General features: G+C 48.3%; 123 protein-coding genes, 3 tRNA genes, 2 rRNA genes and 3 pseudogenes (1 of these 131 only partly in view). 46 read left to right on the forward strand and 85 right to left on the reverse strand.

Going from position 1 to position 111,981, the window contains the following annotated elements; genetic code table 11:
- The coding region (locus tag QXT02_RS00855) for a sugar phosphate nucleotidyltransferase (protein ID WP_342811586.1) at positions 1 to 98 on the reverse strand (98 nt) is incomplete at its 3' end.
- 123 nt (positions 99 to 221) lie between these two features.
- Between QXT02_RS00855 and QXT02_RS00860 the strand changes: the two genes are divergently transcribed.
- From QXT02_RS00860 to QXT02_RS00870, 3 genes and pseudogenes are all read left to right on the forward strand, one after another.
- Positions 222 to 545 (forward strand): hypothetical protein, encoded by a 324-nt coding sequence (locus QXT02_RS00860; RefSeq protein ID WP_342811433.1) that lies wholly within the window; start codon positions 222 to 224, stop codon positions 543 to 545.
- A gap of 117 nt (positions 546 to 662) precedes the next feature.
- Complete coding sequence (locus QXT02_RS00865) at positions 663 to 1,361, forward strand: hypothetical protein (protein WP_342811434.1); 699 nt, start codon at positions 663 to 665, stop codon at positions 1,359 to 1,361.
- Between the two features lie 57 nt (positions 1,362 to 1,418).
- Positions 1,419 to 2,149, forward strand: a pseudogene (locus tag QXT02_RS00870) (TatD family hydrolase).
- 1 nt (position 2,150) lies between these two features.
- On the opposite strand, the gene glmM reads toward QXT02_RS00870, so the two are convergent.
- From glmM to QXT02_RS00905, 7 genes are all read right to left on the reverse strand, one after another.
- On the reverse strand, positions 2,151 to 3,500 hold the full coding sequence (glmM, locus tag QXT02_RS00875) for a phosphoglucosamine mutase (RefSeq protein ID WP_342811435.1): 1,350 nt from the start codon (positions 3,498 to 3,500) through the stop codon (positions 2,151 to 2,153).
- A gap of 24 nt (positions 3,501 to 3,524) precedes the next feature.
- Positions 3,525 to 4,133, reverse strand: a complete 609-nt coding sequence (locus QXT02_RS00880; protein WP_342811436.1) for a 30S ribosomal protein S3ae — start codon at positions 4,131 to 4,133, stop codon at positions 3,525 to 3,527.
- Complete coding sequence (serS, locus tag QXT02_RS00885; RefSeq protein WP_342811437.1) at positions 4,133 to 5,638, reverse strand: serine--tRNA ligase; 1,506 nt, start codon at positions 5,636 to 5,638, stop codon at positions 4,133 to 4,135. Before serS ends, QXT02_RS00880 begins: the two co-directional genes overlap by 1 nt.
- 63 nt (positions 5,639 to 5,701) lie before the next feature.
- On the reverse strand, positions 5,702 to 6,151 hold the full coding sequence (locus QXT02_RS00890) for a flavodoxin family protein (RefSeq protein WP_342811587.1): 450 nt from the start codon (positions 6,149 to 6,151) through the stop codon (positions 5,702 to 5,704).
- A 108-nt stretch (positions 6,152 to 6,259) separates the two neighbouring features.
- Complete coding sequence (locus QXT02_RS00895) at positions 6,260 to 6,493, reverse strand: KEOPS complex subunit Pcc1 (RefSeq protein ID WP_342811438.1); 234 nt, start codon at positions 6,491 to 6,493, stop codon at positions 6,260 to 6,262.
- Positions 6,490 to 7,845 (reverse strand): DHH family phosphoesterase, encoded by a 1,356-nt coding sequence (locus tag QXT02_RS00900; RefSeq protein ID WP_342811439.1) that lies wholly within the window; start codon positions 7,843 to 7,845, stop codon positions 6,490 to 6,492. Before QXT02_RS00900 ends, QXT02_RS00895 begins: the two co-directional genes overlap by 4 nt.
- A complete protein-coding gene (locus QXT02_RS00905; protein WP_342811440.1) occupies positions 7,842 to 9,251 on the reverse strand; it encodes a DHH family phosphoesterase in 1,410 nt (469 codons plus the stop codon). The genes QXT02_RS00900 and QXT02_RS00905 overlap by 4 nt, the downstream gene beginning before the upstream one ends.
- 86 nt (positions 9,252 to 9,337) lie before the next feature.
- Between QXT02_RS00905 and QXT02_RS00910 the strand changes: the two genes are divergently transcribed.
- Entirely contained in the window at positions 9,338 to 9,718 is a 381-nt protein-coding gene (locus QXT02_RS00910) for a DUF2703 domain-containing protein (protein ID WP_342811441.1), read from the forward strand.
- A gap of 187 nt (positions 9,719 to 9,905) precedes the next feature.
- Here QXT02_RS00910 and QXT02_RS00915 read toward each other — a convergent pair whose 3' ends face one another.
- Positions 9,906 to 10,199 (reverse strand): hypothetical protein, encoded by a 294-nt coding sequence (locus QXT02_RS00915; RefSeq protein WP_342811442.1) that lies wholly within the window; start codon positions 10,197 to 10,199, stop codon positions 9,906 to 9,908.
- Positions 10,200 to 10,426: 227 nt separating this feature from the next.
- Here QXT02_RS00915 and QXT02_RS00920 point away from each other — a divergent pair, with 227 nt between their 5' ends.
- Complete coding sequence (locus tag QXT02_RS00920; protein WP_342811443.1) at positions 10,427 to 10,906, forward strand: Lrp/AsnC family transcriptional regulator; 480 nt, start codon at positions 10,427 to 10,429, stop codon at positions 10,904 to 10,906.
- Between the two features lie 2 nt (positions 10,907 to 10,908).
- Positions 10,909 to 11,382 carry an Lrp/AsnC family transcriptional regulator gene (locus QXT02_RS00925; protein ID WP_342811444.1) on the forward strand — a complete coding sequence of 158 codons (474 nt, stop codon included), beginning with the start codon at positions 10,909 to 10,911 and terminating at the stop codon, positions 11,380 to 11,382.
- A gap of 51 nt (positions 11,383 to 11,433) precedes the next feature.
- Here the strand turns inward: QXT02_RS00925 and QXT02_RS00930 are convergent, their stop codons facing one another.
- Genes QXT02_RS00930 through QXT02_RS00945 form a run of 4 tightly spaced genes read right to left on the reverse strand, consistent with a single transcriptional unit; the run spans position 11,434 to position 14,068 of the window.
- Entirely contained in the window at positions 11,434 to 11,856 is a 423-nt protein-coding gene (locus tag QXT02_RS00930) for a 30S ribosomal protein S15 (RefSeq protein WP_342811445.1), read from the reverse strand.
- Positions 11,857 to 11,861: 5 nt separating this feature from the next.
- Positions 11,862 to 12,425, reverse strand: a complete 564-nt coding sequence (locus QXT02_RS00935; RefSeq protein ID WP_342811446.1) for an XTP/dITP diphosphatase — start codon at positions 12,423 to 12,425, stop codon at positions 11,862 to 11,864.
- A complete protein-coding gene (locus QXT02_RS00940) occupies positions 12,416 to 13,081 on the reverse strand; it encodes a Kae1-associated kinase Bud32 (RefSeq protein ID WP_342811447.1) in 666 nt (221 codons plus the stop codon). The genes QXT02_RS00935 and QXT02_RS00940 overlap by 10 nt, the downstream gene beginning before the upstream one ends.
- Positions 13,082 to 14,068, reverse strand: coding sequence for a bifunctional N(6)-L-threonylcarbamoyladenine synthase/serine/threonine protein kinase (locus tag QXT02_RS00945; RefSeq protein ID WP_342811448.1), 987 nt, complete (start codon positions 14,066 to 14,068; stop codon positions 13,082 to 13,084).
- A gap of 148 nt (positions 14,069 to 14,216) precedes the next feature.
- On the opposite strand from QXT02_RS00945, the gene QXT02_RS00950 reads away from it, so the two are divergent.
- From QXT02_RS00950 to QXT02_RS00980, 7 genes are all read left to right on the forward strand, one after another.
- A complete protein-coding gene (locus QXT02_RS00950; RefSeq protein WP_342811449.1) occupies positions 14,217 to 15,170 on the forward strand; it encodes a substrate-binding domain-containing protein in 954 nt (317 codons plus the stop codon).
- Positions 15,167 to 15,802: an ABC transporter permease gene (locus QXT02_RS00955; protein ID WP_342811450.1), complete on the forward strand. Its 636-nt coding sequence runs from the start codon at positions 15,167 to 15,169 to the stop codon at positions 15,800 to 15,802. Before QXT02_RS00950 ends, QXT02_RS00955 begins: the two co-directional genes overlap by 4 nt.
- Positions 15,803 to 16,522 carry an ATP-binding cassette domain-containing protein gene (locus QXT02_RS00960; protein WP_342811451.1) on the forward strand — a complete coding sequence of 240 codons (720 nt, stop codon included), beginning with the start codon at positions 15,803 to 15,805 and terminating at the stop codon, positions 16,520 to 16,522.
- A gap of 53 nt (positions 16,523 to 16,575) precedes the next feature.
- Complete coding sequence (locus tag QXT02_RS00965; protein WP_342811452.1) at positions 16,576 to 16,803, forward strand: Lrp/AsnC ligand binding domain-containing protein; 228 nt, start codon at positions 16,576 to 16,578, stop codon at positions 16,801 to 16,803.
- Positions 16,804 to 16,882: 79 nt separating this feature from the next.
- Complete coding sequence (locus QXT02_RS00970; protein WP_342811453.1) at positions 16,883 to 17,734, forward strand: MBL fold metallo-hydrolase; 852 nt, start codon at positions 16,883 to 16,885, stop codon at positions 17,732 to 17,734.
- An 88-nt stretch (positions 17,735 to 17,822) separates the two neighbouring features.
- On the forward strand, positions 17,823 to 19,145 hold the full coding sequence (locus tag QXT02_RS00975; RefSeq protein WP_342811454.1) for an aspartate aminotransferase family protein: 1,323 nt from the start codon (positions 17,823 to 17,825) through the stop codon (positions 19,143 to 19,145).
- 244 nt (positions 19,146 to 19,389) lie between these two features.
- Positions 19,390 to 22,077, forward strand: a complete 2,688-nt coding sequence (locus QXT02_RS00980; RefSeq protein WP_342811455.1) for a valine--tRNA ligase — start codon at positions 19,390 to 19,392, stop codon at positions 22,075 to 22,077.
- On the opposite strand, the gene QXT02_RS00985 is transcribed toward QXT02_RS00980, so the two are convergent.
- Both QXT02_RS00985 and pyrH read right to left on the reverse strand, forming a co-directional pair.
- A complete protein-coding gene (locus QXT02_RS00985) occupies positions 22,057 to 22,254 on the reverse strand; it encodes a DUF2116 family Zn-ribbon domain-containing protein (RefSeq protein ID WP_342811456.1) in 198 nt (65 codons plus the stop codon). The genes QXT02_RS00980 and QXT02_RS00985 overlap by 21 nt on opposite strands.
- Complete coding sequence (pyrH, locus tag QXT02_RS00990) at positions 22,248 to 22,943, reverse strand: UMP kinase (protein ID WP_342811457.1); 696 nt, start codon at positions 22,941 to 22,943, stop codon at positions 22,248 to 22,250. The genes QXT02_RS00985 and pyrH overlap by 7 nt, the downstream gene beginning before the upstream one ends.
- A 67-nt stretch (positions 22,944 to 23,010) precedes the next feature.
- Here pyrH and prf1 point away from each other — a divergent pair, with 67 nt between their 5' ends.
- Positions 23,011 to 24,267 carry a peptide chain release factor aRF-1 gene (gene prf1 / locus QXT02_RS00995; RefSeq protein ID WP_342811458.1) on the forward strand — a complete coding sequence of 419 codons (1,257 nt, stop codon included), beginning with the start codon at positions 23,011 to 23,013 and terminating at the stop codon, positions 24,265 to 24,267.
- Between the two features lie 64 nt (positions 24,268 to 24,331).
- Here prf1 and QXT02_RS01000 read toward each other — a convergent pair whose 3' ends face one another.
- From QXT02_RS01000 to QXT02_RS01015, 4 genes are read right to left on the reverse strand one after another with little or no spacing between them, the layout of a single operon-like run.
- Positions 24,332 to 25,702 carry an anthranilate synthase component I family protein gene (locus tag QXT02_RS01000; RefSeq protein ID WP_342811459.1) on the reverse strand — a complete coding sequence of 457 codons (1,371 nt, stop codon included), beginning with the start codon at positions 25,700 to 25,702 and terminating at the stop codon, positions 24,332 to 24,334.
- Positions 25,703 to 25,717: 15 nt separating this feature from the next.
- Positions 25,718 to 26,977, reverse strand: a complete 1,260-nt coding sequence (locus QXT02_RS01005) for an adenosylhomocysteinase (protein ID WP_342811460.1) — start codon at positions 26,975 to 26,977, stop codon at positions 25,718 to 25,720.
- The gene (locus tag QXT02_RS01010) at positions 26,974 to 28,284 is read right to left on the reverse strand and encodes an amidohydrolase family protein (RefSeq protein ID WP_342811461.1); all 1,311 of its coding nucleotides are present in this window, start codon (positions 28,282 to 28,284) and stop codon (positions 26,974 to 26,976) included. The genes QXT02_RS01005 and QXT02_RS01010 overlap by 4 nt, the downstream gene beginning before the upstream one ends.
- An 8-nt stretch (positions 28,285 to 28,292) precedes the next feature.
- Positions 28,293 to 28,817 carry a DJ-1/PfpI family protein gene (locus tag QXT02_RS01015; RefSeq protein ID WP_342811462.1) on the reverse strand — a complete coding sequence of 175 codons (525 nt, stop codon included), beginning with the start codon at positions 28,815 to 28,817 and terminating at the stop codon, positions 28,293 to 28,295.
- Between the two features lie 202 nt (positions 28,818 to 29,019).
- On the opposite strand from QXT02_RS01015, the pseudogene metG reads away from it, so the two are divergent.
- Positions 29,020 to 30,834, forward strand: a pseudogene (gene metG / locus QXT02_RS01020) (methionine--tRNA ligase); the annotation flags it as partial.
- A complete protein-coding gene (locus QXT02_RS01025; RefSeq protein ID WP_342811463.1) occupies positions 30,835 to 31,479 on the forward strand; it encodes a PHP domain-containing protein in 645 nt (214 codons plus the stop codon).
- A 78-nt stretch (positions 31,480 to 31,557) separates the two neighbouring features.
- Here QXT02_RS01025 and QXT02_RS01030 read toward each other — a convergent pair whose 3' ends face one another.
- Entirely contained in the window at positions 31,558 to 31,743 is a 186-nt protein-coding gene (locus QXT02_RS01030) for a hypothetical protein (protein ID WP_342811464.1), read from the reverse strand.
- 353 nt (positions 31,744 to 32,096) lie between these two features.
- Here QXT02_RS01030 and QXT02_RS01035 point away from each other — a divergent pair, with 353 nt between their 5' ends.
- Positions 32,097 to 32,672, forward strand: coding sequence for a flavodoxin family protein (locus QXT02_RS01035; protein WP_342811465.1), 576 nt, complete (start codon positions 32,097 to 32,099; stop codon positions 32,670 to 32,672).
- Positions 32,673 to 32,686: 14 nt separating this feature from the next.
- Here the strand turns inward: QXT02_RS01035 and ade are convergent, their stop codons facing one another.
- From ade to QXT02_RS01060, 5 genes are all read right to left on the reverse strand, one after another.
- Positions 32,687 to 34,453 (reverse strand): adenine deaminase, encoded by a 1,767-nt coding sequence (ade, locus tag QXT02_RS01040; RefSeq protein ID WP_342811466.1) that lies wholly within the window; start codon positions 34,451 to 34,453, stop codon positions 32,687 to 32,689.
- 36 nt (positions 34,454 to 34,489) lie between these two features.
- Positions 34,490 to 35,809, reverse strand: coding sequence for an amidohydrolase family protein (locus QXT02_RS01045; RefSeq protein WP_342811467.1), 1,320 nt, complete (start codon positions 35,807 to 35,809; stop codon positions 34,490 to 34,492).
- A gap of 113 nt (positions 35,810 to 35,922) precedes the next feature.
- Entirely contained in the window at positions 35,923 to 36,729 is an 807-nt protein-coding gene (locus QXT02_RS01050) for a creatininase family protein (protein WP_342811468.1), read from the reverse strand.
- Positions 36,730 to 36,828: 99 nt separating this feature from the next.
- The gene (locus QXT02_RS01055; RefSeq protein ID WP_342811469.1) at positions 36,829 to 37,875 is read right to left on the reverse strand and encodes a BMP family protein; all 1,047 of its coding nucleotides are present in this window, start codon (positions 37,873 to 37,875) and stop codon (positions 36,829 to 36,831) included.
- Positions 37,876 to 37,980: 105 nt separating this feature from the next.
- Positions 37,981 to 38,706: a phosphoribosyltransferase family protein gene (locus QXT02_RS01060; protein WP_342811470.1), complete on the reverse strand. Its 726-nt coding sequence runs from the start codon at positions 38,704 to 38,706 to the stop codon at positions 37,981 to 37,983.
- Between the two features lie 247 nt (positions 38,707 to 38,953).
- Here QXT02_RS01060 and QXT02_RS01065 point away from each other — a divergent pair, with 247 nt between their 5' ends.
- Genes QXT02_RS01065 through QXT02_RS01085 form a run of 5 tightly spaced genes read left to right on the forward strand, consistent with a single transcriptional unit; the run spans position 38,954 to position 42,635 of the window.
- Positions 38,954 to 39,550, forward strand: a complete 597-nt coding sequence (locus QXT02_RS01065) for an ABC transporter permease subunit (protein ID WP_342811471.1) — start codon at positions 38,954 to 38,956, stop codon at positions 39,548 to 39,550.
- Complete coding sequence (locus QXT02_RS01070) at positions 39,532 to 39,981, forward strand: ABC transporter permease (RefSeq protein WP_342811472.1); 450 nt, start codon at positions 39,532 to 39,534, stop codon at positions 39,979 to 39,981. Before QXT02_RS01065 ends, QXT02_RS01070 begins: the two co-directional genes overlap by 19 nt.
- Before the next feature lie 8 nt (positions 39,982 to 39,989).
- A complete protein-coding gene (locus QXT02_RS01075; protein ID WP_342811473.1) occupies positions 39,990 to 40,877 on the forward strand; it encodes an ABC transporter permease in 888 nt (295 codons plus the stop codon).
- A gap of 43 nt (positions 40,878 to 40,920) precedes the next feature.
- Positions 40,921 to 41,889 carry an ATP-binding cassette domain-containing protein gene (locus QXT02_RS01080; RefSeq protein ID WP_342811474.1) on the forward strand — a complete coding sequence of 323 codons (969 nt, stop codon included), beginning with the start codon at positions 40,921 to 40,923 and terminating at the stop codon, positions 41,887 to 41,889.
- Positions 41,886 to 42,635, forward strand: coding sequence for an ABC transporter permease (locus QXT02_RS01085; protein WP_342811475.1), 750 nt, complete (start codon positions 41,886 to 41,888; stop codon positions 42,633 to 42,635). The genes QXT02_RS01080 and QXT02_RS01085 overlap by 4 nt, the downstream gene beginning before the upstream one ends.
- Positions 42,636 to 42,656: 21 nt before the next feature.
- Here QXT02_RS01085 and QXT02_RS01090 read toward each other — a convergent pair whose 3' ends face one another.
- Entirely contained in the window at positions 42,657 to 43,415 is a 759-nt protein-coding gene (locus tag QXT02_RS01090; RefSeq protein ID WP_342811476.1) for a GTP cyclohydrolase IIa, read from the reverse strand.
- A 104-nt stretch (positions 43,416 to 43,519) separates the two neighbouring features.
- On the opposite strand from QXT02_RS01090, the gene thiD reads away from it, so the two are divergent.
- The 4 genes from thiD (at position 43,520) to QXT02_RS01110 (ending at position 46,757) form a co-directional block, all read left to right on the forward strand.
- Positions 43,520 to 44,848, forward strand: coding sequence for a bifunctional hydroxymethylpyrimidine kinase/phosphomethylpyrimidine kinase (gene thiD / locus QXT02_RS01095; RefSeq protein WP_342811477.1), 1,329 nt, complete (start codon positions 43,520 to 43,522; stop codon positions 44,846 to 44,848).
- A 48-nt stretch (positions 44,849 to 44,896) separates the two neighbouring features.
- Positions 44,897 to 45,106: a 30S ribosomal protein S17e gene (locus QXT02_RS01100; protein ID WP_342811478.1), complete on the forward strand. Its 210-nt coding sequence runs from the start codon at positions 44,897 to 44,899 to the stop codon at positions 45,104 to 45,106.
- Between the two features lie 119 nt (positions 45,107 to 45,225).
- Positions 45,226 to 46,467: an SLC13 family permease gene (locus tag QXT02_RS01105; protein ID WP_342811479.1), complete on the forward strand. Its 1,242-nt coding sequence runs from the start codon at positions 45,226 to 45,228 to the stop codon at positions 46,465 to 46,467.
- Between the two features lie 113 nt (positions 46,468 to 46,580).
- Entirely contained in the window at positions 46,581 to 46,757 is a 177-nt protein-coding gene (locus QXT02_RS01110) for a ferredoxin family protein (protein ID WP_342811480.1), read from the forward strand.
- A gap of 185 nt (positions 46,758 to 46,942) precedes the next feature.
- Here the strand turns inward: QXT02_RS01110 and QXT02_RS01115 are convergent.
- From QXT02_RS01115 to QXT02_RS01125, 3 genes are all read right to left on the reverse strand, one after another.
- Positions 46,943 to 49,995 (reverse strand): 23S ribosomal RNA (locus QXT02_RS01115).
- Positions 49,996 to 50,097: 102 nt separating this feature from the next.
- Positions 50,098 to 50,169: transfer RNA gene (locus QXT02_RS01120), tRNA-Ala, on the reverse strand.
- 28 nt (positions 50,170 to 50,197) lie between these two features.
- Positions 50,198 to 51,675, reverse strand: a 16S ribosomal RNA gene (locus QXT02_RS01125).
- Together the 16S and 23S rRNA genes with 1 tRNA gene alongside form the textbook arrangement of a ribosomal RNA operon.
- A 442-nt stretch (positions 51,676 to 52,117) precedes the next feature.
- On the opposite strand from QXT02_RS01125, the gene QXT02_RS01130 reads away from it, so the two are divergent.
- Together QXT02_RS01130 and QXT02_RS01135 are read left to right on the forward strand one after the other, a co-directional pair.
- The gene (locus QXT02_RS01130) at positions 52,118 to 52,345 is read left to right on the forward strand and encodes a PRC-barrel domain-containing protein (RefSeq protein WP_342811481.1); all 228 of its coding nucleotides are present in this window, start codon (positions 52,118 to 52,120) and stop codon (positions 52,343 to 52,345) included.
- Positions 52,342 to 52,929, forward strand: coding sequence for a gamma carbonic anhydrase family protein (locus tag QXT02_RS01135; RefSeq protein WP_342811482.1), 588 nt, complete (start codon positions 52,342 to 52,344; stop codon positions 52,927 to 52,929). The genes QXT02_RS01130 and QXT02_RS01135 overlap by 4 nt, the downstream gene beginning before the upstream one ends.
- Here the strand turns inward: QXT02_RS01135 and QXT02_RS01140 are convergent.
- Genes QXT02_RS01140 through QXT02_RS01150 form a run of 3 tightly spaced genes read right to left on the reverse strand, consistent with a single transcriptional unit; the run spans position 52,862 to position 54,665 of the window.
- The gene (locus QXT02_RS01140; RefSeq protein ID WP_342811483.1) at positions 52,862 to 53,947 is read right to left on the reverse strand and encodes a radical SAM protein; all 1,086 of its coding nucleotides are present in this window, start codon (positions 53,945 to 53,947) and stop codon (positions 52,862 to 52,864) included. The genes QXT02_RS01135 and QXT02_RS01140 overlap by 68 nt on opposite strands.
- Entirely contained in the window at positions 53,928 to 54,362 is a 435-nt protein-coding gene (locus tag QXT02_RS01145) for a molybdenum cofactor biosynthesis protein MoaE (protein ID WP_342811484.1), read from the reverse strand. The genes QXT02_RS01140 and QXT02_RS01145 overlap by 20 nt, the downstream gene beginning before the upstream one ends.
- A gap of 18 nt (positions 54,363 to 54,380) precedes the next feature.
- A complete protein-coding gene (locus QXT02_RS01150) occupies positions 54,381 to 54,665 on the reverse strand; it encodes a ubiquitin-like small modifier protein 1 (protein ID WP_342811485.1) in 285 nt (94 codons plus the stop codon).
- Positions 54,666 to 54,750: 85 nt separating this feature from the next.
- Between QXT02_RS01150 and QXT02_RS01155 the strand changes: the two genes are divergently transcribed.
- On the forward strand, positions 54,751 to 55,290 hold the full coding sequence (locus QXT02_RS01155; protein ID WP_342811486.1) for a TATA-box-binding protein: 540 nt from the start codon (positions 54,751 to 54,753) through the stop codon (positions 55,288 to 55,290).
- Between the two features lie 35 nt (positions 55,291 to 55,325).
- Here the strand turns inward: QXT02_RS01155 and QXT02_RS01160 are convergent, their stop codons facing one another.
- Positions 55,326 to 55,802 (reverse strand): NAD(P)H-dependent oxidoreductase, encoded by a 477-nt coding sequence (locus QXT02_RS01160; protein WP_342811487.1) that lies wholly within the window; start codon positions 55,800 to 55,802, stop codon positions 55,326 to 55,328.
- Positions 55,803 to 55,933: 131 nt separating this feature from the next.
- On the opposite strand from QXT02_RS01160, the gene QXT02_RS01165 reads away from it, so the two are divergent.
- The 10 genes from QXT02_RS01165 (at position 55,934) to QXT02_RS01210 (ending at position 64,019) form a co-directional block, all read left to right on the forward strand.
- Positions 55,934 to 57,067: a tRNA sulfurtransferase gene (locus QXT02_RS01165; RefSeq protein WP_342811488.1), complete on the forward strand. Its 1,134-nt coding sequence runs from the start codon at positions 55,934 to 55,936 to the stop codon at positions 57,065 to 57,067.
- A gap of 4 nt (positions 57,068 to 57,071) precedes the next feature.
- Positions 57,072 to 58,346, forward strand: coding sequence for a hypothetical protein (locus tag QXT02_RS01170; protein WP_342811489.1), 1,275 nt, complete (start codon positions 57,072 to 57,074; stop codon positions 58,344 to 58,346).
- A 70-nt stretch (positions 58,347 to 58,416) separates the two neighbouring features.
- On the forward strand, positions 58,417 to 59,025 hold the full coding sequence (locus tag QXT02_RS01175) for a hypothetical protein (protein WP_342811490.1): 609 nt from the start codon (positions 58,417 to 58,419) through the stop codon (positions 59,023 to 59,025).
- Positions 59,012 to 59,509: a hypothetical protein gene (locus QXT02_RS01180; RefSeq protein ID WP_342811491.1), complete on the forward strand. Its 498-nt coding sequence runs from the start codon at positions 59,012 to 59,014 to the stop codon at positions 59,507 to 59,509. Before QXT02_RS01175 ends, QXT02_RS01180 begins: the two co-directional genes overlap by 14 nt.
- Positions 59,506 to 59,940 (forward strand): hypothetical protein, encoded by a 435-nt coding sequence (locus QXT02_RS01185; protein WP_342811492.1) that lies wholly within the window; start codon positions 59,506 to 59,508, stop codon positions 59,938 to 59,940. The genes QXT02_RS01180 and QXT02_RS01185 overlap by 4 nt, the downstream gene beginning before the upstream one ends.
- Positions 59,922 to 60,353 (forward strand): hypothetical protein, encoded by a 432-nt coding sequence (locus QXT02_RS01190; protein WP_342811493.1) that lies wholly within the window; start codon positions 59,922 to 59,924, stop codon positions 60,351 to 60,353. Before QXT02_RS01185 ends, QXT02_RS01190 begins: the two co-directional genes overlap by 19 nt.
- Positions 60,350 to 61,318 carry a hypothetical protein gene (locus tag QXT02_RS01195; RefSeq protein WP_342811494.1) on the forward strand — a complete coding sequence of 323 codons (969 nt, stop codon included), beginning with the start codon at positions 60,350 to 60,352 and terminating at the stop codon, positions 61,316 to 61,318. The genes QXT02_RS01190 and QXT02_RS01195 overlap by 4 nt, the downstream gene beginning before the upstream one ends.
- Before the next feature lie 3 nt (positions 61,319 to 61,321).
- Positions 61,322 to 62,527 carry a hypothetical protein gene (locus QXT02_RS01200; protein WP_342811495.1) on the forward strand — a complete coding sequence of 402 codons (1,206 nt, stop codon included), beginning with the start codon at positions 61,322 to 61,324 and terminating at the stop codon, positions 62,525 to 62,527.
- Between the two features lie 5 nt (positions 62,528 to 62,532).
- A complete protein-coding gene (locus tag QXT02_RS01205; RefSeq protein ID WP_342811496.1) occupies positions 62,533 to 63,234 on the forward strand; it encodes a hypothetical protein in 702 nt (233 codons plus the stop codon).
- A gap of 17 nt (positions 63,235 to 63,251) precedes the next feature.
- A complete protein-coding gene (locus QXT02_RS01210) occupies positions 63,252 to 64,019 on the forward strand; it encodes a DUF2101 family protein (protein ID WP_342811497.1) in 768 nt (255 codons plus the stop codon).
- Here the strand turns inward: QXT02_RS01210 and QXT02_RS01215 are convergent.
- The 7 genes from QXT02_RS01215 to QXT02_RS01245 form a co-directional block, all read right to left on the reverse strand.
- A complete protein-coding gene (locus QXT02_RS01215) occupies positions 64,006 to 64,908 on the reverse strand; it encodes a M48 family metallopeptidase (protein ID WP_342811588.1) in 903 nt (300 codons plus the stop codon). The genes QXT02_RS01210 and QXT02_RS01215 overlap by 14 nt on opposite strands.
- A complete protein-coding gene (locus QXT02_RS01220; RefSeq protein WP_342811498.1) occupies positions 64,908 to 65,471 on the reverse strand; it encodes a LemA family protein in 564 nt (187 codons plus the stop codon). Before QXT02_RS01220 ends, QXT02_RS01215 begins: the two co-directional genes overlap by 1 nt.
- A gap of 34 nt (positions 65,472 to 65,505) precedes the next feature.
- Positions 65,506 to 66,267, reverse strand: coding sequence for a prepilin peptidase (locus QXT02_RS01225; RefSeq protein WP_342811499.1), 762 nt, complete (start codon positions 66,265 to 66,267; stop codon positions 65,506 to 65,508).
- 163 nt (positions 66,268 to 66,430) lie between these two features.
- Positions 66,431 to 66,805: a class III signal peptide-containing protein gene (locus QXT02_RS01230; RefSeq protein WP_342811500.1), complete on the reverse strand. Its 375-nt coding sequence runs from the start codon at positions 66,803 to 66,805 to the stop codon at positions 66,431 to 66,433.
- Positions 66,806 to 66,922: 117 nt separating this feature from the next.
- Positions 66,923 to 67,771 carry a type II secretion system F family protein gene (locus QXT02_RS01235; protein ID WP_342811501.1) on the reverse strand — a complete coding sequence of 283 codons (849 nt, stop codon included), beginning with the start codon at positions 67,769 to 67,771 and terminating at the stop codon, positions 66,923 to 66,925.
- A gap of 79 nt (positions 67,772 to 67,850) precedes the next feature.
- Positions 67,851 to 68,894, reverse strand: coding sequence for a type II secretion system F family protein (locus QXT02_RS01240; RefSeq protein ID WP_342811502.1), 1,044 nt, complete (start codon positions 68,892 to 68,894; stop codon positions 67,851 to 67,853).
- Between the two features lie 16 nt (positions 68,895 to 68,910).
- Positions 68,911 to 70,302, reverse strand: coding sequence for a CpaF family protein (locus tag QXT02_RS01245; protein ID WP_342811503.1), 1,392 nt, complete (start codon positions 70,300 to 70,302; stop codon positions 68,911 to 68,913).
- Between the two features lie 405 nt (positions 70,303 to 70,707).
- Between QXT02_RS01245 and thsB the strand changes: the two genes are divergently transcribed.
- Positions 70,708 to 72,351 (forward strand): thermosome subunit beta, encoded by a 1,644-nt coding sequence (gene thsB / locus QXT02_RS01250; protein ID WP_342811504.1) that lies wholly within the window; start codon positions 70,708 to 70,710, stop codon positions 72,349 to 72,351.
- Positions 72,352 to 72,353: 2 nt separating this feature from the next.
- Here thsB and QXT02_RS01255 read toward each other — a convergent pair whose 3' ends face one another.
- Positions 72,354 to 72,815 carry a pyruvoyl-dependent arginine decarboxylase gene (locus tag QXT02_RS01255; protein ID WP_342811505.1) on the reverse strand — a complete coding sequence of 154 codons (462 nt, stop codon included), beginning with the start codon at positions 72,813 to 72,815 and terminating at the stop codon, positions 72,354 to 72,356.
- A 4-nt stretch (positions 72,816 to 72,819) separates the two neighbouring features.
- Positions 72,820 to 74,352, reverse strand: a complete 1,533-nt coding sequence (locus QXT02_RS01260) for an AMP phosphorylase (RefSeq protein ID WP_342811506.1) — start codon at positions 74,350 to 74,352, stop codon at positions 72,820 to 72,822.
- A gap of 65 nt (positions 74,353 to 74,417) precedes the next feature.
- Here QXT02_RS01260 and QXT02_RS01265 point away from each other — a divergent pair, with 65 nt between their 5' ends.
- Complete coding sequence (locus tag QXT02_RS01265; RefSeq protein ID WP_342811507.1) at positions 74,418 to 74,708, forward strand: YunC family protein; 291 nt, start codon at positions 74,418 to 74,420, stop codon at positions 74,706 to 74,708.
- Here the strand turns inward: QXT02_RS01265 and trpA are convergent.
- Genes trpA through QXT02_RS01300 form a run of 7 tightly spaced genes read right to left on the reverse strand, consistent with a single transcriptional unit; the run spans position 74,692 to position 81,306 of the window.
- Entirely contained in the window at positions 74,692 to 75,507 is an 816-nt protein-coding gene (gene trpA, locus QXT02_RS01270) for a tryptophan synthase subunit alpha (protein WP_342811508.1), read from the reverse strand. The two genes, QXT02_RS01265 and trpA, sit on opposite strands and share 17 nt — an antisense overlap.
- Positions 75,482 to 76,696 carry a tryptophan synthase subunit beta gene (trpB, locus tag QXT02_RS01275; protein WP_342811509.1) on the reverse strand — a complete coding sequence of 405 codons (1,215 nt, stop codon included), beginning with the start codon at positions 76,694 to 76,696 and terminating at the stop codon, positions 75,482 to 75,484. The genes trpA and trpB overlap by 26 nt, the downstream gene beginning before the upstream one ends.
- 56 nt (positions 76,697 to 76,752) lie before the next feature.
- Positions 76,753 to 77,409 (reverse strand): phosphoribosylanthranilate isomerase, encoded by a 657-nt coding sequence (locus tag QXT02_RS01280; RefSeq protein ID WP_342811510.1) that lies wholly within the window; start codon positions 77,407 to 77,409, stop codon positions 76,753 to 76,755.
- 3 nt (positions 77,410 to 77,412) lie between these two features.
- The gene (locus QXT02_RS01285; RefSeq protein WP_342811511.1) at positions 77,413 to 78,183 is read right to left on the reverse strand and encodes an indole-3-glycerol phosphate synthase TrpC; all 771 of its coding nucleotides are present in this window, start codon (positions 78,181 to 78,183) and stop codon (positions 77,413 to 77,415) included.
- Complete coding sequence (gene trpD, locus QXT02_RS01290; protein ID WP_342811512.1) at positions 78,183 to 79,235, reverse strand: anthranilate phosphoribosyltransferase; 1,053 nt, start codon at positions 79,233 to 79,235, stop codon at positions 78,183 to 78,185. The genes QXT02_RS01285 and trpD overlap by 1 nt, the downstream gene beginning before the upstream one ends.
- Positions 79,232 to 79,807 (reverse strand): aminodeoxychorismate/anthranilate synthase component II, encoded by a 576-nt coding sequence (locus QXT02_RS01295; RefSeq protein WP_342811513.1) that lies wholly within the window; start codon positions 79,805 to 79,807, stop codon positions 79,232 to 79,234. Before QXT02_RS01295 ends, trpD begins: the two co-directional genes overlap by 4 nt.
- Before the next feature lie 17 nt (positions 79,808 to 79,824).
- On the reverse strand, positions 79,825 to 81,306 hold the full coding sequence (locus QXT02_RS01300) for an anthranilate synthase component I family protein (RefSeq protein ID WP_342811514.1): 1,482 nt from the start codon (positions 81,304 to 81,306) through the stop codon (positions 79,825 to 79,827).
- 158 nt (positions 81,307 to 81,464) lie between these two features.
- On the opposite strand from QXT02_RS01300, the gene QXT02_RS01305 reads away from it, so the two are divergent.
- The gene (locus QXT02_RS01305; protein ID WP_342811515.1) at positions 81,465 to 81,728 is read left to right on the forward strand and encodes a hypothetical protein; all 264 of its coding nucleotides are present in this window, start codon (positions 81,465 to 81,467) and stop codon (positions 81,726 to 81,728) included.
- A gap of 34 nt (positions 81,729 to 81,762) precedes the next feature.
- On the opposite strand, the gene QXT02_RS01310 is transcribed toward QXT02_RS01305, so the two are convergent.
- The gene (locus tag QXT02_RS01310) at positions 81,763 to 83,325 is read right to left on the reverse strand and encodes a 2-isopropylmalate synthase (protein ID WP_404980403.1); all 1,563 of its coding nucleotides are present in this window, start codon (positions 83,323 to 83,325) and stop codon (positions 81,763 to 81,765) included.
- Positions 83,326 to 83,381: 56 nt separating this feature from the next.
- Between QXT02_RS01310 and QXT02_RS01315 the strand changes: the two genes are divergently transcribed.
- Genes QXT02_RS01315 through QXT02_RS01325 form a run of 3 tightly spaced genes read left to right on the forward strand, consistent with a single transcriptional unit; the run spans position 83,382 to position 85,951 of the window.
- Positions 83,382 to 84,884 carry a 2-isopropylmalate synthase gene (locus QXT02_RS01315; protein WP_342811517.1) on the forward strand — a complete coding sequence of 501 codons (1,503 nt, stop codon included), beginning with the start codon at positions 83,382 to 83,384 and terminating at the stop codon, positions 84,882 to 84,884.
- On the forward strand, positions 84,881 to 85,177 hold the full coding sequence (gene eif1A, locus QXT02_RS01320) for a translation initiation factor eIF-1A (RefSeq protein ID WP_342811518.1): 297 nt from the start codon (positions 84,881 to 84,883) through the stop codon (positions 85,175 to 85,177). Before QXT02_RS01315 ends, eif1A begins: the two co-directional genes overlap by 4 nt.
- 9 nt (positions 85,178 to 85,186) lie before the next feature.
- The gene (locus QXT02_RS01325; RefSeq protein ID WP_342811519.1) at positions 85,187 to 85,951 is read left to right on the forward strand and encodes a serine protein kinase RIO; all 765 of its coding nucleotides are present in this window, start codon (positions 85,187 to 85,189) and stop codon (positions 85,949 to 85,951) included.
- Positions 85,952 to 85,963: 12 nt separating this feature from the next.
- Here QXT02_RS01325 and rpsJ read toward each other — a convergent pair whose 3' ends face one another.
- The 14 genes from rpsJ to QXT02_RS01395 form a co-directional block, all read right to left on the reverse strand.
- Entirely contained in the window at positions 85,964 to 86,272 is a 309-nt protein-coding gene (gene rpsJ, locus QXT02_RS01330) for a 30S ribosomal protein S10 (RefSeq protein WP_342811520.1), read from the reverse strand.
- Positions 86,273 to 86,320: 48 nt separating this feature from the next.
- Positions 86,321 to 87,583, reverse strand: a complete 1,263-nt coding sequence (gene tuf, locus QXT02_RS01335; protein WP_342811521.1) for a translation elongation factor EF-1 subunit alpha — start codon at positions 87,581 to 87,583, stop codon at positions 86,321 to 86,323.
- Positions 87,584 to 87,637: 54 nt separating this feature from the next.
- Positions 87,638 to 88,243, reverse strand: a complete 606-nt coding sequence (locus QXT02_RS01340; protein ID WP_342811522.1) for a 30S ribosomal protein S7 — start codon at positions 88,241 to 88,243, stop codon at positions 87,638 to 87,640.
- 4 nt (positions 88,244 to 88,247) lie between these two features.
- The gene (locus QXT02_RS01345) at positions 88,248 to 88,682 is read right to left on the reverse strand and encodes a 30S ribosomal protein S12 (RefSeq protein WP_342811523.1); all 435 of its coding nucleotides are present in this window, start codon (positions 88,680 to 88,682) and stop codon (positions 88,248 to 88,250) included.
- A 43-nt stretch (positions 88,683 to 88,725) separates the two neighbouring features.
- Complete coding sequence (locus QXT02_RS01350) at positions 88,726 to 89,154, reverse strand: NusA-like transcription termination signal-binding factor (RefSeq protein WP_342811524.1); 429 nt, start codon at positions 89,152 to 89,154, stop codon at positions 88,726 to 88,728.
- Positions 89,151 to 89,459: a 50S ribosomal protein L30e gene (locus tag QXT02_RS01355; protein WP_342811525.1), complete on the reverse strand. Its 309-nt coding sequence runs from the start codon at positions 89,457 to 89,459 to the stop codon at positions 89,151 to 89,153. Before QXT02_RS01355 ends, QXT02_RS01350 begins: the two co-directional genes overlap by 4 nt.
- Positions 89,440 to 90,618 (reverse strand): DNA-directed RNA polymerase subunit A'', encoded by a 1,179-nt coding sequence (gene rpoA2, locus QXT02_RS01360; RefSeq protein ID WP_342811526.1) that lies wholly within the window; start codon positions 90,616 to 90,618, stop codon positions 89,440 to 89,442. The genes QXT02_RS01355 and rpoA2 overlap by 20 nt, the downstream gene beginning before the upstream one ends.
- 4 nt (positions 90,619 to 90,622) lie before the next feature.
- Positions 90,623 to 93,253 carry a DNA-directed RNA polymerase subunit A' gene (locus tag QXT02_RS01365; protein ID WP_342811527.1) on the reverse strand — a complete coding sequence of 877 codons (2,631 nt, stop codon included), beginning with the start codon at positions 93,251 to 93,253 and terminating at the stop codon, positions 90,623 to 90,625.
- A gap of 9 nt (positions 93,254 to 93,262) precedes the next feature.
- Positions 93,263 to 96,565 (reverse strand): DNA-directed RNA polymerase subunit B, encoded by a 3,303-nt coding sequence (locus QXT02_RS01370; protein WP_342811528.1) that lies wholly within the window; start codon positions 96,563 to 96,565, stop codon positions 93,263 to 93,265.
- An 8-nt stretch (positions 96,566 to 96,573) separates the two neighbouring features.
- The gene (locus tag QXT02_RS01375; protein WP_342811529.1) at positions 96,574 to 96,816 is read right to left on the reverse strand and encodes a DNA-directed RNA polymerase subunit H; all 243 of its coding nucleotides are present in this window, start codon (positions 96,814 to 96,816) and stop codon (positions 96,574 to 96,576) included.
- A gap of 24 nt (positions 96,817 to 96,840) precedes the next feature.
- A tRNA-Lys gene (locus tag QXT02_RS01380) sits at positions 96,841 to 96,915 on the reverse strand.
- 44 nt (positions 96,916 to 96,959) lie between these two features.
- Complete coding sequence (gene rpe, locus QXT02_RS01385; protein ID WP_342811530.1) at positions 96,960 to 97,682, reverse strand: ribulose-phosphate 3-epimerase; 723 nt, start codon at positions 97,680 to 97,682, stop codon at positions 96,960 to 96,962.
- Positions 97,679 to 98,647, reverse strand: a complete 969-nt coding sequence (locus QXT02_RS01390) for a transketolase family protein (protein ID WP_342811531.1) — start codon at positions 98,645 to 98,647, stop codon at positions 97,679 to 97,681. Before QXT02_RS01390 ends, rpe begins: the two co-directional genes overlap by 4 nt.
- Positions 98,640 to 99,506: a transketolase gene (locus tag QXT02_RS01395; protein WP_342811532.1), complete on the reverse strand. Its 867-nt coding sequence runs from the start codon at positions 99,504 to 99,506 to the stop codon at positions 98,640 to 98,642. The genes QXT02_RS01390 and QXT02_RS01395 overlap by 8 nt, the downstream gene beginning before the upstream one ends.
- Positions 99,507 to 99,738: 232 nt before the next feature.
- Between QXT02_RS01395 and QXT02_RS01400 the strand changes: the two genes are divergently transcribed.
- The gene (locus tag QXT02_RS01400) at positions 99,739 to 100,656 is read left to right on the forward strand and encodes a transaldolase family protein (RefSeq protein ID WP_342811533.1); all 918 of its coding nucleotides are present in this window, start codon (positions 99,739 to 99,741) and stop codon (positions 100,654 to 100,656) included.
- 56 nt (positions 100,657 to 100,712) lie between these two features.
- Here QXT02_RS01400 and QXT02_RS01405 read toward each other — a convergent pair whose 3' ends face one another.
- The 21 genes and pseudogenes from QXT02_RS01405 to QXT02_RS01505 form a co-directional block, all read right to left on the reverse strand.
- Positions 100,713 to 101,102 carry a 30S ribosomal protein S11 gene (locus QXT02_RS01405; RefSeq protein ID WP_342811534.1) on the reverse strand — a complete coding sequence of 130 codons (390 nt, stop codon included), beginning with the start codon at positions 101,100 to 101,102 and terminating at the stop codon, positions 100,713 to 100,715.
- Positions 101,099 to 101,686 carry a 30S ribosomal protein S4 gene (locus tag QXT02_RS01410; RefSeq protein WP_342811535.1) on the reverse strand — a complete coding sequence of 196 codons (588 nt, stop codon included), beginning with the start codon at positions 101,684 to 101,686 and terminating at the stop codon, positions 101,099 to 101,101. Before QXT02_RS01410 ends, QXT02_RS01405 begins: the two co-directional genes overlap by 4 nt.
- 111 nt (positions 101,687 to 101,797) lie before the next feature.
- Positions 101,798 to 102,238: pseudogene (locus tag QXT02_RS01415) on the reverse strand (30S ribosomal protein S13); the annotation flags it as partial.
- 121 nt (positions 102,239 to 102,359) lie between these two features.
- Positions 102,360 to 102,460: transfer RNA gene (locus QXT02_RS01420), tRNA-Ser, on the reverse strand.
- A gap of 75 nt (positions 102,461 to 102,535) precedes the next feature.
- A complete protein-coding gene (locus QXT02_RS01425) occupies positions 102,536 to 103,519 on the reverse strand; it encodes an RNA-guided pseudouridylation complex pseudouridine synthase subunit Cbf5 (RefSeq protein WP_342811536.1) in 984 nt (327 codons plus the stop codon).
- A gap of 9 nt (positions 103,520 to 103,528) precedes the next feature.
- Positions 103,529 to 103,756 carry a 50S ribosomal protein L14e gene (locus QXT02_RS01430; RefSeq protein ID WP_342811537.1) on the reverse strand — a complete coding sequence of 76 codons (228 nt, stop codon included), beginning with the start codon at positions 103,754 to 103,756 and terminating at the stop codon, positions 103,529 to 103,531.
- An 8-nt stretch (positions 103,757 to 103,764) separates the two neighbouring features.
- Positions 103,765 to 104,304, reverse strand: a complete 540-nt coding sequence (gene cmk, locus QXT02_RS01435; protein WP_342811538.1) for a (d)CMP kinase — start codon at positions 104,302 to 104,304, stop codon at positions 103,765 to 103,767.
- Positions 104,305 to 104,308: 4 nt separating this feature from the next.
- Positions 104,309 to 104,575, reverse strand: a complete 267-nt coding sequence (locus tag QXT02_RS01440; protein ID WP_342811539.1) for a 50S ribosomal protein L34e — start codon at positions 104,573 to 104,575, stop codon at positions 104,309 to 104,311.
- Positions 104,576 to 105,394, reverse strand: a complete 819-nt coding sequence (locus QXT02_RS01445) for an EMC3/TMCO1 family protein (RefSeq protein WP_342811540.1) — start codon at positions 105,392 to 105,394, stop codon at positions 104,576 to 104,578.
- 206 nt (positions 105,395 to 105,600) lie between these two features.
- Entirely contained in the window at positions 105,601 to 107,070 is a 1,470-nt protein-coding gene (secY, locus tag QXT02_RS01450; protein ID WP_342811541.1) for a preprotein translocase subunit SecY, read from the reverse strand.
- 5 nt (positions 107,071 to 107,075) lie between these two features.
- Positions 107,076 to 107,516 carry an uL15 family ribosomal protein gene (locus tag QXT02_RS01455; protein WP_342811542.1) on the reverse strand — a complete coding sequence of 147 codons (441 nt, stop codon included), beginning with the start codon at positions 107,514 to 107,516 and terminating at the stop codon, positions 107,076 to 107,078.
- A gap of 5 nt (positions 107,517 to 107,521) precedes the next feature.
- Complete coding sequence (locus tag QXT02_RS01460) at positions 107,522 to 107,986, reverse strand: 50S ribosomal protein L30 (protein WP_342811543.1); 465 nt, start codon at positions 107,984 to 107,986, stop codon at positions 107,522 to 107,524.
- Positions 107,979 to 108,656, reverse strand: coding sequence for a 30S ribosomal protein S5 (locus QXT02_RS01465; protein ID WP_342811544.1), 678 nt, complete (start codon positions 108,654 to 108,656; stop codon positions 107,979 to 107,981). Before QXT02_RS01465 ends, QXT02_RS01460 begins: the two co-directional genes overlap by 8 nt.
- Before the next feature lies 1 nt (position 108,657).
- Positions 108,658 to 109,254, reverse strand: a complete 597-nt coding sequence (locus QXT02_RS01470; RefSeq protein ID WP_342811545.1) for a 50S ribosomal protein L18 — start codon at positions 109,252 to 109,254, stop codon at positions 108,658 to 108,660.
- A 6-nt stretch (positions 109,255 to 109,260) separates the two neighbouring features.
- The gene (locus QXT02_RS01475; protein ID WP_342811546.1) at positions 109,261 to 109,707 is read right to left on the reverse strand and encodes a 50S ribosomal protein L19e; all 447 of its coding nucleotides are present in this window, start codon (positions 109,705 to 109,707) and stop codon (positions 109,261 to 109,263) included.
- Positions 109,673 to 110,056 carry a 50S ribosomal protein L32e gene (locus QXT02_RS01480; protein WP_342811547.1) on the reverse strand — a complete coding sequence of 128 codons (384 nt, stop codon included), beginning with the start codon at positions 110,054 to 110,056 and terminating at the stop codon, positions 109,673 to 109,675. The genes QXT02_RS01475 and QXT02_RS01480 overlap by 35 nt, the downstream gene beginning before the upstream one ends.
- A gap of 5 nt (positions 110,057 to 110,061) precedes the next feature.
- Positions 110,062 to 110,598, reverse strand: coding sequence for a 50S ribosomal protein L6 (locus QXT02_RS01485; protein ID WP_404980405.1), 537 nt, complete (start codon positions 110,596 to 110,598; stop codon positions 110,062 to 110,064).
- A 65-nt stretch (positions 110,599 to 110,663) separates the two neighbouring features.
- Positions 110,664 to 111,053: a 30S ribosomal protein S8 gene (locus QXT02_RS01490; protein WP_342811549.1), complete on the reverse strand. Its 390-nt coding sequence runs from the start codon at positions 111,051 to 111,053 to the stop codon at positions 110,664 to 110,666.
- Between the two features lie 9 nt (positions 111,054 to 111,062).
- Positions 111,063 to 111,209 (reverse strand): 30S ribosomal protein S14, encoded by a 147-nt coding sequence (locus QXT02_RS01495; RefSeq protein WP_342811550.1) that lies wholly within the window; start codon positions 111,207 to 111,209, stop codon positions 111,063 to 111,065.
- Positions 111,206 to 111,715: a 50S ribosomal protein L5 gene (locus tag QXT02_RS01500; protein ID WP_342811551.1), complete on the reverse strand. Its 510-nt coding sequence runs from the start codon at positions 111,713 to 111,715 to the stop codon at positions 111,206 to 111,208. The genes QXT02_RS01495 and QXT02_RS01500 overlap by 4 nt, the downstream gene beginning before the upstream one ends.
- Positions 111,712 to 111,981, reverse strand: the 3' end of a protein-coding gene (locus tag QXT02_RS01505; RefSeq protein ID WP_342811552.1) for a 30S ribosomal protein S4e. 459 nt of this gene lie beyond the right edge of the window; 270 of the gene's 729 nt are visible here — the last part of the coding sequence; its start codon lies off the right edge, out of view — the gene reads right to left on this strand; the stop codon is at positions 111,712 to 111,714. Before QXT02_RS01505 ends, QXT02_RS01500 begins: the two co-directional genes overlap by 4 nt.

Genomic DNA, 111,981 nt, shown 5'->3' on the forward strand with positions numbered 1-111,981 from the left:
GCGGGCTTTCCTGCCACCGGTAGAAGAAACTTGGGCTTGGTGAATGTCAACGGCCTCATCCTAGTGCCGAGGCCCGCTGCTAAGACTACCGCCTTCATCTTTATCACCATTATTGTGGTAGTGGTGGCTAATAAAACGTTGAGAGATATAAAAAAGCAGCTAGGACAATTCCAATTTCTCCCCATATAAACAACTTACCCAAAAAGGCATGGCGGGCGAATTTGAAGCTCGTCCATTACCAAACTCTCGAGCCTGTTACTCCCGACGAGCTAAAGCAACTGGTCAGGATAAAGGAGAAGTTCAACGAGAACCGGAGTTACTGGGAACGCATCAAGCTTTGGCGAAAATCAGACATCTTGGACCGGCTGGAGCCAAGCGGAGCTAGGTGGGGGTTCTCAAGAGTAAAGAGCGAGAGGGACAAAATGCAACTGTTATCTGTTCTCAGGATGATGTCCCTAGCAACACCCAGGCTAACTTGGATCATGTACGATGAATCTAACGGTGGGTGCGAAATGGTGCTGAAGGGCGGCTCGTCGATAGCATAATGAGACAATTTAGATTAAATGTTGGCGACATTTTTTGCTTCCATTATTCTGACCCCGGTCTAAGATTCCACTCAAAAATAACGGTGCGTAAAGAGATAAAAAAGGTGAATCTCAATTTTGTACGATTGGATGACACCTCTGAAGAAAATTGTCGAAAGCTACATAAGAAAAGTCATTGGTGTGAAAAAACTCTGTGATCGATGTCTCGATACGAAAAGATGGGGGGGAAACGTGGTTCTGATGGTGGTAGATGCGGCTTTCACTTCAATCGGACTGAACTATTTCACAGCTGTGGTTCCCAAGGTAGAGGAATTTAACCAGAAATTTGTGAAAACGGGAAGGATAAAAGATCTATCCGACCTTGCTAAAGCAAACATCAATGAACTCAAAAAAGTGTGGCAAAATGAAAGATCATGGAAAGCCGCCAAAGAAATCGCCTCCTATTTATCTAAGCTTGATGACGGTAGAACCGCCCTTCGAACCTGGGCGAAGAAATCCAGCCTTGAAAATTGGTGGGAGGATCCCATCGGCAGGATCAAAGGAGTCGGACTAATCACCTTTCAATACCTAAGGATGATGGGTGGCGTTGATACCGTAATGCCGGACAAAATTGTCAAACGAGTAATTAATGAAATCTTAGTGCTCGCAGGCGAGCAACCGGTAAACGACGATATGGAATTTATTAAAAAAGCGGAGGAGATCGCCATCGCCTGCGGCCACAGGCCCATAGAGCTGTGCTGGATGACTTGGCTTATCCAGCCGGAGGGAAAAATTATGCGAATGAAAAAGTACCGGAACCTCTTTTCCAAGATATAAACCAATATTCGCTAACCTGATAAGCGATCAACAATTCAGGTTATATTTGGTGCGCCTATGAAGCTGATCGATTGCCATGCTCATCTCGAAGAAGTGCCAAATCTTGATCAAGAACTCAAAAGCGCCAAGGAAAAGGGCGTGGCGGCCATTATAGCCGTTGGCTCCGACCTATATTCAAACATATCAGTACAACAAATTTCTGAACACTACCCTAACTACGTGTACCCAGCTCTGGGCCTTCACCCCTGGGACTTGGACAGAATCGACGAGACAATTCAATTCATTGAGAAAAACATTGAAAGATGCACTGCCTTGGGTGAAGTAGGACTAGATTTCAAATATCAAACTCCAAAAGAACTACAGGTCAAAGCATTCGCTCGCATACTTGAGCTAGCCGAAACTACGATAAACCAGTTATCATACACTCCCGCTGGGCCTGGCGCGAAGCTTTTGAGATGGTAAAAAAAGCTGGAGCCAAAAGAGCGGTTTTTCATTGGTACAGCGGCCCATTGGATGTCCTGCGGGAAATCATCGCGCAGGGATTTTACGTCTCGGCAACTCCTGCGGCTGAGTTCAGTGAAGCACACCAGCTGGTGATCAAAGAAGTGCCGCTCGAAAGACTGTTGCTCGAAACCGATTCTCCGGTAAAATATCGCGGCATTGCTTCCACACCGAGTCACGTTCTCAAAACGCTGAAAGCGGTAGCACAGCTGAAGAAGGTCGATGAATCTCGGCTGGCCGAAATAACGACGAAAAACGTCGCTAACATTTTTGAAATAAAAATTTAATTTAAATTATCTTCTTCAGGAGCTTTACTGTTTTACTTATTATTTCCTCCGCACGCCCCGGGGTTCTCGCCTCAGCAGTTACGCGTACATACGGCTCCGTGCCCGATGCCCTGACCAGCACCCAACCATCTAAAAGATTCACTCGAACACCGTCAACTTTAAGAACCCCGATATTCTCGCTGAATTCCTTGACCAGCTTTTTAGAAGCCAAGGCGATCAACTTGGTCTTCTGTTCCTCGGAGCACGCGATTTTTTCCCGAAGCATGTAGTACTTCGGCAGAGGACCTAACAACTCAGAAATCTTTTTTCTGGAAACGTCCATAAGTTCCAGAACTTTCAACGCGCCAAGCAAGCTTTCTGGAGCCATGCTGAAGCGCGGAAAAATCCACGCTCCACAGGGCTCGCCACCGAACATCGCCCCGCGGCGTTTGATTTCAGCTGCCACACTGACATCTCCTACCTTGGTTCTGACAACCTTGCCACGATTATCGGACACAACCTCATCAACCACATTGGAAGCGTCAACAGTGGTGACTACTACATCTCCTTTTTTAGTGACTTGACTTGAGGCCACGATTGCCAGAACTTCATCACCGGAAGCCACAGAACCATTCTCGCTGACGAAGACCACCCTGTCGGCGTCGCCATCATGAGCGATGCCTAAATCGGACTCGGTCGCCCTCACTACCCGACAGAGCTCAACCAAATTCTCCGCACTGGGCTCAGGCGGCCGCCCAGGGAAAAGACCATCTGGCTGGGAGTTCATCGAAATCACCTTGCAACCAACCCTTCGGAGTAGCTCTGGAGCCACGACGGAGGCTGCCCCATTTCCGCAATCAACCACGACTTTATAACCCCGAGAAAGTTGAACTGCACCGACGAGAGCACTAATATAATCGGGCAAAATATCTAAATCTTCCACCTCACCGATTTCCTTCCAAGATACCTGCCGCCATTTTTTTCCAAAGTAAATCCGCTCAACTTTACCCTCAAGCAACGGAGTATATGCCATCCCAAATGAGTCGAAAAATTTAACCCCATTGTAGTCCGGTGGATTGTGAGAAGCCGTGATCATGACGCCTGCTTTGGCCCTCAAATTTCTAACAGCAAAGCTAACCGCCGGTGTTGGCACCACACCCAAGCGCTTGACATCGCATCCCCCTGAAAGCAAACCAGAAATCAAACAGCTCTCGAACAGGTCGCTTGAGGTCCTCGGGTCCTTTCCTACTACCACGGTTCCTGAGTTTCCCAATAGAGAAGCAAGTGACTGCCCCAGATCCATGACTAGTTTTGGAGTGATTTGTTTCCCCACTAACCCACGCGCTCCGGAGGTTCCGAAAAGCCTTCCCATGGGACCATCCAAATTAAAAATAGCCTACTGGCTCTTAACCTGCGCGGAACTGGGCTCACTCAGGACCTTGCTCTTGTAAACTTCCACCCGGCGGATAGGACAGTATTTCTTGGCTTCCTTGTAGATATCAGCCGAGAGTTTCCCCAACACCGCCTCTTGAACGAACTGGTCCAGCGTTCTCTCTGCCGCCCTGGTCTCAACCACCTTCCTCATGTCTTTGTGGATGAAATCAAGCTTTGTGCTCTGCACCCGCCTGAGCGTAGTTACCATTGAGGTGACCCGCAGCTTGTAGCCATCCTTGGTGGTCACTGTCGCAATATCGTCAACCTTGCCGGCTCTCCTCCTGACCTGACTTCGGATATAGTCGCGGGCCATCTCATGCCCGATAAACTTCGTCACTGCCTGCCTGTCCCTGACTTCCTTGACTTGGAAATACAGCTTGATGTGAGATTTGGAGAAATCCTCGATGAGGTCTCCCAGCGTGGTCTCAAATACCCGGCCCAACAGCTGCTCCGGCTCAGAAGCCAGCGTCTCTCCTATTTTTTGGCTGCCAAACATCGGTGGCGCCACTACCTCAAACCACTCCTTCTCCCGCCAGGATTTTTTCACCACTCGCTTTTTTTCCTCTGCCATTACTCAACCACCTTTGGAACGGGTGGCAGTGAACCAACCCGTCTTCTTATCGGCTCAGGCCACCGCGAGGGATCAAAGCCATGCTGGGCGAGGAACCCCACCACCCAGCGGCTCGTCCCGAAGCCGCAACAGCCTGTCCAAACCTGCCGACCTTTGACCTCCTTTATTTTAAAGGTTTCCACGAACTTGTTTCTATGCACATTGTAAGAGCCTATCTCGAGCCAACTATCATTGTAAGGCAACAGAACCTCAACGTCATACGTGGCCACTTGGCTACTGTCGCTCCCATCGCCGATAACTCCCTCTCTCATGTAAAACGGGGTAGCTACCAAGAGTCTCCACTCCATCTCCAGCTTGTCAACTACTTTGATGCTTTGATCAACTACCGCGTCACGAATTGAAACAACATCCTCCGGTGAACCCAGAAAGACGAATTCGATGCGGCGGAACTCCTGAGTCCTGAGCAGCCCCTCGACACCGCCGCCTTCCCAGCGGTATGTCCAGCCACTTCGGTCGAACTGCTTCACAGGAAGATCCTCCATTCTGACATGGCTGAAGGCGAAGGTTTCATAGAAAGGCTCACACTGCGCTGGGGCCAGTACATAGGCCGGCTCTTTCAGTATCTTTTTGAGGTCTTCAACCGGGACTCGCTTAGTGAGCTTGAGTTTCTGTTTGAAATCCTTAAAGGCCTCCGGATCCCTCGGTGGTGGGGAAACATAATACATGCCTTCAGGGACCCCATCCAGATAGCCCGGCATCCTCTGCATCACCTCTAGCGGTATGAGCTTGGGCAACATCACCTCCTCAAACTTCAAGGGCCGGGCCACCTCCTCGATGATGATATCTTCAATTGCTTGGAGCAGCTTTGCGTAGGGTTCCTCGTAAATCCACTGGCCGCGACCAGGGAAATCCCTAATCCACCCCAGCTTCTTGGCAACGTCAAAGGGGTTTTTCTTGAAGGTATGTGGACGCTTGGGGCCCTCCCTGACGACCATAGGCTCAGCGGCTCTTGCAGACGCGCGAGCGAGGGTCTCCTCAACCATTGAAACTAATCTGTCAACTACTCTGCCCCTTAGCTCGGCTTCGGTGAGCTCCTTTATGTGAATTTCAACCGAAGAGTCACCAACCACCACTTCGTGGGGCAACTTCTTTATCTCAGCCACCGCCTTTGCTGGAGCCTCCGCGATTGGTAAAATAATCCTATAATCGCGGGCAAATATTCCCCTGAGACCCAGCTTATGCTTCTTCCCCAGCTCGGTTGCTAAAATCTTGGCAAGTCTAAGCAGCGCATCGTGCGCCCTAACATAGCGCCCCGACTCCAGCTCCAACTCAAGCTCATTCCCCACTATATGCCATCTGATTATCTTGGCCGCCTCGGTCTCCTTACCCTTTGGCGCTCCCTTAATGAGGACAGGTTCAGCACCTTTGATAACAGCGTCGATATCCTCCTTTATCCTAGAGAGTTCGCCGCTGAATACAAGCTTGCCTTTTAGTTCAAATCTCACTCAATCGCCAAAAACCTACTCATCTAACGGATATGAAAAGCTTGCCCTCGGTTTGCCTCCATCCTACTTTATCTTGGCTGCAACCATCCGGCCAAACTCAACTACCTTGGTCAGCTCCTCTTCTGAAACTGGTCCCTTCATACCCTGAACCTTTACCGACAGTCCGGGAGCCAGCACTTTTGCCCCCGGAATTTTTTCAATTATTCTCCTCTCCAGTTTTTTCACCGCCTTTCCAAAATCACCGCCGAGATATGTGTCAAAGGCGACGAACGTCTTGCCCCCCAAGCCTCGTCTTCCCAGCTCATCCACAAACTTTCTGACTCCACGCGTCGGCCCACCGATGTGATTGGGCGAACCTATGAAGATCACATCATACTCATGAAGAACGTCGAGATTCACCTCCTTTATTTCAGCGAGCTGTGGTTTCACCCCCTTCACTTTTTTCGTGCCCTCGGCAATTTTTTCTGCTACAAGCTTGGTATTGCCGTATTTTGACTCATAGGCAATTAACACCTTAACCAAGGCACCGCCCCCAATTATTATTTTTCAGATAATCTTTTGAGTAATTCATTAAAAAAACTAAAATTGTAGAAAGCTTGATCGTGGTGAAAATAATTTTCTCTAAAGCATGCTTTCTGCGGTCAGAGTACATGCAAGCAGATCGTCGAGCGTGGCTAAAAGTGTTTCTAGCTTTCCATCCAGCTTGACCAAACTGACCACCTTATTTCCACGGGATACCGTCGAAACCTGCATTCCTTTCGGTAGCCCAAGATTATCGGGTGCGAGAGCCTTAGCCACCGCCTTCGCCATCTTGTCCTTTTCGTACTCGCAAATGACCTTGGCCTGCATTTTCATACCAACACCAATGCGGAGGAATCCTGCTCAGCGCCGGACAAGGCGCCTTGCTGAAATATCTCCGCCATCATCCAGAGAAGTTCTCTCATGACTGAATACATGGGTACTGATTCACCAGCAAAACACTCGGCCGCGTCGACATGTCCTCCTCCTTCAATTCCGACATGGCTTGGATATAGCCGTCGCAACCGATACGCCAACTGAGAACAAACTCTGCTGCAATCGATTATACCACCGCCTCCGCGAATGGAGATGTGAACCCCGGTTTTCTTCGGGCAAAACACGATTATCATTGTCCCTCTATGGCCGAAAGCCCTTTTGAGTGGTTCCAGCTGTGTGGATGCGACATAAGGCAGTATCGCCGGGAACGGGACAGACTGCATTCGAGAAACTTCCCGAGCAAGTACCATATAAACTCCAATGTTTCGAAATTCACCCAGAAAAATTGGGCCTCGCACCCGAGATTCTAGTTGTTCCCAGTCCAAGCCAAAAAACTCCAGAACACGAGAAATGATTTTACCCGATGGCGAAACTGTCAAAAAATCATCGAGGTTCCTAAATTCTGCAGGTCTTTTTGTTGTCACCAAATCATTAAGAAAGTCTAAAACCAGATCCTGCCCAGAAACAGCAACTTTCAAAATTTCTTTGTAGTAATGGGCTAGGGTCCCCACATGAAGCGCCTCAGTAATCTGATTTATCAAAGCGGTGCGCCTCCTGTCCACTAGATCATACATTGTGGGATTACCTAGCCTAGTCTTGAACAGCTGAGGGAACATCTTCATCAAACGCACAATAAAAGGCTGGACAAATTCTGCGCATCTCCTTTCAACAGGATCAAATGTAAAATCTGCTCTACAGCCCATCAAGGCGACAAAATCATCGAACTCGTCCGTAAGGCTCAATTGAGTGGCAAGCATGTGGCACATCAATGAAGCTGAGGTGGAAACATGTTGCTCCACCGAAGGATTGAAAACAACTGCCCCCCTTGGATTGCCGTCCGGTGTGTGGTGGTCGATGATTAGAATATTTTCTGCCTTTTCAGAAAAGTCTTCGTAAGAGGCAAAGGTACCCTTGTCAGAGATCACCAGCAAATCAACCTTACCCTTCGAGACCAACCCAAAATCCTCCTCCAGAAGCCGGAATCGCTCGGGCATTTTTACCGTAAACCTGGCCCCTATACGTCGGAACAATCGCTGCAAGATGAAGGCACAAGCAACGCCGTCTACATCGTGGTGAGAAAAATTGATCACTTTCGGCTCTCTCAGTCGACTAAGCTCCTTTACCAGCTCGACTGCTTTGGCAAAACCTGAATCTCTCTCCTGCAATAACTGTAGCTGTTCACGATAGTTCATAGCCCACCTCTAGACATTGCGCTGTCTAACTCTCTTACGAAGTCATCCAGACGATCCCGTGGGATGCGGGCCGCGGCTGAGACATCGTGACCGCCGCCGTAGCCCCCCACCGCTGTCGCTGCCCTTGCAATCGCCTGTCCAAGGTTCACGCCCATTCCTATCAAGCTTGGCGCTACCCTTGCAGAAATTTTCACATGCCCCTCTGCCGTATCGGCCATGCCGACAACTGGTTGGTCTGCTGGAATTAGGGCTGACTCAATCGCTAGAGAAATCATTTCACCAAGAATTGCCGAGTCAACGTCTTTTCCAGCGTAAATGTATCGGAAATTGGCGGCAAGTTTAAATGAGGCCAGCTTATCGACCAGCCATTCCAATGCCCTGAGCATCCGTTCATGATAGTTGCTGAGTAAGCCAAGCGCATCTATTTGGTAGCTTCCATCTCCAACCGCCAATGCAAAGCCAATCTCGGGTTTCTTCATGTTCCCGCACGCGTCGATGAGGGCTGCGTATTCTCCCAGTTCCTTAGGTCCGACTAGGTCTTCATTAGCGGTCGTCAAAATTGTCCCCCACAGTGCCTGACGAAATTCCTCCTTGGCGGCCTGAGCACCCACCTTAGAAAAAATGGCGTCGGCAAGTCTTCTCTCCATCTCAGCACCAAGCTCGGAGATTAAACTGGAATGAGATATGCCCAAGGAATCCAATAGCGAACGACACGATGATAGATTGTCTGATAGGCCCAAAAGATACGGTCTGATAGACGTCCTCAAGCATTCGACCGCCGGAACCAAACTCCGTCGTGTCATTCTCAAACCATCTCTCTCTCGAACCAACCCAAGGTCCACCGATCGCTTCAACAGAGTGTCGTTGACCCCAGTAAACCCGGACGACATCTCCTGTCTGTCTCCAATAGCGCCAACTATCGCCAGACTGATTAGCGATCTGAACCGAAGGTCTAATTGCTCCACGACCGAAAAAACAGCTCCACTGGCGCTGACATCAGTGGAGCCACTGAGACCACAATTATGGGGATTAAGACAGGAAAGTTTTGGATGCTCTAGAAGCTGTCCCGGATGGTGGTCGATTATAATAACCTCCTTATCCCGCGCCAGCAGATATTTGTTGATTGCATCCAGCTGCCCGCTACCTTGGTCAAGAAAGATGTAGAGACCATAGTTCTCCGCGCCAAGCTGAGCGATGTCATCATCGCTCGGTGGTCTCCACAACTTGACGGTGAAGGGCACATTGTAGGAGTAAAGACACCTAGCCAGTATCGCTGCTGAAGCAATCCCGTCGGCATCGGTGTGGGAAACTACCTTGATCCTTGTCTTACCATCCAGCCTTGGTCTGAGAAAAGCTGCGACTTCCTCCGACGCCCTACGAAACCTCTTGATCTCCGCTCTTCCCACCCCAGATCACCGCCCTTCAGGACTCATTTTGCCGCCGCATGTAATAACTTTTATTAATTGATGAAAACATTGACTTCAGTGATCTTATGAAAGTTCAAGTCTTATACACGATGGATTGCCCATGGTGTCTAAAGACCAAGAAACTGGTGAGAGAAAGCCTGCATGAGCTTGGTGTAAATGCTGAACTTGAGGAGATTCTAATAGATACCAAGGAAAAAGCGAGGAAACACCGCTTTACGGGTTCGCCTACGGTTAGAATTAATGGTAAAGACGTTCAGGATGAGGCTATAAAAGATAGATGCTTGCCCTGCGAGGAACTGGCAAAGCGAGTTAAGACCACAACCCAATTTGTCAAACAAGAATGTATGTGCGGTTGTAGAATATACTTCTACCGCGGTAAACAATATCCTTATCCACCTAAGGGGATGATTAAAGAAGCTTTAAAAACGATTCAACGATCACTTTAAATGATTTCATCCTGTTTGCTCCTTGAGTAATCGCGAAAACTGAAACCAATCTGATCTAAGGTCAAAAAAATCTGATGAGATTGAAATCGTTGCCAAATAAAAACTAATCCCAGATGTCGTTTCAAAAGGAGCTTTAAACCCTTTCTAAATTACAAATTTAACTACCGTTCAGAAAAATAAACTGACCTTAGGTGCTACTAATGTGTTTTATGTCGAATTCTAGTGGGTTTTCGCCCTGAAACATTATTTCATATACCTCCCTTGATCCACACCGGCGACACTCTCTAAACTGCAAGGCACATGAACCACAAATATCCGAATCGGTGCCTATCCTCAAAAAAAGATCCTCTTTTCCCGATACACTGGCGATGACAAATCCAACCGGTTCGATCCAAGTATTGCCACAGTGAGCACAAGCAAATCTCTTTTTTGTTAATCTTTCTTCTATCTTTGCGCCGTCCGTATCATGAAGTAGCTCCATCAATTTCACTTTATCACACATTGTAAGTAAGATTTATTCTATTTATATCTTTTGTCCGAATATAATTATATAAAGTCGACAATTTAAGATAATAATATAAAATAAGCTTAAAAAGTTAAAAAAATAGCAAAAAAATGTTTAATTCCTCAACATTTTAAGATTTAAAACAAAAAATAATCAAATTTATAAACTTTTAGAGCATAATTTTTTGACATGGGGCTAATAACATGAAGTCAAAAAACATGGTTGACGACATAGACATAGAGATAATACGGACCCTGCAAAAAGATGCTCGCTACAACTTTGCCGATATTGCCAAAAAATGCGGTGTTTCTACAGATACCATAAGCAAGCGCTTCAAGAAGCTGAAACACGCCGGCATCATAAGAGGAACTACAATTCTGCTGAACCCGAAGAGCTTTGGATATGAATGCGTTGCTAGCTTTGGTTTAACCGTGGCTCACCTTTACGTTAAAGAAGTGGCTGATTTCTTACGAAAAATACCTGAAGTTGTCTTCTGTTCTCCAACCATAGGGAGATGCAACTTGTTTGCTATTCTGGTTCTGGAAAACATTGGCAAGCTAAACGTGATCAAAGAATACATCAAGGGGCATCCCAAGATCAAAGAGTTGGAAGCGAGCATATGGGTTGATGAAATATTATTGTGCCCCGAAAATTTCGACTTTGAGGGATTAAAAAAGGGTTAAGTATGGACGAAATCGATCTGGCAATAATCGAAAAACTGACCAATGAAGCACGCACCTCTTTTAGAAAAATTGCTAAAGATCTTGGGTTATCTCCAGACACTGTAATAAACAGATACACGGCATTACTAAAAAACGGTGTCATAAGAGGATCAACTGTTGTAATTGGTCCAGACAAAATCGGATACCGGGCAATGGTTGCTTTCACGATTGATATCGCCCCATCCCACATCTTCGCGAAAGATACCATCCCTGTGGACTCTCAACTGATATTGGAAAAAATAATCAAAATGCGAAATATAATAATTGCCACCAAAACATTTGGCGATCACGACCTGCTAGCTATTGGTGTCGCTAGAGATTTTGAGGACTTAATTAACTTAAAAAACGAAATCACAAAAATACCTGGTGTCGAAAATCTACAGATTTCATTCTGGGTCGAAAAAATGGAAATTTGCGCCAAATACTTCATAGTTTGAGATAGGAAACTAAATTCAAAACACCGGATTTGGCTGATCTTTTAAAACGTTTCAGCCGCGCACCAGTAGCGCCGCCCTCTCTCTGTCGTATCTCCAGTCCGCGGGCAGAATTCCCTTGCGCTTGTAGTAGGTTGCCAGCTTGTTAACCCTCGCTTCCACTCTCTCCAAGGACCTTTTAGTCCTGAAATCCTTCGGGTTCCGGCCGAGGTGGGTGGCTATCCTCACCGCATTCCGGATGACGTTAACCAGATCTTCCGGGAGCTCCGATTTAATCCCATTGGCCTCTAATATTTCCTTTACGCTCTTCCCGGTGATTTTTTTGATATCTGGCACCGCATGCTGGTCACGCAGGATCAAGCCGATCTTGCTCAACGGAACTCCTTCCTTGCCCAGCTTAACTACTAGCTCTTCCACTTCACCGGCAGAAAGCACCGCCCCTCTGCCCAAACTCAACCCTGCCTTTCTCGCGGCCATTTTTCTCACCCTTTCACTTCTATGAACCAATTCAAAAACTTATCGACTGCCCTCGCGCGGTGGGAAAAGAGGTTCTTCTCCGAAACGGTCATCTCGGCAAATGTCCTGCCATTACCTTCACACGGCACGAAGATGGGGTCGAAGCCAAAGCCACCGGTCCCCCTCGCCTTCTCAGCCATCTTCCCTTTAACCCTACCTACAAACACCATTGGTTCCTTCCCGGGCTCGCAATACGCTACTGCCGACCTGAATTCGGCGCTACGATCGTTAAAGCCAGCCATTAGCTTGATGATTCCGGGATTACCGATGGTGCGAAAGACATAGTTGGAATATGGGCCTGGAAAGCCGTTGAGGGCATTTACAAACAGTCCGGCGTCCTCCACAAAACAGGGTTTTCCCAGTTTGGTGCAGACCTCCATGACGCTTGCACGGGCTATCTCTTCAAGGTCATCCGATTGAATTTCTGTATAACGCCATTTGTAGTGTACAATCTCAACACCTCGTCTCCTCGCCAGCTCATTAACCTCACTGAACTTATGTTGATTACTGGTCACGAAGATTAGCGCCATGCCCTCTCCTCCTTGGACACATATCGTCCCCGGCTCTCAATATCTTTAGCTCTTTCGATTATCTCCTCTGCCCCTTCCCCAAACTCCTCTCGATAGCCCGAGAGAACCTCTGCATAAGCTTGGTCTGCTATTCTAAAGTGAGTACTCTGAAGCGCGCGTTTCAGGAGGTGCAAGTCAACGCCCCTCTCCTCGATTGATGAATCATATCCTCCCAGACCGAAATCGACAAAATAGACCCTGCCATCGGGTCTGATGATCATGTTGGAAGTGGTGAGATCTCCATGGATTATCCCCGCCCGGTGAAGTCTCGCGATCTGTCTGCCTATCATGCGACACAGCTCCCTTCTTTTTGCAGATCTGAGCTTATCTAGGACCAACTTTACCTGTTTGCCCTCAATAAATTCCATAACGATCCTCATATTTCTCCTATCTACCTCATAAACGATCGGTGCCAATACACCCGCGCGCTTAGCATCAGAAAGTAGCTTGGCTTCCTGAGCTGTTCTCGATTCACGAAGTCGAATGTCCAGCTCACTGATTCGATAGCGTTTGGGAATTCTGGTCTTCATCACGACTTTGCCTTTGCCGGCCTGATGGAGGACCTTCGTGAACGACTCCAAGTAAAGATTGGCCTCAGCTCCTTTCTTAATCAGCATTCAGCTCCGCCTCCAAGTGACCTCGACCTCATCTGTCCGCCATCTCTGCTTGACCTTGGTATCCTTAATGCTCTGCCTGAAGCCTGACTTATAGGCCAGAATGCCATTCCAAGCAATCATCGCGCCTTGGTCTCCGCAAAGCTCCCTCGGGGGAACGTAAAACTTGGCTCGCTGCTCCCGCGCCATCAGCTTCAGCATTTCCCTCAGTCTGCCGTTCGCGGCGACCCCACCTGTGAGCAACAGTTCCTTCTTTTCTGTGTGCGCGAGTGCCCGTTCGGTCACCTCGACCAGTGCCGCAAAAGCGGTTTCCTGAAGGCTGTAGCAAAGATCATTTATGTTGGCACCTTCACGATGTTTACGGATGGCCTCGGTCAAAAGTCCAGAAAACGAAAGATCCATGCCTTTAACCACATATGGGAGTGGAAGATAATTCTTACCTGCTTTCGCTAGTTTTTCAACAATTGGACCACCAGGGTGTGGTCTTCCGACCTCGCGAGCGAAGACATCCAAACAATTGCCGACAGGTATATCAATTGTCTCACCGAAAACGCGATAACGGCCGGCATCGAAAGCAATCACTTGAGTGTTCCCGCCGCTCACGTATAGGGTCACCGGATCTTTAGCAGCCTCAGTCAAACGCCCAATTTCGATGTGGGCTATACAATGATTGACCCCCACAATAGGGACGCCAAGCCAAACGGCCAGCGCTCTGGCCGCAGTAGCGGTGGTTCGTAGAACTGGACCAAGACCCGGGCCTTGAGAAAAGGCCACGAGATCGATGTCCTCAATTTCAATCCTAGCAGCCCTGAGCGCCTCTTCCAGAACTAATTTAGCATTCGCGGCATGGAACTGAGCTGCCTCGCGAGGGTGGATGCCACCCTTCTCGGGAAAATAAGTCTTAGTGGGATTAGCCAGCACTCTCCCAGCGGAATCTACGATGCCCATGCCAAATGTGTGAGCCGTTCCCTCTATCCCTAAGCAAATCATGCAGTTGCCTCAATTTCAATCTTATAATTGGTGAAAAATATACGGGTTGTTGCCATGGTCGATTTAGATAAAATTCATTGATTGTTTTCAGTTTAGTTAATCTACAACGTTTAACCAAATAAAATTTATTAAACTACTGTGTTTAATATTGCTGGGATTTGAAGTGAAATTCAACCTACTGCCGGCGGTATTGATCGCAATTGCCCTTACCCTTTCGCTCTCCCTCGGCGCATATCGAGGCCAAGACAGATTGATTGTCTCTACGACTACCAGCCTTTACGACGCAGGGTTATTGGACTTCATTGCGGAGCGCTATTTTGAACTTTACCACATCAAGCTTGACTTCATCGCGTCAGGAACCGGCCAAGCTCTGGAACTGGCGAAAAACGGTGATGTCGATGTTGTCCTGACACACTCCCCTGCCTTGGAAAACAAATTTTTGAAGGATGGGGTGGTTGGGGGAAGGAAAATTATCGCCTACAATTTTTTCATCATCGTTGGTCCGCCTGACGATCCCGCCAACATCGAGGGCCTTCCTACTATTGAGGCTCTCACCAAAATAGCCGCACTAAAGGTAACTTGGGTCTCAAGGGGGGACAACTCAGGGACCCACCTCAAGGAAAAAATACTCTGGGAAAAAGCTGGAATAGAGCCCTATGGCCAATCCTGGTATATAGAATCAGGTTCTGGAATGGGACAAACGCTGGGAATTGCTAGCGAAAAAAGAGCTTACACTTTAACAGACACTGGAACCTACCTCAGATATCAGAATGAAGGAATAACGAATTTGGGCATCATCATCAAAAGTGGCGAGGAGCTGCTCAACGTCTACAGCGTTATGGCTGTTAACCCAAAAAGAAATCCCAGAGTAAACTTCGACGAGGTTTTAAATCTAATAAAATTTCTGGTTTCCGACGCTGGGCAAGCACTAATCGAAGAATTTGGGATGGAAGAGTATGGGACTTCGCTTTTCCTGCCAGCCGTACCAATTCTCAGAAATACCTCCGACCCAATTGCTGGTTGGATACGGGACTATGCATTTATTGACAACAGCGAATGCCCACCGGAATTCAGGTTAGGGCAGGAGGAACTGTACCAATGAACCAGCAGCTTTTGGATATCGTTCTTCGGTCGATATGGATTTCAGGGACCGCTTTACTTCTCTCTCTACTGTGGAGTCTGCCGATTTCGCTAGCTTTAGGTCTTAAAAGATTCAGGGGGAGAAACGTAATCATCAGCTTCTTCAACGCCATGCTGGGTATACCAACAGTCGCTCTTGGGCTTTTTCTTTACATGATCTTCTCGCGCCGGGGTGTTTTAGGAGCCCTTGGTATTCTCTACACACCAACAGCAATTATAATCGGACAAGCCGCGCTGATAACACCCATTCTGGTCAGTCTGCTCACCAACGCCATCGAATCCGTGGAACCAAGAATTAGAGACTTAGCCAGAACGCTGGGCGCAACTGAACGTCAGGCTTCTCTCACCGTTTTGAGGGAAGCTAAAAAAGGCGGCGTCCTAGCCGGGGTTTCCGCTTTTAACCGAGCCATCGCTGAGCTTGGCATAGCCCTTATGCTGGGAGGAAATATCCAAGGTCTTACTAGGGTGATGACTACTCAAATCGCCTTAGGTGTGAACCGCGGTGAGGTAGTTCTTTCAATTGAGGCTACCGTGGTGCTTTTGATCATCGTCTTTACACTAACACTGATCGCCAACCACTTTAGGGGGGATTAGTTGAGCGCCCACGTAAAACTGGAGAAGATAACTCGAAAATACGACGGTATAATGGCGCTACGGGGCATAAGTTTAGATGTTAAAAGCGGCGAAATTTTGACGATAATTGGTCCCAACGGCGCGGGCAAGACAACTTTGCTGAGAATCCTGGCCCTGTTAGACAAACCGTCATCGGGGAAACTCATCTACCAAGGACAATCTGTGGATAGCTCAAACACGCCCTTCCTCAGGAAAAAAATAACCATGGTCTTTCAAAGACCTATACTGTTAAATGATACTGTTTTTGAAAACGTTGCTTACGGGTTGAAGCTGAGGGGTTTAACGGAGGATGAAATTGCCGATCGGGTAGAAGCTGCCCTTGACTCGGTAATGTTAAAAAACTTCGCCCATCGAATGGCAAAAAAATTATCCGGAGGCGAACAACAGCGAGTTGTCCTAGCTAGGGCCCTAGTCTTAAACCCGGAACTGCTGCTTCTAGACGAACCAACTGCAAATCTCGATCCAACCAGCGCCACCATTGTTGAAAAAATCATCAGGCAGTTGCGCGGAAGAAGCACGGTTGTGGTCGCCACACACAACATTTTCCAAGCCAAAAGGCTTTCCGACAGAGTCGGTTGTATACTCAACGGTATGATTATTGATGTCGACAAACCGAAAAATATCTTCACCAAACCCAGAAACGAAATAATTAGAAAGTTCGTTCGAGGGGAGTTCTTTTAAATTATTCCTCACCCTTTTAACCAGAAAAATGAAAGCTAAATCAGAGGCGAAATATGCAGGCGTTGGTGTATATAAGAACCGAGCCAGGCAAGGCGCTTAAGTTGTTGGATGCCGTCAAGAAGATTCAAGGTGTCCAAGTGGCCTTCGCAACCACGGGAAGGTTCGATATCGTGGCCAGGATCGAAGCCGCAGATTTAAAGGCACTCGGTGAAACCATCGTCGGTAAGATACAGTCACTACCAGGAGTAAAATACACTGAGACCTCACTGATAGTGGCCTAAATTAACCGGACAATGAGACCGATGCCGGCCGATCCAGTCAAGATTAGCTTTCCTTCGACAAAAAACTGGAGCAGGTAATATGGTCACAGTTGTCTTCCTTGGCTCCGGTGGCGGAAGATTCCAGATGGTCGGCCAGTACTTCAAAACAGGTGGATTCAGGATCCATACAGGGGTAAAAGTGCATGTTGACCCTGGTCCCGGCGCACTCCTGCTCACCCATCAGTATGGACTGAGCCCATTAGACCTGGATGGCATCGTCGTCACACACTGTCACCCTGACCATTATACCGACACTGAGGTACTGATTGAAGCTATGACGAAGCACTCGACAAAGAAGAGAGGATCACTGATCTGTAGCCGGAGTGTCATCGACGGTGTCGGCGACTATGGCCCTGCTGTGTCAAGATACCACCAAAGAAAACCGGAAAAACTGTTAATCCCTAATAACGGGGAAAAAATTCAGCTGAACGACCTCGAGTTAGAAGCGGTGCCTGCGAAGCACAGCGACCCCACCACGTTCGGCATCATCTTCCACACGGACGACGGGGCAATTGGTTATACCAGCGACACCCAGTACTTCGAAGAGATTGCCAGATACTACGATGGGATTAGGATTCTCATCGCCAACGTGACGCGCCCACTGTCGATGAGGATACCTTGGCACTTGTGCTCTGAAGACCTCATAAAAATTCTCACCGAAGTTAAGCCTGAGCTAGCCGTGATGATTCATATGGGTATGATGTTTCTAAAACACGAGCCACAATCGGAAGCGGAGAGGATAAAATCTGAAACTGGAGTAGAAACCATCCCAGGACAGGTGGGTCTACGTGTCGATATGAATGATAAAATCAAAATAACTAGGCCAAAAAAGCAGCCGACCTTAGATGAGTTTGCTAGACCAAAGTTGGAAAACTTTGTTGGAGCCGAATAACCAAAAAAGCATAGAATAGGCCATTTCGAAAAATCCATATAAACACAAAATCTTTTATAAACTAAACTGAAGGGGGAATGGTGAATATATGAGTGGACTAGAACTTGAAAGATCCCGCAAACTTTGTGAAAAGTCTAAAAAAATCCAAGCTGGCGGAACTGGAAGTACCCAAAGATTGAAAGTGATAACTGTTGACGGCACCACGATTTATATGGAGAGGGGAAAGGGCTCCAAGATCTACGACGTTGATGGAAATGAATACATCGATTATTATTTGGACTATGGACCGCTGATAAATGGTCATGCTCATCCCGCCATAGTTGAGGCGATTAAAAAACAGCTTGAAAAGGGCACCATGTATGGAATAAACAATGAACTTGAACTTACTCTTTGTGAAAAACTCATAAAACATGTGCCCTGCGCGGAGATGGTCGGATTTCACAGCTCGGGCTCCGAAGCCGTCCACACGGCGATCAGACTGGCAAGGGCCTACACAGGCAAGACCAAGATCATAAAGTTCGAGGGGCACTATCATGGGTGGTTCGATGACATCAATATTTCTGCCTTCAGCCCACCGAGAGGACCAGAAGAATCACCGGAACCCGTGCTCGCCGCGCCGCTCTGCCAGCCAAAGAGCGTACTAGAAAACATCATCGTTCTGCCTTGGAATAACGAGGAAGTTCTAGAAAAAACGCTCAAAAAGCAGGGAAAGGAAGTTGCAGGCGTTATTATGGAACCCATTGAATTAGGGCATGGAATCCTTCCCAAAGAGGGTTACATGAAAGCGGTTAGAGAGCTGACGGAAAAATACAATGTGCTCCTGATTTTCGATGAGGTGAAGACCATGTTCCGAGTTGGGCTAGGCGGTGCCCAAGGATACCTCAAGGTGACGCCGGATCTCTTCGTTTGTTCAAAGGCCATGGGTGGCGGCCTGCCAATAAGCGCCTACGGCGGTAAAAAGGAAGTGGTCGAGCTGATCTCCCAAGGTAAGGTTCCGGCCATGGGTACCTATAACGCTAACCCGCTGTCTCTAGCTGGGGCCATCGCAAACATCGAGGTGCTGGAAAAGGACGGCGGAAAGGCTTATAAACACATGTACCGGGTCGGAGAAAGGCTCATGAAAGGGATTAGAGAAATATTCGAGGAACTGAATGTGAAAGCAATTGTCAAAGGACTGCCCTGCCAGTTTGTCACCTGTTTCACAGAAATGTCGGCTGATGAAATCAACAACTACCGTGCATGGTCCAAAGCGATGGCATCGGCTCCAGAAAGGGGAGAAAAATTCAGGGTTGAGCTGCTCCACAGGGGGGTGTTTAACAGCTATCCTGACTGGCATCTGTCCACGGTTCATAGCGATAGCGATGTGGAAAAAACGTTAAAAGCCGTGGAGGACTCTCTCAAAGCCATCTGATTTAGTATAGACCAAACGCGACTATTCGGGATCAAGACGCCGGGAATCTGATTTTTAACTTCATGGTTCCCGGTCGCCCGACCATTATTCGGCATCTTATCGCTTTCGTAAAAAATGACCGTAAAAAACAATAAACTGTCCAACAAACGCTATTAGCGAATTCATGAGATCAGAAACCATTAACGGTTGTTTTATATCAACAGATTGAAAAGGTGTTGAAGGAACACCCTAAGAGGATGGTCTTATGGAAATACCGAAGGACTATGATCCATTGAAAGTTGAACCAAAGTGGCAAAAATACTGGGAAAAATTAGGTGTTCACCGCTTCAAGCGCGATGACCTCCAAGCACCAACCTATGTCATCGATACCCCGCCGCCCTATCCGAGCGGGGAGTTTCACATGGGCACGGCGCTGAACTGGACCTACTTCGACATCGTGGCCAGATATAAGCGGATGCGCGGCTTTAACGTCCTTTTTCCACAGGGCTGGGACTGTCATGGACTGCCTACTGAAGTCCAAGTGGAGAAAAAGTATGGAATCAGAAAGGGGGATCTTCCGGCGGAGAAGTTCCGAGAACTCTGTGTGAAGTTGACCACGGAGAACATTGCTCACATGAAGGAAGAGATGAATTCCTTTGGCTTTTCCATTGACTGGACCACTGAGTACCGCACCATGGATCCCAGCTACTACGGCAAGACCCAACTCTCTTTCGTCCAACTTTACAAAAAGGGACTAATTTACAGAGGAGAGCATCCGGTCAACTGGTGCCCGCGCTGTGAAACTGCCATAGCCGACGCCGAGGTTGAATATCAGGAGAAAAAAACCACCCTCCATTACATCAAGTTCAGAGTACCCGATGAAAAAGAAACTTTGACCATCGCCACCACCAGACCGGAATATTTGCCCGCTTGCGTAGCTGTGGCCGTTCATCCCGATGACAAAAGATATCAAAAATATGTGGGGGAAAAGCTCGAAGTCCCGCCGCTAGGAAATTTGGTGAAAATCATCGAGGATAAGGAGGTTGACCCTCATTTCGGCACGGGAGTGGTAATGATCTGTACCTTTGGAGACAAGACCGACGTGAAGTGGGTGAAGCGTTACAAACTGCCTGTCATCAAACTGATCGACGAAAGGGGCAGGATGACTGAAGCCTCAGGAAAATACTCTGGGATGGCGATTGAGGAGGCCCGTAGGTCGATTGTGAAGGACCTGAGAGAGTCGGGGCTAATAGAAAAACAGGAGGAATTTCCCCATGCCGTTGGCGTCTGCTGGCGCTGCAAGACACCGGTTGAAATCGTGAGCAAGCCGCAGTGGTTCATGCGCGTGCTCGCCCTGAACGACCGTGTCATCGAGGAAGCGAAAAAGATCCGATGGGTCCCAGAACATATGCTCACTAGATTCATCGACTGGGTAAAATCAATGGACTGGGATTGGGTAATCTCGAGGCAGAGGATCTTTGCGACACCTATCCCGGCTTGGTATTGCACCAGCTGCCGACAACCGATAGTGGCTGAGGAAAAGCAACTGCCGGTGAACCCGGTTAAAGATCCGCCGCCCGTTAACCAGTGCCCCAACTGCGGTGGACAAAAATTTGAACCTGAACAGGATGTCCTCGACACATGGATGGACAGTTCAATCACCATAGCTGTCCATGCCGGCTGGCCCGATCTCGACCCAAGGCTCTTCCCCGCAGACCTTCAACCGAACGGGACTGACATTATCCGAACTTGGGACTACTATCTAATGGTTCGTCATCTGGCCCTTCTCAACAAGGCACCCTATAAGACGGTGATGATCAACGGCATGGTTCTAGGTACCGACGGCCGGGCCATGCACAAGTCACTGGGAAATTATGTGGATAGCAGCAAGGCACGTGATAAATACGGCGCTGACGCCCTGCGACAATGGGCGGCAATTGGGGCATCCACGGGTGCCGACATACCTTTCAGCTGGAAAGATGTTGAGTTCAGCTATCGCTTCTTGAGAAAATTCTGGAACGCCATCAGGTTCGCCAGCCCTTACCTAAAGCCCGAAATTCTTCGGCAAGACAAAAACAGTGTCAAACTGCGTCCGGTCGACCGCTGGCTGCTAAGCCGGGTGAATAGGCTGATCAAGGATGTCACCGGATGGCTCGAGGACTTTCAGTTCAACCGGGCTTTAGGCGAACTACACAATTTTGTCTGGCACGAACTCTGCGATATGTACATTGAAGAGGTAAAGTACAGGCTATATGGAAAAGATCAAACATCAAGTGGGGCCGCCTTCACCCTCGGCCACGTCATAATGACAACGATAAAAATGCTGGCCCCGTTCGTCCCTCATTTCGCTGAGGAAGTTTACCAGACTTTTTTTTCCGCCATGGAAAAACAGTCCAGCATCCATCTCACCAAGTGGCCCGAACCAGATGAGTCTGCCATCGATAGGTTAGCTGAGGAGCTTGGAAAAATCGCCAACAAGGTAGTCAGCGCACTGAGACAGTTTAAATCAGCGAGGAAGCTAGCGCTCAACACCGCGATACCGGAACTGATAATTTACACTCCTGATCAGAAGCTGCGCAAACAACTCGAGGAAATCGTTGGAGATATTGCAGGAACGATGCAGGTGAAGGAAATTAAAATACTGTCTGAAAAACCTGAACTGGAGGAACGTCTGATCTCGGTTGAGCCCAACTTCGCCAAGCTGGGATCACGTCTGCGCGGCGATTTAAAAGCCGTCACCGAAGCCCTGCGCGAGACTAATCCCAAAGAGCTATCGGAACAGCTACAAAAAGGAAAGATCACCATACCAATGCCAAACAAAGTTATCGAGCTGACTGTAGACGAACTCAAGATAACCAAAGAAACGGTTAGAAAGGGTCATCGGGTTGAGGTTATTGATTTAACCGAACCGGCGCTGACGCTGCTCCTGCCACTAGGTGGGTTTGGAAAGTAGTGAACTAACTATGATGAAGATAAAGAGTATAGCAAAGATTACCAGCATTATCAATCTCGACCTTTTCATGCTCCTCTGCTGTCGGTTCAATATCTCCTCGCAGGAAAGCGAACAAACCGTCTTGTCTGGGTCAGTCGGTTTTCCACAGACTACGCAGTGCTTGTGATCCTCTACCACTTGCTCACCCTAGCTATTACAGTTCCGGTGTGCTTGGCACCATTTAAGATTTCCGGTAAACGTGTTATTTCATGTCTGCCCAGAATAAGCGTCTTGATGTTGGACCTCTGGATGAGCTTGACCGCCACAGGATCCATGACCGATTTCATTCCTGGCTTGTACTCGGCTGAACCAACCAGCTTTGCCAGTTCATCCGGGGTGAGTCGGTCCAACTTCTTGGCCTTGGGATCTACCTTGGGGTCAGCCGTATAAACACCATCGACGTTAGTAAAGAAAACTAAAATCTCGGACTTGCTGACTTGGGCAAGCATCGCGGCCACTGCGTCAGTGGTCTGCCCAGGAGTCGTCCCTCCCATTACAGGCACTTTGTTCCTGAAGATGGCTCGCACCGCCTTCTCAAAAACAGTAACTGGCGCTGGCTCAGCAATTTCACCCAAGGCTGCGATCAAAAGCTGGGCGTTCAACCTGGTGGCCGCTATCCCTATCTGATCCTGATCAATCCCCGGAATGCCTAGTTCCTGCGCCGCACTTATATACGACCGGGCCAATTCCCCGCCTCCAACCACAATCAATACCTCGTGATTTTGAGACCTAAGCTCACGGACCGTCTTAACGATATCCCTGATGCAGGCCAAATCAGGTGTACCGGGAACTAAGATCGAGCCACCGAAGCAGATCGTTACCCTCATCGAACCATCACTCTTTTTTACCCCATACTATTAATGTTCGCGGTTAAAAATTATCCAGGCGAGCCAAATGCCGGCAGACAGTAAATCCCTATACCAGTTCAAGAGGATGCTGGAAGAACTGGAGGGCAAGCGGGGGCGAGGCACGGAGCTGATCTCCGTCTACATCACCCCAGACACAGACCTAGCCAAGGTCATGCAGCAGCTGAGGGACGAGCAGGGCACCGCTTCCAACATCAAGTCCAAAACCACGCGCAAAAACGTGCTGGCGGCCCTAGAGAGAATCATCCAGTTTCTTAGAACCTATATGGAAAACAACAAAAAACCACCGCCGCACGGGATGGCAATCTTCTGCGGCAATGTCGCGGGTAGGGACGATGTCGCCGATATCCAGCTCTACTGGATAGAACCTCCCGAGCCCGTAACTGTTAGGATGTACCGGTGCGACCAAGCGTTCGTGTTGGAGCCACTCAAGGAGATGCTACAAATCAAGGAAACAATTGGGCTCTTCGTCATGGATAGAAGGGAAACCACATTCGCCACCCTTCGGGGCAAACATGTGGAGATACTGAGAAAGCTGACCTCGGCTGTCCCGGGAAAGCACAGTAAGGGAGGACAGTCATCAAGGCGCTTTGAACGGCTAATAGAGATAGCGGCCCATGAATATGCCAAGAGGGTCGCGGAAGCCGCCAACGAGATCTTTTCCCAAATTCCCGACCTGCGTGCAATTATAGTTGGCGGTCCGGGACCGACCAAGGAGGATTTCCTTAACAGCGGGCTTCTCCATGAATCCGTGCAAAAGAAAATCGCCGGTGTTTTGGACACGGGCTACACCGACGAACAGGGCATCAAGGAACTGGTGAACAAAGCAGGTGAAATTTTGGCCGATTTAGAGATACTGAAAGAAAAATCAGTGATGCAGAAGTTCATGGAAGAACTGGTCGCCGGGAAGGGTCTCGCTGCCTATGGGGAAAGCGAAATAAGGCGCGCGCTGGAGCAGGGCGCCGTGGAGCTGTTGCTGATCTCCGAGGGGCTGAGAAAGCTCCGGGTGACGACAAAATGTCAAGCTTGTGGGGAAACCTTTCACGAAATCGTCGATAATCTGGACCATTATCAAAAACAGCTATCTGATAAAAGCTGTCCCAAATGCGGGGAAAACAAGCTTGTCGTGGTTGAAAGCAGAGACGTGGTCCAAGAACTGATGGAGCTAGCCGAAAAATTCAACACTAAAATTGAATTCATCTCCACCGAAACAGATGAGGGCAAACAGCTTCTAACCGCTTTCAAAGGGCTTGCAGCAATCCTAAGGTTCAAATCGGCCCAGTAGAAAAAATCAACTGAAACTCAGAACAAATAAAAATTTTTTATCCGCATGGTTCGATTGCTTTGGCTTAAATTTCCGCCAGCCATTTCATTTCCTCTTGACCCGCACCAAGGGCCAGTAACTGAGCTCGTGACTTATAAAAGGTCTCCTGATATTCAGCTTCAGCCGAGGACTGGGAAACTATTCCAGCCCCAACCGGGACGTAAGCCATCTTTCCCTTGACCAAGATCGATCTGACCATTATCCCCATATCTAGACACCCGGAATTGCTCAAGTAGCCGAATGAACCTGCATAGGGGCCTCTAGCGTCCGGTTCGATCTCATCTATCACTTCCATCGCCTTTCGCTTGGGGACTCCCGCTATCGTCGCCGAAGGGAATGTGGCCCTCACCAAGTTAAATTTATCCTTCAGTCTCCCGCTAATCCTCGAAACCAGGTGCTGAAAAAACGGAAACTTTTTGACTCTTAGCCTTTCATGTACTTTTACTTCACTGCACACGGATTTGAACTCAGCCACACATTCCTCCAGCAACATTGCGTGTTCAGACCTCTCTTTGCGGCTTTTCCTCAGTTCAAGTTCCAACCTTTTGTCCTCTGCGTGGTCAGTTCCTCGTCTCCTAGTCGAAGCGACCGGACGACTTTCCGCATAATCTCCACGTAGGGTCAAGAAATTCTCCGGCGAAGAACCCAAAACACACGCATCACTCGTGCGTAAATAGAAAATATAGGGACAGGGGTTGATTTCTCTTAGTTTTAGGTAGGTGGCAAATGGATCAACCGAGGCGCAGGATATCCTCCTTGAGATAATGGCCTGACTAATTTCTCCTCGAGAAATACGCACTTTAGCCTCATCGACCATGTCCATGTACTCCGCCCTTTTAACGTTCGCAGACACCTTGGATAGATGGGGTTTCCTTAAATCCTTAGGCTCGGGCAGTCTCAGCATTGACTCCAATTCCTCAACTGCATTACGATAAACTCTCGCCGGCTCATCATCCAACCTTGCGCAGTATACTGCCTTTAGGGCCCCTCTTCTAACTTCATAGAACTTGCTCACCTTTAAAAGAATGGAGTTCGGAAGCCCCATGGGGTCAGGCTCCTTCCATTCCAGATCAAACATCAATCTCGCAGAATCGTATCCGATATATCCAACCAAACCGCCGCTGAAGGTCTTCGAAGGTGGAGCGATCTCTTCCCTCAGTTGTCGTGAAATTATTTCGAAGGGAGTGTGTTCTGGACCTCGTCCAAAAACTAGGGCTTCATCGGCTGAGCCAAATATCGAAGTTCCGTCTCTCTCAAAAGCAAACGATGGGCCTCGCATGGATGAGAGGGCCAAAATCGGATCATGCTTTACCTCGATTTTTGTACTAACCGGAATCACGCTGTATCTTTTTGAAAGCTTGATGAAGTTCCGCAGACCCGGCAAGTGCTTAACCAACAGATCACCGGCATATTAGGTTCCAAGTGTCCATGAAGCAGAATAATCGGCTTGTTCTTTGGTCCGCTTCTCTAGTTTTATTCCCATGGAGCGCAACTTTAACTCAGCGACTCTCCGGTCGATTTCAGGAGGCACCTCATAAACTTTTGGAGCAAGACCTCTGCCAGATCGGGCCAGATAAACTACGCTTAAAGCTTGCAGAGCGAAGCTCATGTCCATAATCTCCATCGGATGACCGAGCGAGCGCCTTCCGGCGAGATTGACCAAACGTCCTTCAGCTAGCAAGTATATCCTGCGCCCGTTCTTCAGCTTGAACTCCTGAACATCTTCGATCACTTCCCTGCTACTAACAGCCAACCTTCTGAGACCATCCAAGTCTATCTCCACGTTGAAATGTCCTGAGTTACATAGAATCGCACCATTTCCCATCATTTTCATGTGCTCCACACGAATAACCTTGAAGCCCCCCGTCGCGGTGATGAAAAGCTCTCCCCACTTCGCTGCCTCGTTCATCGAGGTAACACAGAACCCATCCATCGCTGCCTCCAGCGCCTTTACCGGGTCGGTCTCAACAACCGTGACCAAAGCACCCAGCCCTTTGGCCCGGGAGGCAATTCCTCTGCCAACAAACCCATAGCCAACAACGACCACGCGCTTTCCTGCAATTAGGGTGTTGGTCATCCCGGTTATGGCCTGAAAAGTTGACTCTGCGGTACCAAACCTGTTATCGAAAAATCTCTTGCAGGGGCTGTCATTGACCGCTATCACCGGAAATTTCAATGCCCCTGCTTCTGCCATAAGCCTCAAGCGGTTAACTCCGGTGGTGGTCTCCTCTGAAGCGCCAATCACTCCATCAAGAAGCTCCCTGCGGCGAGTGTGTACCCTCGTGATCAGATCCGCGCCATCGTCGATCAGGATTTGTGGTCTTACATCGAGCACCGCGTTCAGATTGGCATAATAATCCTTGGTGCTCTCACCTCGCCAAGCATAAACGTTGACACCTTCTTTTGCCAACGCTGCTGCCACCTCGTCCTTAGTAGAAAGGGGGTTGCAACTTGCTATCGCCACCTTGGCCCCACCGGACAATAAGGTCCTAACAAGCACACCAGTCTTGGACTCGGTATGCAAGGCGGCGCCAATGGTAATGCCTCTAAGCGGCTTGGTCTTCGAAAACTCCCGGCGAATTTCAGCTAGGACGGGCATGTGGTTTTCCGCCCATTCCATCATCCGCCGGCCCTCTGCAGCGAGGCGTATGTTTTTGACCTTGTAACTCACCTATCTCCACCTAACCTTGAAACCAAATCATCAGAAGTTCTCTGCGCTAGCTCTAAAACCTTCTCTTCATCGAGCGTAAGCACTTCGCCTTTCTCCATCAATATCTTTCCGTCAACAATAACCGTGTCAACGTCGCTGCCACTTGCGCTGTAGACGAGGTGGGAGACGATATCGTGCATTGGAGAAAGGTGTGGCTTTCTCAGGTCAACTATGATTAGGTCGGCTTTTTTACCTACCTCCAGCGATCCCAACTCTGCCTGTAAACCCAGCGCCGCCGCCCCGTTTATGGTCGCCATTTCCAAGGCTTTCATCGCTGGTAACACCGTGGGATCAAGCCTGCGTGCCTTGGCCAGCAGCGACGCTAATTTCATCTCCTTGAACATATCGAGGGAGTTGTTAGAAGCGGCGCCATCGGTCCCTAGAGCTACCGGTATGCCCGAGGCAAGCATTTCCGGAACCGGGGCAATTCCTGAGCCCATCTTCATATTGCTGGTAGGATTATGAACTGGCTTGACGCCATTATCCTTAAGTAATTTGATTTCCTTGTCAGTGACCCAGATACAGTGAGCAGCTAAAACCTCAGGACCGAGAAATCCAATGGAGTTCAAGTATTCCACGGGACGTTTGCCGTACTTTTCCGTCGTCTGTTTCACTTCCTCACTACTTTCAGCTAGGTGAATGTGAATGCCTACCCCGAACTCCTTTGCCAGTTCCTTAACCTTCTGTAGACACTCAGTAGAGCACGTGTAAGGTGCATGTGGGCCAAACATCGCTAATATCCGACCCCGCGCTTTTCCGTGAAAGGCTCTGACAAAGTTACGGCCGATTCTTATCTCCTCCTTCATCTTCTGCTGATCACCCCGGTCAATCATACCGTAAGAGAGGACTCCTCGAAGACCAGCTTTCATCACGGCCCTAGCAACCTGATCCATATGGAAATAGTTGTCGGCAAAACAGGTTGTGCCAGATTTTATCATCTCGAGCGAGCCGAGCAGTGCTCCAACGTGGCAGTCGCGCGGTTCCATCCTCTTTTCCATCGGCCAAATTTTATCGAAGAGCCATTTATCCAAAGGCATGTCGTCGGCAAAACCACGGAGCAAGGTCATGGCCAAGTGAGTATGTCCATTTATCAATCCTGGCAGGACTGCCTTACCCCGAGCATCGATCACCTGATCCGCCTTCTCCTTAATTTCTTCTCCGACCGCGACAATCCTGCCGCTCTCGATGGCAACTGACCCCTGTTTGACGATCTGGCGATTGTAGTTCATCGTGACCAAAAGGCCGCCTCTGACCAAGATATCAACCAATATTTCACCTAACCCTTGAGCGCTTTCGCGATGGCCCGACCAAACTCACGAGCTGCACTGGGACCATTCGCAGTGATCACGTTACCGTCAATCACCACTGCCTTTTCTTGATAGATCGCCCCACCACTTATTATTTTCTGCACATACTCGCCCGGAAAAACCGTGGCCCGTTTATCCTTAAGCACTCCGGCATTGGCGAGGATTACTGGGGCGATACAAATTGCACCCATCTTTTTGCCCTTTTTGAAAGCCTCGCCAGCTATCGAGATAGCCTTCTTATCCTTAAAGTAAACCGCAGAACCCGACCCACCCACAAAGATTATTCCGTCATATTCATCGACCCTAACTTGATCCAGAGTTATGTCAGGAGTTACCGTGGCTCCGAGCATCCCTCGCGCTTCACCTCGCTTGGAACTGGCCACCACCGTTGCTACTCCGGCACGCTCAAGCTCCTCCTTAGTGTGGAGAAGTTCCTCGTCTCTAAAGTTCTCAGGGGCTATTATCAGCAGCGCCTTTTTCGCCAGAGAAATCACCAAGATATGTTGTTCTAGATGTTAAAAATAGCTGACTACTCAGTTCCAACTTCTTAAAAGTTAGAGCAGTTATAGCCGAGATCACTAACAGACACCGATGATTTTAGATAATAATAAGATAAAGACGAAAAAGTTGTTGAAAAGTTTGTTAGACAAAAAGTCTAAAATTTTAAATTAAACAAGAACAAGTGAGAAGGGTGAGAAGATAGCCAAGTTCTACATCACCACGCCAATCTACTATATCAACTCGGTGCCTCATATCGGCCACGCTTATACCACCGTGGTAGCTGACACCCTCGCCCGTTGGCACCGCCTGCGCGGAGATGACGTCTTCTTCCTGACGGGCTTAGATGAGAACTCTGCGAAGACGCTAGAAGCTGCCAAGGAGAAAGGATTCAAGGATATACAGTCATATGCCGACTCCATGGCGGACCTTTGGAAGGGAACATGGAAGATGCTGGATATCACCAATGATGATTTTATTAGGACCACCCAAGAAAGGCACCATAAAAACGTTATCGATCTCTTCGAACGCATTAGATCCCGTGGAGACATTTACAAGGGTAGCTATGAGGGACTTTATTGCGAGGGTTGCGAGGCCTATTACACGGAGGCCGACCTTGTCGATGGAAAGTGCCCATTACATCTAACCAAACCAAAGTGGCTTCGAGAGGAGAACTACTTCTTCCGACTGTCTAAGTACGCCGATGCCCTACTGAAACATATCGAGGAAAACCCTGAGTTCATCCAGCCGGAGGCGCGTCGAAATGAGGTTATCAACTTCATAAAACAGGGTTTGAAAGACGTGAGCATCACGCGACAAAACCAGCAGTGGGGGATAGATGTACCTGGTGAACCCGGGCAGAAGATCTGGGTTTGGTTTGATGCCTTAACCAACTATTTACTACCGAAGCGGTACTGGCCGGCTGATGTCCACGTCATCGCTAAGGACATCATCAGGTTCCACTGCGTCATCTGGCCGAGCATGCTGCTCTCCGCCGGACTTGAACTTCCTAAGAAGATCTTTGCCCATGGCTTTCTCACCGTCGAGGGACAGAAGATCAGCAAATCTCTAGGCAATGTCATCGACCCCGCTTACTTGGTGGAGAAGTACTCAGCCGATGTCGTCAGATACTTCCTAATTCGAGAGATCTCCTTTGGGCAGGACGGGAACTTCTCCGAGGCCAGCCTTGAAGCTAGGTTGAACGACGAGTTGGCCGATATCCTCGGCAACTTTGTCCACCGCGTGCTCACCTTTATCCGCGATCGCTACAACTCCAAATTACCGGATGGAAAAGTCGACGAAAAGCTTGAAGAGGAAGTCAAAAAACGCGTGGCCAAGATAGAGCAGCTAATGCTAGATCTTAAAGTTTCGCAGGCGCTCGAAGAAATCATGGCGATAGCTCGGCGGGGCAATGAATATTTCCAAGCTTGTAAACCCTGGGAAGCCCTGAAGAGGGAAAAAGAAAAGGCCGCAGATTGTATCCTCACCTGCGCTAACCTAGTGAAAATTTTGTGCGTGGCCCTGACTCCGTTCATGCCATCAACGGCAACCAAGCTTGCTCGTCAACTAGCCATTGAGGTAACAAGCTGGGACCAGGCAAAGTCTTTTGACCTCAAGCTTGGTCACCACATTGGTGAGCCGATGACGCTCTTTACGAAAGTCAGGTCAAGCAACGCAAAAAAACAAGAAAGTAAAATCTCCATTGATGAATTCGGCAAACTTGACATCAGGATTGGTCACATCGTTGGCGCTGAAATTATCCCGAAATCAAAAAAATTGCTCAAGTTGGATGTGGACCTCGGAAAGGAGAGGCGGACGATCGTTGCCGGCATAGCAGAAAAATACTCACCTGAGTCCCTTGTTGGGAAAAACATCGCCGTGGTGGTAAACCTCGAGCCCGCAAAGTTGATGGGTGTAACCTCTGAAGGAATGCTTCTGGCCGCTGAAGATGAGAACGGCGTTTCCATCCTTGTAACCGACCGGCCAGTTCAACCGGGCTCGAAGGTGAGATAGTTGCTGCAGCTTGACCTCCACGTACATACAAAATATTCATACGATGGCACCTGCGCGGTTGAGAAAGCTGTTGAAGTCGCCAAGGCAAAGGGACTGAATGGCATAGCGATAACGGACCACGACAGCATCTCCGGACACTGGGAAGCCAAAAAAATAAGCAAAGACGGGTTTCTCGTCATCCCTGGTGTTGAGGTATCCAGCGCTCACGGGCACATCGTGGGGTTAGGAATTAATGAACTAATACCAAAAGGTTTGTCAGCGGTAGAAACCGTCGAGTTAATCCGGGCGCAGGGAGGAATCGCCATTGCCGCTCATCCCTTTGTCCCGGGCAGGCATCCGGAACTCGTCTACAGGGCAAACTTTGATGCGATTGAGTGCCTTAACTCCAGAGCCATTCTCCTAAGCAACCCGCTGGCACAGAGATTTGCCCGGAAAAACGGGCTGACGATGGTGGCCGGTTCCGATGCTCATCGTTGCGATGACGTCGGGATGGCCTACACGCTGGTGGATTGTGAGTTGAACCTTGAAACAATATTGGAAAAAATAAGGCGGGGAGGGACATCCATCGGAGGGCGGACCCTCCCTTTGCCAAGCTTCATGTGGAGGGTTCTCCAGAAGGCCCTCCAGCGAAGACATGAACGCTAGGCGGGAGGACTTTTAGGGAGGTGCCTCCCGCCTTCACCCTTTTGGAGGCTGGACCGAGGAGGTAGGGTGACCGCGATTTCATTTCTCTTTGGCATACTCCATGAGACTCTTCGCCTTTTCGAGGTAAGTCATGGTCCAATCGTGGACCATCTTGCGGATTACCTCGCTGCGATTCGTCCCATAACCTGACTTAATCAGGTCATCGATAATCTTGAGGTAGATGCCGTCGACGAAGACACGCACCTCACCTTTCTTATCGACCATGATCAGTTCCCCCAAACAGGATGGTTAAGTAGCTTGAATATTCTGCCTTCAAACGGGGCCACTATCCTATCACCTGACCCTGCGACACTTCCAGCCCCATTTTTCCACATTCACCTGCCTCCCATTCACCATCCAGCTACAATCCAGTTATATGACAGTTAGTATTTAAAGGTTGTGGAAATCGATCGGAGATCGGTGCTTTGCCTACAAAAACTACGCACTTAATTTTGGGAACTGAACCTGCTCTCGAGCTTTCTTAGCACATACTTAAAAAGGATAACGTCCCCATCTGCATTAGAACGACCAAACCTATGAAAAATATAACAAATAAAAATTCTTAGGAGGTTTCCTAGATGATTAAGATATTGGGAATAGTTGGCAGCCCTAGAGCCGGTGGCAACACGGAAATTTTGGTTAACGAAACATTGAAGGCTGCCGCAGAGGAGGGCGCCAACACTGAGCTATTACGGCTCTGCGACAAGGAGATAAAGCCCTGCGATGGCTGCCGCGCCTGTAGGAAAACCAGAGAATGCTGGATCAACGACGACTTTAGACCCGTATTCGATAAAATGGTTGAGTCTGACGGCATCATCATCGCCTCCCCAGTCTATTTCAGCTCAGCGACACCGCAGGTAAAGGCCCTCATCGACCGTGCTGGCTACCTCTCCATCGCTAGAGGCAGGGTCTTCGAAAACAAGGTCGGCGGAGCGCTGGTCGTGGCGAGAAGGGCTGGTCAGAACTTCACCTTCGCTGAGTTGCTCTTTTTCTTCCTGCACCAAGGTATGATCGTCCCCGGTTCTAGCTACTGGAACGTAGCCTTCGGGAGGGAGCCGGGAGAGGTGCTGAAGGACGGGGAAGGGATAGAAACTGCCAGAAACTTCGGCAAGAAGATGGTCTGGGTCATTAAGAGACTAAAGGGGCTTGGCTGAAGCAAAGATTTTATTCAATCTAGTTTAACTGGAACTATCCTTCTGCTCCTGACGTCAACGAGGCCCTTGTCAGTCAAACCGAGTTCGGGGACCGTAGGTAGCGAGATGAATGAAAGCGTCATGAATGGCGCATTAAGTTTGCAACCCAGCTGTCTAGCAGCTTGATTTAACTTTTCCAGCTTACGAGTCACTATCTCTGGTGAATGCATGCTCATCAGCCCGGCCACGGGGAGTTCAAGCTTTTCCAAAATTTTACCTTGGTTAACTGCCACTAAACCGCCCCCCATCCGCTTGATCTCGTTGACTGCCCTAGCCATGTCGGCCTCGCTAGCACCAACCACAACGATATTATGGTGATCATGTGCAACCGAAGAAGCAATAGCTCCTTCTTTAAGTTCAAATCCCTTCACAAAAGCCGTAGCAATGTTTCCTGTTCTCTTATGTCTTTCCACACAGGCTATTTTCAAAATATCATTAGCAGTATTAACAATTACCTTGCCTTCTCTGACGGCTAACTCGGTCTTAATTTCCTTGTTTATTATCTGGCCCTCTATAATCTGAATTACTCTAACCGCTTGAACCTCCTTGCTGCTGTTTATTTCGAAATCAGCCGGCATCACATCTCGCTTTATCTTAATGGTGTTGGTGCTCCAAGCAGGCCATCTATATTCACGCAGTCCAACAAGCAATTTTCCCTTTTTCGCTACAATTTTTCCGTTTGCAATGACGATTTCTGGTTTGAACTTTTCCAAATCTCTAACCAAGATAACATCGGCAAATCTTCCGGGCGCTATGCTTCCAACATCGTCATCGAGTCTGAAATGCTCAGCACAGTTAATTGTGGCGAGTTGTATCGCCTTAATCGGATCCAGACCAAGGCTAATCGCTTTTCTTACATTGTAATCTATGTGTCCCTCTTTGACAATATCGTTCGGATGCTTATCATCCGTACAGAAGAAAAAGTTACGCGGATCTTGGCCACTTTTTATAATTAATTTTATTAGCTCCTCCAAATTTCTCTCGCTGGAGCCCTCTCGAATCATCACTTTCATGCCAACCCTGATTCTCTCTAGAGCTTCTTCAGCCGTTACGCACTCGTGGTCGTCTCCAATGCCTGCTGAAGCATAAGCATTAAGCTCTGCACCGCTAAGACCGGCCGCATGTCCTACTCTCACCTTCCATGACTTCTTGGTAGCTATAACCTTCAGAAGATATTCGTCCTGCGGCGGGATAACCTTTGATGGATCTAACTCTCCTAGTCCGACGACGGTCCCCCACCTTATCATTCGAACGACTTCTCTGACTCCTAAAACCGCTCCAGTGGTTTCCAAGCCCGGAGCCGTTGGAACTCTCGAGGAAATCTGCACATAGGTTTTCAGCGGCGACCCCCATGCATCCTCCAGCAGGGAATTGATGCCGCGAAGACCAAGAACGTTAGCTATCTCCATTGGGTCAATGAAAACTGTAGTTGTCCCGCAAGGAAGAATGATCTTTGACAACTGGGTAGGAGTCAACAGTGTTGAATCAAGATGCACGTGCCCATCAAGCAACCCAGGAACTGCATAATATTGGCTACAGTCCAAAACTTTCTTGGCTTTTCCTGAGGACTTGTCAATAGAAGCAATTCTGCCTGCCGCTATGCTTATATCGGTTCTAGAGATCTCGCCTGTAAAAACATTGAGCAAATTGCAGTTACTAAGTATCAAGTCGGCTGGCAGTTCTTTTAATGCTGTTTTGATAATCCTTTTATACACTGAAAGCTCTTTTGTGTTGCGTCCCACATTACTCCCTTTTACTACTTGAAACTCCTCTTGTTTTTACAGAATCCACTTGTGATACCTTGGCGCTGGTGATCCAAACAGATATTCTTCAACATTGGGTCCGTATGTTGATAGGTTCTTTTCGTCTCCATTTATCTTCACGGCACGCTGAGTAAACTGGTAATCCCTTCCTTTGATGGCAACCACCCTACCATCAACCATCACCAGTGCCGGGGCACAGACATCTCCGTGTTTCAAAGCATCCAAGAAGTCTTTAGCCGCTGAACCATGTGGTTTATCGGTAATCACTATATCCGCCTCTCTTCCTACCTCAATTATCCCTCGGTTCATGTCGACAAACTTACCGAAGTGTCTGGCCGCATTACCAGTCGCCATGGCAACTACTTGCTCCGGCGCAACATTAGTCATGGACGCCACTTGAGCCATTAACACCCAGAGAGAGCCCCACTGAAGTCCCAAACCCACGGCCTGGTCGGAACCCATCACCACCCTGTCCAGCTGTCCTTTTTCCCTTGCATATTCCACTATCTTCAGAGCCAACCTAGTGTTCGATTGGGCACTTAACTCAAGTGCTGTGTCTCGCCGAGTCTTGTCAATTATCTCCTTTATCTCATCCCAAGATAACGGAGTTGAACCACCGCTTAGGTGCGCCACCTTGTCTGGGTCTATCTTTATGATCTTCTCTGGTGACATGTGAGAAGAGCCAGGTATTGAACACGGTGAAGCATGGGCAGAAACATGCCAGCCAAACTCCCGTGCCCATTTTATATACTGTAACACATCTTCCGGCTCTGAAAGACCCCCGCCTCCGATCTCAGCTATCAACCTTACTCCGGCATCGGTCATCTCCTTGAAATCTTGCTTGGTCAATCCTCTTACCAGAATCAGTGCCCCGCCGACAACCTTCAGCGCACTGCCAGGCATCCAACGCTTATATATCGTCGCCTCTGTTATCGTATTGGCTTTTGTAGCAACCGGATCATCATAATATCTCCCAAGTCCCCAAGCATGTAAGCCCTCTGATATTAAGGTGGTTATCCCGCAGTAGGCCAAGTTCTCCATCCAGTTCATTGCCTGACATATCGCGGAGTAATCGTGGAAGGTGATGTGGGCGTGCGTTTCGATTAACCCAGGGATTACCATCATTCCGTTGGCATCAATCACCGTCTCAGCTTCGCTATCCTTGATAGTCCTTTCGTCACCAATTTTTTTAATCAGACCCTCTTTAACCAAAATTTTTGATTTGTTTAAGGTTGGTTTGTTGATGTCACCTGTAACAATCAATCCGATGTTCTTTATTACGGCATCCCCTTTTTCGTGTTTGAGGGGAAATGGTTCCCTCTTAATTTTAGTCAAAAATACACCTCCAGAGCAAATTTTCGGCTTCTATTATATAAATTTTTATTAACTGAACGACCGACTCCAAAATCACCGTTTTGAGGATTGAATCGGAAAAATAAAATTAAAACTTAAGCACTTGCGCTTGAAATTACCTTTTCCTTTATTTCTCTTAAAACACTGCAAAGCGCATCAGACAAGATTTCGAAAATCAACTCCCCCTTATCTCTACTGGCCTTGGTGGGGTCTCCAACGGCTCCAGTCTGAGACATTTCCTCGAAATTCCACGAAAATGAAAAAAGATGGTGCGGTTTTTCGATCAGAAGATGTTTATAGCCTGAACTCTCGGTAAATTTACATGGATAGGACTCGGCTATTCTTTCTTTGTTCACCAGATCTGGACGCAGGACCATCATCTGAGAAGTTTCGGCCTCGCAGGCATGGAAGATCCCCGCTTCACCGCTTTCTCTGACTCCAGTCTTTAAATCATCTTGAATATCCGTCTGCCACCAATCGAAAACCGCCACAAAGGTATTGGTTTCCCTAGCGATATCAGAGGTTAAAGCACCCAACAGCTGAACGTGGCCCCCATGGGCGTTCACAAAGACCAATTTTTTAAACCCCATTTTGGCAAGAGATGCGCAAATGTCCTTAACTAGGTAAATAAATGTAATGGGCTCCAAAGAAATAGTCCCGACCCAATTTTTGCTCTCAGTTGACTTGCCAAAAGGAACTAGCGGAGCGACCACAACCGGAAACTCCTTTGAAATTTTCTCTGCGGCCATTTTAGAAACTTCAACAGCAATGTAGTTATCGGTAAAGATGGGTAAGTGATCACCGTGTTGCTCCACCGTGCCGATTGGGATCAAAACTATATCGCATTTTTTTATAATCTCCTTTATTTCTGAAACGTTCATTTCTTCAAGAAGATATTTCACTTCTACCACATTAGAACTTTCCAAAATTTCCTTAAAAGACTTCTCAAACCAAACCTATTTCAAAGTAAATCGACAAACAAAAAAGAAAATAAACAACCTTTAGAGAGTTGTCGGCACAGTTAATTTTCCTGACAGTATGTCCTCTCTCGCCTTTGCCACCATGTCTTTAGCTCTTTGTGGAATCTCGGTGTCAAAGTTATAAAATGGAGCCATCTCCATACCTTTGCCTAACTCAATAGAATATTTGCCCTTTCCATAGTTTCCAGTATAGATGTCATTAATCATAGAAAATAGGATATCGCTGTAGTCATAGACGTTGCTGGTCAACACGTATCCCGGCGCCAATACTGATTGATCTACTGGATAACCTATGTAGAAAACTTCCTTACCAGCATCCCTAGCTGCTTTCACCGCTTGAATGACGCCGAGACTCGTCCCGTCGCCTTGGCAGTAGATAACATCAACGCCTTTTGCCATCAATGACTCTGCCGCCACTCTCCCTCCCTCAGGGTCAGCCCAGCCGCCTACATAAATGTGATCAAAAGTTATCGAAGAATCGTACGCCTGTGCTCCTGCCTTGAACCCCGCTTCACCCAAGACGATGTGCAGTGTTTCCATTCCAGAGATGACACCAACTTTTTTAGTGCGCGACATTGAGCCACCGATTATCCCCAGAAGATAAGCAGTTTTATGGGGAAACTCGTCGATCACATCTACTTTCCCAGAAATTGCATCAGCCGCCTTTCCTTCGTTTATCAAGAAATACACTCCTTGCGAAGTCCCTGAAGCCACCGCTAGAATAGCCTCACGATACTGGAATCCCCACGCCCAGATCCAGTTATACCCAACCGAAACTAAATCTCTGGCTGCACCCTCAGCATCTCCCGGCTCTACCAGTTCAACAAATTTGTGGCTAGTTATTCGGATCGGTAAATCCATTGTCTCAAGTTTGTTCAGGGCCACAAGCGGAGCGTAGTCCCATCCATAGTCCGTCACTGTTCCAGGCAAAATCACTCCTACTTTCAACTCAGTAGGAACTCCTGCTGCAGGACCGGTAGGACCACCACCCATCATCAAAGCTACCGCTGCAACCACTACTACGATGACGATGACGGCAACGACGATCGCTACATTCTTACTCTTCATTTTTCCTACCTCCTTTTTAACAAACACCTACATTTGGTTGTGTTGTTAAATTAAATTGTATTTAAACCAATATTAACATTTTTGTGTTAAATTTACGCATTTGTGTCAAGAAAGGTTTAAAAGCGATTCAACCCTGCATTTCAGCTTCAAATTCCTCTTTATTTTTTGCACGGAGTCATCAATCGAAAAAATGGTAAAAATGCCTGCTAATCTCGCCTTCGACCTTTCCACCAGCCTTACCAAGGCCTCGATCGTCGCCCCTGTTCGGGCTATATCATCCACGATAAAAACTTGATCTCTGGGTTTTATCGAACCCTTAGGGATGTAAAAGGTTTTAAACAAGACTGGTGAAAAAACCGCCCTTTCTTCCAGAAATTCGATGCTTCCTATATCCCTCTCCTTTTTAGCCACTACTATTTTTGCTCCAAGTCCATTTCCTATTTGTACTGCCAAGGGAATCCCATCGGTGGCAGCAGTAAGCACCTTATCGATCTTGGCTAGTTCAAACTCGTGTATTATAAACCTCGCGATTAGATTCTGTAAGTTAACATCATAATTTACTTGAGTGAGAATGTAGGCGCCTCCCACCTCAGTGACTTTTGCCTTAATTATCTCTAATAAGTATTTTTCCTTGAAAAGGTCAATTATTTTCTCCGATTTTTCGGAATTTGGTAACATGTGGCCGTTGATGTATCTACTTAAGACGGTTGGCGGCAAATCGATCAACTTAGACAGCTGCGCGTAGGAATAATTGCTCTTTAACGCCCTCAGTATATCCACAGCCAAGATTCTTTTTCTAACTTCCGCTAAACTGCTCATGTCTTCCGCCAACTAAACAATTAGAGATGGTATTGTTTAAGTTTGATTGCTTCTTTCCAACCGACGATATCGTAAGCGCTTGGAGGTTCTGTCAGACCTTCGCCTAATTCCAAAGCAGGTTCAGATGGCGACACCTGATCAACTGACAACCAAGCAAAAGAGATAGGTCAAGAGCTGGGTGAAGGGGTTTTATTTCAATAACACCGGCACGACTTTTGTAAGCTTTATAATTATTATACTTAAGTGTAATGGGAAACTTATGAAAAGTATCCCTTACCTCTCATGGATCGCGCCAATAATTGCAATAATCGTTGGCTTTTTCATCGGCGCTGTTGTGATCGCCCTGAGCGGCCTAAATCCCATTGACGCTTATGCAAGGACTTTCTCGCAGTTTTTTAGCAGCTTGTTTAAAATTGGAGAGATCGTGGTCTTCGCCATACCGCTAATGATAATAGGTGCCGGATTAGTGCTTTCATTTGAAGCTAATTTCTGGAACATAGGAGCTGAAGGACAACTTTGGGTTGGTGGTCTTCTGGCAACTCTGATTGGACTTTATATAAACACTTCGGCGCCTATATACTTCATAACTATGGTGATTGCCGCTTTCTTAGGCGGCGTGGCTTGGGGACTGTTGCCAGTGATACTGAAAATAAAATATGGAACTAACGAAATTCTAACCAGCATGTTGTTGTGCCCAATTGCCATTTTATTAATTGATGCCCTCTTAACCGGTCCGCTAAAGGATCCAGTTTACCTATTCAACCAAACTCAGCTAATCGCGACCGAAGCTTGGCTGCCCGTTTTGATACCCGAAACCAGAATAACACTCGCTCTATTTTGGCCCTCGCCTGTGTAATTGTGGTACACCTCATTCTCCAACGTTGCTCCTTGGGCTATCAAATAAGGGCAGTTGGCCATGGACTTAAAGCCGCAAAAGCATCAGGAATAAACGTATCTAAGATACTTTTGCTCACCATGATTATAAGCTCCGGACTCAGCGGAGTCGCGGGATATACTTTGCTAACTTCAATTCACCATCGACTTCTGCGCGGTTTCTCGCCAGGAGGCGGCTTTCTTGGATTTTGGGGCTATGGCTACATGGCTATTGCGGTGGCACTACTAGCTAAGGGCAGACCACTGGCAACCATAGCCACGGCGGCAATCTTCGGATTTCTTGAGGCCTCTAGTTATTTGATGGAAGCCGCTGCAGGTGTCTCAAGATATATAATGATATTTGTTGAAGCGGTGATCCTAATAGCGATCGTCTGGCTTTATAGAATACGATAGGTGATAAAATGGTGCTCGATATTTTGGGATACATTTTATCCACAACATTGGACTACTCTACTCCAATCCTGATTGCTGCGATGGGAGAACTTATCGGTCAGCGTTCTGGTGTTCTAAACCTCGGTATTGAAGGGACTATGTTAATGGGTGCCTTCATGAGCTATTTCGCCTCAATATATCTGGGCAATCTATACCTTGGTGTGTTTGTAGGAATTTTAATCGGAATCGGACTAGGGATGATTATAGGTACCTCAAACATAGTGCTCGGCCGAAGCCAGATTGTCACGGGGATAGGAATGAATATGATGGGTATAGGCCTCTCAAGCTTCCTTTTTGTAAAAACCATCACTGATGTTTTTGGCAAGGTGCCTCCTGCAGGAACTATTCCTGCAATATTTTTCGGCGTCAGCCCCTTTACTTTTTTAGCCGTTGCTCTCGTTCCGACAATCTGGTTCTTTTTATACCGAACCACTGTTGGTCTCAAGGTCAGAGCAGTAGGTGAAAATCCTGAAGCTGCTGATGTCGCTGGCATTAGTGTGCTCAAAACTAGATTTTCTTGTCTGCTTTTTGCAACGGCTTTAGCAGGATTAGCGGGCAGCTCGCTAGCGATCGGGACAACAGGTTTATTCACCCATAACATGACGGCGGCGCGTGGTTTCATAGCTATTTCAGTCGTCATCCTTTCCAACTGGTCTCCACAAAAATGTTTGTTTGGTGCCCTTCTCTTCGGCCTCGTTTACTCAATTCAGGCAGTGTTCCAAGCCTACGGCGTTCCTGTGCCGTGGCAGGTGACGCTGACATTTCCATACATCGTGGCAATAATTGCTCTCTTAGTTGCCTCGCGCAGGGCTCAAGCCCCTGCAGCTTTGATGATCCCATTCTTGAGAAAGAGATGAAAATAAAGAAAGTTATAATTGAGTTTGCGCCGTCTTTAAAATTATGCAGTACATCATCGAAACCTTCGATCTTTGCAAATACTACACTAACGTCAAAGCAGTAGACAGGTTAAACCTTAAGATAAAGAAAGGAGAGATCTTCGGTTTACTCGGTCCCAACGGCGCCGGTAAAACCACCGCCATCTCAATGCTCTGCACAATACTTCCGCCCACCTCGGGGACGGCAACTGTAAACGGTTTTGACATCATTGAAGAGCCGGGGGAGGTCAGAAAATCGATAGGCATCGTCTTCCAGCAGCCGAGCGTTGATGATCTTCTCACTGGAAGGGAAAATCTCATGATGCACACCCTCCTGTTTAAGATGCCAAAGGAAATCAGGAAGAAAAGAATCGATGAGGTGCTCATGCTGGTCGACCTCGAAAAAAGAGCCGACGATCTGGTCAAGACCTACTCGGGAGGCATGCGCCGAAGACTGGAACTGGCGCGGGGCATGATGCATTACCCCACCGTGCTTTTTTTGGATGAACCTACGTTAGGCCTTGACCCGCAAACGAGGGAACACATTTGGAGATACATCTCAACTTTGGCAAGGAAAGAGAAGATGACAATACTGCTCACCACCCACTATATGGAAGAAGCGGAACTCCTCTGCGACCGTGTGGGCATCATCGACGCGGGGAAGATAATCGCCCTCGATGAGCCGGAAAAACTGAAATCCCGGCTGGGCGGCGACAAGATAATCATCAGGACAAAAAATCCGAAGCTCGCTGTGCTGAGAAAGCTCGACTGTGTAAAGGCCATTCACCGGCAGGGGGACATGCTCCAAATCGTGCTCAACAACCGTGAATGTGATCTGAAAAAGATTCTCCTCAACGCCGGTGATGTCAAAAGTGTGGAACTGAAGCCAACCACGCTCAACGATGTCTTCCTCCACTACACCGGCAAACAGATAAGGGAGAACGAGGCCGAGGGAGGATTCTGGCAGAGAATAATGAGCGAGCGGAGAACATGAGCGAGATCGAAGGAATCTACGCCGTCTGGCTGAGAGAGTTCAAGGTCTACATCAGGGAAAAGGAGCGAGTAATCTCATCGTTGATATCACCGATCCTGTGGCTGATCGCCTTCGGCACAGGACTGGGATCGGTTGTGACCATTGAGGGAGTGAACTACCGAACCTACATTTATCCAGGCATCCTTATCATGAGCGTGCTCTTCTCCTCGCTTTTCTACGGGGTCTATGTGATCTGGGACAGAAAACTAGATTTTCTAAAAGAGGTACTGGTGGCTCCCCTCTCGCGTGTCAGCATATTTGTGGGAAAAGTGCTGGGCGGCTGCACCACGGTAATGGTCCAGACAACGGCGCTGCTGGTAATTGGCTACTTCATCGGTCTTTATCTCACTCCGGATGTCTTCATAAAAGTATTCCTGCTCCTTTTTCTGCTCTCGGTCGCGCTGGTCAGCTTGGGTCTGAGCATCGGTGCCAACATGAGAAGTCCAGAAGGCTTCATGCTCGTGGCCAACTTCGTCATCTGGCCGCTGTTCTTCTTCAGTGGGGCTCTTTTCCCCCTAAGCAACCTGCCTCCATGGCTCTCAAGCATAACCTCCATAAACCCGGTGACTTATGGTGTCGATCTGGTGAGAGGAACCATCATCGGAATCCAGCATTTCCCCTATTTAGCCGACATCGTGATAATCTTAACCTTCTCGCTCGCCACTATCCTAGTCGGAACTTGGAGCTTCAAAAGGATGCACGATTGAAAATTAATGTTTTCAAAAAATTCAAACTCTTTTGAATATGATCGTGGACTTATCCCTATTTTTACGAATCTCATGCAGGCCCTCGCTCGCCAGTCTCGCCGCCTTTTCCGCGTTGGGCGCTGCCCCCACCCCGGCCTTCAATTCCAATCCCAGATCAGCCTTGACCTCGGCAAGAACATCGGATATCTCCGACACCTCAAGTCCATTCGACAGTGCCATGATGTTGTCGCCGCCCATGTAAAATACTAAGGCGTTGCGGCGGAGAAACAACTGTACTAAAGCCAAATATGCCCTTTGAAGCATAAAATGAGTATCGTAAATTGGCTCGCTATCCGTGATAAGCGTGGAATGGTTTATGTCCATGTGAGCGATCTGTACCCAGTCTTGGTCTGGATAGCTCACACAGCTTCCCACCAAGGCGCCTTTACGTTCGGCAGACTGGCTACTTCCCACACGCTGCAGACACAGCGTGGCTAGGACTTGGGCCTGATAGGGTGTTGTCGCGGCCCCCACACTCATGCTTACGGTTACCGGAAATTTGTTATTGATCACTTTCTGAATCTCCCGATGCTCTTCCATAGAGATGCCATTAGTCACGGCGAAGAGATTATCGAACCTGGTCGGGAAAACTAATCCGCCACGCGAGCCGAACTGACGCTCCAGCTCGGCAAAGAGCTCCGCCTGCAACACTTGAAGCTCAAATTCCCTTCTGGGCTCAGGCGTGACTGTCCATGGACCATAATTGTCTATCTGGATCAGGGTGAGCTGTATTTTCCTCATAACATCCTCTAATTTTATTGCCTGAAGTGTGTAAATAATGTTTCGAAAATATGTCAAATTCTTTCCGAAAAAAGGGACGAATAAAGAGCAAGGAAGGGAATAACATGAAGATTCCCTGTGTCCTAACTATAGCTGGCTCTGATTCCGGAGGCGGCGCCGGGATTCAAGCCGATATAAAGACAATGGCGGCGCTCGGCGTTCATGGGCTGTGTGCCATTACTGCCGTAACCGCTCAAAACACGCGCGGTGTTGCTGCCGTTATCGAGTTGCCACCGGAGTTCGTCGCCAAACAAATCGATGTTGTCATGGACGATTTTGATGTGAAATTTGCCAAGACTGGAATGCTAAGCAGCGGGGAGATTATCAGGGCTGTTTCAGACCGTGTTAAAAAATATCAACTAAGGGTAGTTGTTGATCCGATAATTATTTCCGCGAGCGGTTCGCCCCTCATGAGAGAGGGGGCCTTATCGGCAATTGGTGAATTACTCTCCTGCGCTGAACTAGTAACGCCAAACATTCACGAGGCTGAAAAGTTATCTGGATTAAGAATTAAATCGATTGGCGACATGAAACGCGCTGCCAAAAAAATTGCCGATCTCGGTCCACGAGCAGTCCTGATTAAAGGCGGGCATCTGGGGAGGGAAACTGTAACTGACGTTCTGTACCAAAATGGAGATTTCGAGGAGTTCAGCGGGCCTAGAATAACTAGAGAGACCACCCATGGCACAGGTTGCTCCTTATCCTCAGCAATTGCTGCCGAACTCGCCAAAGGCGCAACGCTGAGCGCCGCGGTCGGAAAGGCCCGGGAATTCATAACTCAGGCAATCAAAGGTCGGTTAAAGCTGGGCCATGGTGTCGTGCCGATCAACCAGATGGCGGGAATTCTGAGGGAGATTGAAACAGCGCGAGCTGTCACTGAAGTCTGGAAAGCCGCCCAGCTACTGGTGAAAAATCCGAAATTTGTAAAGTTGATCCCTGAAGTGGGGACAAACATTGTGATGGCATTACCTGGAGCAAAATCCAGATCTGATGTAGTCGGGCTTTCGGGGCGGATAGTGAGAACCAGTAGCGGGGCCGTGTTAACCGGATTTCCTGAGCTTGGAGGCTCAGAACATATGGCCAACGCTGTTCTGATTGCACACAGATTTGACTCCAGGATTCGCTCGGTGATGAACATCCGATTCTCTCCCGAGAACCTGCAAGCCTGCAGATCACTGGGACTAAGCATCTCTTCCTTCGACCGCGCCAGGGAACCAAAGGGAGTGAAAACCATGGAGTGGGGCACGGAACAGGCCATAAAAAAGATAGGCCGAGTTCCGCAAGTCATTTTTGACAAGGGCGGTCCGGGCAAAGAAGCCATGATCAGACTTCTAGGCGATGCTCCAGGCGAGATTGCTTCTCTGGCGTTGAAAATAGCAGAAAAAATTAACTAAGAGGAAAGCTTTTTTACCTATCCGCCAAAACGAGCGGGAGGGACAAAGATGGGAAGCGTGAGGTCGCTGTACATAAAACGAGCGGCGAGAGAAATCCTTGAAAAATATCCCAACAAGTTCACCAAGGATTTCAGTGAAAACGCCAGAATCCTCGATGAGTTAATAAAAACGGACAGTAAGACAACCCGCAATAGAGTGGCAGGATATATAACTAAAATTATGAAACGGGAAAACGGAACAGCGGCTGAGAATATCTAAAAACAAACTTGTTCTAAAAAATTAATTTTCATTACCACCTCCTAAGCCAATTTGCCCCATTTTTAATCCATTTTCCTCCGCATTTTTTAATAGAAAGAGCGTTAATCAATTAGATTCCTATGTACATTCCACTAATCATCTTAGTTGTAGTTTTCTTACTGATCGCGATAAGAAGAGTTGGTAGAATAAGTCTGCAGATGTGGCAGATCATGCTGTTCGGTGCCATCGCGGTTTTAGTGACAGGACAAATTTCACCGATGGATGCTTTGAAATCAATAAACTTGGATGTGATGCTGTTTCTCTTCGGGATGTTCACCGTTGGACAAGCCATGGATGAAAGCGGTTACTTATCACACCTATCCTACAAGATTTTCAACCGTTCCCGCTCAATCGACTCCTTGATACTATCAATTCTTTTCGTTATGGGCTTGACCTCGGCATTCTTGATGAACGACACCATTGCCATCATCGGAACTCCAGTCATGCTGTTCCTAGCCAAAAGACATGCCATCTCCCCCAAGCTGTTGCTGCTTACCTTAGCCTTCGCAGTTACGATAGGAAGTGCGATGAGCCCCATCGGCAACCCGCAGAACGTCCTAATTGCCATAAACGGGGGCTTCGCCAACCCATTTATCACCTTTTTCAGGTTTCTCTTCCTGCCCACGATTATCAATCTTTTCGTGGCCTATCTTATACTGAAGTTCTTCCATCGGGAACAATTTCACTCAAAACCGTTGCTGCATTCCCAAGAGCCAATAAAGGACCACTTCCTCGCCTTACTTTCCAAACTTTCCTTGCTCATAATAGTGGTCCTAGTAATGATTAAAATCGGGTTGTGCTATCTGGCCCCCCAGTTCGATTTCAGGTTGACCTATGTTGCGCTAATTGCTGCCGCACCTATTTTAATTTTCAGCCCGCGGAGATTAAGAATACTAAAAAATATTGACTGGCATTCCCTCATTTTTTTCGCGGCAATGTTTGTGCTCATGGAAAGCGTCTGGCAGACGGGGTTTTTCCAGTCCATGATAACCAGCTTGAAAGTGAATATCGTGTCAATAACTATGATCTTAGTAATCAGCACCATTCTGAGTCAGTTCATTTCAAATGTGCCTCTAGTAGCTCTATATTTGCCCATGCTGACCCAAGCCGGAGCCTCATCCAAAGAGACGATCGCCTTGGCGGCTGGAAGCACCATCGCTGGAAATTTGTTCATCTTAGGAGCAGCGAGCAACGTGATAATCATTCAAAACGCGGAAAAGAAATCCGGGGACACCTTGACCTTCTTTGAATTCGCCAAAGTTGGAGCTCCGCTGACCGTCGCAAATATTATAATCTACTGGATCTTCTTGTCTTGGCTCTAATTTGGCCAGCTGTTCTTTGACAATAATTCAGTCTACAATTAAAAAGCGATCAACGGAAAAATTTAAATAAACACAGGGTTTCCTTTTTTTATCCTTGAAGAAGGAGGAATAGCATGCCACCAGTCGTTGACCTTAAAAAGTGCACTGGGGCTGGAGTCTGCGCAGAGGTCTGCCCGGCCAACGTCATTGAAATCCAAAATGGAAAGGCCGTAGTTGTTCGTCCGGATGACTGTATTGAGTGCCGAGCCTGCGAGGCCTCGTGCCCAAACGGTGCCATTAAGCTCCCATGAATGTGACTAAATATCCCGCATCAAAATTGAACCTAATCAAGCGGGGACTATTTTTCACCCTCGTTATAATGACTTGATTATTGTTGCCTAATCTTAATCGAAGTGTTTACAAAATTTTCGAAAATGCAAAATTTAGATCTCGTGATTATGAAAGCCATGCATAGGTCGCAACTGCACTAACCTGTTACTGGAACTTTCAGCCGATATGTACCACCGGGCTGAACACCTCGCCGAAGCTCGGTGCTTACACCCGTGGCCATTCAACGGGATCTTCTAGTCCCGGGCTGCGGGCTACCCAGCAAACCGTGTCGCCACGGCTCGCCGTGACGGAGTCACCGGTAGCCCAGGGTGCCTATTTTCGGGTATCGCTTCGGCCTTAGATGCTTTCAGGCCTTATCGATTGGCGCGTAGCTGCCCGGCTCTGCCCTGTCGGACAACCGGTAAACCAGAGGCGCCGGCATCCTGTTCCTCTCGTACTAGGGATACCTTGCCCTCAGGCACCCAACACCCCCGAAAGATAGCATCCGACCTGTCTCACGACGGTCTAAACCCAGCTCACGTTCCCCTTTAATGGGCGAACAACCCTACCCTTGGCCGCTGCTACACGGCCAGGATGGGAAGAACCGACATCGAGGTAGCAAACCGCGGGGTCGATAGGGGCTCTCGCCCGCGACAACTCTGTTATCCCCAGGGTACCTTTTCTGTCATCCCGAGCCCTCACCAAGAGGGACATCGAGGTTCGCTAGGCCCGGCTTTCGCCTCTGCGAGCCTTGGTAGTGAGCTCACAGTCAGGCCGGCTTTTGGCCTTGCCCTCCACGGCGGAGTTCTGACCCGCCTGAGCCGACCTTTGGGCTCCCTTGATATCTTTTCGAGGGACTGCCGCCCCAGCGAAACTGCCCACCTGCCGCTGTCTCCCTTGCGGGGTTAGAGACGTAGTCACGAAAGGGCGGTGTTACATTGGCGCCTCCACCCGACCCTAAGGCCGGGCTTCTAAGGCTCCCGCCTACGCTCTGCAATCGCGACCGCGCCCCAACGACAAGCTGCAGTAAAGGTCCATGGGGTCTTTGTTTCCCTTCGGGGGTCCCCGGCATGTGCGCCGGCCAGTGGGTTCACCGAGTTCCAGGCTGGGACAGTGGGGCTATCGTTGATTCCTTCATGCAAGCCGCCAATTAAGCGGCAAGGTATTACGCTACCTTAAGAGGGTTATAGTTACCCCCGCCGTTTAGCGGCGCTTCTGCCCGTTGGACCGGGCTTTCACGTACCGCCACTGGGCAGAATTCACTTACTGTACAAGGGCTTTCGCCTTCGCAGTAAGCTACGTTTTTATTAAACAGTCGTAGCCCCCTAGTCACTGCGACCTGCCCCTCGCGGGGCAGGCACCCATTATACCGAAGCTTTTGGGCCAACTTGCCGAATTCCCTAGCCTGGTGTATCTCGACACGCCTTAGGCTTCTCACCTAGGGGCACCTGTGTCGGATCTAGGTACGGTCACCTAGGGTCCCATTTCCCAGCTCCCTTTTCACGGGCTCCAAGAATCAGCCGAACCCACCTAACGGCAGGCTATTCCCGCCTTCATCCGGTTCTCTCCATTACGGAACTCCCCGGATTTCAACGGTTAAATGAGGCGACGACCTCACTCGGCCTATCTCAGAGCGTCGGAAGCTAGGCTTGCGTTGCCGCAGGTACCTAGATGGTTCCGGAATATTAACCGGATTCCCTTTCGATGGCTTCTGGTTGAGAGCCACCTTAGGACCGACTAACCCTCGACTGACGATCATTGTCGAGGAACCCGAGCCCCTTCGGCGGTTGGGATTCTCACCCAACTATGCTGCTACTACCACCAGGATCCTCATTCCAACGTGGTCCATACGACCTCACGGCCGTACTTCTCCCCACGCCGGACGCCTTCCTACCAGATCAGTCTACTAAACTTCGACTGCCCCGAGGTATCGGCAGTCGGCTTAGCCCCGTGAATCTTCGGGGCCCCCGCCCTCGATGGGTCCGCTATTACGCGTTGTTTAAAGGATGGCTGCTTCTGAGCCTACCTTCCCACTGTCTGAGGACGAGGACACCCTTCTAGGTTGACACTTAGCCGACATTTAGGGGCCTTAACCCCGGTCTGGGTTTTTCCCCTCTCGGAGCGGGAGCTTACCCCCCGCATCCCGTCTCTAGCGGTCTACGGTGCCGACAGCTTTGGAGTTCGACAGGAGAGCCGGGGGTTTCCCCCCATGCATCCCCAATCGGTGCTCTACGCCACCGGCGACCTCGCGCTAGGCCTGACTGCGGCCAGCTTCGGAAGGAACCAGCTGTCACCGGGCTTGATTGGTCTTTCGCCACTAGCCCAAGGTCATCCGACCGAATTGCACATCAAGACCGGTTCGGCCCTCCATCCCCCAAAGGGGGACTTCAGCCTGCCTCGGACTAGATCGCCCGGTTTCGGGTCTTCGCGCCGTGACTCCGGGCGCTGTTAACACCCAGTCCCTCGCCCTTGCGGGCTGCGGACCTTTTGCTTTCGCTCTGGCTCCGCGGTTGAACCGCTTAGCCTCGCCACGGCACGAAACTCCCTGGCCCGTGATTCTAGACGGACGGCACGACCCTGATTCCCTCCCCTCGTACAACCGCCTCGCGACGGCTTCCTTCAGGGAGGATCAACTCTTTCGAGCCGTGCCCTACTATCGCCACCTAGTTTCAGGCTCTTTTAACCCCCCTTCCGGGGTGCTTTTCAGCTTTCCCTCGCGGTACTGCGTCCGCTATCGGTCTCGAGACGTGTTTAGGGTTGGGGGTTGATGCCCCCCAGCTTCAGGCACCAATTCCGAGGCGCCCTACTCAGGATACTCCCCCTCGTACCCTGCGCGATTACGCCTACGGGGCTGTCACCCTCTAAGGCGCAGGTTTCCAACTGCTTCGGCTTCTCACGCGAGAGATTGGAGGGAGTCCTACAACCCCACATCCCCAGTGATTTTCACCACCAGGTTCGGTTTGCCCTCTGCCGGTTTCACTCGCCGTTACTTCCGGCATCGCGTTTGCTTTCTTTTCCTCCCGGTAATAAGATGTTTCCGTTCCCGGGGTTCCCGCTCGCTCGCGCGAGCGATGGAGGTTTCCCTCCACCAGGAAGTCCCATTCAGCGATCCTAGGTTCAACGGTTGCTTGCACCTCGCCTAGGCGTTTCGCCGCTTGCCACGGCCTTCTTCGGCGCTCGAGCCAAGCCATCCCCCAGGTGGCTTACTAAGTTCTCTGTAAACCCAGCTAGCACAGCTGCGACCTATGCATGGCAATCATCTTGCGTTTTCCGCAATATGCCCTTAGCACGAGAGTTTCCTCGCGTGCCGCATTTATAATGTGGACCCGGCGGGAATCGAACCCGCGACCTTCGGCTTGCAAAGCCGACGCTCTGCCTCTGAGCTACAGGCCCCACGAGGGTTCGGTACTCAAAACTTCAAAGGAGGTGATCGAGCCGCAGGTTCCCCTACGGCTACCTTGTTACGACTTAGCCCCTCTTGCAGAACTCGGATTCGACTCGCCCAACTAGAACGAGCCTCATCCGAACCCCACTCGAGTGGCTTGACGGGCGGTGTGTGCAAGGAGCAGGGACGTATTCACCGCGCGGTGTTGGCACGCGATTACTAGGGATTCCAGCTTCACGAGGGCGAGTTGCAGCCCTCGATCCGAACCGAGCGTAGGTTTAGGGGATTAGCTTCCTCTTACGAGGTTGCAACCCATTGTCCTACGCATTGTGACCCGCGTGTGGCCCAGGGGATTCGGGGCATACGGACCTACCGTCGCCCTCTCCTTCCTCTGGCTTAGCGCCAGCGGTCCCCTTAGAGTGCCCAGCTTTCCACTGGGGCAACTAAGGGCGAGGATCTCGCTCGTTGCCTGACTTGACAGGACGCCTCACGGTACGAGCTGACGATGGCCATGCACCACCTCTCAGCTAGTCCGGCAAGGTCGTCAGCCTGGCCTTCATCCAGCTGTCGCCCCTGGTGAGTTTTTCGGCGTTGAATCCGATTGAACCGCAGGTCCCACCCCTTGTGGTGCTCCCCCGCCAATTTCTTTAAGTTTCAGCCTTGCGACCGTACTTCCCAGGCGGCGGGCTTAACGACTTCTCTCCGGCACCTGGTGCTCTCGAGGAACACCAGACACCTGGCCCGCATACTTTACAGCTAGGACTACCGGGGTATCTAATCCCGTTCGCTCCCCTAGCCTTCGCCCCTCACCGTCAGGTCCGTTCTCGTCAAGCGCCTTCGCCACTGGTGGTCCCCCGAGGATCAGAGCATTTCACCGCTACCCCCGGAGTACCCTTGACGTCTCCCGGCCTCAAGGCTAGCAGTATCCCTTGCCAGCCGAACGGTTAGGCCGCCCGATTTCACAAGGGACTTGCTAGCCCGGCTACGAGCGCTTTAGGCCCAATAATCGCGACCACCACTTGGGCTGCGGGTATTACCGCGGCGGCTGGCACCCGACTTACCCAGCCCTTATTCGTGGAGCTTCTTACACTCCACAAAAGCCGTCGATCAAAAGACCAACGGCACTTGGGGTTCCCCCGTCACGCTTTCGCGCATTGCGGAGTTTTCGCGCCTGCTGCGCCCCGTAGGGCCTGGGGCCTTGTCTCAGTCCCCATCTCCGGGCTCCGACTCCCATCGCCCGTACCCGTTGTAGGTTTGGTGGTCCGTTACACCACCAACAGCCTGATAGGCCGCAGTCCTATCCTCGGGCCCCGGAGGATTTGAGTGAGGGGGCATTCCAGCGTCCCTCACCTATCGGGGATTGTCCTCAGTTTCCCGAGGTTATCCCCGTCCCGAGGGTAAGTTGACTACGTGTTACTGAGCCGTGTGCGGGGCCATCCCTTGCGGGACGCCCTCCACTCGCATGGCTTAGCCGAACCCCAATAGCGGTGGCCTCCGGCAGAATCAACCGGAGTTATTGTCGCAAAGCCAATGAAATTGGCTTGAGTACCGAACCTATCTCGGACCCGAGCCCTTCCAGTAGCCTGGTTTGTTCGGATCCACATTTTGAGTCCACACCAAGAGTACGATTTCTCATCGTGGGACATTCACGGTCCCAAACTCCAAATCGACGCCGTTCACACTGCAGTGTGGACGGTATAATCTCTGAAACTTACCATACTTAAAGCTAACGCAGCGCCCCACCATTTTGCTCGATATTCGAAAATTCTGTTTTCCCAACCTTTCTAAAATCTTAAACGGTCACGAACATGAAAACAGCTTTTTCCATCTGTTCAACTACTATAAAAACATGTTTTGAAACTCGGCGAAATTAAATCTCGCAAACGTTGCCATTCCCATAAACAACCAACGAAAGTACTAAAAAGCCGCCGTATAAGTAATTGGCGAGGTGACCTGATGAAAAGGTTGTCTGAGTTGAACGGCCTCAAGGTCTACAGCGATCGCGCGCGCTACGTGGGAACTGTAGAAGATGCTGTAATCGATGATAAAGAGGGAGCGGTAGTTGGCCTTGTTTTTGGGCGAAAGGGAGATAAGGCCCTATCAATTCCCTACACGAGCATCATGGCAATTGGAGATATCATTTTAATTCAGAGCAAAAAGGAAGAGGCAGTTGCGCCAACATGATTGAGGCTTTTCGGGGTAAAAAGCCCCGCATCCATAAGACGGCATTCGTTCATCCGTCCGCCACAATTATAGGTGATGTTGTTATCGGCAAGCGCGCAAGCGTTTGGCCTGGGGCGGTCATCAGGGCGGACTTCGCCAGCGTAAAGATTGGTAACTACTCCAACGTTCAGGACAATGCGGTAATTCACTCCGGAGATGTGTACCGGAACGGGAAGCCTGAATATTTTCCCACCAAAATTGGCAACTATGTAATCATCGGCCACCGCGCGCTAGTTCATGGCGCTACTATCGAAAACCAATGCATCATCGGTGCGGGCTCGGTTGTCTTTAACCGCGCGAGAGTCAGGAAAGGCGCAATGGTCGGGATTGGAGCAGTTGTTCTTAGAGATGTTGAAGTGCCACCGCGCACGGTTGTCGTAGGCATACCAGCTAGGCCCCTGCGGACGATAACAGACGAAGAATTCAGGCAGATTAAAACCCAAGCCATTAACTACTCAAAACTAGCTGAAGAATATCTTAAAGCGGAATCAATGTCGTCTCAAGTCCATCGTAAGTGGGGTAGGCCTCGACTAAAGCGAAAGTGAGGTTTTTTTCCATTTTAGCTAACTTTTCAGCCACGTACCAAGGCATTTCAATCCTTTTCTTGTGGTGGTCAATCACTATTAATTCTGCAGGAATCCTGTAGTCTCGCATTAACCTTGACCGTACCGAAACCAATCTATCATCAGGCAAATTCAATATTACTCCCTTCACCAATAGACCATCAGGCGTAACGACCTCATGTGGTCTAGCGATATTTTTTGCCTTGCGTTTGAGTCTGTTGCGCAACTGAACTGAATCCTTTAAAGCGCTGGGACAATAGTGAATGTTTAATTTGGTATTCTTGGCGGCCCACTTAAGTACCCTGATTGCCACCTCTTCACTCCCTTTAGCTGCCATGGAGGTACTGGACTTTAGTGTGAACCCTTTCTTTTTAAGTTGATCTAAGTTAGTATCGGAAAACTCCAACTCATTCAAGTTCACAAATTTGCACTTTATCTTATCCAGCTCAGCTAAAAGCGATGTAATCTTTCGATATTCACCCGGGATGGCGGGTATTTCAACACCGGCACAAAGACATACGTCCAGCGCTAACTTAACCGGCTTTACCGACCAAGTATGGAACCTAATCTCATCCAAACCTTCGCGTTTAAGCTGGAGCAACTGCGACCTCGATAGCTCCCCGCAGCAGTACATATGCACATGGTGATTACGACCGAATTTTTCTTTCATAAGTCGCAAGTAGAATAAAACGCGCTTAAATCTAAGAGAAGGGTCACCTCCGGTGATCCCGGTGCCCAAGGCCTCCATTGATCTCGCCTCATCCAAAATATCTTTAGTCGATTTAATCGGCCTTTCATTCGCATAAGCTAAATCCTTGCCCGCCCTTTTCTCAGACAACGGACAATAAAAGCAACGGCGGCGGCAGAGCCCGGTTACAAAGAGCACCAACTTTGCTCCCTTTATGCAGAGTCTGCAGCCTTGAGGCATCTTTCCCAGAACTAAAGAATTTGCTGAAGTACGAATTATCCTGCGGTCGGCTCTATCTGTGGCCAATCTCATGACCCCAACGTCTTTTCTTGTCGGTGACTTCCTCTTTCCAAATGGGAACTTCCTTCTTTACCCTGTCCATTATCTTGGGAAGTGCGCTAAACACCTCGGCCCTTCTAACGCCAGCCACTAATACATATATTGCGTCATCACCTGGCGAGAGTTCATCGACAACATGGTGGATCATCACCCTCTTGATTCCGGGCCTTCTCTCAAAATCAGACGCTATTTCACCGAGCTTATCCACCGCGTCTTCTGCGCTTTCATAATGCAAATATTTAACAGATCCCCCTTCTAACGACACTCTCCGAATTACGCCCACAAAACATCCAATAGCTCCAACCTCCTTGTCTAAGCTGGCCTTCATCCGTTCAAGAAGGTCGTGGAAATTAACCTCTCCCTTTCGATGCACACCTACATCAGGCAAAAGATATCACCGCTGAATCTAACCACCCGAGACTGGAGGGAAGATTGCCACAACGTCTCCGTCTTTCAATTTAGTGTGCAAGCCTTGTAATAGGTTCACGCTCCTTCCATTCACGATGATGTTTACCGTCTCGCGCAATTTTTCGCCATCAAAGAGTTGCCTACCCAATTTCTCACCAAACTTGGCTACGAGCGCCTTCAGCAGGGAGGAAACATCAGCGGTGCCCTCTATCACCGTTTTATCCGCACCTGCTGCCTCCCTGAAATTGGCAAAAAATTTTACCGTTACTGCCACAACGCTCACCGAAATCCTTCCAACTACCTAAAAAGATTAATTACTCAACCTTTTTAAGCATGCGTAAGAGAGTAGTCAAGGAAGGGTTGATTTCGTGGCGGAGGTCAAAACCCAATTACAGAATATCGTGCTTTCCGTAACTTACGAAGGCGTTGAATTTGACTTGGAGAAGTTGGCCAGATCACTTGAGGGGGCAAGATACGATCCGGAGGTATTTCCTGGAATCGCTTATAAGTCGGAGGACCCACAGGCTTCCTTCTTAATTTTCGCCTCAGGAAAAATGAACTGTGTCGGCGCCAGAAGCATGGCAGATGCCAAGCTGGCCATAAAAAGGCTCACCAAGAAGCTTCAAAAGGCCGGAGTCAAGGTTAAAAGCGAGCCCAAAGTAAAAGTTCAGAACATCGTGGCCTCATTCGATTTCGGGCGCGAGTTCGACTTGGAGAAAATAGCCAGAACTTTTGAAAACACCGAATATGAACCTGAAGTTTTCCCTGGGCTGGTTTTCCGGTTAGACGAGCCAAAGGTAGTGGTTCTTCTCTTCGTCTCTGGAAAAGGGGTCTGCGCTGGTGCCAAAAGCATGGCGGATATCAAGGCGGCTGGGACAAAGATATTAAAACTTCTGAAACAGCACTAATGATGTAACCAACTCGCTGTTTTGCCTACATAATGCTACTTGGCCAACTTTGCCACAATATTTGCCACTCTGTATCCCAAATCTCGGCAGTTTTCAATACTTTCTTGGCTTGGGCTTCCGACAGCAACTGATCCGTAATGCATAAGATTTGATCTCCCCACTACAACCATGCCGTGAATAAGCATGGCATGGATTATGGACAACAGCGTGGTTTCGGACCCACCTGACCCTCCAAAGCTGGTAAAAGCAGCACCGACCTTTCCATCGAGCTTGCCGTAGTATTTAACCGACTCGTCAACGAAGGTTTTCATCTTGGCCGACATCTGTCCGAAATGGCAGGGCGAACCGATAATTACTCCGTCAGCTTCTAAAAGCTCATCAACCTTGGCCTGATCGACCTTCCTAAGCACCACCGCTACACCAGCGACCTTTTTAGCTCCCTCTGCCACTGCGTGAGCCATCTTTTCCGTGTTTCCAGATGCTGAGTCGTAAACGATTAAAACTTTGGGCATTGAATATCCTCATTCATTATTTGTCTTTTCATTTCAATTTAAATTATCTGTACTGGACTAATCCATTTCCAAGATAAATCCCTCAACGAGCCTAATTTTTAACTTGGGCGAAGATAGAGCTTTTCGATACTATGACTTCCACTGTCATCGTCAGGTATGGAGAATTGGCCCTCAAAAGCGAGCCTGTAAGAAAAAGATTTGAGAGGTGCCTAATAAACTCGATAAAACGATCGCTGCGAAATGTGACTTACACCATTAGAACCGAACGCGGTAGGATTTTCATTGATACTACCGCCACGGCAAAAACGGTGAAAATTCTGTCTCAGCTTCCTGGCATAACCTCAATCAGCCCAGCTGTGAAGACGAAGGCAGACCTTGATGCCATTAAAGTCAAAGTAACTACCTTAGCCAAAAAAATACTAAAGCCCGGTATGTCTTTCGCAGTCAGAACTACTAGAATCGGAGAACATGCCTTTTCCAGCAGAGATATAAATATTGCTATAGGATCATATGTCCTTTCCCTCCTGAATAATCTAAAAGTCGATCTCTCCCATCCTGACGTTGAAATATCGATTGAGATCCGAGATAACGATGCCTACGTCTTTTCCAAAACGGTGCGGGGTGTTGGTGGATTGCCTGTTGGAACTCAAGGGAAAGTCGTGGCAATTTTGTCCGGGGATAAAAAAGACGCCATCGCGGCATTTATGATGCTAAAGAGAGGATGTATGGTAACACCACTAATTTTGGACGCATACGACGGGATAGGCAATCACCGGACAGGGCTTACGATTGCACAAGCGGAAAGATTGTCACTTTTTGGCGCTGCCACCTCCCTCTGGTTATTCCCATTTAAGGATCTACTAAATCAAGTACAGAAAAAAACGGACAGCAAATTTTCCTTTATTATTCGCAGGCGTTGTGAACTGAGGGCCGCTGAGCTGGTCGCAAGAAGAATCGCCGCCGAAGCCGTTGTAACGGGTGACGACGCTCAATCTATTGCGGGGATAATGCTGCCAAACCTACATACCATTGACGCGGCCTGTCAGCTGCCCGTGTTGAGACCACTTTCCGGTCTGGAGGTAAACGAAATCAAAAAAATTGGCGTAAAAATAGGGCTAAAACTAGCTAAGGGTTCAAAATTGTCTCACCCCTTAAAAGGCGCCGTTATTAGCGCCGAAGAAATTCTTGAACAGGAAGGGATAATAAACGTTAGGAAAATTATTGAGGATGCCTCTGAAAAAATAAGAAAAATAGAGGTCCGGTGAAAACATGGATTTGGTGATTAACCCGGCCACTTCGATCACTGGTGAGATCGAGGCCCTACCATCAAAATTTCATACGCAATTTTCCACCGCACTCGCGATCCTAACCGGAGGAAAGTGCACCATTGAATCCCCTTTAAGGGTTCGCGATACCCAAGTTATGCTAAAAGCAGCTGAATCCTTAGGGGCTGTTGTAAAGCGGTCCCAGGAAAAATGGACCATCTGGGGGGTAGACGGCAAAATCAAATCAGATAAAAACACCCTAGACGCGAAGAACTCCGGCACCTCGATCTGCCTGCTTACAGGGATCTCCACCATCTCGCCATCGACCATGGTCCTCCATGGTGACAGCCAATTGCGCTCAAGGCCCATGCCAACATTTCTTAAGGCGCTACGTTGCCTAGGCGCCGATGTCTATTCGACGAAACCAGATGAAAGTCCTCCTTTCATAGCTTTCGGCGGCGGGCTCAAGGGTGGCAAGGTTAAGCTTGATTTTCTTGAACCCAGATATCTGCCGCCCGTTCTAATCGCGGCACCTTATGCCAAAAAAAAGGTAGAGTTAAAGGTCAAATCACCAACACTTGATCGGATCTCTGAACTAATGAAAATCGGACATGTCAAAGTGATCGAAAAAAAGAACACCGTCATTATCCCCAACCAAACCTACCGCGCCTTTACTTATCGAGTGCCGCATGAGATCTCTGGAACTGCGCCTTTTCTGGTCGCTGCCTGCCTAACCGGTTCAAGCATTAAAATAAACCCTCTAGGACAAATGACCTATCGCGACAAGGAATTTCTCCAATGCTTAAAATCATTCGGAATCAATCCACAAATTTCAAAAAAATGCCTCAGTCTAGATGGAAAACACCGACTTAAAGCCACAAGGCTGAACCTCCGTTCTACTCCCGAATTGCTGCCCTTAGTCGCAGTAATTGCCTGTATGGCAAGAGGGAAAACTTTGATTTACGATGCCGCGGGCGCTAGGACCATGAAGTCAGACCGGATTTCAGCGATCGCCAACGAACTGAGACGAATGAAAGCCAAGGTGCTCGAGAGAAATGATGGATTGATCCTCCAAGGACCAGTGACATTGCGCGGCTGCGAAGTTGATGGTCACAACGACTATGCCATCACCGCGGCTCTCGTGGTGGCAGCGCTTGTATCAAATGGAATTACGACAATCAAAAACGGTGCCGACTCGCTTATCTCGAGTTATTCAAGATTCATATCCACCTTCCAAGCGATGGGCGCCGAGATAAGCTACCGGCACCCAACAGTTTGATTAAGAAAGTTAATATTTCTGAAACATCATGGTTAATTGACCTATTTAGTTTATCCCGAATTGTGGTCACTTGAGGGGGCAGCTGAGTATAGAGTTCTTGGCGGTCATGGCCGGTTTCTTGATCATGGTAGCTACTGTTACTCTGCCGACGTATCTTCAGGCAAACTTCGACGCGGAAAAATTGAGCAAAATCTCTGAAGCAAAAGTGGCTGCCAACGAGCTGGCAGCTGGACTGAACCATCTGTATGCAGTGGGGCCAGGTTCACGTCTGACCGTCGAATACTCGCTTCCGGCCGGGATCTTGACCATATACTTGGGAGGCTACGATAATCTTGATGTCGATGGGAGACTTACAGCGGATGAAACAGTTCCGATAAATGGCCGTGCAGACATCCAAATTCTGATGGACTTTAACGGCGATGGGTTGTGGGACAACATGCGCGATTCCATAATCACAGTGGATACGGTACTGCCCAGTCGGTGGAATGAAGACGGTACCGACCGGGGAGAAGACTGGGTTAAGGAGAATTGTCTACACGTGGAAGAAAATGGCTTGAAAGTCGGTCCTGAGTACGGGACTCTTTCTAACAGAACTTTTCACCGAACCACGCTAATTTACTGCTACGATCCGAGCAGCCGATACCCGCGAAGGATCGTGGTCTTAGATGAAATCAGATAGACATTATTCAAAAGGCCAATCGGCGGTTGAATATCTGACCATACTCTCCGCGGCGCTGGCCCTACTGACCTCAGTAACTCTCACCCAATCCATCAATCCATCCAAAAATGCTGCGGATCATTCGGCATATCTAATGCAGGCAAAAGCGACAGCCAGTTCCATCGCTGGTGCCATAGATGCTGTTTATGCGAACGGGGCCGGTGCATCCAAAAGTTTAATCGTGAAACTGGGCTGCCCCTGGACGGCCCAAATGGACAACTCGAAAAATGTCTTTAGGGTAATCTTCTGGACCATGTCGGGCGCAGAAAATTCGGAAGTCAATCTTCAGTACAAAATAAAGAAACAACACTTGCTTACAACAATCCCTCCGGGAACCTACACGGTCATCGTGACTTGGTCTGAAAACAAAAATTTTCCAGAAACTATGCAGCTGGATGTGGTCGGCGGCGGGAAAATTTACATCTATCTTAACCCACAGGGGTGATTAATCTGGCCATTGCAGAAAAAAGAGGATTCTTCTCAATAGACGCGCTTTTGGCGCTAAGTCTGTTGGTGATAGTCGCTACCTCGCTCATAACCTTATCTGAAGGAAGAAGAAAATCCGCAGAAGCGATTGAGATCCACCTAGAAGCAAAGATGATCGGCGACAGACTTGCCGCAGCGATGAACTCTGTATATGTGAATGGGCCCAACATCAGTCTAAGTCTCAAGTTGCCGGAGAACATTGGACCCTATCCATACAGAGTATTCTCAGACAACTCAGTTGGCTTGTTAACTGTTGAAAGCAGTGTTGAAGTAGTAGAGATAAATACGGTCTGCAAAAACTTCAAAAATTTTGTGCTTGAACGGGAAAATCTGACCAAAAAAATTCAGATATTCTGGGAGGGTTCCCAGCTATGTATTGCGGGGAGATAGCAGGCCAATCCAGCACAGAATTTTTAATCCTGGTCGCAGGCATAATTTTAACCGCAACATCATTTTTTTGTTGGAGTTTACAAAATACCGAACTCACTACAATAATTCAAGCGGCTCATGATGGAGCTGAAAATGCGCTTGCAACCATTGAAATCAACTATGGGTGTTCTGCATATGTCGAATGCTTTGGACTCAACGATAATCGAATAGAGATATCCATCGTTATCCTAGCTGCTCCGCCGGAAAATATCAACCAATTTGATTTCACGGAAAAAGTTGTTAAAAAAATGGTCAAAGAAAGCGTCTTTAATTATATCCAAAGGGCTCTGAGCAGTCTTTCGACAAACAATCCGATTGAAACAGCATTTTGCCCCTATGATGTCTCCATCCGCATAAGAAAGGGAATCGAATGAACGAGCATGGACAGATTTTTACCTTAGATATGTTCTTCGCCCTCGTCTTAACCGCGCTAATAATTAGTAGTTCCGGCCTAGCATTGGAACAGGTGAGGAAACAAACTAATGATTATTTTTTAAGATATTCTCTCGAACAAACGGCAAATGATGCTGCTGACGTGCTTGTTAAAACTGGCGGGACCCCGGATGATTGGCCAAAGCAGCCCAATTCCATAGAAGCTGTTGGCTTATGCCAAACTGATCAACACGGTTTTCCAATACCGAACAGCCTTTCGATACAAAAGCTAGAGAACCTAAGGCAACTTTGTAAAAATGAAATCTGGGAAAGCTATCCCGCTGCCTCTCAGGCAATAAAGGCCCTTTTTAATCGCTCTGAAAAATTTGAACTCATTTTGATCGACGAAACTACTAACGAAAATCTATGGCCCCCAGTTTACCCTCGATGGAATATCAAACAATCGTCGGGAGTTCAAGACTCATCAGAGGTTGTCGTGGTAAAGCGCCTAGTTGCTACAAATGTGATAACCGAAAACTTACTTGAAAATCTTATCCACATCAGCAAACCACCACGTTACCAAATCTACTTTAACGTTGACCCTGGAGAACTAAACACTCGTGACTGGTACATCGTTTTAACAAGGTCGCTGCCACCGCCACCAATACAACCGGAAGTGAGGATTTGGGTGAACCGAAACCCGAGTGACGGTGATGGAGATCGGGACTTCAAATCCCCACCGCATGATTCGCCCTTCCGAATAAGATGCGATGGAGTGGATTACCCAGATGGTTCTGACTACGCCTTTCCAGTGCCGCTGCACGAAGGGCAGAACTTCATCTGGATTAGAATTTCAGGTAAAAATGCCCCGGTTAACGTTTCAATAGTTTCGCTACCGAGGGGTTCGCCATCAAAGTTAGTTGAACTTCCCCCAGTGGCAACCTTGGTTGTAAAACTATGGAGGTAGAAGATGTCCTCACTTTATGATGAAAAAGGTTTTATATTCAGCCTAGATGCAATTCTGGCCATCGCGGTTCTGATCACGGCTTTGCTTGGCGTGGCGAGTTTCATCGGACCCCAACCAATTCATGATCAACAGGGGTATCTTAGACTTGAAAGATACGCTAACGATGCTCTTGAAGTTTTACAGCTAACGGGAACAATGGACGAAATAATAAACTATGTTAGGCAAGGATACCCAGAAAATGCCGAATACTTGGCCGAAACGCAGCTTAGAAAAATTTTGCCTGCCGAAATTCAGTTCAGGCTGATAATCGGCGACGAAAACAATCCGCGTCTGGATAACGTTTTTTCAACGCACGGAAAGAATGAAGAATGGTTGGTCGCTTTTCAAAATGTAAATGAGATGGCCAAGGCTATAGGAATAACCACGCTACCTAGGAAAAGGATCAAGGTGCTCGCTTGGGTTGACAATAATGACGAAGAATTTATTTTCCAACTGCTTGTAAACGCTGGCATCGACCTCAAAAAAGTCAACACCATTACAGAATTCTGGAACGAAGTTGATACCGCCATCGCTAAATGGCAGCCGGGTCATCCCTATTATGACGCAATTTTCATTCCAGATGCTGAAATTGATCTCGCTCCAAACGGATTGACTTCAAAAATCATTGATCTAGTGATTTATCAAAAGTGCGAGGGTAGGATCGTTGTCGGTGGAAGTACCCTCTATCACAACTGTCAAGTTGAAGAAACTGATGGTTATCTCTGGGAATCGCTCGGGATTCTTTGGAACGATTCACCTCAAGAAATATCTGGACCGCCGCTGGACAACATGCGTATACTCAACTCTACCAGTTTCGTGACCCAAGCCTACAAAAATGGAGATAATATTGAATACAATTCGAATTATGCCCAATATGTTTACGCGCCTATCGATGCTTCGTGGGTAGTCGCGCGATGGGAAGATGTTCCAAACATCATCGCTAACCCTATAAGTGGAATAATTATCCGTCCTAGTGGCTTCACCCATACCCGTATGGGCCTATTGCCCCAGCCGGCGGTGCTGTTTAACATGCGCTTTGCCCAAAGTGCTACGGACAATGAGAACCCGATGGGTACTGCTGACTGGATAACTCTAGTAAAACTTGCACTTGGTTACGAAGAAGTTCCAGAGCTAATCAGCCTCTATGTTTGGAGGGGCCCGCCTGTGTGATGACGATGAAAACGGATTATGGACAAAAGGGGGTCGCTCTGAGCAGTTTGGCGCTGCTGCTGATGCTGCCGGCTCTGCTGTTAGCCGCTTCCAGCTTGAAAATAATTGAAATTGGTGGGGAAACCAACTCCATCCAGATCTTGGCTGATAAAGTGTACTATACTGGAAAAGAAATCTCAGAAACAATAAAACTAATGCAGAAGAATAGAGTTCCAATTAATGACATCAGCTTACAGGTGCTCGCTGAAAAATATCGTGCGGCGACTGGGTTAATTATATGTATTACCTCCAATCAAGTTTATCCTCTCTGGATCCACGTACAACCCACCGGCGTTAATCATTATGCTGGAAGCAAATACTGTGTTGTTGAAAAAATCTCCGCCAATAGATGGAAATATTCGTTTGAAGACTCAGATGCAAATGCCGGCGAAACTGTCGATTTTGACTATAACGAGCCAGAATTGCTCATCGAAAAGATCGATGAAAATTTGAAAATAACCGTGTTGGCCTACAACAGCCCTCATTTCTCGGACGTTTATTATTCAAAAGAACTATTGTGGTCTGAAGTTGGAGGCATCGGTGAAAGACATGTGGGAGAATCTACGGAAATAGAAGAAAATTGTTTTGGGTCATTTATTTTGATCTCCATTGAAATTAGAGACCCTAATGATTTGGTGAGATGCTTCGAAAATGTCCTGCTTACGTGAGAAATGGATGTGAAAAGATGACGGAAAGTTCTATTGTCCGTTTATTTTGGGAAGTTGGCAATATCATACTGGGTGCAGATAGGCGTGCTTCTGCCTGTAGAGCACAAGAAAACAGGATTAAACCAACGCGGGATAAAAACAGGCAAATAATTCCTGAAAAAATTAGGATATTTTTTGAAAAACACTACGCTGGCTGGCCAGAATATGTTATGTTGAAGGCACAAATTGCAATATTGCTGCTCTTTCTTACCACCGTGGTTTACTTAGTCCTATTGCCAAACGAGAATTTGATTTTCCTCACTCTGCTCTCAATCTGTAGCGGTTACTTGATTTACCAAACAAAAACCCAACTTAGGCTTGCCTTTAAACGAGAATATCCCGCCTATCGGTGTTTCGTGGTAATTTGTATAACAATCAACTGGTCTCTATTATTGCTGCTCAGATTGCTTCCCACAGTTTTTTCTATGGAATCTGACCTGAACATCATCATGCCGACATTTCTCGCTTTTGTCATAATTATCAGCGCCTTTGCGGCTTTCAGGATAAAGTATGGGCGCAATTTCACCTACGGTTTGGTTGAAGAATCCCGCGGCGGTTTCGCTTTGGTTCGGGTCGGTTACGATATCAGAAGTAATGTCAAGTCTGGAGTCTATCCAGTGGAAAGTTCTATCAAAGTAAGAAAAGGAGATACAGTAAAACTTAGGGTGGCTAGGCCGTTGCTGGGCTTAGGAGGAGCCAAAGTTAAGGCGATTACAGAAGTAGTTGGCCAATCTACATCTGCCTGAGTACCCTAATCCGCTCGGAAAGAGGTGGGTGTGTGGCAAAAAGATCGTCTAGAGGGCTTCTCTTCGGATCGGTAAAGAAGAGATGCGAAATCGCCTCGGTTACCTCCATCTTGCCGGCGTTCTTTTTCATAATCTTTTCAAGAGCGGAAGCAAGTCCTTCTGGATAACGGGTGAGTTCCACTGCGCTGGCATCGGCCAAAAATTCCCTCCGCCTTGATATCATCGCCTGCACGAGCCTCGTAGCTATGGGAGCAACTACGGCCAGAATTAACCCCGCCAGTATCAAAATTGCCGCTAAACCACCACCGCGCTCACCTTGTCTTCTCGAACCTCCGGCAAAAAAGGCCCCCCTCAATAGCAGATAGCTCAAAATGGCGGCGAATCCAACAAAAACCGCTATCATCGTCATGAAGCGTACATCGTAATTTCTTATGTGCGAGATTTCGTGGGCGACAACCCCTTCCAGCTCGATACGATTGAGACTCTCCAGTGCTCCGGTAGTTACCCCAACTGCGGCATGCTGCGGGTCGCGGCCAACCGCGAAAGCGTTTATCTCCTCGTTTTCAATGATGTAAACTTTTGGCGCAGGTATGCCCGCGGCCAAGCTGAGGCCCTCCACGGTGTTTATCAGGTAGATGTGTTTCACGGGATCAGCGGGTTTGGCCCTCATGACGCTGAGCACCGCCTGATCTCCGTATCGGTAAGAAACAATTGCTTGTACAGCCATCCAGATGATTCCAAAAATAAGAATTAAAACCACAAAATCGGGAGCAAAAATATATCCTATAGCAAAAAGCAGGCAAAGAACTATCGCAGTGATGGGGAAGATCAGCAACATCGAGTTTCTTTTATTTCTATTGATCTGGTCGTAAAAGCTAATTCGCGGCATCAAAAGGTCACTTTAGGAACCGCTCGCTCTTTCTCCGTAATCTCAAAATAGGGCTTCTGCTCGGTCCTGCCCATCCTCTGAGCAAACCATCGCCCGGGGAAAGTCGTAATTGCGTTGTTATAAGCAAGCACTGAGTCGTTATAGAATTGTCTGGCGTAGGCAATTTTGCTCTCGATACCGTCGAGCTGCTCTTGGAGTAATTTAAAGTTCTCGCTGGCCTTGAGGTTTGGGTAGTTCTCAGCCAAGGCAAAAATAGTCTTCATCGCTGCCGCTAACTCAACTCCTGCATCCATCTTATCCTTAACCGTCTGGGCCCCCATCATCCTTTCCCGAGCCTTGGTCACCATTTCAATGGCTTTTTTCTCGTGCGCCATGTAACCCTTAACAGTTTCCACAAGGTTGGGTACCAAATCAGCTCTTTTCTTGAGTTGTACGTCTATCTGTGCCCACGCATTATCAATTCTGTTTGACAGGGAGATTATCCGATTGTAATAGTTGAAAAACAGGGCGACTATCACCAGCAAAACTATTACAACAATAATGATTAGAATCCATTCCCACACTTTCTCGCCTACTGCTTTTTATGGCTCCTGACATTTAAACATATCCAAACAACCTAATCATAAACTGCCAATAAATATCGCCGAAAAATACCGTTACGAAAACACCTGCGGCTAGTGCTGGCGCAAACGGCATTCCCTTTTTGATCCTTAATTCATCCTTAATTCTGCCCTCTCTGACCAGCCTCTTGAGAACTCCAACTTGATAACGGGTTAATCCTGCCGCCCTACGGGGGTTCGTGTATGTTTTATCCCAATCGCTTTTCAGGTAAAACCAAGAAGAAGTCCGATATATTTTGCCTCCTTTTTCATAAATTAGTTCAGCCGGAATCATGCCCTCTTTCAGCTCGGTGATCTTAACTGTCGCATAAAAAGCGCTCCCCCCTCGTGCACGTAAAAAAACGAAGTAAACCAGCATAAAAGGCAGAATGATCAAAATGCTGTTAAAAAGGATGGTCAGGGGTACGGGGTAAATCGGGTTTTCTGTGGGCATTTTATATCCGTAGAGCAAGGCCCCAAGCGCGGTGAACAGTTTAACGTCTCCACCTGCCCACCCCCCCGTCCGCCAGAGAAGATAACCAATGGCGAAAGAGATTGCAGCACCGAGAACTCCGGATATCATGACGAAAAAATCAAGCGAAAAAATTCCAAGAAGAATATAGTAAATTATGCCGAAGAAAATCATGGTAAAATTCAGTTCGTTAGGTATTATGCGTTTGCGCAGATCAGTATATACTGCAATGATTGAACCAACCACTGCAATAACAGTGGGTATAAAATCAAAACCCATCAAGCTCATACACTCAGTTTTATTATAATTTGGAAATGGTTTTAGCTATTGTGTTCTTAAATTTTTATTTCACAAACTTCATCTAACTCAAGCCTTCTCTAACCAAAAACCAACAAATAAAAAAGATTAAAAAATTTGCTGATTTTAATTAGTTAGTAGCAAAACTATTTCTCTAGCTCACGGTAGCCGCATCATATACGTTGCCCTTATATCGTATCTTCAGCAAATCTCCGGTTTGACAACCCGAAGCGGACAGAGCTACTGGGATTCCTCTCTCTAAATCGAACGAAACAGTTTGCCAGCTTGATATAGCTGTAGCACCCCGATACACAGCATATTCCCATTCTCCTGCGTTTATCTTGGATGGAACCATTGTACTCGATGGTGTAAAATTAATGTTGTCACCGTTCTTTACGGCAGTTCCTGTTATAATCGCCGATGGCCCTGTGCTTGTAACGTAGTATACGGCTATGGCAACTATGACCAAAACTGCTGCCAACATGAGTAAGTATTCAGTTGCTCCTTGACCCCTCTTATCAAACCTCATTTTATCCCTCCGGTTCTAACTCCGCGAAAAATTTGATTTAAGAACTTCTTTACGAAGTTCGAAAGTTTAAGTTTCTAAATCTGAAACTTGCCGCGACAAAATTACCGGCCCAAGCGCTCAAATTGATTTAGGCACCAAAAAATTTATCACATATCCTGCCAAAACAAAAACCACGGTTGCTACTATCATAAACGGAATGGTGTATGTGAGTCCTTTTGATATCTTTCCATATCTTAGGAGACCGACGACTAGGCTGCAAATAAAGGCCTGTAGTGCGTTATAAACCATCGCAATGATGGCCATCTCTGAAGATATACCAATATTGGTTCCACCTACCCTGATGCCGCTGACACCAACCGTCAGCCCCACTATAAACGGGGCCGCAAATAAGGTCACCGCATACAGAAACATTATCTGTTGCGTGGTCGCGGCTTTCCGTTCCCGCTGTATGGCCTGAATTTCACGAATATCGCTTGCAACTGAATCCAAAACATTGGCCAAAGCTGCACCGCGCTCAATTCCTTCTGCAATCAGTTGAAATGCTCTCTGAAACAAGGATGAACAAGATCTTCGGGACAGGGCCAAAAGCGCATTAATGAGCGGCCTTCCTTTATTGACCTCAGTTATCACTCTCTCAAACTCTAACGAAAGTTCTCCGTAATTAGATCTAGCAATATCCTCCAGCGCTGAATCTATACCCACTCCCGCCCTAAGTGTGCTCGCCATCTGATGAAGTGCATCCGGCAACGCCCGTTCAAGTTCAGCCGCTCTTCGCTGGGCCAGTAACGCCAACAATCCTTGCGATATACTCACAAAGGAAACAATGGCAGCCAAAGGAGCCAGAAAAATTAACAACCATCCAAAGAAAAATGATATCGTCACTATTGCTAATGTCACCCCGACTGAAAATACCACAGATATCCCCAAAAACTGCTCCGCGGATAGCCTCAGCTTAGTTGACTCCAACTTTCGGCCAATTTTATATCTAAATTTTTCTGAAAAAACCCGCCTCGCCAAGTCCGTTAACCACCGCGAGAACACCATCTCATAACCTCGGTTCTAGTTTCTTTATCATAATTACGAAATAAAACAACAGAAAGGGGAGCAAAATTAGATAGATAACACCAGCGGCCTGAGTTGATATCCCCGCCCGCCCCATTCCTGAGGAAATGTTTACCGTTATCATCAGCATTGCCGGTATTACCGCGGAAACAAACATGTAGATCATTGTAATCATATTCAGAGACTGAGTGTAATCGCGCAACTTCATGCGCATCTCAAAGGCGGCCTCATCCGCCAACACGCTCAAAACCTTGGCTAGGTCCCCACCGGTTCTCAAGGCCCTTCTTATCTGGCGTGTGGTCTTTCGAAGGGGCTCCGAAGGCACCCGACCATCTAGGCGTGCTAATGCTTCCTCAAAACTAACACCTTTATTCATGTCCGAGATAACCCTGCTGAATTCCTCGGAGAGTGCCCCGTAATCGGCTCGACTTATTGAGGTAATCGTCTCCGGTAGGCCTATTCCTGACGAAAGTTGGGTACTCATGTGTCGCAGAGCATACGGGAGAACTCTATTCACCTCCGCAACTCTTGAGTTTAACTTGCGCTTGGGATATGTCCTAACAAAATACACTGTAAATAAAAAAGATAATGCCCCGCCAATACCTAGGAACAAAAATGGAACGACAAAATAGAACAACAAGACTGATGTAAAGGCCGCCATAAGAAAGCCGCTGACAATTGTTTTCACCGCGCGTCTCTTAGAAGGAGTCTCTGTACTGAGTTGAAAGGAGTCGGTGCTTACTCTCTTGAAGAACTTAGCAAGTGAAAATTTTTCTGATTCTTTATCAAATGAATCTAGACTTGTCGCACCACCCCATAGCTGACTGTTTGAATTTTCCTCAAAATCCGAAACTGGCTCCTCGACTCGAAATACGCTGGAACTCTTAATTTGTTTTTTAGCTACTGATGTTGACTGGCGCATTGAACCCCGAATCTTTTGGACCGACTCACCCACGCTAAAGACCTTATTTCCAACCGCCAAAAAGATCTTTACCAAACCTTTCTTTCCGGCCCTTCTTTTTGACATGGCACCACGGTCGGCCTCAAGATTTTTTTAATCCAGCTTTATTCAACACCGCAGCAGGGTTTCGATAATATTCTTGGACCAATTTACCCACCTCAAAGATATTCCGAAGGCCCTCGCGCTTCATCCAACTGAGAAGCTTTTCTCTTCTCCTCAACTCAACTTCTATCTCATCCCCGCTGACACCGCTGAACTCAGCAATCATCCTTTTTATTTTTATTGGCACTCCTGTGGGCTCAACTGTGTCGGTTTTAGGATTCCATCTGAAGATCCGGCTTAGCTGTGGCTTTCCTCCCTCAAATCCAGTAATTTCGGCCACCTCAGTAACTCGGCGAATCTGCCCCATCTGCCTATGATAAATGCGCTGTTGCATGATGACAACATCCAGAGCGGTGATCATCATATGGGGGACACTCATTGGTGGCTCCGTCAATCTGGTGATGGTCTCCATTGCACTGTTAGCATGCACGGTACCCATACACCCATCGTGTCCAGTATTCATGGCGGTGAACATAGTCCTCGCTTCAGGCCCCCTCACCTCACCGACGATCATCCTGTCCGGCCTCATCCTCAGTGCATTCTTGACCAAATCATCCATCGTTATCTCTCCGCGCCCCTCAACGTTCGGTGGTCTGGTCTCCAGTCTTATCCAGTGTTTATGCGGGAGCTGAAGCTCGGCCGTGTCCTCGATGGAGATTATCCTCTCCCTCTCCGGGATAAAAGTTGTAGCACAGTTTAACGTCGTGGTTTTTCCTGAGCCAGTCCCTCCTGCTATCAAAATATTGGCCGGCTTTACTCCCAACCCGTCCACGATCAACCAGAGAAAGGCGGCAAAATTTAACGACATGGTACCATAATCGAGGATATCCAAAATAGTCAACGGGTCCCTTCTAAATTTCCTTACCGATATGGTTGGGCCATCAATAGAAACTGGTGGTATCGTCGCATTGACCCTGCTACCGTCCGGCAGTCTCGCGTCTAGCAAGGGAGATTGCTGGTCTATGCGCCTACCTACAACCCGGGCCATTTTGTCTATTAAATACTTTATAGACCTCACATCTCGGAAAACTATGTTTGTAAAACACATCCCATATTTGCGGTGATAAACGTAAACGGGCTTGTTAACGCCAATGACCATGATGTCCTCAAGTCTGTCATCCGCTATGAGCGGGTCAAGCATTCCATACCCTAGCATGTCCCTAACGGCAAGTTCTCCAAGCTGGTGAAAGCGGTCTGCAGGAATTTTAACTCCTCTGCTCTCCCGCGCTATTATCTTTAAAACTTCTTGGGTGAACGTACGCTGCCGTTTCGCTGGGTCTGATATCCCTTCTGGGTTTATTTTTATCTCTTCGGCGGCGATGTCCTTAACTATTTCAAGAAGTCGTTGTTCTTCCTCCGTGATCTCGGGCATTTTCACCCTGTAAAAAATTAAGGGTTGCCCTTCTTCCGATATTATTTCTACCTGTCCGTAACTTTCAAGTATTTTTTCTCGAACACGAGTTTCTTTGACCTGAAAAACAGAGGAACTAGCCGACTTTTTTTTACCTTTTATGTCTGTCCTAGGCTTAGTTAATTTGTCTGGAGGAGGGGACTCTTTTGCATCTGAGAAGAGGTAACTGGACGAAGCTACTTTTACAGAATGATTCATCATTTTTTTCGAAATAGCCCGGCTAATACCCCGAATCAAATTTTTGGGCGCTTTTGACACGGGCAGACCATCTTACGTAAGTTATAAATGCGTTAAAAGGATTATTTATCAAATACTGAAAGTAAAGTTTAAATCTGAAAACAATGGTAAAAATAGGAGGGCGATATTATGAGTGCGCTAGGAGGTAGGCCGGTACTCGTGCTGCCAGAAGGTACCCGAAGACTGATCGGGCGTGATGCCCAAAGAATGAATATTCTTGCGGCCCGGGTTATCGGCGAAGCCGTTAGAACTACCCTGGGTCCGCGTGGTATGGACAAAATGTTAGTTGACAGCTTGGGCGACGTCGTAATAACTAACGACGGCGTCACCATATTAAAAGAAATGGAAGTGGAGCACCCTGCAGCGAAGATGATGGTGGAGGTCGCCAAGACGCAAGACGAACAAGTGGGCGATGGAACTACAACCGCCGTCGTCATCGCAGGGGAGCTGCTGCACGAAGCTGAACGCCTTTTAGACCAGTCGATTCACCCGACTGTCATCGCTGGCGGATACCGGCTCGCCGCTGAAAAGGCCCAGCAGATTCTGGACAGCATCGCTGAACCGCTGAAAATCAGTGATGACGAGATACTGAAGAAGATAGCTATGACGGCGATGAGCGGCAAAAAAGCCGAAGGATCAAGAGAAAAATTGGCTGACCTTGTTGTCAAAGCGGTAAAACAGATAGTTGATAAAACCGATGGGGGCTACATTGCAGACATTGATTACATCGGTGTGGAGAAAAAGCCAGGAGAAAGCACCGATGACTCTCAGCTGATCCAAGGTGTAATTTTGGACAAAGAGAGGGTTCACCCAGGAATGCCCAAGAGAGTTAAAAACGCAAAGATAGCCCTACTCGACTGTGCCTTAGAGATAGAGAAGACCGAAACCGACGCCGAAATCAGGATAACAAGTCCAGACCAGCTCAAGGCTTTCATGAACGAGGAGGAATCCATACTCAAGGGCATGGTTGACAAGATCGTTGCCACCGGAGCTAACGTCGTCATCTGCCAGAAAGGTATAGACGACTTGGCCCAGCACTACCTTGCCAAGGCAGGAATTTACGCAGTGAGGCGGGCGAAAAAGTCCGATATGGAAAAGCTGGCCCGCGCGACCGGAGGAAAAGTGGTCACCAACCTTGATGACCTCACGGCAAATGATTTGGGCAAGGCCAGCTTGGTGGAAGAAAGAAAAATCGGCGACGACAAGATGACCTTCGTTGAAGGCTGCAAAGACCCCAAGGCTGTTAGCCTGCTCATTAGGGGAGGAACGGAGCACGTTGTTGATGAGGTAGAAAGAGCCGTTCACGACGCCATCTGTGTTGTTGGTGCCGCAATTGAAGATGGAAAATATGTGGTTGGTGGCGGTGCACCCGAAGTCGAGTTGGCCAAGCGACTGAGAGAATATTCTGAAACTGTCGGCGGCAGGGAGGCTCTAGCCATCAACGCCTTCGCCAATGCCGTCGAATCCATACCTAGAACCTTAGCTGAAAACGCCGGAATCGACAGCATAGATATCTTGGTTGAACTGCGGGCCAAACATGAAAAGCCAGATGGTAAATATTATGGTATTGACGCCTACAAGGGAAAAGTAGTTGACATGAACAAAGAAGGAATCCTTGAACCACTCAGATCAAAAACGCAGGCGATCAAATCGGCCAGCGAAGCTGCAATAATGATACTGAGAATTGATGATGTCATCGCTGCCTCCAAGCGTGAGATCTCTCCGCCTAAGGGCCCAAGCAAAGAAGGCGAGGAAGAAATCGGCGAGGATTAAGTCTATCTGATGAAGACAACGGCGGCTAAGGCGGCACCGTGTTGCTCGACAACGTGACCCGCTGAAACTGAAGTGACCTTGGTGGGTTCAAGTCCCCTCCTTTCCATCATGTATCTAACCATGTCCTCAGCCGTCCTTGCCGCCATCTTTTGAGTTATGCCGATATCGTGGTACTCAGAGACCATCCCGTGAGAGGTTTCACTGATTGCTATCCCTACTGCTGCGGCTATCTTCTGCCCTGGTGTTGAACTACATATCTTGGAGATAACGAGGGGTACTATTGTCCCTGGTTCCATCTTCCTCCATTTGACTATCTTACAACCAATGGGCCAAATGCTGGACACTGGTACTAGATTAAGTTCGGCAATGCCTGCCTTTCTAAGCGCATTGTCAAAGGCGACTAATTCAAATGGTCCATCGGCGTCGCCTGCTACCAACGCTGCTTCTTTGGGTACTTCCCACATACTATCACACTATCCTAGGTCGGTGTGTTATTTTCTCCAGTAACATTCCCTCGATCTTGAGAGGGAACTTACGTCTCGCGACTTCCAGAGCTTCATCGAGTTTTGACTCATGTTCTGCATAAATTTCAAAAAGCGGCTCTCCCTTATCAACTTTTCCCTCCTTTTTCCGCAACAACACAATGCCAGCGCCTTTGTCCCTCGGAGCACCTGCAGTCCGTGCTATCTCGTTGACATTCTGGTTGTATATTTGAGTCACGTAGCCGGAATATGGGGCCACTACTACTTCTTTTTTATCGCCGATGGGGATATCCTCTGGTTTGATGTCAGGATTTCCTCCTTGAGCAGCAATTATCTCACGCATTTTTTGATATGCCTTCCCCGACCTTAAAATTTCAATTGCCATCTCCTTACCTAATCCTGGAGGAGCCGCACCACCTAACTCAAGCATGATTGCAGCAAGGCTGGTTGATTTCTCAATTAGGCTTCCGGGACCTTTCCCAAGGAGCGCCTCTAGCGCCTCTTTTGCCTCAAGGGCAGGGCCCACATTATGTCCAATAGGCTGGCCTCCGTATGTTACTGCCACTTCCACTTGAACTTTCAAACGATGCCCAAGCTCGATAAAATCGTGAGCAAAACTGCGCGCCTCCTCAATGTTCTCAACTTTCGCTCCCGGTCCGGTTGGTATATCGATCAAGATGCTGTCGACTCCTTCAGCTAATTTCTTCGACATCACGCTGGCCAGTAGCTGGCATCTCGGATCAATACCCAACTGACGCTCTATGCTAATTATTATATCGTCGGCCGGGGCTAAATTAACAGCCCCTCCCCAAGCCAAAACGCCACCTACCTTATTAGCGATCTTTTTTATTTCATCTATACTAAGGGTCACATTCGCAAGTACTTCCATAACGTCGGCAGTTCCCGCTGCGCTAGTAATGGATCTGCTGCTGGTTTTAGGAACTATTATTCCTGTTGCCGCTACTATGGGCACCGTTATCAGAGCATACTTGTTTCCTGGAACACCTCCTATGCTATGAACATCTAGCACATGTTCCCGATCAAACTCAATTCTATCACCAGTGTCCAACATGTGTTGAGTTAGCGCAACTATCTCATCCAAATCCATATCTCTGATGAACTCGGAAACGACAAAAGCCGTCATTTCGGTGGTGCTCAAGTTACCAGCAACGATATCCCGAATAATGGCACCGATCTCATCGTGGGTCAACTTCCCGCCGGACATCTTCTTTTTAATCGAAGCAACTGACTGGGGGCGCGGCGCGATCTCAACGCTCACCACATCACCGGATTTCAGGGCTAGGGCCTCTGTGACCTCGCGAAAAGCACCAAGTTCTCCAGGCTTAACCAGTTTATTGGTCTCATTAGCAATCGCCACGATCGTCTTATTTTCCGTGATCAATTTCACTCTATCACCGGGAAAATGGCCGATCTCTTGGGAATCTCTCTCATGTATCACAACAATGTTGCGTCCGGTTTCCATGTCAAGCGGCTTAGTTCGGAGAGTAAGTTTTTTCATGATATCAGAATTTTTTATGTCATTAAAAGACTTAAACGTTTTCAAACAAATGATGAATGGATTGGATGATAAAAATCGAAGAGTTAAACGTGGAAAACAAGAAAATTTGTGGATTAGTAGCTGATCTCCCTAAGGCTCCACTGGTAGCAATAATCGCACCCAAGGGATACATCATGTGCGGTTATTTGAACCTAGAAACTGCGGAAAATTTGGGCCAAGCAGCCGCAATCGTGAGAGGCGTTGCTAGTGTTGAGGATATGCTAAATAAAAAAATTTCAGCAGTTACCTCACAAGCCAAGATTCTTGGGATTAATGAAGGTACTCCCGTTAAGGAAGCTATTAAAAAATTGATCTGATTTTTGTTGCCGTTTTCAGTTTCCTGCTGATGGATCCGATTCTCTGCAACATTATCTTTCTATTTCTTAAATTTTCTTCAATAACTTTAACCAAAGCGCTGCCCACAATCGCGCCATCAGCACCTGCCTCGATAATGCTCAGGATATGCCTTGGCTCAGAAACTCCGAATCCAACCACAACTGGGACTTTGCAGTAGCCCTTGGCCTTAAATACGAGGGAGCTAAGCAATGGTGAAAGATTCTTTCGGACGCCTGTGACTCCTAGCAGACTAACCAAGTAAAGGAAACCGCTTGTTGCGCTTACGATCTTCTTAAATCTTTCCTCAGTAGTAACAGGTGTGGCAAGGAAGATCATATCCAAACCGCGTTTCTTGGACTCCTCCATCACCTCCCGCGCCTCCTCAACGGGAAGATCCGGGATTATCAACCCATCAACTCCACTAAGGGCACAATCGGTAATGAAACGGGATATGCCGCTCTTGAGAATGGGATTAAAATAGCTCAAGCAAATTAGCGGCACTTCTACTTTCTCTCTGATTTTTTTCATTAAGGCAAAATAAATATCTGTGTTCATACCAGATTGAAGGGCTCTTGCAGCTGAGGCTTGAATTGTGGAGCCATCAGCAACCGGGTCGGAAAAAGGGAGGCCCAGTTCTATCATGTCCACACCTGAGTCTTCAAGTATTTCAGCCATCTTCAATGTCAAATGCGGTGTGGGATCTCCTGCCACTAAAAAAGTCACTAATGCACCTTCTTTCTTGAAACTGAGCTCCTCAAACTTTGCTGCGATTCTGCTCACAATCCAACCCCCTTACCTTTGCAGCTACTTCTGCGTCTTTGTCACCTCGCCCGGAAAGATTCACTACGATTACTCCGCCTCTAAACTTCTTCGGCATTTTTTTGAGATAGGCAACGGCATGCGCTGATTCGAGCGCAGGAATTATCCCTTCCGACTGTGAAAGAAGTTTAAATGCCTCCATGGCCTCGCTATCAGTAACGTGATCGTATTTTGCCCGACCCGCTCTCTTTAGAAAAGCGTGCTCCGGTCCCACTCCGGGATAATCCAGACCTGCGGCGATGCTGTGGGTCTGACTTATTTGTCCAAACTTGTCCTGCAAAACATACGTAAAGCAACCATGGATCACCCCCTCGGTACCGGCACATAGTGAGGCGGCATGTTGGCCTGTTTCAATCCCTTTGCCTCCGGCTTCTACTCCATAAAGGGCTACGGGATCATCAAGAAATTCGTAGAAAATACCAATGGCGTTGCTACCTCCTCCCACGCAGGCAAGAATCGCATCTGGCAATCTTCCCTCCAGATCAACTATCTGTTTTCTTGTCTCTTTCCCAATAACACGCTGAAAATCTCGTACTATCATGGGATAAGGATGGGGGCCCACAACCGAGCCAAGTAAATAATGAGTATCTTCTACATTAGCCGACCAGTCACGAAGGGCCTCATTTATCGCATCCTTGAGCGTCCCTGACCCACTTTTCACAGGAATCACTTTTGCGCCGAGCATTCGCATTCGAAAGACGTTAAGCCTCTGGCGCTTGACGTCCAACGAACCCATATAGATTTCACATCGAAGCCCCAGCATGGCCGCGGCCGTGGCCGTGGCAACTCCATGCTGGCCGGCTCCGGTTTCTGCGATGAGTCTGGTTTTACCCATGTATCTGGCAAGAAGCGCTTGCCCCAGCGTGTTGTTAAGTTTATGCGCTCCAGTACCGAGCAAATCCTCCCTCTTCAGATAAACGTTAAATCCATATATCTGACTCAGTTTTCTAGCAGGGAAAAGAGGAGTGGGCCGGCCCCCATACTTTTTTAGAAGATCGTGAAGTTCTTGCTGAAAATTTTTATTTTTCTTAATCTTCAGGTAGTACCTCTCGAGTTCTTCAAGAGCTGGCATCAGCGTCTCCGGTACAAACCTTCCCCCATATGGGCCGAAATATCCATGCTTATCAGGATATCTACCAACGAACTTCATTCTGATTACCCGCACGTAAGAATAAACTGAAAATTACGTGGTTACCCAGCGTGTTCTCAGCTCCGTTCGGCTTTCCTCACCGCTTCTAAAAACTCCTGCATGAGCTTGGGATCCTTTCGTCTTGGACTCGACTCCACTCCTGTAGCTACGTCGACCCCATACGGCCTAACTATTTTTATCGCCTGTGCTACGTTGGTGGGGGTAAGACCGCCAGCGAGAAAAACTGGCCTTTTCACAACTTTTCTTATGCTGGCGCTCAGGTTCCAGTTGTGAGGGAGGCCAGTTCCCCCTCCAGAGGGCCCTTCAGTATCTATTAATAGAAAATCGGCGCCTTCTGAGAACAACAAGGCTTTATGGATAATTTCCTCGAAGTTCCCAATCTTTTGAGGAACCGAAACAACCGTCATCACCCGAGCATCAAGTTCTTTCCTTAATTTAAGAAGTTCTTCTGTTGAGAAAGTAAGTTGGAACTGGAGAATATCCGGTCTTAATTTTTCATAAATATTTTTTACATCATCGGCACATCGAGGCAAAAAAACCGCCACTCTCGCGACACCTTGATCGACTTTGTCAAAAATCTTGGAGGCTTGGTCAATATTCACGTGACGCGAGGATTGTGGGATGAGAATAACTCCCACCATATCAACGCCCAGCCTGCACGCGATTTTTACATCCCCAACTCGAGTGAACCCACAAATTTTAATTTTTGTCATGTTTTACCTCGCGTTCACCAATGATCTAACCTTCTGCTCAATATTTCTAGATGTCATCAACGCTGTGCCCACCAGAACCGCATCCGCTCCAGCATCAAGCATACTTCTCACGTCAGCTGCTGTGAATATTCCACTCTCGCTCACCAGGGTTACATCTTCAGGTATATCAGGTGCAAGGTCAACTGTACGCTGCAAATTTACCTTTAAAGTTTCTAAGTCTCTATTATTTATCCCAATTAACTGAGCCCCAGCTAAAACCGCCAACTTGATCTCTCTCTTGTTCGTGACTTCAACCAAACTTTCCATTCCAAGCTCTTCAGCCAAGAGCATAAAATCGCGCAGGCGGGGGCCAAGCAACTTGACTATTAGCAGTACTACGTCCGCCCCTAGCCTTGCTGCCTCTAAAATCTGATACTCATCAACGATGAAATTCTTATAGATTAAGGGGACATCAACTTTATTTCGCAACTCACCAAGAAAGATTGGGTCACCTTTAAAATATTTGGACTCGGTAATAACGGAAAGCGACACAGCTCCACCACGAACCATTGCATACGCCACCTCGATTACATTTGCTTCCAGTCTGATGTCTCCTACAGATGGCGAGGCACGTTTTATCTCGGCAATTATTGGTACTCTCTCTGCCTCCTCTATAGCTCCTATCAAGCTTAATCTCTTGACTTTTGGAATTTTTGAACATAGAATTTGATTGACACGAGCCCTACGCTGCACCTCTTTCCGAACCTCCTGAACTATGTTTGTTAAAAAGTTCATTAAACAGCCTCCAATCTTTCTAACTTTTGAAGATCGCCTCCAGTTGCTTTTATTAATTGCAACATCTTTTCATAGGCTCGTCCGGAATCAATGGAGTCTTCGGCGATGGCCACCGCTTCACGTAAGTTATCAGCTTTACCTGCAACCACTATTGCCGCAGCCGCGTTCAAAAGCACGATTTCTCTCTTTGGCCCTCGTTCTCCTTTTAGAACCTCCAATAAGATACGCGCGTTTTTCTCAACGTCGCCACCAACTATTGAATCTGGATCTACGCGAGGTATTCCAAATTGTTCTGGATAAACCGTGTAAGTCGCAATTTCGCCATCGATAAGTTCTGATATTTGCGTTCCACCCAATATCGATATTTCATCTAAACCATCAAGCCCATGAACAACCATCGCCCGTTTGCATCCAAGCTTTTCGAGTATGCATGCCATTTTTTCCGTTAAAACCGCATCAAAAGTTCCAACAACTTGTGCTTGAGCGCCAGCGGGATTTGTCAGTGGACCCAAAAGGTTAAAAACAGTCGGGATTTTTATCTCCCTTCTAGGTCTCATCACATGCTTCATCGCTCTATGGAAACTTGGAGCAAACATGAAACCTAAGCCTATTCTCTCGATACAGCGCTCAACCTCCTGAGGCGGTAAATCTATTTTCACACCGATCGACTCAATTACATCCGCACTTCCCGATTTGCTTGTCTGTGACCTGTTACCGTGTTTTGCTATAACCACGCCTGCCCCTGCAGCGACAAACATTGCGACGGTGCTAACATTGAACGTTTTTATCTTATCTCCTCCAGTTCCGCAGATATCGACCAGCAACCCATTGACTCTCGGATTTATCCTTATAGCAAATCGACGCATCGCGCTCGCAAAAGCGGCAATCTCCTCCGCAGTTTCTCCCTTCATTCTGAGCGCTGTGAGAACGGACCCTATCTGTGCCTCAGTTGCCTCGCCAAACATTATTTCTTTCATTGCTTCCTCTGCTTCATGCCAAGTAAGATCTCTATATTGAACCAGCTTTTTAATCGCATCTTGAACCGAGTTCAAAACAGTCCCTCCGTAAAATTTTTAATCAACGTTTTGCCATGCTTTGTGAGAATAGATTCTGGATGAAATTGAACCCCAAAGATCGGCAATTTCCGGTGCTGAAGCCCCATTATTTCTTTATCTTGGTCAAGCGTCACCGCGGTCACGCGCAAACAACTTGGCAAACTTGCTTGATTAACTGCAAGTGAGTGATAACGAGTTGCTTCGAAAGGGCTTGGAATGCCCCGAAAAAGTACGCTTCCATTATGTATGATTTGAGACACTTTACCATGCATAAGCATTTTCGCGTGCACTACTCGCCCACCGAAAGCACAGGCAATCGCTTGATGCCCTAAGCAGACGCCCAAAATAGGAACTTTTTCCCCAAATCTTTTAATAACCTCAATCGAGATGCCTGCATCCTTTGGTTTACCCGGCCCAGGGGAGATAATAATTCTCTCCGGATCAACGTCGGCAATTCTCTCAAGTGATACATCGTTCAAGAATACAACTGGCTCTGCACCTAGCTCACCTATATAATGAACTAAGTTGTAGGTGAAGCTATCATAATTATCAATAACTACAACTTTCATCCTAACCTCACCTCGTTTTAACCACTTCTCAGCCCAGCCGCCATAAGCAACGCCCGCGCCTTATTTTCTGTCTCATAATACTCCTTCCACGGTACAGAGTCAGCGACTATCCCTGCGCCGACCTGCACGTAAGCTTTTGACTTCTCACACACCAATGTCCGTATAGTTATCGCAAAATCTGCATCTCCTATGTAGCTGAAAGTTCCGATTGCTCCTGCGTAAATACCTCTTCTCACTGGCTCAAGTTCCTCTATTATCTCCATTGCTCTCAATTTCGGTGCTCCAGTCACCGTGCCCGCAGGAAAAGCCGCCCGGAAAGCATCTAGCGCATCGGCATCTTCCCGTAGTTCCCCCTCTATATTTGACACCAGATGCTGAACCTGACTATATTTCTCCACTTTCATGAAACTCGTTACTTTAATTGAACCAAACTTAGAGACCCGACCCAAATCGTTTCTGCCAAGATCAACCAACATGGTGTGCTCCGCTCGCTCTTTTTCATCAGCGCACAGGTCCTGTTCCATAGCATCATCGTCTTCTCTATCCGTCCCCCGTCGCCTAGTACCAGCGATGGGGCGGGTTATCACCTTGCGGCCACATACTCTTAACAAGATCTCTGGGCTGGAACCAACGATACAACGCTCGGGAAAATCTAAGAAAAACATATAGGGCGATGGGTTGATTTTTCTTAAATTGAGAAAGAAATGCTCTAAAGGCGGTGGAGAATTAAACTCAATTCTTCTTGAAAGAACTACCTGAATTATGTCTCCACTGCGGATATACTCCTTCGCGCGATTAACTTGTCTTTCATATTCTTCCCGAGTGAAATTTGATCTGATCGAAATGGGGCCAAGATTTTCAATTTTAGGGTCGTTTTCTTTTATTGTAACTAAATCCTCCAACTTTGACTTGGCTCGCGCAAATGCTAACTGCGGATCCGATGTATCTGACAACGCCAACAAGGAACAATAGTGGGTTTTATGTGCGAAATGATCGATTATCACCATTCGCTCCGGCAACATGAGTTCAAGTTGAGGTTGTTTCAAATCATCCGCCGCGTTCATTCCTACGTTAAACATAGTTCTAACATAATCATAGCTAATGTACCCAACTATCCCCAACATATACCGCGAAGCGCCCTTCGGAAATCTCATTTTTTTCAGCAACATTATCCGCTCAAAAATTTTCAGAGGATCTTCATTCTCACGTATTGGAAAGCGCCTCACCATATCAACAAAATCCTGCCGGCCCAAAATCTGACATTTGCCCGTCTTGACCTTTAGATAAAGCAATGGATCGCACCCTAACACGGAATAACGTGATATCTCGCCTTGTCCTCTTGCCGACTCCAACAAATAGGAAAGTGATGACCTGCGTCTCAGGCCAAAGTAAAGCTTTGCCGGGTCAGGGCATTTATCGGCTGTGTACACTAATGGAAGCAGACCAGGCCGATCAATTTCTTCCGCCAGTTTCAACCCATTTCGGTAGTTAATCTCCAATTTCTCAACCGCGTTTTTTTCTATTTTGTACTATTTAAGACTTTAGTGTACAATTTTGTTCAAAATACAAAAGAATGATTTTTCTTATATAAAAAGGTTGCCCCCAACAATCAGCTGAAAACTTGGGGGGTGAAAATATAGCAAAAAATTTTGGAAAAATGGAACCAACTAAGGAAATTTCAACACTGAGGATCGTGGCCAAGCGTGAAGACAGAGAACCCTATACAGTGAATATTCCGGTCAAGGGGGACGTTTTCTCCTTAGTATTACCGAGCGGCTATATAAACTGGCCTGAAGGTAAGCCCTATCCTGACTCAATTAAAATAGCTATCGACGACGACCGGAGCCTTTGGGTTAACTTCGGCGTTTCCAAGGAATATGGTTTTTACACATCGCTGAGAATTGGAAAAGCCAGCGAGTAAAAATACAGACACCATTTGATTTCAAGACCAACCGCTATTTCCTGCCGGCAAAATATCTGTTGATACCATTGACCATGGCCTCGACACTGGCTAACACAACATCCTCACGAACACCCTTTGCTCTGTAGAGATTACCCTGTTCATCTTCAAGCTCAACCGTCACCTCGGCAAGTGCATCGCTTCCGCCGGTTATCGCGTCAAGATGGTACTTCTTTAACCTGAGCTTTGAAATTTCACCCATCGCTGCCCTAATTGCCGCTATCGCTGCATCGACTGGGCCCACCCCGATCGCAGAACTTACCCTATCCTCACCACGAATGCTCAAACGTACCGAAGCTGTTGGGGTGATGGTGCTGCCTGTCGTGACCGTGACCTCCTTTAACTCAACTATTTTCTCTTCCTTTGGCAACGCACCGATTACGCTTTCGGCAATTACCCGCAGATCGGCATCAGTAACCTGCTTACCCTTATCTCCCAGTGCCTTGACCTGACGCGTGATCTCAATGAGCTGCCGTTTGTTGGCCTTTACTCCTATGCTACGCAGTTGCTTTTCAACGGAATGTCTGCCTGTGAGCTTGCCGAGTTCCAAACGGCGGTGGTGACCGACCAGTTCTGGAGAGAAAGGCTCATAGGTACCCGGGAACTCTATGACTCCGTGAGCGTGAATTCCAGAAACGTGCGCAAAGGCATTATCGCCAACGATGGCCTTATTGGGCGGCACAGAGATGCCCGTGATACGTTCAACTAAATCTGAGGTCTCTGTGAGCAACTCTGTTTTAATGCGCAATTTTATGCCGTATAGCGTCTTGAGTGCCATAACGATTTCCTCCAACGAAGCGTTGCCAGCCCGCTCGCCTAAACCATTCACTGTCACCTGAACCTGTTGGGCCCCTGCTTCCACAGCAGCAAGGGAATTAGCCACCGCCAATCCAAGATCATCATGGCAGTGTACACTTATTGGCACATTTATGTGCGGCTTGAGTTGTGATATAAGATAATACATGGCGCGAGGAGTTATCGCGCCGATAGTGTCCGGTACATTAATTCTGTCCGCGCCCGCCTCAATGACGGCTTTATAAGTCTCCCTCAGAAATTCTAGATCCGTCCGAGTAGCGTCCATCGCCGAAAATTCAACTTTGACTCCATGATCCTTAGCATATTCTACAAACTTCACCGCCTGTCTCACCACTTGTTCGCGCGACATCTTTAGCGCGTGTTTGAGGTGAAGATCCGATGTGCTGATGAAAATGTGGACGCAGTCAACGCCGCAGTTGATTGCGGCGTCAACGTCCTCCTTGAGCGGCCGCGCCAGCGCACATATCTCCGCCTTTAGCCCCGCCTTAGCTATTGCAGCAACTGCCTTACGTTCCCCATCTGAAGAAACCGGTGTTCCGGCCTCAATCGTGTCAACGCCGAGCCGATCCAGCTGACGGGCGATGAGCATTTTTTGATCGGGAGTAAAGGAAACACCCGGGGTCTGATCACCATCCCTAAGTGTGGTATCGAAAATCCTGACCTTCTTGGGCAACCTGATCTCGCGATTGACCAGTCTCGCGTAGTCACTTATGAAAACGTTTTTCTGCATTTGAACCACCATCAATTACTTTAGCCATTAATATAATGTTCACCTATATAGCAAAAGGGGACCCCGATATGGCGAGGCGCAGGATAAAGGTACTGGATACAACCCTGAGGGACGGAGAACAAACGCCAGGAGTAGCGCTGACTCCAGAACAAAAATTAGAAATAGCAAGAGCCCTCGATGATCTGGGCGTGGACATCTTGGAAGCTGGAGCTGCAATATCATCAGAAGGAGAAAGAAAAGCCATAAAGATGATTTCAAGGGCGGGATTAAATGCTGAAATATGCAGCTTCGTCAGGGCCGCCAAGGAAGATATCGACGCTGCGCTTGCCTGCGACGTCGACAGCGTCCACATGGTTGTCCCAACCTCTGACATTCATCTGAAATACAAGTTAAAGAAAACGAAAAAAGAAGTCAAGGAAATGGCCCTAAATGCAGCCCGGTACGCGCTTGACCATGGATTGATAGTTGAATTCTCTTCCGAGGACGCGAGCAGAACTGAACCATCGTTTTTGTTGGATATTCTCTCTGCGGCGGTTGAGGAGGGGGTCCAGAGGGTCTGCATATGCGACACGGTTGGAGTTTTAACTTATGAAAAATCACGAGAACTTTTTTCGAACCTAACTGCAAAACTGAAGGTGCCTGTTTCCGCCCATTGCCACAATGACTTTGGCATGGCCACGGCGAATACCGTGGCCGCTGTAATGGGTGGGGCCAGCGAAGTTCACGTAACCATCAATGGCTTGGGCGAAAGAGGTGGAAACGCGGCGTTGGAAGAAGTAGTTCTCGCCCTTTCACAATTCTACGATATCTCTACTGGAATCAAGCTGAAACTACTCTACAGTGTTTCCAATTTGGTCGAAAAAATCACCGGTATGCCGGTCTCGCCGACAAAACCGATTGTAGGTGAAAATGCGTTTACCCATGGGGCCGGAATCCACACCCATGGTGTACTTGCCGAACCATCAACATACGAACCGATACCGCCAGAGCTGGTGGGCCAACATCGCAGGCTGGTCTTCGGAAAGCTATCCGGATCTCACGCGATTGAAAGCGAGCTGAAGAAGATGGGTCTTAAGCCCACTAAAAAACAGATCGAAGAGATATTCAACCAAGTGAAACAGCTAGGTGATCGTGGCAAAATAGTCACCGACACCGAACTTCGGGCCATTGTAGACTCGGTCCTAGGACGAGGATTCAAGGAAACCCTCAAGCTCGAAGAACTTACTGTGGTGAGCGGAAACCGCGTCACTCCCACCTCCTCCGTCAGAATAAAGTTTGGCGATAAGGAGTTCGTCGAATCGGGGGTGGGTATTGGACCAGTGGACGCAGCCATGAACGCCATTAGGAAAGTGGTGGAGGGAACTGCCAATGTGAGGCTGGTGGAGTATCACGTCGATGCCATCTCCGGAGGCACCGACGCCATGGTAAGTGTAGTGGTAAAGCTAACGGACGGTAAGAGGATGGTCACCGCGAGAGGTACTAGTGGGGACATCATCATGGCTAGCGTTCAAGCTATGCTTAATGGCGTCAACCGCCTATTATGGGACAAGCAGCTGAGGGTGAAAGAATGACGACTCAACCGAACAACGAAGAACTTGAACGAGTGAGAATGCCGAGAACCGGCGAAGTCCTTGGTGTGGTGGAGCAGATGTATGGATTTGACCGCCTTCGGGTACGTTGCCGGGACGGCTTCACGAGGAACTGCAGAATCCCTGGGAGAATCCGCAAACGCCTGTGGGTCCGAGAAGGTGATGTCGTCATCGTCCGCCCGTGGGCCGTCCAAGGGAAAGAAAAAGGTGACATCATTCACCGCTATACTGCCGCTCAGCTTGACGCCTTGAGAAGAAAAGGTCTTTGGGAATAGGCTGGTAATTTGGAAGAGGATTTTGAGTCCATTCTATCCAAACTCGATCGAAAAAAGATTGAGCGACTGGAAAAAGACTCAGAAATATACAAGATAATGGCCCGTGTCTTTGACACGTCGACCTTGCTCACCCTTTACCGCCTCATCAATCGTGGAGTCTTCGATGTCTTTTATGGGAACATCTCCGCTGGAAAGGAGGCAAACATTTACTGCGCGCTGGATAAAAATGGAAACTACGTAGCCGCCAAGATCTACCGTATTGCAACATCGGATTTCAAAAACATGCACCGCTATTTGGTAGGAGACACCCGTTTCAAGCGCGTTCCTGAGGACCGCCGTGGGATAATCTACACTTGGACCTCCCGGGAGTTCAAAAACTTGCAGCAGGCCTACGCTGCTGGAGTTCCTGTCCCCCGACCAATTGACCATGAAAAAAACGTGCTAGCAATGGAATTTATCGGTGAAGATGGGGTCCCCTATCCGCTCTTGAAAGACGTGAAACCAAAAAACCCAAAAAAAACTTTCGAGATATTGGTTGATTCGGTGAAAAAACTTTATCAAGAGGCGGAAATCGTCCACTCTGATCTTAGCGAATACAATGTTATGTTAACGCCCGACCCTGTTCTGATAGATTTTTCCATGGGCACCGATATTAAAAACCCCATGGCCGAGCAGCTGCTGATGCGCGACATCCAAAACTTGGTCAGATATTTTAGAAAGCTCGGCATGAAAACTCCCGAGCCATCCGGCATCTTTGCTGAAATTGTTAAATGAATGTGTTTTCGATCAGGTTTTTAGCTCTATAGCTATAGAGACTTCCTCAGGCACCTGAACCCTCATGATCTGACGCAAGGCACGCTCATCAGCTTGCATGTCAATCAATCGTTTGTGGATCCGGAGTTCCCACCGGTCCCAAGTAATGGTCCCCTCACCGTCCGGTGCTTTTTTGGTTGGAATCACTATTCTACGTGTGGGTAATGGTACTGGACCTGAGATTTTAACGCCGACCCTCTCAGCTATACCCAATATCTGCTTGCACACTTCCTCCAGCTTCTTAGGATCCACGCTGGCCAGCCTTATGCGTGCCTTCTGCAAACTGACCCCTCTACCCTAAAAGACGCAGGAGCCTATAAAAGATTTGGTCTACTTGGCTTTCACCAGATCCACACATACGCCCGCTGCAATTGTCATACCCATGTCACGAATAGCAAAGCGGCTGAGCTGCGGTATTTCGGAAGCCTTCTCCAGCACCATCGGTTTTGTCGGTACCACCTTAATCGTGGCCATGTCTCCTTTCTTTATGAACTCTGGCTTTTCTTGAACGACCGCGCCTGTCTTGGGATCTATTTTTTGAGTAATCTCAGTAATGGTGCAGGCAACTTGAGCCGTGTGCGCGTGAAAGACTGGTGTGTAGCCAGCGGCTATCGCTGTTGGGTGTTGCAACACCGCAATTCTCGCGGTGAACTCCTTGACCACTGTTGGTGGTGATTTGGTGTGTCCGGCCACATCTCCCCGTTTAATCGCTGTCTTTTCAATACCACGAACGTTAAAACCTATGTTATCTCCTGGCTCTGCCTGGGGAATTGACTCATGGTGCATCTCAATCGATTTCACTTCACCGCTTACTCCTGCGGGCTCGAAAACGATGGTATCCCCGACCTTCATCACTCCGGTCTCCACTCTTCCCACAGGGACCGTGCCCACGCCAGTTATCGAATAAACATCCTGTACAGGGATCCTGAGCGGTTTCTCGATTGGCTTGGGGGGAACCACGAAGGTGTCAAGCGCTTCATAGAAAACCGGTCCGGTATACCACTTCATATTTTCGCTGCGTTTAACCACATTTTCCCCATGGAAGGATGCTGTGGGAACGAAGACGAACTTTTCAGGGTTTCTGTAGCCAACCGTTCTCAGCAGCTCTATTATCTCGGCCTTTAACTTGTTGTAAACTTCCTCCTTATAGTTCACCAAGTCCATTTTGTTTATAACCACTACGAGCTGCCCGACACCAAGAGTAAAAGCAAGTGCCGCATGCTCACGGGTCTGCGGCATAATCCCATCATCAGCGGCCACAACCAGCACTGCCGCGTCGGCTTGGCTCGCGCCCGTGATCATGTTTTTGACGAAGTCGCGGTGGCCCGGGGCGTCGATTATGGTAAAGTAGTATTTGTCCGTCTCAAACTTCTTGTGCGCGAGGTCGATAGTCAACCCTCTCTCACGTTCTTCCTTAAGGGCATCCAACACCCAAGCGAACTTGAACGTCTTACCCTTGTCACCCATCGCTTCAAATTTTTTTATGTCCTCTTCCCTAACCAAGCCTTTATCAAAAAACAATCTGCCAAGCGTCGTTGACTTGCCGTGGTCAACATGCCCTATTGTTATCAGATTCAAATGCGGTTTCGCCATATTATAACCTCCTTTAACTATTTCCTTTTAACCTATTTATTTAATAAGCTTTACTCACCTCGCGCCCTTGGCGATCCTCTCCATCTCCTCCTTTCTGGCCACGGCAAAACTCTTAGTATCATTGTTGGCTGCGAGTATCAACTCCTCAGCCAAACAGTCGACTATGTTCTTTTTCCCAGTAAAGGCTGCGGCGAAAGCCCCTGCAGCCAAATTTTTCAGGGCAATGTCCAGCCTCCTTTGTGGGGAAGAATCTACCGCAATATAATAGGTAATGCCTCCATAGCTGATACGTGTGGTCTCCTCTCGTGGAGCTGCATTCTGAATGGCATCAACCAAGACCTGCACGGGATTCTTATTGGTCCTCTGCGCAATTATCTTAAAGGCATCTCGAACAATGTTGTAGGCCTTATGTTTTTTGCCTGTCGCCCCAGCTCCCCGTATGGTCCTGCCACCAAGCTTCCGGGCCCCAGGACCAGATCTCATTATCTTGTTGATCAAACGTTCTACAACTGAAACGTTAGCTTTTCCAAACTGCTTGCTGGCGTGCCTCCCCCCAGTGTGAAGAACGAAAGGAGCTTCCAAACGTAGATATTGCTTTATTCCCGGATCCTTAACCTCAATATTTTCGATGTCCCATTCTCCGAAATATTTGAAGCCCAAAAGATCACCTAGTTGGTTTTTCCTTGCGTCCTTTAACTAGCTCTTTGAGAGAAATTCCATTTACCTTAACGACCTTATAACGAACCCCCGGAATATCACCGTAGGCTCCCCCCTTAGCCCCACCTATCCCTTCGACAATGACCTCATCATGCTCATCGATAAAACCAATAGCGCCGTCTCCGGGTGCAAAGGCGGTTATCTGTCTGCCATTTTTAATCAGCTGGACCCTAACACATTTCCTGATGGCTGAGTTGGGCTGTTTGGCCTCAATTCCAACTTTCTCCAAGACGATGCCCCTGGCTTGGGGAGCTCCCTCTAACGGGTCGGCTTTTTCATCTAACTTCAGCACGCGACGTTTATACTGAGCACTCTTCCACCTAAAATGCTGCCTAGTGTCACGCAGCTTCCTTGCCGCAAACTCCCCTCTGGGCGCTTTCATATTTCATCACTTATATCAGTAGTTAGTGTTGAGGTTTTATAAATCATATAAGTATTACGTCGCTGATGCCGTGATGTCTTTCAGCAAGTTTTTTCGCTATTTGAATTTTTTTGCCACCGCGTCCTACGGCTAACCCTTTATCCTGCAACTCCACACTGACCAAAGCTACTTTCTTTTCCCCTTTCTCTACTATCTTAACGCTCTGTACTCTCGCCGGCAATAACGCGTTTTTCAAGAACTCCACCGGATCTTCCGAGTACTCGATCACTTCAATGCCCCTCCCAATCAAACGTCTTGCCCTTTTAACTTTGTCTCCGCCTCGCCCAACTGCCATTCCAAAATCTCCTTTATTAACGACAAACGTCACGTTTCCGCCGAAATCGTTTATGATGCAATCGCGCACCCGTGCCCCGGTCAAGCCTTCAAAACTTGCTATGTAGCGCATCTCCTCCGCTGTGAATTTTATGGTCATCTTCGCCCCTCTGCACTCAGGATGTTTGAGTTACCCGGATCCACCACTACCAACATGTCCACTGAAAAAGGCTTACCGCAGGCGAGACCAAGCGAGGTGTTATCTCCCTCATAAACACGCAGCTCCACGCCGCCCAGACGCGAGTAATATTTTGCGTCTTCAAGAGCCTCGGGTGCGCAGTTAGAGGCGACTATTACTAGCTTGGCCTGTCCGTTCTTAAGGGCCTTTAGCGATCTCCTCGTCCCTATGATGACTTTACCAGTTGCGACAGCCTGGGATATCTTCTTACTTAGCTCCACCTTCATCCCTCCGCATCACTAGCTCAACCATTCCGGTACCAATCGGAATCGGTTGCCCGGCAATAACGTTCTCAATTATTCCATCAAGGCGATCGCTCTCACCGTGCACGCATGCGTCCAGCAGATGTTTCGTGGTAATCTCAAAAGAAGCCCGCGCAAGAACGCTGGCCTTCTCTCCGCTGACTCCGTGCCTTCCCACCTGACTCACTTCACCCGTGGCCGTCATTATGTCTGCCACCAGCATGATGTGCCTGATGTCAACATCAAGCCCCTGCTCTTCCAGCGTCTTCACCGCCTCGTTAATTATCGCATTTCTGGCCGCCTCTATTCCCAACACGCTTTCAATCTCATGAATGTTGTTGGTGGTTGTTCTGGTCGCGTCTACCTCGGGCATCATCAAAATCTCAGCTAGGTTGGAGCCCTCAGTGTAAACCACGTATTCATCACCTTCCATTTTGACCACGACCCTGCTAATGCCCTTCACACCCCTGAGCGGCATCGCCCTGACCCGAGAAACCAGCCTTCGCAGCTCTGTAAGTGAAGCGTTTTCGGGCTTTAGGCGTAGCTTGTAACCATCAATGGTTATATCCACATTTGGTATTTCCCTCAAAACATCGGCAATCTTTGAAGGCGTCATCTCCTTACGCTGCAGACGCGAACGATCCAAGGTTATTATGAAAACTGAATTTATGAGATCCACCTCAGTCTGAAGAGCTAGGTCCTCAACTGTGGTAAGTTCCACCTTCTGGGCGAACGCTCTGGCTTTCTCCTTGCTCCTAGAATATGGTTCCTTCAGGTAGATAGTCATCAAAGCAGCGGATGGTGTCTTCCTGGCATCTATAATTTCAATAAGACGAGGTAAACCGAGTGTGACGTTGAGCTCGGCAACTCCGGCATAGTGAAAAGTCCTTAGAGTCATTTGAGTACCGGGCTCACCTATCGATTGTGCCGCAACTGTGCCGACCGCTTCGCCTGGTTCCACGAGGGCCTTCTCATAAGCCTCCTTGACGCCGTCTATTATCTCCCTGAGCTGTTCCCTAGTTATGGCCCTCTCTTTACTTACGCGAATCAGGCTGGCCTGTAACTCGCGAAGAATCGATTCCGGCAACTTGTCCTCCAGCTTGGCGATTTCACTTTTGATAGTGTCAGTTGAAATTCCAACCATGTCATCACCCGAGGACCCTGTTTATAAGTTTCTCGACATTAACCGCTTTGCCACGGTCGCTGCGTGCTGGATCTACTCCGTCCTCCCCGTAAACGAACTGAATGATGGCGCCTCGATCGTCCCTAACCGTTCCATCGTACTCGACCCGGAGATCTTGGAGAGCATTAATCAACCTTCTCTGCATATAACCGCTCTGAGCCGTCCTCACCGCCGTATCGACAAGTCCCTCTCTACCTCCCATAGCGTGGAAGAAGAACTCCAATGGTTGAAGACCGTCCTTATAGCTGGAGCTGATGAAACCGCGAGCATCGGCACCTAGATCTCCTGGTTTAAAGTGAGGCAAAGTCCGGCCCCGATAACCACGGCTCAGTCTCTCACCACGCACCGACTGCTGACCAACACAGGCTGCCATCTGGGTGAGGTTCAGCATGCTGCCTCTGGCCCCGGTTCTCGCCATGATAACGGCATGATTATCTAAACCCAGAAATTCCTCCGCCGTCGCGCCTGCCTTGTCCCTGCTTTCGGCTAAAACCTCCATTATTCTCATTTCCAATGTCTCTCGAAGTGATCTTCCGGGTAGTGGTTCCATTTCGCCTGAGTTATAAATTTCAATTAGTTCGTTTACTTTCTTCTTGGCTTCCTCTATACCCTCGACGATCCTCTCCTTTGCCTCCGGAGGTATGTCCTCGTCGTCGATGCCTGTAGTAAAGCCGAACATCATCGCAGATGCTATCGACAACTTGGTGACCCTGTCCAGAAATTCACGCGCGGCATCTGTCCCATAGTCCTTAACTATCCTATCCAATATCTCGCATCTGTCAAGGGCCTTGAAACTGTTTGCATCTATCACGCCCGTTAGCAACTGTCCCTTCCTTATAGTAACATAAGCATCTATATCGCACTCTTCCTGTTTACACTTAGAGCAGTTCTCACATATCTTAGCCTTAAAAGTCAAATTAAGGTCCCTGGGTAGCAACATGCTGAAGATCTGCTTTCCAGTCCAGTACTCCACTCCTCTCTCCTTAACCGCCGGCTTCGGTAGTTCGGACAAAATCCCGGCGTAAGCTAGCAGTTGCTGGGCCTGCTCACGTGTCAGTAACCTGTTTTTGTGGGTTAACAGATACGCGCCGGTGATGTGGTCTTGGATGCCTCCGATAATGGGGCCACCGAACCTAGGTGAGAGTATCTGCTCCTGTACTCTCATAAGGATGCGAGCCTCAGCCTGCGCCTCCTCTGACTGGGGCGCATGCAAGTTCATTTCATCCCCATCAAAATCAGCATTATAGGGTGGGCAGACGCTCAGGTTAAGCCGGAAAGTTCTACCAGGAAGTACCCTGACCTCGTGGGCCATGATTGACATCCGGTGCAAGGAGGGCTGTCGATTGAATAGAACTATATCACCATCTCGAAGGTGTCTCTCCACGATATAACCCGGCGCCAAGTTATTCGCTATCTCCTCACGATCCGCATATCGAAGGTCAAACCTTTTGCCTTCGGGATTTATCACGCAGTTGGCACCAGGAAAAATATCCGTTCCTCTCCGGACAATATTACGCAGCTCCTCTAGGTTGTATTCTGTAACCCGGACTGGTATCGTCAGAATCTTCGCCACGTATTCAGGGACACCGATTTCATTGATGCTGATGTTTGGATCCGGGGATATCACAGTTCTCGCGGAAAAATCAACACGCTTACCGGAAAGGTTTCCTCTGAATCGTCCCTCTTTTCCCCTCAGACGCTGAGATAGAGTGCGAAGCACCCTTCCGGACCTGTGTCTCGCTGGTGGTATGCCTGAGACCGCATTGTCAAAGTAAGTCGTCACGTGATATTGGAGCAGTTCCCAGAGATCCTCCACAATTAAGTGCGGTGCACCGGCCTCGATGTTCTCGGCAAGACGCTGATTGATTCTGATGATGTCCACCAGCTTGTGTGTTAAGTCGTCTTCAGAGCGAACGCCAGATTCTAATGTTATGCTGGGCCTAACTGTCACGGGCGGTACTGGCAGAACAGTTAGTACCATCCACTCCGGTCTCGCAAACTTGGGGTCTATCCCCAGAAGAAGCGCGTCGTCGTCTGTTATTTTTTCCAGCCTTTCACGAACATCGCTTGGTGTTAGGCGATTCTTGCCCTCAATGAAAGTTGTCGGTTTTTCGAACTTGATCGCTGCCTGTTTTTCTCCGCAGTGGGGACATTTTTCGACCGCGGTGGCGCTTCTAACTACCTGGGCCGAAATTTCCCACCATTTCCCCCCGCTTTTCCTAGATTCCTCAATTAATTTACGGAAGTTCTCTATTTTCTGATCGGACAGCAATATCCTGCCGCAATCCCTGTTTCTGCAAATCGAACGCAGGCAATCATAGATTATCTCAACATAGCCCACATGAATAACCGGCCTAGCCAACTCCACGTGCCCAAAGTGTCCGGGGCATTCACCAGCGCGGCCTGAGCAAGTCCTGCACCTGAGCCCGGGGTCGACAACGCCGAGCCTTGAATCCATCAAACCCCGATCTATCGGGAATCCATCGTCGTCATAGGTGTCCGCAGCCACTATTTTAGTAACCGATATTTTACGGATCTCATCCGGTGACATTAAGCCGAAATCAATTCTGTCAATTTGTTTAGGTATCCTTATCATCTTGATCACCTAGGCTCTGTCCCTCAGCCTTATTCTCGGCGACATACAGAGGGATTTCAGTTCGTCCATCATGAGCTTGAATGCATACGATATCTGAACTCCGTAAATCTCCGAATCCTCGTCACAGAGGGGGCAATAGGCCCTGTCGCTGCGACGATCGTATACGGCGAATGATCCACATTTTCCGCAGATTAATCCCGTATACCTGTCAGATGCATCGAGAAGACGTTCATTAAGTAACATCGCTGCTCCGTGGCCGATCAAACAATCCCGCTCCATCTCACCAAAGCGCAACCCACCTTCCCTCGCCCTGCCCTCAGTGGGTTGATGGGTTAACACCTGAACTGGACCTCGCGAACGCGCGTGAATCTTATCTGCGACCATGTGGTGGAGCTTCTGATAGTAACAGACCCCAACAAAAATATCGACCGGTATCATCTCACCAGTGATTCCATTGTACAGGACTTCCTTGCCTGTGTGTTTGAAGCCAAAGGACTTCATCGCTTCCCGGATTTCTTTTTCAGACATCCCGGAAAAGGCCGTTCCATCTATTCTTCGCCCCATACATGCTCCGACCTTGCCAGCAATCATTTCAAGAAGCTGCCCCACCGACATACGAGAAGGAATAGCATGTGGATTAATTATGATATCGGGAGTTATTCCATCCTCGGTGAAGGGCATATCGGCTCCAGCCATGGTAATCCCGATGACTCCCTTCTGACCGTGCCTTGACGCTAGCTTGTCACCAATTTCTGGTATCCTGAGATCCCTGACTCGGACTCTGACAAACTTATTGCCCTCTGAGGTCATGCTCACCAGCACCAGATCAACAATTCCCTCTTCGCTGGGTCTTACTCTGATGGAGCTTTCTCGACGGCCGTGTTCAACCGCCAGCCCGAACTCATCTATTTCCTCCAAAAATCTAGGCGGACTGGTGCGCCCGATCAAAACATCCTCGCCTCTGACTACTGACTCAACCTCAGTTATACCGTCTTCACCCAAATTTCGGTAGAGGCTCGCGTCCGCATAGCCCCTAATCTCCTCGCTTGGTATCTCAAATTTGTCCTCCTGACCACCCGGATATCGCGCCTCCTCAGCCTCATATATCCGATAAAAGGTTGTCCGCCCCATCCCGCGATCAATGGAAGCGCTATTAACTATTAGCGCGTCCTCCATGTTGTAGCCGCCGTAAGTGGCTATGGCAACAACAAGATTCTGCCCTGCCGGCCTCCGGTCAAAACCGACGGCATCCATGACTCTGGTCTTAACCAAGGGGACCTGCGGGTAGTGCAAGAAATGACCGCGTGTGTCCACCCGTTTATGTATGGAGGTCGTTGTCAGTCCCAGCGCCTGTTTGGCCATGTTAGCACCATAGGTATTCCGCGGCGATTGGTTGTGTTCTGCGTAGGGAACCAGCGCCGCACTTATGCCAAGTATCGCCAACGGATGCAATTCAAGATGGGTGTGCTCAGGCGTCAACTGATTCTCATAGACCGCGATGTAAACGTTTTCTTCTTCCTCGGCATCAAGGTACTCTACAATGCCTGCTTGGACCAGATCCCGCCAAGTCATTTTACCTTCTTTAACCATCTCTATGACTTCCGGTGTTAGCTTGGATTTCCCTCCTTCCACTACAACAACGGGCCGACGCACCCTCCCCGCGTCGGTATTAATCCTGACCTCATTAGTATCCTCCCTGAAAGCCACATTAACCTGTTCATCCAAGTTCCCTTGCCGGCGATGTCGCTTCAGCTCATCAACGAGAGTTTTACCGTTTTCAGTTGTGCCGACCAATCTGCCGTTTATATAAACAGCCGCCTTTCCCTTCCTCTCGCTACCTTTAGTTATTCTATTTACACCCAACTTGAAGACCAGACGCTCCACCTTACTTTCATCGGTGCCCGTTGAAATCTCTGCCATTAGCGCGAGGTTTTTAACCAATCCGCAGTTTGGCCCTTCTGGCGTTTCACAGGGGCAGATCCTCCCCCAATGGGTTGGATGCAGATCACGGGCCTCAAAGTGAGGCTGGCTCCTGCTCAGAGGAGAAACCACGCGCCTGAGGTGGGATATCGCCGCAATGTAGTTAGTTCTATCCAGAAGCTGACTGACCCCGGTTCTCCCCCCCGGCCAGTTGCCAGTGGCCAAAGCATGTCTTATTCTCTCAGTCAGAACATCCGCACGGGCGGCAGTTCTGAGGTTCATCTCACGGCCCCTGGCGTAGGCCCGCTCCAATTGATACTTTATATCCCTGGTCAGGTTGAGAAACGCCAGTCTGAAGACATTTTCTAACAGGTCGCCGGCAAGCTTCAACCTTTTATTTCCATAGTGGTCCTTATCATCCACGTCCCTTCGACCCAGCGCCAGTTCGATAACCTGCTCGGCCATGCTGCCCAAGTAGTAGCCCTTAGCTATTCGATCCTCGGGCCTCGAGCCTATGTGCGGCAACAGGTACTTGTCAAGAACTTCCTGAGCCCGTTGCAATCGATACTCCCGGGTTTGTCCAATAGCAACCCTTTTGCCAATGATGTCCAGAGCATCCTCTTTAGTCTTTACATCAATCGCTTCCTGTAGGTTTTCAAAAAGTTCCCTGATAATCTCGGGATCCTCGGAAACAGCGCTGACAATTTCCTTGTCGCTCTCAATCCCGAGGGCGCGCATGATTACTACTAGCGGGACTTGACCAGGTACTGCGGGAAATGCCACGCGCAGGAGGCCGTCACGCTTTCTCTCGACCACCACCAAAGACCGGAAGCCACGGTGTGTGGAAAAAACCTTGGCGACTTCTGTGCCCATATGCTCGTCACGTTCAACTAAAATTGCATTTGAAGCTAGATCTTCCTGAGTGACGATAACGCGCTCTGAGCCATTAATGATGAAATAACCACCGGGATCCAAGGGATCCTCGCCGACGCTTATGAGCTGCTGCTCATCCAGTCCGTAAAGCCTGCAAATTTTTGACTTCAGCATCACAGGCAGCTCACCGATATAGACCTCCTCCGGAGCTTGCTCCCTTCCATTTTTAACCAGCTTCATCTCAAGTTTGATGGGGGCAGTATAGCTCAGATTTCTCAGTCTTGCCTCGCTAGGGAACATGGGGGGGCGGGAACCGTCAGTTTCCTTTGTGGACGGCGGATCGAGATGTATTTTACCAAACTTTACCTTCACTCCCTCGATGTCAAGATCTATGCCGCCTATCTCATCAATAACCTGTTGCAATCCACGATCAATAAAATCGTTATAGGAATCTAGATGTTGTCTGACCAATCCTTTTTCTTTGAAAAATGCTTCAACAAGCGGCCAAGTGTCCTGCAACCAATCACCTATCCCTCGACCACATACCTATACGCAACCGCCTTTCCAGCAGTTGGGCTATTTCTAATAATCTTGATCACATCCCCTGGCTTACCACCTATCTCCCTTACCGCCGGGTCTGAACTTTTTATTAGAGGTAGTTGATGAAGGGTTATCTTGTAACGATCGAGTAACTCTTCTACTTTATCCTTGGGCAGAATTTCATGCTTTGGCACCAGCACGTGCCTTCCAACTTGGAACTCTTCCGGCATTTTTTCACCAACCGCATTCACAGGCGGGCCCGGAGGGATTCGAACCCTCGACTGCCGGCTTAAAAGGCCGGTACGCTAACCAGACTGCGCTACGGGCCCCAGAAAGCGGTTAGAATCCTATTTATCCATTTCGCCATTAAAGTTCATCTCATTTCCTTTTTAAGGTTTTCGAGTCTCGGTTCGGATCCCAACCTTTCACTCCCAACTGCTTTTTTGACACTCCTTCTGAGAAGCCTGATGTTTCTAGCTATTTCACCTTTACCGTAAACCGAATACCCCGCTACCAAGATGTTCGCCCCAGCCTCAACAACCAGAGGAACGTTCTCCTCATTCAGACCACCATCAACCTCTATTTCAGTACCCAAGCCGTGGCTCTCCACCATCTCCTTGGCTTTTCTTATCTTGGGCAGTATGGAAGGAAGAAACCTCTGGCCCCCGAACCCTGGATTGACCGACATGATCAATATAAAATCGAGTTCATCCAAGACAAACTCAACCATGTTTAAAGGTGTGGCAGGATTAAGTGCCACCCCGGCCTTAGCACCCAAGTCCTTAACATGATGAATGGTGCGCTGTAGATGAACGCATGTCTCAGCGTGCACCGATAGCATGTTCGCCCCGGCCTCAACGAAGGCCTCCAAAAAATTATCTGGTTTTTCAATCATGAGATGAACATCGAAGGGTAACTTGGTCATTTCTCTCAGCTTTTTGACCACCGGCGGCCCGAAAGTAATGTTCGGCACGAAATGTCCGTCCATTATATCCCAGTGGATGAGATCTGCTCCTGCCTTCTCCGTCTTTTTTATCTCCGAACCCAGCTGGCTGAAGTCAGCTGAGAGCAAGGAGGGGGCAATTTTTATCTTCATCTGCCTTTCCTCTCCAAGACTTTTTCTGCAGCTTTAACTATATCAGAACTTGTCAGCCCATATTTGGCAAAAAGTTCTCTCCATGATCCCGACTCAGCATAGGTGTCATTTATGCCCACCCTGACCATAGGCACGGGATTCTCCTCAACAAGAACCTCAGCTACAGCACCGCCTAACCCGCCGAGGACATTGTGCTCCTCCGCTGTTACGATGGCAGCGGTACTCGATGCTGCACGCAAGATCGCCTCTTTATCAAGTGGTTTAATAGTGTGAAAGTTTATGACCTCGGCTTGGATGCCCCTTTTCGCCAATTCCTGCGCCGCCAGCAAAGACTCAGCAACCATAACTCCAGTGGCGATGATAGTGACGTCTTTTCCCTCCCTCAGCGTGATGCTCTTGCCTATTTCAAACTTCAGCTCCTCGCCTTGGAATCTGTAACCCTCCGCATAAATCAAGGGGGTTTTGGGACGGCTCAATCTCATGTAAACAGGGCCAAATTTCTCAGCTATGGCTCTGGTAGCAGCTCTTGTCTCGGCCGCGTCCGCGGGAATAATAACCGTTACATTAGGCAAAGCCCGCATAACGGCTATGTCTTCTATACAGAAGTGAGATGATCCATCCTCGCCCACACTTATGCCGCCATGCGTAGTTACTAGCTTAACGTTCAAGTTTGGATATGCCACCGATTGCTTGAACTGATTCAGTCCTTTCTCCACACCGAAGACAGAAAAAGTGCTAGCAAAGGCAATCTTGCCCGCTGAGGCCAATCCTGCCGCCATGGAAATTAAGTTCGCCTCAGCCACGCCCACATCAAAAAATCTCTCCGGAAATTCTTGGGCAAATAGGATCGTCCTTGTGGAAGGTGAGAGATCTGCGTCCAAAACCACTATATTTTTGTTCACTCGGCCTAGCTCAACAAGAGTTTCACCGTACGCATCTCGAGTTCCTGCCAACTTTTCAAACATACAATTCCTCCAGCGCCTTGGTCAGCTCCGCCTCGCTCAGCGGAGTGCCATGATACTTACAATCACCAGCAAGGAATGATTTTTCCAACATTGGGACCCCCTTGCCCTTTACCGTGTAGGCTATGATAACGGTTGGCTTTCCTCTTACCAGCTCCGCCTCATCCAAGGCATCCAAAATCTGCTTTATGTCGTGGCCATTAATCTTGATGACGTGCCAACCAAAAGCAACCCACTTCTCAGCAATCGGTTCAAGGCTCATTATTCTCTCGGTACATCCGCTGAGTTGCTGACGATTATAATCAACTATTGCGGTCAGATTATCTATTTTGTAGTGTGAGGCCGACATCGCTGCCTCCCAGACCTGTCCTTCATCCAGTTCCCCATCGCCCAACAAAACGAAGACCCGGCTCGATTTTTTATCCAACCTGAAAGCCAAGGCCATTCCGATACCTATCGACAGACCCTGCCCCAGTGTCCCGGTAGAAGCGTCCACGCCAGGGGTCTTTCTCATGTCCGGATGCCCTTGCAGGATGCTGCCAATCTTTCTCAGCTTCCAAAGCTCCTCAACAGGAAAAAAACCTGCCATGGCTAAGGCTGCATAAAGGGCTGGAGCCGCATGTCCCTTGGATAGAATGAATCTGTCTCGTTCCTCCCAATCTGGCCTTTGGGGATCATACCGCAACTGATGAAAATAGATGGCGGAAAGGATGTCAGCGCAAGAGAGAGAGCCTCCGGGGTGCCCCGAACCAGACTTTGTGGTCATTATCAGAGAATGTCTCCTGATTATCAGCGCTATTTCGGAAAGCCTCTTTATCAGTTCTGAGTCATGTGGAGCCATCTTTTTGTTAAACGGTGCCATTTTATAGCCACGCCCATCTCTGATTGTTCAAGACTAATTTCGCCTTTAATTTAACATTTTTGGTGTAAAACAACAATTTTGACGATATGATCTAACTACTGTCGCCTGTTGCTTTTCCTTAAAATATCATCTGGACAAAGCGAATAATTTGGCGTTCTCAAAAATTTAGGCTCATCCAAAAACAACACAAAAGTCATTTTAATTCGTTAATTGATTAGTAGATGGATTCGGTATGAAGATATTTATTGATACTGCGAAACTATGCGAAATTAAAGAAGCCATCTCGTGGGGAATAATCGATGGTGTCACGACTAATCCCAGCTTGATCTGGGAAGCTGTGGAGGAAGAAAAGGAAAAAGGAAGGGATATCGATCTTACCAGCTACATTGAAGAAATCTGCCGCACTGCTGGAGAAGAAAGGCCCGTTAGTCTTGAGGTGATAAGCCAAGAGGCCGACAGGATGGTGAAAGAAGCCAAGTTCCTATATCAGAAATTTAATCCCATTGCTAACAATGTCGTTGTGAAAATTCCAATCACCACCTACACTGAAGAAAAGGGCGCCGACTACGAGGGGCTAATCGCCATCAACAAGTTGGAAAAAGAAGGCATCCCCACCAATGTCACTTTAGTCATGACGCCTGAACAAGCACTTTTGGCGGCGAAGGCGGGAGCCACCTATGTTAGTCCCTTCGCTGGAAGAATCGATGACCATATCAGAAAAAATCTAGGTATCAAATTTAACAAGAATGACTACTTTGACTCTGAGCTGATACAAGAGATCTTTAGGTGTAGATTGGGTGAACAATTGAAAATGACCACCGAAGAAAAAATTTCCGACCTTTACCATGACAGCAGGATAAAACATCTGCGGGGCAATGGAAATGATCACGGAATAACGAGTGGTGTTGAATGCGTTAGAAAAATTGTGCACATGTTTAAAAAATATAACATGCCTACAAAGATTATCGCCGCCAGCGTCAGAAACGCAAGACAGGTGCGAGAACTGGCCGAAACTGGGTGTGACATTTGCACGGCACCGATTTCGGTCATCAGGGAGATGCTAAGACATCCAAAAACTGAAGAAGGCGTTAAGCGGTTTTATTCCGACGCCGTTAACGCGGGATATGCCGAGCTGTTCAAATCGCTATGAAAACTTCTGGTATTTTTGGTACTGGCTAGCAACTCGTTAACCGTATTGAACCCAGTTTACACGCGCCGTCCGCGGCGTCCTCCTTTCTTACGACAGCCATCATGGGGGACCGGTGTGGCATCCTCTATGCGGCCTATCTTGAGTCCGGCTCTGGCGAGGGCCCTGATCGCTGCCTGCGCCCCTGGTCCTGGGCTTTTTGGACCGCTGCCCCCAGGCGCTCGAACCTTAATGTGAACTCCAACGAACCCTTTCTCCATAGCTTCCTCTGCTGCACGAGTCGCCGCTTGCATGGCGGCATAAGGTGAAGATTCTTCCCTATCAGCCTTCACTATCATGCCACCAGAGTACCTAGCAACCGTTTCAGCTCCAGTCAAATCAGTTATGTGAATTATTGTGTTGTTAAAAGAGGAGTAGATGTGGGCTATGCCCCATTTTCCTTCCGTCAATTTTCTCCCTCCCCGGTCGGTTCGTTTGCCCCATTTCTCTCTGGTGCTGCTCCTGTCTCTTCAGGCGCCTTCACAGGCTCGGATGGCTCTGGACTTCCCACCTTGCTCCCGGCAAAGGTCTTACCAGATACATAACCAATTAGAGGTTCTTCCTTAACTGGAACAAGATAACTGGGAACGTTAACACATCTGCCAGCTATGGCTATATGACCATGGACAATCAACTGCCTAGCTTGCAACATAGACTGCGCCAGCCCCTTTCTATGAACTATTGACTGAAGGCGTCTCTCCAGAATCTTGTCAACGGTCAGGCCCAAGACATCGTCCAGGGTGGCATTTTCACCAACTAGACCCAAACACTGTAATCTGCTGATAAGTTGTCTTGTCTCCCTCTCGGCTTGGGGCCCCGAAGCTGCTAAAAGATTTCTGGCCTGACTGCGGAAATTTCTCAATAAAGTCTGTGCCCGCCATATCTCTTCCTTTCTCCGCAATCCAAACTTTGACAGCATTGCGTCTTCGGCATCCATGCGACTCTTTTCCCAGGGATGTGAGGGCCTGAGATACTTCTTTCTCTGGCGTTTCATTTTGCATCACCGAGCTTAGGCTTTCTTAGCTCCTGCTTTTTCCGCTGGCGCGGCTTCGGCCTTTTCCTTCTTCGCTTTGGCTGGCTTGGCAGCTTCCTCCCGCATCCTAGCTTCCTTTCTCTTTACTCCTACTGTCAGACCTTTCCTACCGGTGGTTCTCGTACGCTGGCCCCGGACAGGTAAACCGAGCTCATGCCTTATTCCGCGCCGGCTACGGATGCGACGCTCCCTACCTATATCTGAACGAACGGCCATGTCAAAATCCGGACCGATCAGGTGGATATCCTTGCCTGTATCATAATCCTTTCTTCTGTTTAGCATCCAACTGGGAAAACCGTACTGGGTGGGGTTCTTGATGATACTCTCCAGCTGCTCCACTTGGTCTTTGGTAAGATCACCAAGCTTCATCGACGGGTCAATGCCTGCCACTAGCGCTGCTGCTCTAGCATAGGCAAAGCTGACGCCCTTGATGTCGGTCAGCGCCAGCTGGACCTTTTTTTCGCCAGACAGGTCCTTCCCTGCCATCCGCACTATGTGCTTGAACTCAGGCATTTTTCCCACGCCTTTTGCCATAGACCTTTCGCACAACTGCCTATTTAATTATTGATAACAGCAGTTTTTAGCTGTTCAGTTACTATAGTCAACTTTTGGTTAAAAGCCTTAGGTTTGGGTTTGGCGCCGGGGAGGGGATTTGAACCCCTGCGGCCCGTGAGGACCACGAGCTATCCATCATCGGCTCCAGGCTCGCGCGTTACCTGGCTACGCTACCCCGGCACCCAATGAAAATGTGTTTTTGGCTTTAAATGTCATTCAACCACGTCTTCAATAATGGCAACAGATGGGGAGAACTCATTTCCACTTTTTAGGATAGGTCCCGGGACTCATCACTATTCTTTCAGGTTTAGCCACAATTCCGTGATCGGTCTCGTAAATTTCCTTTGACCCCATCGTCGCGTGCGCCAGACCTATTAGTTCTCCTTTTAAGGTCAAAATAGCGACCAGATCTCCAGCCGATATTCCTGTCTCCACTGAAATTACTCCTGGCGCTGCTAAACTGGCCCCATGACATATGGCGTCGACAGCTCCGTCCCGCACCACTATCTTCGGCAAATGCTGCACTGAAATTTCCACGGGCAATATCGCACTGCGTAAGGGCTCCTCCCGGCCCTCCTCCTGCCAGAACGCGTAGGCATCAGAAAGATCATGTAACTTAATTGAATCCTTCTCCATGAAAGGACCTGTCCTAGTTCGTCTCAGCTCACTCATGTGTGCTCCGCATCCCAAAGCCTCCCCTATGTCTGACATCAGCTTACGCATATATGTCCCAGCTTCGCAGCCCACTCGCATAAGAACCTCCCTACCATCTCGCTCAAGAAGCTCAATATAATAGACATTTCTGACGCGAAGTTGCCGCTTAACCGCTGCTCGCATGGGTGGACGTTGATATATCTCTCCCTGAAAATCCAACAAAACCTGCTCTAGCCGGTGTTGCGGCACTTCATCATGAAGGTGCATTACTCCCACGTATTCTTTCCCTGAAAGCAACAGCGTCCGAGTCACCTTAGTGGCATCCTCTAAAGCCACCGGTAGGACCCCGCTAACTCCTGGATCTAGAGTTCCACCGTGGCCTGCTCTCTGCAGATGGAGCAAGAGCTTGACCCAAGCCACGACCTCGTGGGAGGTAGGTCCCCTTGGCTTATCTAGATTAATCATGCCCAACCTGATGTGCTCCTGAATCGGCCTCTTGAACGGGTCACAACCGTACTCCGGATCGGTAGTGTCATGAGCCTTGACGAGTGTCTCACGTTTGATATCTCCAAGCAACTTTCCCAAGTGGAACACCTAAGATAACCCTGCCGCCTCCAAGGCCCGCTTTACCTCTTCGTCGGAGGCACCCTTTTGAATCTCAAGCTTTTTATCGGTGGGTTCAAGATGAGCAAGGTTACAACGCCTGCGCTTGACTCCCGCACCAGTCACCACGACAAAGGTATCGTCCAGCTTCTCCACGATCACGCAAAGCCTTCCAGCTTCGTGACCTGCAATCTTTACACAGACCCGTCCTACTTCCATCACCACTTCTAACGCCTCCTCTTCATGACCGCCTCAATTGCCGCGGCAAGTATCTTGGTCGTCTCCGCGATCGACAACCTCTCCGTGTTCACCACGATGTCAAAAATTGAATAATCGTTAATATCAATGTTGTACAGTTTTTTAAATCTTTTTGCCTCACTTTTTTCCCTTTTGACCGTCTCATCGTAAACATCGCGATATCTTCGTCCTTCTCTTTGAGCAATCCTTTTCACCCTCACTTTTATCGGGGCTGTGAGGAATATTTTGAGGTCCGCTTTTTTAGCCATCCACCCGGCCAACCTTGCATCTATCAGAACCTTGCCACCTCTTGCAGCATCGGCAATCTTCCTGTCGATCATTTGGTCAATAGAAGGGTGACGCTCAGCATACCTCTGACCTTCTTTCAAGGTCATGCCCTTTTCCTTGATCAGCTCTCTGAAGATATCTCCGGCGCAGAGATATCGCAGGCTTCGAAACCTCTTTGCCAGAGCTTTAGCCGTTGTTGATTTCCCGGCACCGTGTAGGCCGCTGATGGCAACGGCTACCATACTCTCAGGTCCTAGCTTTTTCTATCAGTGCTCTTCGGGAACAGGCAACACATAGATAACCGCCGAAGGCCCGGTTCGGCATCCTCAGACTGCGAGGAAGACTCCTCAGTATGCCCCCCTGTATCCTAGGTACGCCACTAAGTGGTCGGCCACAGGAAGCGCATTTTGCGGCGGCTTTTCTCTTCTCCCGGTAGTGTTTCGACACTCTTCCTCCTGGTGTGCGAACCTGTCTCTTTTTGTAGGTATTAGATCTGTGTCTCCGCGCGGGCAACTAATCACCTATCATAATTTTTCTAAATATCTGGGAAAATCCGAGGTAGGTAATGAAATACCACCAACCCACCCCGAAAACGACCAGCGGGCCAATAAAGGGAAGGTCTATTCTGATAAACGGCAACCAAGCCACCACCCATCCTTTAAAGTAACCGCTCAGCGTGATCCACAGGATAAAAAGCGGGATCATATAGATGATGGACGGCTTCAAGGTTTGCGACGTGTTCTGCATCATCAGCTTGTTTATCTCGGGCTGCTGCAATTGAAGTTTGTGCACCAGTTTCATGTCCCTCTTCTTCATCGCCTCACGGTATTCCTTCTGGAAAGCAGCTATTTTCTCTTTGTTCTGCTTCACCAACTCCCAGTTCACCATTTTCTTAGTTATTATATTCACAATAAATGATGCCACAACACTGATGCCCAGAATTATAAAGAGAGAATATTCAAAAATTGGCGACAGATGAACCCCCACCAGCGAAGCCGCTCTGGAGATATCTGATCGCAAAGAGAGGATATCGGTTTCAGTTGGTGTCTGAGAAACTGCTGCGAACTTGACCTTAATTTGCTCGTCAAGGGAGGAATCTGCTCCCGCCACGCTGGAGCTGAAACTAAACAGATAGCCCTCATAGGCCTGCGCAAGATGGCTTTTGGCCGAGTCGCTGTCGCCCCGGCGCAAGGATGCCGCTGAGGTGTCTAAGTTATTAATGATGCTGAAAAGATCGTCGCTATTTCCTTGCCCTTGGGCCCGAGCTAATCCTGAAAGAATTATAGCAGATGTCAGCACCAGAGCCAGCAGAATCGGCATCTTTCTTGGCATAAATTCACCTTAGCGCTGAGACTATATTATCCACTGCTTTTTAAACCCTTTATCAATATTCTGAAAACAAACCGAAGCCCTGAAACTGGTGGACAGAAAATCCCAACATCGCAATCCGGCTGCTGGCGTTTCGATAGCCCAACTAGCTTGCTCAAACTATGCATAGTTGCCTCACTGACCAGTCTTTCTGCAACTCGATCGTGTTCTCACTCGCCAAAGAGTTTCCTAACGGCTGGGAACATTTCCGCCACTTGTTCTTTGGCTATCTCCTGATACAAGCTGTACATGATACCAACAGTCAACAGGATGCCTGTCCCGCTACCTAGTGCGCCCAAAAAGTCCGCCCCGGCCGAGAGGAACCCTACAAAGGCACCACCGAGTAGAGCCGCGGTTATGATGTAACGACTCAGTACCCACTCCATGACTCTCACATCACGCCTAAATCCTGGAATCAACATGCCGGACTCATCCAGTTGTCTCGCCACATCTCCTGGGCCCATCCCAGTCATGTGCACCCAGAGGTAAGCGAAGCCCATGCTGGCGAGAACTAATATCGCCATATAGATGACGGCCCGAATTGGATCGGCGGCTACTTGGGCCAGTCCATTTGGGGCATCTGTGAAGTAGGAAAGCCACGGCGCATGAAGAAGGGCGGCAAATATCTTCAGATTGGCAAAAACCGTCATGGCCAAGATGACCGGAATATTTGAAGTGTAGAGGAACCTTATCGGGTAGCGTCCCCTGACCCCGCCAAACCGACCGTATGCCAGCGGAATCTCTATTCTCATGCTTTCGGCATAAACTACTATGAAAAATATAAGAATTGTCGCTATCAGTCCCATCATATTAGGCAAATGGGGTCTGAAGAACTCACTGATGACATCACCGCTGCTGAGTACCGTGCCTATCAAATTAGGGATGACGCCGGTGGCTGGGTTTAGGGCCTCCCAGACCACCGTCATGGCAACACCGCCAGCTATAAACAAACTGACCCCGCTACCGAAGCCGTATTTTGAGACCACTTCATCCAGATAGATCACCACGATGGCCCCTAGGGTTAGTTGCAGAACAAGCAGAATTCCCGCTGGGCTCAACAACCCCACACTCTTGCCATAGTTACCTGCCAGTACCAGCATCGCGCCCTCAAAAACAGCCATAATGATTGCTAAAAATTTCTGAATCCCGGTGAAGAGGGCACGGTCTTCACTCTCCGACAAATTTAAACCTATTATCTTGCTGCCCACCAAGAGCTGCATTACTATTCCCGCCGTAACAATTGGGCCAATACCTAACTCCATCAAACTGCCGGCATGACTTGCCAGAACGTATCTAAGCTGACCGAAGAAATTTTGGGCCCCGGCATCCCAGACGCCGTTATGATTCAAATCAGTATAAGGTTCTAAAGCGGTTTCACCAGGGTCCATCACCCCGTTACCATTGGCATCAATAAAGTCAAAGACTCCGTTACCGTTAGTGTCCACGAACGGCTCCCGCTGGGCTATGCCGTAGAGCGGAATCTGAGACATCAAGAAGAAAACAATCAGGGCCACTCCAGTCCAGATGAACCTCTCCTTAAAAGGAACCCTTCTTTTGGGAACTGCAACTTCGGGCAAACGACGAACAATTGAATCTAATGCATAAAGCTTCGAGCGCGGCTTCTCCATTTCCCCATCCATCGCTTTCACCCAGCGATAGCCTTGCCACCAGCTTCCTCAAGCTTTCGTTTAGCCGATTCAACAAATGATTTTGCCACAACCTCAAGCGGACGAGTCACGCGGCCACCGCCTAGGACCTTGTCGACTCCGAGCTTGTTCAAATCCACCAGAAATCTATCCCCCTCCTTCTTGGCCACTCCCATCCCAACTAACCTATCCAAATTTTCGTCGATTTCACCGACGTTGATGGCGGTTACCCCCCGACGCACAGCCTCCGGTCGTGTGAAGCCGTGTTTGCCGAAATAATCAGGCATGTATCTAATGATGTACGACCACTTGTGTTTGTGTCCACCGCTCATTCCCGTGCCGCCACGCTCGCCACTACCCCTTCCTCTCTTAGAGCATCCACGGCCATAGGTGCGCCTACCTCGCTGTTTTCTAACCTTTCTACCCCTGCGAACGGTCATAGATCTCACATCATCCGCATAATCAACTCGTTAATCTTTTCACCGCGGTAGCCCAAATCTCCGAGGTCCCTCACCGGGCGTTTAGTCGATTTGTAACCCCCTGAAGGCGGGTGGAGTCTGAAAACCTTTTTGATGCCAATCTCATCCAATTTCACGCTACCGTTTGTAATCGCCGCCGCCAGATCCGCCAAGCTCTGAAAGTTTAGTCTGTTCTTAATCACCTCATCGGTCAATTTCTTGTTGCCGATGAGCCTGCCTCTCTTTGCCAACAATTGTTCTACAACATCGGCTCTTACTTCACCCCACGTAACATAGTCCTTAACTTTTCTTACCATCCCTAAGATAGATTCATTATCATCAACTAGGACGCAATGATTGACCCGAGTCAGTCCCAACATCTTTAATGTATCCTTGACCTCCCGTCTAGCGTTGATATCGCTCCTGATCTTGATCACCGCAAGTTTAGCCACTCACGACACCCGCCTTGCCTAGAACCACGCGCTCTCGGTATCGGTCGCTCATGACCACTTTGGTCGTTTGCTTCAAAGCCTCCATCACCGCCATTGAGAGATTGAGCGTCGTGCGTGTCTCCCCCTCGGTCCTCGTCCAAGCATCAAGTATTCCTGCCATGCGAAGAATGGTTTTTGGAATCTCAGCTGACGCCAGCCCGAGCCCACGCGGTGCCGGCTTTATAAAAACTTTGACGCTGCCGCTCTTCCCGGAAACTTCAAATGGAACGGAGTGACTTCGCCCGCAACCGCACTCCCAGCTACCACAGCCCCTAGCCACTTCAATGACATTTAACTTTGCCACGTTAACGGCTTTTTTAATGGAGGAACCTATGTCCCTAGCGCTGGCGTGACCAACTCCAACGATGCCATCCCTGTTCCCGACCACGGCCACTACCCTGTATTTCACCCTGCGACCTGACTTGTGCATTCTTTGAACCAGCGTAACTTCGAGAATCTCCTCTTGGATGTTCGGGACTAAGGCGTCAACTATTTCGCTTTCCTTGATCGGCTTTCCAGCCCGCAGTATCTGCGAAATATCGGTGATTTTTCCCTCCTTGACCTGTCTGCCCAAGCTGGTGCGCGGCTGCCAATGCTCGATGTTAAATTCCTCTGCTCTTTGTCTTCTCATCTTAACCACCGAACTGCCTGACTATCTCTTGCTTTACTGAATTAAAGTGATCAGGTATTTGTTCAGGAAGCAACCCCTTTGATAAATAACTTGAGAACCTCGCCATGTATGTTCTTTCATCCTCTTTTTTCAAACTCTCCGCATACGCCGATATATCTTCGCCGCTTATCCTTTCATCCGACGGTAAAATCTCTTCTTGATGTGGTATCTGCAGACCTGCGTCCAAGGCTCCCTTCAGCACGGCGAAAACTTTAGCACCCTTGGTGGGGTGTCTCATACCAATATCAAGTACCGCTTCCTTCACCCCAGCTTTTACGGCGCGATATCCGCAAAGTAAACCAACAAGGTAAGCTGCTGGTAGGTTGGATGTCCCGTCCTTCCAGCCAAACTTCTCCAGCTGTTTAGAATGAGCGGAGACCAAGACCAAATCTCCGGTGGGGGAAAATTTCATAATCTGGGCTGAAATATGCCTCAGCGAAACTCTGACGACTAGCCTCAGCTTTCTGGACCTCAACAGCTTGAGCCTGTACCTGTAATCCGTCCTTCCCTCCCTCTTTCGCCTGAACTCAACCTTGAACCGTGGACCAGATGTCTTCATTTTAAATCACTTCAAGATACCTCTTTCCTTCAGGTAAAGATTCAAGTGCGCCTTGCTCCGGAAATAGCCGCCTTTTACCATCCTGTAGAGCTTCCGATATTCTCCGTGGTCAATCAAACCTTCCTTTCTCAGTTCCCTCAGCCTAACCCGTAAAGGCCGAACCGTCTTTACCCAGTTGGCCTTTCTGGGCGCCCTCGCGCCGCTTGCACCCTTCCTTGACCCCATCCCGCGGCGTCTGCCTGCCCTGCGCTTTAACCTCCTCGTCCTCAGCCTGCCCCGGCTGATCCCCGTCTCTGGCTTTGCCCTGATAGCGCCCTGTTTGATAAGCCGTTTAATATCATCACGAGTGATGGCGGCAGAAACATCCGCTATGCGACTAGGATCTATCCAGACCCTGTTCACACCAACCTTGAGGATATCAGCTGCCAGTCTTTTCTTCATGTCCAGCTTCATCCTTCCTCACCCCCAGATTAAGCACCTTTATCTTCAGCTCTTCAGCTCTTTTCAAGATCTGTTCCCTTTTTTTCCTTCCCACATTTGCAGCTATTCTGATCGCCTGTCTGGCCGCGTCAATTTTCTCAAGATCGGATAAGTTCTTTACCAGCACCTCAGTAAAGCCAGAGGGATGAAGATCCCTAACTGTCTTAGGAACCCGATAACCAATAGAAACTAGGTGCCCCTTACCGCTAACCCTAAGGCGAAGCTTACTGTCCCGTCCTCTGGGCTTACGCCATTTCTCCCCAAGCCTCTTGAACCTGAACCATTCCTGACGTCTGAACTTTGGTAGTCGTTTCTTCTCCATCGAAATCACGACCTTTCAACGATGTAACAACCGTCTTGGAAAATCCTGCGATCCCTGTACTTCACAGAAGTTGCCTGCTCGATGTTAAAAGCTGTTTGTCCTACATCATCTTTGTTTATCCCCCTGACGATAATTTCATCACCATTGACCTCCACCGAGACGTCGCCGACTATCTCCGCGACCCGAGGCGATTTCTCACCCAAAAAGTTATGAATAGTCACGCGTTTTCCCTCGACCTTCACCGTAATTGGAAAATGTGAATATACGGTGCGAAGTTTATAGACAAAACCTTCGGTGACCCCTTTGATCATGTTCATTAAATGTGCTTTAAAAACTCCAAGCGCGGCCTTGTCCCTGCGGCGCAAAGAGGAGATCGTCCCGATGATAACGCGGCCCTGAATCTTTATCTCTAGGCCTGGAAAATCAAATTCACGTGAGAGAGCTCCCTTTTTCCCGCTCACCTCGACTCTCTTGCCCTCGACCTTGACTTCCACGCCATCTGGTAATTCTATTTTCTCTTCCATTATCCGCGACATACTCAACCCTTTTTTTGTCCCGTCTACTCTCCGTTTTTCTCCATTAAAAGCGTGAGGTCGGCCCTGCGGGATCAATAAACGTAGGCAATCAGCCTTCCGCCCAAACCCAGCTCCTTCGCCTTGGTATGGGCCATCACTCCCTTTGGTGTTGAAACAATAAGCAGCCCAAAACCGGCGGCTAAAAGATAGCGCTTTTCCCACTTCTCGTACTCGGTCACCTTTGTCGCGAACCTCGGCTTTATCGCCCCGCACCTATTAATCTTCCCTTTCAACTCAACCCTAAACTTTCCAGACTTTCCATCATCGATGAACTCAAAGGCGCCGATATAACCCTCATCCTGCATTATCTGGAAGACCTCCCGGATCAGTTTGGAAGCTGGGGCAATGACAACCTCTTTCTTTCTAGCCCGCTCATAATTGTTGACCTTTGAAAGGGCATTAGCTAATGGATCCAACAACATAAACATGCCTCAGCTGTATTTGGTAAAACCGATCTTAGGAGCCAGCTCCCTGAAGCATCTCCGGCAGAGCCTTAGCCCATGTTGTTGATAAACATGACCATAGCTACCGCAGTGCATACACCTGTGAGCTCCCTTTCCAAACTTTTTCTTCGTCATTGTAACACCTCAACCCCAAAATTGGTAATCATGAAATTTATCGCTTCCTCCCTGGTGACTCGGTGACCTCTTGGAACGGGTCTCCGAAGTAGGTTTCTCCTTTTTATCCGGTATCCCGGTCGTTCCAGAGCTATCGAAACGTCCATGCCAAACATTCCGATCTCAGGGTCGTATGAAATCCCTGGAATATCGATGTGCTCCTTGATGCCGAAGGAAACATTACCGTTCTCATCAAATGAAGTTGCCTTAATCTTATTGTCCACCGCTTCGAGGAGCTTTTTTAATACCTTAATGGCTCTCTCTCCACGCAGAGTAACCTTACAGCCTATTGGCTCCCCCTTCTTTATCCTCCAATCCCGCACCGACTTCCTAGCGTGGGTCCTCGCCGGCCTTTGGCCTGCAATCATCTCCAGCACCTTTTCTGCCTTGGCAAGCCTATCACCGCCCTCGCCGACACCGATGTTCAACACTACCTTTTCCACGCGGATCTGTCGCATTGGGTTCATCCACTCACCTGCAAACTAATAGCGGGCTTTTCCTTGCCCAACACAAAAATGTAGTGCTCTGGAGCTTGGAAGGTCAAACCACCATCTTCCAGAGTAACTATATTCGGCTGAGTTCCGATGATTGTCTTTATTTCAGTAATTTTGCCAACCCTGCCCACGTTGCTACCAGCAGTAACCATCGCAATGCTGCCAACTTCAAAAGGAAGCCGTTCTAAAATACTCTGCTCCGGCAATGATATTTTCACAACGTCCCCTGGTTTATAATC

This window comes from Hadarchaeum sp. (SeqCode), from assembly GCF_038871235.1.
In the GTDB taxonomy this organism is placed as follows: domain Archaea; phylum Hadarchaeota; class Hadarchaeia; order Hadarchaeales; family Hadarchaeaceae; genus Hadarchaeum.

What these genes read in the sequence shown, in the direction of transcription:
- glmM (WP_342811435.1), bottom strand. Translation starts at nt 3,500, where the DNA reads ATGGGAAGGCTTTTCGGAACCTCCGGAGCGCGTGGGTTAGTGGGGAAA.
- QXT02_RS00880 (WP_342811436.1), bottom strand. Translation starts at nt 4,133, where the DNA reads ATGGCAGAGGAAAAAAAGCGAGTGGTGAAAAAATCCTGGCGGGAGAAG.
- QXT02_RS00895 (WP_342811438.1), bottom strand. Translation starts at nt 6,493, where the DNA reads ATGAAAATGCAGGCCAAGGTCATTTGCGAGTACGAAAAGGACAAGATG.
- QXT02_RS00900 (WP_342811439.1), bottom strand. Translation starts at nt 7,845, where the DNA reads ATGAACTATCGTGAACAGCTACAGTTATTGCAGGAGAGAGATTCAGGT.
- QXT02_RS00910 (WP_342811441.1), top strand. Translation starts at nt 9,338, where the DNA reads ATGAAAGTTCAAGTCTTATACACGATGGATTGCCCATGGTGTCTAAAG.
- QXT02_RS00915 (WP_342811442.1), bottom strand. Translation starts at nt 10,199, where the DNA reads ATGGAGCTACTTCATGATACGGACGGCGCAAAGATAGAAGAAAGATTA.
- QXT02_RS00920 (WP_342811443.1), top strand. Translation starts at nt 10,427, where the DNA reads ATGAAGTCAAAAAACATGGTTGACGACATAGACATAGAGATAATACGG.
- QXT02_RS00925 (WP_342811444.1), top strand. Translation starts at nt 10,909, where the DNA reads ATGGACGAAATCGATCTGGCAATAATCGAAAAACTGACCAATGAAGCA.
- QXT02_RS00930 (WP_342811445.1), bottom strand. Translation starts at nt 11,856, where the DNA reads ATGGCCGCGAGAAAGGCAGGGTTGAGTTTGGGCAGAGGGGCGGTGCTT.
- QXT02_RS00935 (WP_342811446.1), bottom strand. Translation starts at nt 12,425, where the DNA reads ATGGCGCTAATCTTCGTGACCAGTAATCAACATAAGTTCAGTGAGGTT.
- QXT02_RS00940 (WP_342811447.1), bottom strand. Translation starts at nt 13,081, where the DNA reads ATGCTGATTAAGAAAGGAGCTGAGGCCAATCTTTACTTGGAGTCGTTC.
- QXT02_RS00945 (WP_342811448.1), bottom strand. Translation starts at nt 14,068, where the DNA reads ATGATTTGCTTAGGGATAGAGGGAACGGCTCACACATTTGGCATGGGC.
- QXT02_RS00955 (WP_342811450.1), top strand. Translation starts at nt 15,167, where the DNA reads ATGAACCAGCAGCTTTTGGATATCGTTCTTCGGTCGATATGGATTTCA.
- QXT02_RS00965 (WP_342811452.1), top strand. Translation starts at nt 16,576, where the DNA reads ATGCAGGCGTTGGTGTATATAAGAACCGAGCCAGGCAAGGCGCTTAAG.
- QXT02_RS00970 (WP_342811453.1), top strand. Translation starts at nt 16,883, where the DNA reads ATGGTCACAGTTGTCTTCCTTGGCTCCGGTGGCGGAAGATTCCAGATG.
- QXT02_RS00975 (WP_342811454.1), top strand. Translation starts at nt 17,823, where the DNA reads ATGAGTGGACTAGAACTTGAAAGATCCCGCAAACTTTGTGAAAAGTCT.
- QXT02_RS00980 (WP_342811455.1), top strand. Translation starts at nt 19,390, where the DNA reads ATGGAAATACCGAAGGACTATGATCCATTGAAAGTTGAACCAAAGTGG.
- pyrH (WP_342811457.1), bottom strand. Translation starts at nt 22,943, where the DNA reads ATGAGGGTAACGATCTGCTTCGGTGGCTCGATCTTAGTTCCCGGTACA.
- prf1 (WP_342811458.1), top strand. Translation starts at nt 23,011, where the DNA reads ATGCCGGCAGACAGTAAATCCCTATACCAGTTCAAGAGGATGCTGGAA.
- QXT02_RS01030 (WP_342811464.1), bottom strand. Translation starts at nt 31,743, where the DNA reads ATGGTCGATAAGAAAGGTGAGGTGCGTGTCTTCGTCGACGGCATCTAC.
- QXT02_RS01035 (WP_342811465.1), top strand. Translation starts at nt 32,097, where the DNA reads ATGATTAAGATATTGGGAATAGTTGGCAGCCCTAGAGCCGGTGGCAAC.
- QXT02_RS01055 (WP_342811469.1), bottom strand. Translation starts at nt 37,875, where the DNA reads ATGAAGAGTAAGAATGTAGCGATCGTCGTTGCCGTCATCGTCATCGTA.
- QXT02_RS01065 (WP_342811471.1), top strand. Translation starts at nt 38,954, where the DNA reads ATGAAAAGTATCCCTTACCTCTCATGGATCGCGCCAATAATTGCAATA.
- QXT02_RS01075 (WP_342811473.1), top strand. Translation starts at nt 39,990, where the DNA reads ATGGTGCTCGATATTTTGGGATACATTTTATCCACAACATTGGACTAC.
- QXT02_RS01080 (WP_342811474.1), top strand. Translation starts at nt 40,921, where the DNA reads ATGCAGTACATCATCGAAACCTTCGATCTTTGCAAATACTACACTAAC.
- QXT02_RS01085 (WP_342811475.1), top strand. Translation starts at nt 41,886, where the DNA reads ATGAGCGAGATCGAAGGAATCTACGCCGTCTGGCTGAGAGAGTTCAAG.
- QXT02_RS01090 (WP_342811476.1), bottom strand. Translation starts at nt 43,415, where the DNA reads ATGAGGAAAATACAGCTCACCCTGATCCAGATAGACAATTATGGTCCA.
- thiD (WP_342811477.1), top strand. Translation starts at nt 43,520, where the DNA reads ATGAAGATTCCCTGTGTCCTAACTATAGCTGGCTCTGATTCCGGAGGC.
- QXT02_RS01100 (WP_342811478.1), top strand. Translation starts at nt 44,897, where the DNA reads ATGGGAAGCGTGAGGTCGCTGTACATAAAACGAGCGGCGAGAGAAATC.
- QXT02_RS01105 (WP_342811479.1), top strand. Translation starts at nt 45,226, where the DNA reads ATGTACATTCCACTAATCATCTTAGTTGTAGTTTTCTTACTGATCGCG.
- QXT02_RS01110 (WP_342811480.1), top strand. Translation starts at nt 46,581, where the DNA reads ATGCCACCAGTCGTTGACCTTAAAAAGTGCACTGGGGCTGGAGTCTGC.
- QXT02_RS01130 (WP_342811481.1), top strand. Translation starts at nt 52,118, where the DNA reads ATGAAAAGGTTGTCTGAGTTGAACGGCCTCAAGGTCTACAGCGATCGC.
- QXT02_RS01135 (WP_342811482.1), top strand. Translation starts at nt 52,342, where the DNA reads ATGATTGAGGCTTTTCGGGGTAAAAAGCCCCGCATCCATAAGACGGCA.
- QXT02_RS01140 (WP_342811483.1), bottom strand. Translation starts at nt 53,947, where the DNA reads ATGAGATTGGCCACAGATAGAGCCGACCGCAGGATAATTCGTACTTCA.
- QXT02_RS01160 (WP_342811487.1), bottom strand. Translation starts at nt 55,802, where the DNA reads ATGCCCAAAGTTTTAATCGTTTACGACTCAGCATCTGGAAACACGGAA.
- QXT02_RS01165 (WP_342811488.1), top strand. Translation starts at nt 55,934, where the DNA reads ATGACTTCCACTGTCATCGTCAGGTATGGAGAATTGGCCCTCAAAAGC.
- QXT02_RS01170 (WP_342811489.1), top strand. Translation starts at nt 57,072, where the DNA reads ATGGATTTGGTGATTAACCCGGCCACTTCGATCACTGGTGAGATCGAG.
- QXT02_RS01180 (WP_342811491.1), top strand. Translation starts at nt 59,012, where the DNA reads ATGAAATCAGATAGACATTATTCAAAAGGCCAATCGGCGGTTGAATAT.
- QXT02_RS01190 (WP_342811493.1), top strand. Translation starts at nt 59,922, where the DNA reads ATGTATTGCGGGGAGATAGCAGGCCAATCCAGCACAGAATTTTTAATC.
- QXT02_RS01195 (WP_342811494.1), top strand. Translation starts at nt 60,350, where the DNA reads ATGAACGAGCATGGACAGATTTTTACCTTAGATATGTTCTTCGCCCTC.
- QXT02_RS01200 (WP_342811495.1), top strand. Translation starts at nt 61,322, where the DNA reads ATGTCCTCACTTTATGATGAAAAAGGTTTTATATTCAGCCTAGATGCA.
- QXT02_RS01205 (WP_342811496.1), top strand. Translation starts at nt 62,533, where the DNA reads ATGAAAACGGATTATGGACAAAAGGGGGTCGCTCTGAGCAGTTTGGCG.
- QXT02_RS01210 (WP_342811497.1), top strand. Translation starts at nt 63,252, where the DNA reads ATGACGGAAAGTTCTATTGTCCGTTTATTTTGGGAAGTTGGCAATATC.
- QXT02_RS01215 (WP_342811588.1), bottom strand. Translation starts at nt 64,908, where the DNA reads ATGCCGCGAATTAGCTTTTACGACCAGATCAATAGAAATAAAAGAAAC.
- QXT02_RS01225 (WP_342811499.1), bottom strand. Translation starts at nt 66,267, where the DNA reads ATGAGCTTGATGGGTTTTGATTTTATACCCACTGTTATTGCAGTGGTT.
- QXT02_RS01230 (WP_342811500.1), bottom strand. Translation starts at nt 66,805, where the DNA reads ATGAGGTTTGATAAGAGGGGTCAAGGAGCAACTGAATACTTACTCATG.
- QXT02_RS01240 (WP_342811502.1), bottom strand. Translation starts at nt 68,894, where the DNA reads ATGTCAAAAAGAAGGGCCGGAAAGAAAGGTTTGGTAAAGATCTTTTTG.
- QXT02_RS01245 (WP_342811503.1), bottom strand. Translation starts at nt 70,302, where the DNA reads ATGCCCGAGATCACGGAGGAAGAACAACGACTTCTTGAAATAGTTAAG.
- thsB (WP_342811504.1), top strand. Translation starts at nt 70,708, where the DNA reads ATGAGTGCGCTAGGAGGTAGGCCGGTACTCGTGCTGCCAGAAGGTACC.
- QXT02_RS01255 (WP_342811505.1), bottom strand. Translation starts at nt 72,815, where the DNA reads ATGTGGGAAGTACCCAAAGAAGCAGCGTTGGTAGCAGGCGACGCCGAT.
- QXT02_RS01260 (WP_342811506.1), bottom strand. Translation starts at nt 74,352, where the DNA reads ATGAAAAAACTTACTCTCCGAACTAAGCCGCTTGACATGGAAACCGGA.
- QXT02_RS01265 (WP_342811507.1), top strand. Translation starts at nt 74,418, where the DNA reads ATGATAAAAATCGAAGAGTTAAACGTGGAAAACAAGAAAATTTGTGGA.
- trpB (WP_342811509.1), bottom strand. Translation starts at nt 76,696, where the DNA reads ATGAAGTTCGTTGGTAGATATCCTGATAAGCATGGATATTTCGGCCCA.
- QXT02_RS01280 (WP_342811510.1), bottom strand. Translation starts at nt 77,409, where the DNA reads ATGACAAAAATTAAAATTTGTGGGTTCACTCGAGTTGGGGATGTAAAA.
- QXT02_RS01285 (WP_342811511.1), bottom strand. Translation starts at nt 78,183, where the DNA reads ATGAACTTTTTAACAAACATAGTTCAGGAGGTTCGGAAAGAGGTGCAG.
- QXT02_RS01295 (WP_342811513.1), bottom strand. Translation starts at nt 79,807, where the DNA reads ATGAAAGTTGTAGTTATTGATAATTATGATAGCTTCACCTACAACTTA.
- QXT02_RS01305 (WP_342811515.1), top strand. Translation starts at nt 81,465, where the DNA reads ATGGAACCAACTAAGGAAATTTCAACACTGAGGATCGTGGCCAAGCGT.
- QXT02_RS01310 (WP_404980403.1), bottom strand. Translation starts at nt 83,325, where the DNA reads ATGGTGGTTCAAATGCAGAAAAACGTTTTCATAAGTGACTACGCGAGA.
- QXT02_RS01315 (WP_342811517.1), top strand. Translation starts at nt 83,382, where the DNA reads ATGGCGAGGCGCAGGATAAAGGTACTGGATACAACCCTGAGGGACGGA.
- eif1A (WP_342811518.1), top strand. Translation starts at nt 84,881, where the DNA reads ATGACGACTCAACCGAACAACGAAGAACTTGAACGAGTGAGAATGCCG.
- tuf (WP_342811521.1), bottom strand. Translation starts at nt 87,583, where the DNA reads ATGGCGAAACCGCATTTGAATCTGATAACAATAGGGCATGTTGACCAC.
- QXT02_RS01345 (WP_342811523.1), bottom strand. Translation starts at nt 88,682, where the DNA reads ATGAAAGCGCCCAGAGGGGAGTTTGCGGCAAGGAAGCTGCGTGACACT.
- QXT02_RS01350 (WP_342811524.1), bottom strand. Translation starts at nt 89,154, where the DNA reads ATGACCATAAAATTCACAGCGGAGGAGATGCGCTACATAGCAAGTTTT.
- QXT02_RS01355 (WP_342811525.1), bottom strand. Translation starts at nt 89,459, where the DNA reads ATGAAGGTGGAGCTAAGTAAGAAGATATCCCAGGCTGTCGCAACTGGT.
- rpoA2 (WP_342811526.1), bottom strand. Translation starts at nt 90,618, where the DNA reads ATGGTTGGAATTTCAACTGACACTATCAAAAGTGAAATCGCCAAGCTG.
- QXT02_RS01365 (WP_342811527.1), bottom strand. Translation starts at nt 93,253, where the DNA reads ATGATAAGGATACCTAAACAAATTGACAGAATTGATTTCGGCTTAATG.
- QXT02_RS01375 (WP_342811529.1), bottom strand. Translation starts at nt 96,816, where the DNA reads ATGCCGGAAGAGTTCCAAGTTGGAAGGCACGTGCTGGTGCCAAAGCAT.
- rpe (WP_342811530.1), bottom strand. Translation starts at nt 97,682, where the DNA reads ATGAAGATAAAAATTGCCCCCTCCTTGCTCTCAGCTGACTTCAGCCAG.
- QXT02_RS01390 (WP_342811531.1), bottom strand. Translation starts at nt 98,647, where the DNA reads ATGTTTGAAAAGTTGGCAGGAACTCGAGATGCGTACGGTGAAACTCTT.
- QXT02_RS01395 (WP_342811532.1), bottom strand. Translation starts at nt 99,506, where the DNA reads ATGGCACCGTTTAACAAAAAGATGGCTCCACATGACTCAGAACTGATA.
- QXT02_RS01400 (WP_342811533.1), top strand. Translation starts at nt 99,739, where the DNA reads ATGAAGATATTTATTGATACTGCGAAACTATGCGAAATTAAAGAAGCC.
- QXT02_RS01410 (WP_342811535.1), bottom strand. Translation starts at nt 101,686, where the DNA reads ATGAAACGCCAGAGAAAGAAGTATCTCAGGCCCTCACATCCCTGGGAA.
- QXT02_RS01430 (WP_342811537.1), bottom strand. Translation starts at nt 103,756, where the DNA reads ATGGAAGTAGGACGGGTCTGTGTAAAGATTGCAGGTCACGAAGCTGGA.
- cmk (WP_342811538.1), bottom strand. Translation starts at nt 104,304, where the DNA reads ATGGTAGCCGTTGCCATCAGCGGCCTACACGGTGCCGGGAAATCAACA.
- QXT02_RS01445 (WP_342811540.1), bottom strand. Translation starts at nt 105,394, where the DNA reads ATGCCAAGAAAGATGCCGATTCTGCTGGCTCTGGTGCTGACATCTGCT.
- secY (WP_342811541.1), bottom strand. Translation starts at nt 107,070, where the DNA reads ATGGATGGGGAAATGGAGAAGCCGCGCTCGAAGCTTTATGCATTAGAT.
- QXT02_RS01455 (WP_342811542.1), bottom strand. Translation starts at nt 107,516, where the DNA reads ATGACCGTTCGCAGGGGTAGAAAGGTTAGAAAACAGCGAGGTAGGCGC.
- QXT02_RS01465 (WP_342811544.1), bottom strand. Translation starts at nt 108,656, where the DNA reads ATGAGAAGACAAAGAGCAGAGGAATTTAACATCGAGCATTGGCAGCCG.
- QXT02_RS01470 (WP_342811545.1), bottom strand. Translation starts at nt 109,254, where the DNA reads ATGAAGACATCTGGTCCACGGTTCAAGGTTGAGTTCAGGCGAAAGAGG.
- QXT02_RS01475 (WP_342811546.1), bottom strand. Translation starts at nt 109,707, where the DNA reads ATGAAGCTGGACATGAAGAAAAGACTGGCAGCTGATATCCTCAAGGTT.
- QXT02_RS01480 (WP_342811547.1), bottom strand. Translation starts at nt 110,056, where the DNA reads ATGGAGAAGAAACGACTACCAAAGTTCAGACGTCAGGAATGGTTCAGG.
- QXT02_RS01490 (WP_342811549.1), bottom strand. Translation starts at nt 111,053, where the DNA reads ATGTTGTTGGATCCATTAGCTAATGCCCTTTCAAAGGTCAACAATTAT.
- QXT02_RS01495 (WP_342811550.1), bottom strand. Translation starts at nt 111,209, where the DNA reads ATGACGAAGAAAAAGTTTGGAAAGGGAGCTCACAGGTGTATGCACTGC.
- QXT02_RS01500 (WP_342811551.1), bottom strand. Translation starts at nt 111,715, where the DNA reads ATGAACCCAATGCGACAGATCCGCGTGGAAAAGGTAGTGTTGAACATC.